The sequence below is a fragment of the Pseudomonas sp. PS01270 genome (assembly GCF_029959775.1).
Lineage (GTDB): Bacteria > Pseudomonadota > Gammaproteobacteria > Pseudomonadales > Pseudomonadaceae > Aquipseudomonas > Aquipseudomonas atacamensis.
In genome coordinates, this window is record NZ_JASCPT010000008.1 from 1 (window position 1) to 89,483 (window position 89,483).

Below are 89,483 nucleotides of genomic sequence, written 5' to 3' on the forward strand. Positions count from 1 at the left end.
GCTCGCGAAAGCGGTCTGTCTGACACATCGATACTGAATGTGCTGGCGCCTTCGCGAGCAGGCTCGCTCCCACAAGGACATGTGTTTATCTTTCAAACCTGTCGGACCTTTTTCTATGCGCATCAAAGTCCACTGCCAGAACCGCATCGGCATCCTGCGCGACATTCTCAATCTGCTGGTGGCGTACGGGATCAACGTTGCCCGCGGTGAAGTTGGCGGTGAGCATGGCAATGCGATCTATCTGCACTGCCCGAACCTGATCAACATCCAGTTCCAGGCGTTGCGCCCCAAGTTCGAGGCGATCGGCGGGGTGTTTGGGGTCAAGCGCGTCGGGCTGATGCCCAGTGAACGCCGGCACATGGAATTGAACGCGCTGCTAGGCGCACTGGAGTTTCCGGTGCTGTCGATCGACATGGGCGGCTCGATCGTTGCGGCCAACCGCGCGGCGGCGCAGTTGCTCGGGGTGCGCGTCGATGAAGTGCCGGGGATTCCGCTGTCGCGCTACGCCGAGGATTTCGATTTGCCGGAATTGGTGCGCGCCAACAAATCGCGGATCAACGGCATGCGGGTCAAGGTCAAGGGCGACATCTTTCTCGCTGACATCGCGCCGCTGCAATCGGAACACGACGACAGCGAGGCCATGGCCGGCGCGGTGCTGACGCTGCACCGCGCCGACCGGGTCGGCGAGCGAATCTACAATGTGCGCAAGCAAGAGCTGCGCGGGTTCGACAGCATCTTTCAAAGCTCGAAAGTCATGGCCGCTGTGGTCCGCGAAGCGCGACGCATGGCGCCGCTGGATGCACCGCTATTAATAGAAGGCGAAACCGGCACCGGCAAGGAACTGCTGGCGCGCGCCTGCCATCTCGCCAGCCCGCGTGGACAGTCACCGTTGATGGCGCTCAATTGCGCCGGGTTGCCGGAGTCGATGGCCGAGACCGAGCTGTTCGGCTACGGCCCCGGCGCTTTCGAAGGCGCTCGCGCTGAGGGCAAGCTTGGCCTGCTGGAGTTGACCGCTGGCGGCACGCTGTTTCTCGATGGCGTCGGCGAGATGAGCCCGCGCTTGCAGGTCAAATTGCTGCGCTTTCTTCAGGACGGTTGCTTCCGTCGCGTCGGCAGTGATGAAGAGGTCTATCTCGATGTGCGGGTGATCTGCGCGACCCAGGTGGACTTGTCCGAATTGTGCGCGCGCGGCGAGTTTCGCCAGGATCTCTATCACCGCTTGAACGTGCTGTCGCTGCACATTCCGCCGCTGCGCGAATGCCTCGACGGTCTGACGCCGCTGGTTGAACACTTTCTCGACCAGGCCAGCCGGCAGATCGGTTGTCCGCTGCCGAAACTGGCCCCGGCGGCGATGGATCGCCTCAGCCATTACCACTGGCCGGGCAACGTGCGGCAGCTGGAGAACGTGCTGTTCCAGGCGGTTTCCCTGTGCGACGGCGGCACGGTCAAGGCCGAACATATTCGCCTGCCGGATTACGGCGTGCGTCAGCCGCTTGGCGATTTCTCCCTCGACGGAAGTCTGGACGAGATCGTCGGGCGTTTCGAGAAAGCGGTGCTGGAGCGCTTGTATTCCGAGCACCCGAGCAGTCGGCAGTTGGGCAAACGGCTGGGGGTTTCGCACACGACGATTGCCAACAAGTTGCGTGAATATGAGGTTGGCAAAACCTCCGAAAGCTAAGTAGAGCCTTTGTGGCGAGGGGATTTATCCCCGATGGGCTGCGCAGCGGCCCCGCTTTTCCTTCACTGCGACCTCATTTGCAGGCTTGGCGACTGCTGCGCAGCCGAACGGGGATAAATCCCCTCGCCACAGGATCGCCATCCCCCGCCGAACTCAGGATTGCCACTAACCGGCATGACACCGCCGGTTTTTCGTCTTCGACCCATTTCAGATTCCCCCTCCGATCCCCTCAAGTCCCCTGTTTGCCGGGCCTTCGCCCGCCAATAAAAAGTTGGTCTGCAAATTGCTTATGGCTGAGCAGTACAGCGGTGGGCGGCAAACGTCCGGCATGCAGAGGAAACACAGTGGACAAGTACCTTTATGTGGCAATGACCGGCGCCAGCCAGAACGCACTGGCGCAGCGGGCGCATGCCAACAACCTGGCGAACATCTCCACCAACGGCTTCCAGCGCGACCTCGAGCAGGCGCGTTCGATGCCGGTGTTCGGTGACAGCTTTCCGGCGCGCGCGTTTGCCATGAGCGAACGTCCCGCCACCGACTTCACGCCGGGCTCGCTGGTGCAGACCGGGCGTGAACTCGACGTCGCGGTATCCGGCAACGGTTTCATCGCCGTGCAAAACCCCAGCGGTGGCGAAAGCTACGTGCGCACCGGCAGCCTCAACATCGACGCCCTCGGCGTATTGCGCGCCGGCAACGGCATGCCGGTGATCGGTAATGGCGGCCCGATCGCCGTGCCGCCCGAGCAGCAGGTCGAAGTCGGCGAAGACGGCACCATCAGCATTCGCGCAATGGGCGAAGGTCCGCGCGTCATGGCCGAAGTCGACCGGATCAAGCTGGTCAACCCGGACATCAAGAACATGAACAAAGGCCTCGACGGTTCGATTTACACCAAGGACGGCCAGCCGGCGCAAGCCGACGCCAACGTCAAACTGGTCTCGGGTTTCCTCGAGTCGAGCAACGTCAATGCCGTGGAAGAAATGACTTCGGTGCTGGCCCTGGCCAAGCAGTTCGAGTTGCACGTCAAGATGATGAACACCGCCAAAGACGACGACCAGGCCATGGCTCGGGTCTTGCAGATCAGCTAATTATCAGAACGTCGCGCCGTAAAACAGGCGCACGAGGAGAATCGAATGCTTCCGGCTCTATGGGTTGCCAAAACCGGTCTGTCCGCCCAGGACACCAACCTGACCACCATTTCCAACAACCTGGCGAACGTCTCGACCACGGGTTTCAAACGTGACCGTGCCGAGTTCCAGGACCTGCTCTATCAGATCAAGCGTCAGCCAGGCGCCCAGTCGACCCAGGACAGCGAACTGCCGTCGGGTCTGCAAGTGGGTACCGGTGTGCGCATTGTCGGCACCCAGAAAAACTTCACCGCCGGCAGCCTGCAAACCACCGAGCAGCCGCTGGACATGGCCATCGACGGTCGCGGTTTCTTCCAGATCCTGCAGCCGGACGGCACCACGTCCTACACCCGTGACGGTACTTTCCACCTCGACTCCAATGGCCAGATCGTCAACGCCAGCGGTTTCGCGCTGGAACCGGCGATCATCATTCCGAACGATGCGCAGACCTTCACTGTCGGCCGTGACGGCACCGTGTCGATCACCATCGCCGGCAACCCGGCCTCGCAAGTGATCGGCAACCTGCAGACCGCCGACTTCATCAACCCGGCCGGCCTGCAAGCCGTGGGCAACAACCTGTTCCTGGAAACCGCTGCTTCCGGCGCGCCGCAGATCGGCACTCCGGGCCTGAACGGTTTCGGTACCACGCTGCAGAACACTTTGGAAACCTCGAACGTCAGCACCGTTGAAGAAATGGTCAACATGATCACCACTCAACGCGCCTACGAGATGAACTCCAAGGTGATCTCCACCGCCGACCAGATGCTCTCGTTCGTAACGCAGAATCTGTAATCCAGTCTTTGGGGCGGCCTGAGGTCGCCAGCAACACCGTGAGGTAGGGTCATGAAGCGCTTTGTATCTGTTCTGGCATTGAGTGGGGTCGTCTCGCTCGCGGGCTGCGTCGCCCCGACGCCCAAGCCCAATGACCCTTACTACGCCCCGGTGTTGCCGCGCACACCGTTGCCGGCGGCTGCCAATAACGGCTCGATCTATCAGGCCGGCTTTGAGCAGAACCTGTACAGCGACCGCAAGGCGTTCCGGGTCGGTGACATCATCACCATCACCCTGAACGAGCGCACCCAGGCAAGCAAGAACGCCAACTCGCAGATGGACAAGAACAGCGATAACTCGATTGGTCTGACCTCGTTGTTCGGCTCCAGCCTGACCACCAACAACCCGATCGGTGGTGGCGACCTGAGTCTCAACGCCGGCTATAGCGCCGACCGTTCGACCAAGGGTGACGCCAAGTCGGGACAGAGCAACAGCCTGACCGGCTCCATCACCGTGACCGTGGCCGACGTGCTGCCCAACGGCATCATCGCCGTGCGTGGCGAGAAGTGGCTGACGCTCAACACCGGTGACGAACTGGTGCGCATCGCCGGCATGGTCCGCGCCGATGACATCGCGACCGACAACACCGTGTCGTCGACCCGCGTCGCCGATGCGCGCATCACCTACTCGGGTACCGGCGCGTTTGCCGATACGAGTCAGCCAGGCTGGTTCGACCGTTTCTTCCTCAGCCCGCTGTTCCCTTTCTAGGTGGCTACGTTGAATCTGAAAAGCCTTATGGTAGCCGCGTTGTTGATGTCTGCGGCGTTCACCGCACACGCCGAGCGGCTGAAAGACATCGCCAGCATTTCCGGCGTGCGCTCCAACCAGTTGATCGGTTACGGCCTGGTGGTCGGGCTTAACGGCACCGGTGACCAGACGACGCAGACCCCGTTCACCCTGCAGACCTTCAACAACATGCTCTCGCAGTTCGGCATCAAGGTGCCGCCGGGATCGGGCAACGTGCAGTTGAAGAACGTCGCGGCGGTGTCGGTGAGTGCCGATCTGCCAGCGTTTGCCAAACCGGGTCAGCAGGTCGACATCACCGTGTCCTCGATCGGTAACTCCAAGAGCCTGCGTGGCGGCACCTTGCTGCTGACGCCGCTCAAGGGTATCGACGGCAACGTCTATGCGATCGCTCAGGGTAACCTCGTGGTCGGCGGTTTCGACGCTGAAGGCCGTGATGGTTCGAAGATTACCGTCAACGTTCCGTCGGCCGGTCGCATCCCTGGCGGTGCGTCGGTGGAACGTGCGGTGCCGAGCGGTTTCAACCAGGGCAACAGCCTGACGCTGAACCTCAACCGTTCCGACTTCACCACCGCCAAGCGCATCGTCGACAAGGTCAACGACATGCTCGGCCCTGGCGTCGCCCAAGCCATCGACGGCGGTTCGGTGCGGGTCACTGCGCCACTGGATCCGAGCCAGCGCGTCGACTACCTGTCGATTCTGGAAAACCTCGAAATCGATCCGGGTCAGGCGGTGGCGAAAGTCATCATCAACTCGCGTACCGGCACCATCGTCATCGGCCAGAACGTGAAAGTGTCGCCAGCCGCCGTGACCCACGGCAGCCTGACCGTGACCATCACCGAAGACCCGATCGTCAGCCAGCCGGGCCCGCTGTCCAACGGCCAGACCGCCGTCGTGCCACGCTCGCGAGTGAATGCCGAACAGGAAGCCAAACCGATGTTCAAGTTCGGCCCGGGCACCACCCTCGACGAGATCGTCCGTGCGGTAAACCAGGTCGGCGCAGCACCGGGTGACCTGATGGCAATTCTCGAAGCTCTGAAGCAGGCCGGCGCATTGCAAGCCGACCTGATCGTGATCTGAGGCCGGCCACCATGGATATGCGCAAAAGCGGTCTGGTCAGCAGCAGCGATTCGGGTTCCTACTCCGACCTCAATCGTCTGAACCAGCTCAAGGTCGGCGACAAGAACAGCGACGAAAACATGCGCAAGGTTGCGCAGGAATTCGAGTCGCTGTTCCTCGGCGAAATGCTCAAGTCGATGCGTTCGGCCACCGAAGCGCTCGGCCAGGACAACCCGCTGAACACGCCGGCGGCCAAGCAGTATCAGGAAATGCACGACCAGCAACTGGCGGTTTCCATGTCGCGGGAGGGCGGTGGTATCGGTCTGGCCGACGTGCTGATCCGGCAGATGTCGAAGAACAAACCGATGGCGCCGGGCGAGGCTGCGGCCGCGTCCGCCGCCAAGCAGCAGGAAGCGCTGGCCAAGGCCGCTGCGGTGCCGACGCCGATTGCCGCTGGCACCGTCGCCACCGGTCCGCTGTCCCGCGTCAACGGCGAGCGTCCGTTGTGGGCATCGCGCTCGGTGCATGCGCCGAACAACACCGATATTTCCCATCGCAACGACATGGCGCTGATCAACCAGCGGCGTCTGGCATTGCCGCCGAAACTGGCCGATCGCTTGCTCGCCGGTCTGGTGCCGTCGGCGCCGAGCGTGGCCACTGCGACCACTGCAGCAGCGACCAACGCCTTGCCGCAACGTGCTGCGACTACCGCCGTCACAGGCTCCGGCGCTTTGTACAACGGCGACTGGCTGGCCCGTGCCGAAGAGCAGAAAGCCGCTGGCGGGCAGATGCAGGTTTACGGCCGCGCCATGGCGCAGATTCCGTTGGCACCGGCGAAGAAGGCCTTCAGTTCCGCCGACGAATTCGTCAACACCATGCTGCCGATGGCCAAGGAAGCCGCTGACCGCATCGGCGTCGATCCGCGTTATCTGGTGGCGCAAGCGGCGCTGGAAACCGGTTGGGGCAAATCGGTCATGCGCGCCCAGGATGGCAGCAGCAGCCACAACCTGTTCGGCATCAAGGCGAGCAGCAACTGGAAGGGCGATTCGGCCCGCGCGATCACCAGCGAGTTCCGCAATGGCGCGATGGTCAAGGAGACGGCCGAGTTCCGTTCCTACGCCTCGTACAAGGACAGCTTCCACGATCTGGTGACGTTGCTGCAGAGCAACAATCGCTATCAAGAAGTGCTGAAGTCGGCCGATAACCCAGAACAGTTTGTACGCGAGTTGCAGAAGGCCGGTTACGCCACCGACCCGAACTACGCGACGAAGATTTCGCAAATTGCCAAGCAGATGAACAGTTTTGAAAACTACGCTGCGGCGGGTGTCTCCACCACGCCTTTATAAGGCACCAGGTAATAAGGTCTGAACCATGAGTTTGCTCAATATCGGGATGTCGGGACTGTCGGCCAGCCAGTCCTCTCTGGCTACGACAGGCAACAACATTGCCAACGTCGACACCGCCGGTTATTCACGTCAGCAAACCGTGCAGGGCACTAAGTCCTCGCAGCAGTACGGCAGCGTTTTCATCGGCACGGGCACGACCCTGGCCGACGTGCGCCGGGTGTACAACTCGTATCTGGAATCGCAGCTGCACACCGCGACGTCGCTGGACAGCGAATCGGCCGCGTTTCTCAAGCAGGCGACGCCGCTGGACGCGATGCTGTCGGACACCAACACTGGCCTGACCGGTGTACTGCAGAAATTCTTCACCTCGATGCAGGGCGTATCGACGTCGGCCACCGATGACACTTCGCGTCAGTCGGTGCTGACCGGCGCGCAGGCGCTGACCAGCCGTTTCAATACCCTGGCCAAGCAGCTCAACGATCAGAACACCACGATCAACGGCAGCCTCGGCGACATGACTGCCCAGGTGAACAAACTCGCCACGGCGATCGCCAATCTCAACCAGAAGATCGGCGAAATCTCCACCAGTGGCGGGGCGCCGAACGACCTGCTCGACAGCCGCAACGAAGCCGTGCGTCAGCTCTCCGAGCTGACCGGTGCCCAGGTCGTCGAGCGCGGCACCAGCTTCGACATCTATGTCGGCAGCGGTCAGCCGCTGGTCATCGGCAACACCACCAACAGCCTGAGCATGGTCGCGAGCAAGACCGACCCGTCGCGCATGTCGATCCAGATGGATCGCGGTTCGAGCACCATCGACATCACTTCGGTGATCAGCGGTGGTGAAATCGGCGGTCTGCTGACCTATCGCAAGGAAGTCCTCGACCCGTCGCTCAACGAGCTCGGTCGCGTCGCTCTGGTGATTGCCGATCAGATCAACAGCCAGCAAGCCCAGGGCATCGACAAGAACGGTGACTTCGGCGCGGCGATTTTCAACAACATCAACAGTGCCGCGCTGATCAGTCAGCGCAGCATTGCGAAGGATGGCAACAGCGCCGGTTCGGGCAACCTCGATGTGACCATCAAGGACACCGGCAAGCTGACCACCAGCGATTATCAGGTGACCTTCACCAGCGCCACCGATTACACCGTCAAGCGTTCCGACGGCACCGATCTGGGCGCGTTCAGCACCACGACCAATCCGCCGCCAGTGATCGACGGTTTCACCCTGGCCTTGAATGGCGGCGCGCTGAGCGCAGGTGACTCGTTCAAGATCACGCCGACCCGCAACGCGGCGGCGAGCATTCAGACGGTCCTGACCGATCCGAAGAAAATCGCTGCGGCAGGTCCGCTGACCGGCGTCGCCAGCGCCAACGGTCTGGGCACTTACACCCAGCCGACGCTCAGCGACAAGATCGACATCTACAACCCGACCGCCCAGGCTGACATGCAGGCGGCGTTGAAGAATTCGACACCAGTGAAACTGGTATTTGGCGCAGCCAGCGGTGGCAGCCAGTCGTACACCCTGGTCGACGCCAAGGGCGGAACGCTGGGCACCGGCACCATCGTGCCCGGCCAGTCGAACACGCTGAATCTGAAGGTCGGCATCGTCGACGCCAGCGGCAACCCGGTGATGGACACTACGGTCACGCCGAACGTGCAGAAGACCTTCACCGTGCAGACCACCGTGGGCGGCACGCCGAAAACCGGCGAGACCTTCACCATGAACCTGACCGGCGCGGCGTCTTCGGACAACCGCAACGCCCAGGCACTGGTCGCGTTGCAAACCAAACAGACCGTGGACACCGGTTCGGCGAGCAAGGGCATCAGCCTGACCGACGCCTACAACACCCTGGTGACCAACGTCGGTACCAAGACCGCCCAAGGCAAGTCCGACAGCGCCGCAACCACGGCGATTCTGGAGAACGCCAAGGGTGCCCGCGATTCGCTTTCCGGGGTCAACCTGGACGAAGAAACCGGCAACCTGGTCAAGTACCAGCAGTACTACACAGCGTCTTCGCAGATCATCAAAGCTGCGCAGGAAACTTTCGCCACGCTGATCAACAGCCTTTAAGGAGTCGTAATTCATGCGCATTTCCACCGCCCAGTATTACGGAACGCAAGCTTCGGATTATCAGCGTAACTTCAACAAGGCCGTTGCCACCGCGAGCGAGGCGAGCAGCCTGCAGCGTATCAACACCGCCGCCGATGATCCGATCGGTGCCGGGCGCTTGCTGCAATTGGGCCAGCAGGCGGCGATGCTCGATCAGTACAAGACCAACGTCAACACCACCAAAAGTGCGTTGAACGTGCAGGAGTCCACGCTGGATTCGATCACCACGGCGTTGGCACGGGCCAAGGAACTTGCGCTGGCCGCGAACAACGGCACGATCACCGACAAGGACCGCCAGGCGTACGCCTCGGAGATGGGCGAGATCCAGCAACAAGTGCTGGGCCTGATGAACGCCAAGGATGCCAACGGCAACTATCTGTTCTCCGGTTCGAAAACCGATACCGCACCGTACTCGAAGAATTCTGACGGCACGTTCAGCTACAACGGCGACCAGACCACCATCGATCTGGGCATCGGCGACGGCATGACCGTGGGTACCAACACCACCGGTTGGGACGCGTTCCAGCAGACCATCAACACCGGCCGCACCAACACCAAGATGACTGCGCCAGCCGTCGATGACGGCCGTGTCGTGCTGTCCAACGGCACCGTCGGCACTGCCGCTACCTACGACGCCAAGTTCACTGCCGGGCAGCCGTACACCATCGATTTCGTCAGCAGCACCCAGCTGAAGATCACCGATGCGCTTGGCAACGATGTGACCGCCGAGGCCAGCCAGAATGGCTTGATCAGCAATAGCAGCGGCGCCAACCAGACTGTCAGCTTCCGTGGCGTCGACCTCAAGCTGAACGTCAACCTGAAGGCTGGCGATACCAATCCCGACGCCGTTATTGCAGGGCACAGCTTCCAGCTGTCGGCTTCGCCGGACTCGTTCACCACCACGCGTAATCCGGGTAACCCGTCGACCAGCGTGATCACCGGTTCGACCATCACCGATCAGGCAGCCTACACCGCAGCGTTTCCGCAGGGCGGCGCAGTGCTCAAGTTCACCAGCGCCACCGATTTCGATCTGTATGCCGCGCCAGTGACCGCCGACAGCAAGCCGGTTTCCTCGGGCACGGTGGCCGGCGGTAACGCCACCGCTGCCGGTGTGACCTTCGCGCTGGGCAGCACGCCGGCCGCTGGCGATCAGTTCTCGATCCAGCCGAACAATCACCAGACCCAGAACGTGCTCGACACCCTCGGCCAGATGATCACCGCGCTGAATACGCCGGTTGACGGCGACCCGGTTGCCAAGCAGAAATTGCAGGGCGCGATGGAGGCGGGCCTCGGCAACATCGACGCTGCCGCCAATCAGATCGGCACCGCAGTCACCACCATTGGTGCGCGCGGCCAGGCGCTGGACATGCAGGCCATCACCAACGACAGCCTGACCACGGCGAACAGCACGACCCAAGGTTCGATCCGTGATTCCGATCCGGCTGAAGTCATGACCCGTCTGACCCTGCAACAGACCATGCTGCAAGCCGCGCAACTGGCGTTCAGCAAGATCAGTCAGTTGGGTCTGTTCAACAAGATCTGATGATTGGCGGGCGCGAGCGCGCCCGCCAACGTTGTGCCTCTGTTAATGATTTTTTGCGGTATCAAGGGCTCGTTTTTGCGAGCGGGCTCGTACCGCCTGTGAGCCCGCCGTGAATTCACTTCCTCTCGTCAGCATTGCCATCCCTGCGTTCAATCCGCGCTTTTTCGAGCGCACGCTGAACAGTGCCGTCAGCCAGACTTACAGCAATCTCGACATCGTCGTGTGCGATGACAGTCGTGGTGACGAGATCAAGGACATCGTCAGCCTGGTCATGGAGCAAACCGGGGCCCAGGTGCGCTACGTTCGCAATCCACAGACGCTGGGGCTGGTGGGCAACCTGAAAGCCTGCCTCGAACAGGCGCGCGGCGAGTTCATCAAATTCCTGTGTGACGATGACCTGCTGTATTCGGCATGTATCGAACAGCAAGCCCATGAGTTACAGCGCGAAGAAGTCAGTCTGGTGATCGCTCAGCGGCTGCTGTGGGACGCCAACGACATCATTCTGCCGGCCCGTTTGGAAAACAGCTCGCTATCACCCGTAAGCGCCTTGCTCAAAGGTGACGATGTGCTGAGCATTTTCGAAAAATTCCCGGTCAACGTCCTCGGTGGCTTCAGCAGTGCGTTGTTCCGGCGTGCCGATGTCGCCGAACTGTTGCCCGCTCTGACTGAAGCAGGTGCATGCTTCGTCGCGACCCTGGATTTTGCCTTGTATGTGTGTCTGTTGCGGCGCGGCAACATGGTGACGTCGAACAATGTCCTGAGCGCCGAGCGACTTTACCCTGAGCGCCTGAGCGCGCAGCAACCGATGAAGGATGCTGCCGAGGTTGAGCGCGAGTGGCTTTCGCAAATGCTCAAAGTACGCAGCGGCGAGTCGGCGCCCGCAAAGGGCTGGGTTCGCTACGTGCGACTGACGAGCGCCGACGAGTCGCCTCGCGTTTGGGAAGAACTGCCGCTGAGCCGTACCCTTGGCACCAAGCAAAGCCGCCAGGAGCTGGGTGTGGGTGTCGACAGCTTCAGTTTCGGCGAACTCTATGCGCAGTGGCTGGCGTGTCGGGTGCTGACCGAGACGCAGCGCCAATGGTTGCCGGAAACGCTTGCTGGCTGGCCGCAGCAGCCGAGGATCGTGCCGATCATCATCGATGCACAGGGTAGCCGCGACGGTCTCGAGCGCACCCTGCAAGCGCTCGCTGCACAGGACTATCCACCGGAGCTGGTGCTGGTACTGTCCGTAGCCTGTACCGAAGCAGTGTTGCAGGATCGCGTGTTCCACATGCCGTTGCAGGGTGACGGTCTGGAGCAGATCAATACGCTGTTGCCACAACTCGAAGGCGCCGACTGGTTCTATCTGCTGCAACCGGGAGATCGCCCGGTGGCACCGGCATTGCTGGTGATGGCCGATCGCATCGCGCATTCGCGGTCGCTGACGTGTCTGTACAGTGATGAAGGCAGCGTGCGCGCCGGCGAATCGGCGGAACCGGCGTTCAAACCGGACTTCAACCTCGACCTCATGCGCAGTTATCCATACGTCGGCCGAGCGCTGGCATTCCAGCGCGAACGCTTCCTCGCCCTCGGTGGATTTGCGCCAACGTTCGCCGAACTGGCGCCACACGACATGCTCTGGCGGATGGTCGAAAGCGATGGCCTGCAGGTTGTCGGTCATATCGCCGAGGTATTGCTGGAGTCGAAATTCGACCTGTCGCAATGGCTCACCGAGCCTGGCGTGGTGGAGCAAAGTCGGCGAATTCTCGAGGCGCATCTGCAGCGCCTCGGCATTGCTCATGAAATCCGCCAGAACGGGCTGCTCAATCGTGTCGACTACCGTCACGCGCAGCGCCCTCTGGTGTCGGTGATCATCGTCACTCAGGACCAGACTGCCGCCTTGCAGCGCTGTGTCGAAACGCTGCTGGAGAAAACCGCCTACACCGAGTACGAATTGCTCCTGGTCGATAACGGCAGCGAAAGCGCTGAAGCGCGGGCGTGGCTGGACGGCATGGCGCAGCTGGGCAGCGACCGGATTCGCGTGCTGCGGTATGCGCAAAAGGGCGATGCCGCCGCTGTGCACAACTTCGCCGCGCGCCAGGCGCGCGGTGAGTACGTGCTGATGCTTAACGCCTTTGCGGTAATCACCCAGGCCGACTGGCTCGATGAGCTGCTCAATCATGCACAACGCCCTGAAGTCGGGGTGGTGGGCGCCAAGCTGTTCAACCCGGACGGTGGGGTGCTGCACGCCGGTCTCATCTTGGGGCTGAATGGGCCGGCGGGACTGCCGTTCTACGGCCAGCCGATGCAGGCGGACGGGTATATGCACCGACTGCAAGCTGTGCATGATCTGAGCGCGGTCGGTGGCGACTGCATGATGATTCGCAAATCGGTATTCGAAGCGGCCGGCGGTCTTGATGAGCAGGATTTCAAGCAAACGCTCAGTGTCGTGGATCTGTGCCTGCGCATTGGTCGCGACGGTTATCTGGTGGTGATGAACCCGCACGCCGTGCTGGCGGTGGGTACGCAGCCAGTTATCGCGGCGACGGAGCAAGAGCAAGCGCAGCACGCCGAGGAGAAGGACACCTTCTATCAACGCTGGCTGCCACTGGTTGCGCGCGACCCGGCCTATAACGTCAACCTGACGTTGCAGGGCGTTGGCGCCAGCAACTTCAGCCTTGAACCGGGCCTGCGTACTGGCTGGAGCGCGTTCTCCAAGGCGCAACTGCCGAACGTGCTCGCGGTTCCGATCAATGCTTCTGCCATCGGTCACTACCGCATGAGTCAGCCAATGATCGAGCTGGAAGCGGCCAACCGGGTGGAGGGACGGGTCTGCTACGGCTTACCGTCGATCATCGATATCGAGCGTCAGTCCCCCGATGTGATCGTCCTGCAAGGGCGCTATTCGGAGCATGCCATTGATGAAATTCCGCCGCTGAAGAAGTTCTTCAATGCCCGACGGATTTTCGAACTCGACGACTATGTCATCGACGTTCCCCATCGCAATGCACATATCCGCAACATGCCGGGCAAGTCGGACATGGAGCGTATGGTGCGCCGAGCGATCGGCCTGTGCGATCGCGTGGTCGTTTCAACCGCGCCACTGGCCAACGCGCTGTCGGACATGCACCACGACATACGCGTGGTGCCGAACATGTTGGCTCAGGACTTGTGGGGACACCTGCGCAGCCAGCGTCGCACCTCGAAAAAGCCCCGTGTCGGCTGGGGGGGCGGCACCAGTCACCATGGCGATCTGGCAGTGATCGCCGACGTGGTGCGCGAACTGGCCAACGAAGTCGACTGGGTTTTCTTCGGCATGTGCCCGGATGATTTGCTGCCGTACATGCATGAGTTTCACGGAGTGATCCCGCTGGATGTCTATCCGGCAAAACTGGCCAGCCTGAACCTCGATCTGGCGCTGGCACCGCTGGAGTTCCACATCTTCAACGACTGCAAGAGCAATCTGCGGCTGCTCGAGTATGGCGCCTGCGGTTTTCCGGTGGTCTGCACCGATACCGAGGCCTATCGCGGCTACTTGCCGTGCACGCGGGTCAAGACCAACACGACCGATGAGTGGCTGCAAGCGATCCGCATGCATCTGGCTGACCCGGATGCCAGTTATCGCATGGGCGATGAACTGCGTGAGGTGGTGCTGCGAGACTATGTTCTGCGCGGCGATAACTTGCGCCATTGGGAGTATGGCTGGCTGGCGGATTGATCTTTCAGATGGGCGACCTATCGGGTCGCCTTTTTTTGGAGCCTTGGCGGCCTTTGGGCCGACCAGGCTTGGGGTTGTTTGGTGTGAATGTTCGGATGTTTCTCTGCGGCGGCTGGCGGTTTCGCCCTTACGGCGAGTCACCTTTTTCAAACGCCGGAGTGCCGGCCCAGCAAAAAGGTAACCCAAAACGCTTGCTCCTGCGTTCGGCCCTCGCAGGCTCGGGTCCCTTCGCTGCGGGATCGATCCGGGCGCAGCGGCTACGGTTTGCTTCGCTACACCTACGTCCGCTGTGTCTGGCTGCGCCAGACGGTCGCTGCGCTCCCACGCCCGGATCAATCCCTCCACTCAGCCTTCCGATGTAGCCGGTGACGCAAGATCAAGAGCACTCGAGCTGGCGCTCATTGTTGAGTGGTTAGAAGCGTCGCATGGCTTGGGATTTCGGTGGATTTGCCCCTCACCCCAGCCCTCTCCCCCTGGAGAGGGAGCCGATCTTTGGGCTTTTCAGAATTTGTGTTCGACTCGGTATTTCAGGTCGGCATAGCGCTCGCATCCACTGCGGTCAGTCCCCTCTCCCTCCGGGAGAGGGCTAGGGTGAGGGGCTTTTTTTTTTTGCTCCGGCCTGTTGTTTCTCGTTGTCAATGATTTTGAAGCTGGCGCGTTTCCTGCAAGTCCCCCTCAAATCGCCATAAAACGAGCGCTTGCGGTCATTGCACTTGCGCCCGGAACGGCAAAAAGTGTCGCCGCAAGGCCCGCAACGCTCAACAAAGCCATGCGCAGCCCGGTGAAGAACAAGAGGGGAGACGATGAAGGCAGTAATTTTGGCGGGTGGCCTCGGCACGCGGATCAGTGAAGAGTCGCACCTCAAGCCCAAGCCGATGATCGAGATCGGCGGCAAGCCAATTCTCTGGCACATCATGAAGCAGTATTCCGCCCATGGAATCCACGACTTCGTCATCTGCCTGGGCTACAAGGGCTATGCGATCAAGGACTTCTTCGCCAACTACTTCCTGCACACCTCCGACGTCACCTTCAACATGCGCGAGAACCGCATGGAGGTGCACCAGAATTACAGCGAGCCGTGGAGCGTCACGCTGGTCGACACCGGCGAAGAAACCATGACCGGTGGCCGGCTCTTGCGCACTGCGCCTTATCTCAAGGACGAGAAAGCCTTTTGTTTTACCTACGGCGACGGCGTCTCGGATATCGATATCGGCGCTTTGATCCGTTTTCATGACGCGCACGGCAAGCGCGCGACCGTTACGGCCGTGCAGCCTCCAGGCCGTTACGGTGCGTTGCAACGCACAGGCCACCAAGTCATGGGCTTCACCGAGAAGCCGCGAGGTGACGGCGGCTGGATCAATGGCGGTTTTTTCGTCCTGTCACCGCAGGTGCTGCCTTACATCGCCGGCGATGCGACCAGCTGGGAAGCCGAGCCGTTGATGCAACTGGCTGAGTTGGAACAGCTGCATGCCTACGAGCATTCCGGCTTTTGGCAGCCGATGGACACCCTGCGTGACAAGAACCATCTCGAAGCGCTGTGGCAGAGCGGGGAGGCCCCATGGAAGCAATGGGCCTGAGTGCGGAGTTCTGGCGTGGCAAACGCGTCCTGGTCACCGGACACACTGGATTCAAAGGCAGTTGGCTGACCCTGTGGCTGCAAAGCCTTGGTGCGCAAGTCAGCGGTTTTTCTCTGGATCCGTCGACCGAGCCAAGCCTGTTCGAACTGGCGCGCGTACACGAAGGCATCAATGATCAACGCGGCGATCTGCGTGACCTCGGCGCCTTGCTGGAAATCATCGCCGAGACCGAGCCGGAAATAGTCCTGCATCTGGCGGCCCAGCCTCTGGTGCGCGAGGGCTATCGCGATCCACTCGGCACCTATTCAAGCAATGTCATGGGTACGCTGAACCTGCTCGAAGCGATTCGTCAGGTCGGCGGCGTGCGCGCCTGTGTGCTGGTCACCACCGACAAGGTCTACGCCAACAAGGAATGGCTGTGGCCGTACCGCGAAGACGAAGCCCTTGGTGGCCACGATCCTTACAGCAGCAGCAAAGCTTGCTGCGAATTGCTCGCGCAGTCCTATGCCGCGTCGTTCTTCCCGGTGGACAAACATGCCGAACACGGTCTGGCCCTGGCTACCGCACGCGCCGGCAATGTGCTGGGCGGTGGTGATTTTGCGCCAGAACGACTGATTCCCGACGTATTGAAAGCATGGACCGCCGACGAGCCAGTGATCCTGCGTTACCCGCAAGCGGTACGCCCGTGGCAGCACGCGCTGGAGCCGCTGGCCGGATATCTGCAACTGGCTGCTGCTCTCTACGAGTACGGCCCGGAATACGCCGGTGCGTGGAACTTCGGTCCCGGTGAGGCCGACATGTGCAGCGTCGGTGAAGTGGTCGAACTGCTCGCCAACCGTTGGCCGCAGGCCCGCGGTCTGCGCATCGAACCGAGTGAGCTGCACGAAGCCGGTCTGCTGCGTCTGGACAGCAGCCGCGCGCGGCAGGTGCTTGGATGGAAACCGCGCTGGACGCTGGAACAATGCCTGACGCAGACGCTTGGCTGGCATCTGGCGTGGCAACACGGCGATGACATGCGCGCCGTTACCTTGAACCAATTGAATCTGTACAGAGAGCGTTCATGAGCGATTACACCCTGCAGAAAACGCCATTGGAGGGCCTGTACCTCATCCAGCAGAAAGTCTTCTGCGATGAGCGCGGGCGGTTCGCCCGGCTGTTCTGCCAGAGTCGTCTGACCGTCCAGGGACGTCCTTTTGCGATCCGCCAGATCAATCATTCGCGCACGGTCGGCCAAGGTAGCGTACGCGGTCTGCATTTTCAGAAAGCCGGTTATGCCGAATCCAAGCTGATCACTTGTGTGCGCGGCGCGGTCTGGGATGTGGCGGTCGACCTGCGGCCGCAATCGCCAACGTATTTGCAGTGGCATGCGCAAGAACTGCGCGCCGATGATGGCCTCAGTTTTTTGATTCCCGCCGGTTTTGCCCACGGCTTCCAGTCACTGACCGATGAATCGGAAGTGCTGTACCTCACCGATGCCGATTACGCACCGGAGCATGAAGCGGGTTTGTCGGCCCTTGATCCGGCACTGGCGATCTCATGGCCGCTGCCCGTCAAGAATTTGTCAGCCAAGGATTCCAGTCATCCGCTGCTCGACAAACAGTTTCAGGGAGTCGAGCTTTGACGGCGACCACCACCACTGTGCTGGTCACTGGCGCCACCGGCTTCGTCGGTCGCCACTTGGTCAGCGCTTTGCTTTCCAAAGGCTTCAAAGTGCGTGCGGTTGCGCGCACCCTCGACTCGGCTCGCAGTTTGCCGTGGTTCGCGCAGGTGGAATTTGTCGCCGCCGATCTGCATGCGCCAGACTTTGATGTCGAGCGCTTGGTTGATGGCGTGGATGTCGTCGCGCATCTGGCCTGGAGCGGCTTGCCTAACTATCAGGCGCTGTTTCATTTCGAACGCAACCTGCCGGCCGATTACGCGTTTCTCAAGCGTGCGGTCGTGGCAGGGGTGAGCCAGGTGCTGGTCACCGGGACTTGCTTTGAATACGGCTTGCAAAGCGGCCCGTTGGCCGAGTCGGTCTTGCCCCAGCCTTGCACGCCTTACGGTCTGGCCAAGCACACCTTGCGCCTGTTCCTTGAAGCATTGCAGCGCGAGCAGGCGTTCACCCTGCAATGGGCGCGGTTGTTTTACCTTTATGGCGAAGGGCAGAACAGCAACAGCCTGCTGGCCAGCCTCGACCGCGCCATCGATGGCGGTGAGGCGCAGTTCAATATGTCGATGGGCGACCAGCTGCGTGATTATCTGCAGATTACCGAGGCGGCCGCGCAATTGGCTTCGCTGATCGGCCGGCCTGATGTCGACGGCGTCACCAATTGCTGCAGCGGCCAGCCGATTTCCGTACGCGCGCTGGTTGAACAGCGTGTCCGCGAACGCCAGTCGACGATCAAGTTGAATCTGGGCCATTACGGTTATTCCGCCCATGAGCCCATGGCGTTCTGGGGTGATGCTCAGCGAATCTCGCAACTGAAGGGGCAAGAACATGCTGCATGAGCTTTATCGCGCGACCGGACTGCCGGTATTGCAGAACCGCACGTTTGCCAGCGCCGAAGAGGCGCGGGCCTCAGGGGCGGCAGACATTGTTCTGGTACAGGACAGCCAAAGCGGGTTGATCTTCAACCAGGCCTTCGATGCCGACAAGCTGAGCTATGACGCCGACTATCAGAACGAACAGGCGCACTCGGTGCAGTTTCAGGCGCACCTCAATGCCGTCGAAGCGATCCTCGCACGGCACTTCAAGGACCAGACTCTGATTGAGGTCGGCTGCGGCAAAGGTTATTTCCTTGAGATGCTGCGGGGCAAAGGTTACGCCATTACCGGGATCGACCCTTCGTATGAAGGTGACAATCCTGACGTGATCAAGGCACCGTTCACCCGCGAGCTGGGGTTGGCAGCGGATGCGATTGTGTTGCGCCATGTGTTGGAGCACATCAGCGATCCGTTGGCATTTCTCGCGCAAATGGCTGCAGCCAATCAGGGCGGGCAGATTTATATCGAAGTGCCGTGCTTTGACTGGATCGTCGAGCACAATGCCTGGTTCGACGTGTTCTATGAGCACGTCAATTACTTCCGTCTCGCCGACTTGCGCGCAATGTTCGGCACCGTGCTCGAGGCCGGGCATCTGTTCGGTGGCCAATATCTGTACATCGTTGCCGATCTCTCGACGCTGCAACGGGCGCCGGTCGAGACGCCGTCGTTGCTGACGCTGTCGACCACCTTCACCGCCAGTCTTGATCGCGCCGTGCAGATCATTCAATCCGCGCCGGCACAGGGCTCGGCCATCTGGGGCGCTTCGTCCAAGGGCGTGATTTATTCATTGGCCTTGCAGCGCGCCGGTGTGGCGGTAGATCGCGTCGTTGACATCAACCCGGCCAAGCAGGGCCGTTACTTGCCCCTCAGTGGCGTGCGAGTGTCCTCGCCGCAAGAGGCCATGGATGCTCTGCCTGCAGGCGCCCATCTGTTTGTGATGAATTCCAACTACCTCGAAGAAATCAAGCGGATGACTGGCGCACGCTACGTCTATCACGCCGTCGACAGCGCTTCGTTTCAGTGACCCTTGAGATTATTAAGATGACCGAAAACAACATCCACAAAGCCTTCGAAGCCGAATGCCAACAAGAGATCGCGCGCCAGGGTGAGGACCAGAAAGTGGTAGCACTGGCCCGGGATTTCTTCAACGAATCGGCCCGCCATAAATACAGCTACCACTTCTCCTGGATGGGCCGTCCGATCATCCAGTTGCCGCAAGACATGATGGCGATGCAGGAGATCATCTGGCAGGTCAAACCGGACCTGGTCATCGAATGCGGCATCGCTCACGGCGGTTCGATCATCTATTACGCCTCGCTGTTGGAGCTGCAGGGCCACGGCGAAGTGCTGGGCATCGACCTCGACATTCGCCCGCACAACCGTGAGGCCATCGAAAGCCACCCGATGGCCAAGCGCATCCAGATGATCGAGGGTTCGAGTATCGATGAGGCGACCGCGCAGAAAGTCCGCGCGATTGCCGAGGGCAAGAAAGTGATTCTGGTCCTCGATTCCAACCATACCCACGACCACGTACTCGAGGAGCTGCGCTTGTACGCGCCGCTGGTTTCGGTGGGCAGCTACTGCGTGGTGATGGACACCGTGGTTGAAGACATGCCGGCGGACTTTTTTCCGGATCGCCCGTGGGGTCATGGCGATAACCCGAAAACCGCCGTGTGGAAATACCTGGAAGAGAACAAGGATTTCGAGATCGATCGGCAGATGCAGAACAAACTGCTGATCACCGTGGCGCCGGACGGATATCTGCGCCGCGTTCGTTAATTCGCAACATTACCCAGCGTTGTTTCGGCGAGTCGCCGGTTGTGGAGAGAAGTTATGCAAGGCAAGTACAGTTCTGAACTGACGCTACCGCTCAACGAGTTGTTGACGGTGGTGCTGATTACTCACAACCGGCCGGCGTTCCTGCGCCGTGCGGTGAAGTATTACAGCAGCTTGCCCTGCCGAATCATGGTGCTGGATTCCACGCCGGAACGTCCGGAAGGCGATTTCTCCTCCGTCGATTATCATCATGTACCGCAATTCGCCTACTGGGGGATGCAGGCCAAACTGGCCTATGGCGTCGAGCAACTGAGCACGCCATACATGGTGCTGGCGGCGGATGACGATTTCATTGTGTTCGATTCGCTCTGCGAGTCTGTCGGCTTTCTTCAGGCCAATCGTGACTATGGCATGTGCCACGGCTATTGCCTGATGTACCTGGCGAAGGCCGATGGCGTGAACTACTACCGCCGGGATAAGAAGGTTCAGGAAGACTATTCGTCCGAGCGGGCGCAGGATCGCGTCATTGACTACATGAGTCAGTACATCCCGCCGTTTTATGCGGTGACCCGTACTGACCTGATGAAAACCTGGCACTCGTCATTGCCGCCGGGGACCAATTTCCAATGGCAGGAAATCGGGCACGTGTATTTCCTGCTGGCGAGCGCCAAGGCACGGATCCTGCCGATTCCCTATGTGGTACGCGAGATCAACTACGGCGTATCCGAACACAATACCGACGTGTATCACTCGCTGACCTATGTTGATGGCAAGTCGGTCGCCGAACGAGAGGCATTTGCCGAATTCCTCGTCTCGCTGCCGACCGGTATCGAGAACCTCGATGCAGGGCAGGCCAAGGCATTTGTTCTGGAGAGTTTTGCGGCGATGGCCGAGAGCCTGACGGTCCGCCGGGCGCTGACTGCCGAGTTGATTTTCGAGTCGACCTGGAATCAGCAATTGCGGCGGCCTGATCGGCGTTTCGGCCCACTGCAGTACGTTGAGATGCCGTTCTACAACCAGACGTTTTTCGATCTTCTGGAACAGTTTGAATTCATGATGCACGCCCTGCCGGCGGGTCGCCTTCAGTTGGAAGGGCTGGAAGGTGTATGGACGCGTCAGGCGCATCTGCTCCAGGCGCGCAATAACGATACGCCGGAGAGCGTGGTCGACCGGTTATGGCAGGCGCATGATCTGAATGCGTTCAACCAAGTGGTTACCAAGCGTCTGGCCGCGCAGCTGCAAGTGCTCGGTGACGAGACGGCGGCGCAAGCCATGCATGAATGGGTCGCCCGCCTCGAGGCGCTGACGGTCGACGATCATCAGGTCACGTTCGACAAGATGCAATCGGGACGGTTGTTGCATTGGCTGGCTGCACGTGCGCCTGCCATCGAGCAGCTCGAGTCGATCAGCCAACACGTGGCTGCTGAAGGTGGTGGCCTGCAGTTCGGTATCTTCCTGCTTGATCTGGACAACGACATCGACAAGTTGCAAGTGTCGCTCGACAGCCTGGTCGAGGGGCACTGCAAAGCGTTCAGGATTGTCGTGTTCACCACCGGTGAAGCGCCGGCAGCGACTACTGCGCAGAACACCCTGCACTTTGTCCGTGTCACGCCCGGCAATCTCGTCGACAAACTCAACCAGAGCGCTCAGCAGTCGCCAAGCGACTGGTTGATGTTGGCTCAGGCCGGTGATGAGTTCACCGCTAGCGGCCTGTTGCGCGCCAGCCTTGAACTGATGGGTGCCGAGAGTGTGCGTGCGGTCGCCACCGATGAAATCCAGCGCAAGGAAAACGGCGCACTGGTCGCCGTATTCCGCCCCGGTTTCAACCTGGATCTGCTGCAAAGCGTGCCGTCACTGATGGCGCGGCATTGGTTGATCCGTCGCCAGGTGCTGCTTGACGCTGGCGGTTATCAGGCCGACTTCAGCAAGGCGCTGGAATTCGATCTGTTGCTGCGCATCATCGAACAGGGCGGACTCGACGGTCTCGCGCATCTCGACGAGCCGCTGCTGATCACCGAGCAGGCGCCTCTGGAAGAAAACGCCCACGAGCGTCAGGCGTTGCTGCGTCACTTGGGCAATCGCGGCTACAAGGCCAAAATCACTTCGGCGGCGCCGGGCACCTGGCAGATCGATTATCGCCACACAGAGCAGCCACTGGTTTCGATCATTGTGCCGGTCATCGATGATTTGCCGGCACTGCGCCGCTGCCTGGAAGGCGTGCTGCTCAAAACCCGTTACAGCCGCTACGAAGTGCTGCTGGCAGCCAACGGCAAGCAGTCGGCAGCGGTCAACGACTGGCTGGGAACGCTGCGCCACGCCAAGGTCAATGTACTGCGTGCCGACCAGCCGCTGAGCGAAGTCGCCTTGTTCAACGCCGCCAGTGAGCAGGCGCAAGGTGAATACCTGGTGCTGCTGGCCGCGGACAGCGAAGTGGTCAACCCGAACTGGATCGATTCGCTGCTCAACCATGCCCAGCGTCCTGAAGTCGGCATTGTCGGCGTCAAACTCGTCGATCGCGATGGCAAAGTCGCCAATGCCGGTCTGATTCTTGGTCTGAACGAAGGCGTGGGTTCGCCTTTCATCGGCGAGCAACACAAGGCCGTGGGCTACATGCAGCGGCTGGTTGTCGAGCAGAATTATTCGGCCGTCTCCAGGGTGTGCCTGATGGTTGGCAAAGAGCTGTTCAATGCCCTTGGCGGCCTCGACGAAGCGACCTTCGCTGACGGCTATGCCGATGTCGATCTGTGCCTGAAGGCCGGTCAGGCCGGTTACCTCACCGTGTGGACGCCACTGGTGCAGGTGCTGCACACCGGCGAGCTGCCACAGGCGGCAGTGGCATTGGCGGCATTGCGTGAAAAATGGCCCGACGCCTTTGCCCAGGATCCGGCGTACAACGCCAACCTGGCCCTGAGCGGCAAAGGTTTCACTCTGGGCGAAAACGCCTCGATCAATTGGGCGCAGTTGCTCGCCTGAGCAGGCCGACAGGAACTACAACATGTTCAACGGACAATCGATTTTCATCTCCGGCGGCACCGGCTCGTTCGGGCGCAACTTCATTCGCCGCTTGCTCGAGCAATACCAGCCCAAGCGCGTGGTGGTGTTCTCCCGCGACGAGCTCAAGCAATACGAAATGCAGCAGACCTTCAATGCACCGTGCATGCGTTATTTCATCGGCGACGTGCGTGACGCCGAGCGCTTGCGTCAGGCCATGCGCGGCATCGATTACGTAGTGCATGCCGCCGCGTTGAAGCAGGTGCCGGCGGCGGAGTACAACCCGACCGAATGCATTCGCACCAACGTCAACGGCGCGGAAAACATCATCGCCGCAGCGATCGATAACGGTGTGAAGAAAGTCGTCGCGCTGTCCACCGACAAGGCGGCCAGCCCGATCAATCTGTACGGCGCGACCAAGTTGCTTTCGGACAAACTGTTCGTCGCCGCCAACAATATTGCCGGCGAGCAGCAGACCCGTTTCGCCGTGGTGCGCTATGGCAATGTCGCCGGTTCGCGCGGCTCTGTAGTGCCGTTTTTCAGCAAGCTGATTGCTGACGGCGCGCAGGAATTGCCGATCACCGACGAGCGCATGACACGGTTCTGGATCACTCTCGATCACGGCGTGCAGTTCGTCCTCGACAGCTTCGCCCGCATGCACGGCGGCGAAGTGTTCGTACCGAAGATCCCGTCGATCCGCATCGTCGATCTGGCGCGCGGCATGGCCGAGCATTTGCCGCACAAGAACGTCGGCATTCGTCCCGGTGAGAAGCTGCACGAACTGATGGTGCCGCTGGACGATGCGCGCATGACCCTTGAGTTTGACGACCATTACACGATTCAGCCGTCGATTCGTTTTACCAGCGTCGACGTCGATTTCGCCGTCGATAAACTCGGTGAACGTGGCCGTGCCGTGGACGAGGATTTCGAGTATCGCTCGGACACCAACCCGCATTTCCTTTCAGTGGGGCAGATCGCCGATCTGCACGCGAAGCTGTCGGTATGATTCCTTACGGTCGGCAGAGCCTCGATCAGGCGGACATCGACGCGGTGGTCGGCGTTTTGCAGTCGGACTGGCTGACCCAGGGGCCGACCATCGAACGCTTCGAGCAGGCCATGGCCGAGCGCTGTCAGGCCGATTTCGCCGTGGCGGTGTGCAATGCCACGGCGGCGCTGCACATTGCTTGTCTGGCCGCTGATCTGGGGCCGGGCGATCGCTTGTGGACCTCGCCGAATACGTTTCTGGCTTCGGCCAACTGCGGGCGCTATTGCGGCGCCGAGGTCGATTTTGTCGACATCGATCCGCTGACCTGGAACCTCGACGCGGTGGCGCTGGCCGCGAAGCTGGAACAGGCCGACCGCGACGGCACGCTGCCGAAAGTCCTGGTCGCCGTCGCGTTCTCCGGGCAGAGCTGTGACATGCGGCGCATCGCCGAACTGGCCGAGCGCTACAACTTCACCGTGATCGAAGACGCCTCGCACGCAGTGGGCGCGAGCTACGCCGGGCGCCCGGTCGGTTGCGGCGAATTTGCGGCGATGACGGTGTTCAGTTTTCACCCGGTGAAAATCATCACCAGCGCCGAAGGCGGCATGGTCCTGACCAATCGCCCGGTGCTGGCCGAACGTCTGCGACGCCTGCGCAGCCACGGCATGACCCGCGATCCCGAGCACATGACCGAGCCGAGCCACGGGGCGTGGTATTACCAGCAGATCGAGCTGGGTTTCAATTACCGGATCACCGATCTGCAAGCGGCGCTGGGCCTGTCGCAACTGGGCAAACTGGATGAGTTTGTCGCGCGTCGCCGGGAATTGGCGGCGCGCTATGATCGCTTGCTGGCGTATTTGCCGGTGACGTTGCCGAGCCCGCAGGAAGAGGCGGAGTCGGCCTGGCACTTGTATGTGATTCGCTTGCAGACCGAGCGCATCAGCCTCAGTCATCGTCAGGTGTTTGAAGGTTTGCGCGCAGCCGGTATCGGCGTGAATCTGCACTACATTCCCGTGCATTTGCAGCCTTACTATCGGGATCTGGGGTTTGCCGAGGGTGATTTCCCCGAGGCCGAGCGCTATTACGCCGAGGCGATCAGCCTGCCGCTGTTCCCCTTGCTGACTGATGAGCAGCAGGATCATGTAGTCGAGCAACTGCGCCGACTGACCGAACGATGACCGCTGCGGCGGTAGACGAGACTGTGTATGCGCGATCTGAGCGAGCAGGAAAGATTCTGGCAGGGTGAGTTCGGCAACCATTACGTTGAGCGCAATGTCGGCCAGGCGCTGGTGGCGGGCAATCTAGGGTTTTTCGCCAAAGCGCTGAGCCGCGCGGGTCGCGTCGACAGTCTGCTGGAGCTGGGTACCAACGCCGGCAACAATTTGCAGGCATTGCGTCAGTTATTGCCGCGTTGCGAACTGTTCGGTGTCGAGATCAACGAAAGCGCGTGCGCGCAGGCGCAGGCGCTGGACATCGCGCAAATCTGGCACGGCTCGTTGTTCGATTTTCCTGTCGAGCGCCGCTACGATCTGACACTGAGCAAAGGCGTGCTGATCCATCTGGCTCCCGAGCTGTTGCCGCGTGCCTATGCGCAGATGTACGAGCTGAGCCAGCGCTACATCCTGATCGCCGAGTACTACAATCCGGCACCGATGGAAATCGCTTACCGCGGTAACAGCGGCAAGCTGTTCAAGCGCGATTTCGCCGGGGAAATGCTTGATCGCTATGCCGATTTGCAACTGCTCGACTATGGCTTCGTCTATCACCGTGATCGGCAATTTCCGGCCGATGACATCACCTGGTTCCTGTTGGAAAAACGCCCTTGAGCAACGTCGCAATCATCCCTGCCCGTGGCGGCAGCAAGCGTATCCCGCGCAAGAATCTCTTGCCGTTCGAGGGCGTGCCGATGATTGTCCGCTCGATCCGCACAGCGCTGGAATCAGGTTTGTTCGAGCAGGTAGTGGTCAGCACCGACGATGCCGAGATTGCCGAACTGGCACTGGCGCACGGTGCTCAAGTTCCGTTCATGCGCCCGGCCGATCTGGCCGATGATTTCACCGGCACTGCGGCGGTCATCGTGCACGCACTGCAGCAGTTGCCGTCCTTCGATTTCGCTTGCTGCATTTACGCCACTGCGCCGCTGTTGCAGGCACGTTATCTGCGTCAGGGTTTGGAGTTGCTGGAGCAGCATCCGCATCGATCATTTGCGTTCTCGGTTTGCGATTTCGCGTTTCCGGTACAGCGTGCACTGACGGTCGACGGGGACGGCGCCTTGACGGCGTTGTATCCCGAGTTTCGCAATACTCGTTCGCAGGACTTGCCCGAGGCGTTTCAGGATGCCGGGCAGTTTTACTGGGGCCGCAGCGCGGCGTGGTTGCGCGGTGATGTGCTGTATTCGCCAGCCAGCCTGCCGGTGATTCTGCCGCGTCATCTGGTCCAGGACATCGACACCCCCGAGGACTGGAAACGCGCCGAATACCTTTACGCGGCGCTCAAGGCCGGCGGAGAGCTGCGATGAGGGTGCTGATCCGCGCCGACGCCTCGCCAACCATTGGCAGCGGCCACATTGCCCGCTGCCTGACCTTGGCGCGGGTGCTGCGCGGGCAGGGCAGTCATGTCGCATTCGCCTGTCGGCGTTTGCCCGGGCATCGACTCGAAGCCTTGAATGCCGACGGCTTCGAGACCTTCGCGCTGCCCGAGCGCTATCGTGATGAAGACCCGCTGCAGGCTATCGAATCGATGTTGCCGTGGCAGTTCGATATTGATGCACTGGGCCTGCTGCTGGACGGGCAGGCACCGTTCGACTGGATCATCGCCGACCATTACGGCCTCGATCATCACTGGCAAACCGCTGCCCGGCGCTGGGCGCACCGAATCGCCGCCGTGGATGATCTGGCCACGCGGCGCTACAGCGTCGATCTGCTGCTCAATCAGAATCTGTCCGGTCTTAGCGAAAACTACGCGCCGCTGCTGCCCCCAGGCTGTCGCACCTTGCTCGGCCCGCGCTACGCCATGCTGCGCGAAGAATTCAACTGCGAGGCCATCGAGATCAAACCGAAGGCGAGCCGGGTGCTGGTGAATTTCGGCGGTTTCGACGCGGCGAGGCAGACCCATCACGCGATGCTCGCCTTGGCTGATTTCACTGAATTGCAGGTTGATTTCGTCGCTGGCGCCGACAACCCGGCGTGGACGCAGATGCAAGCGTTGGCCGAGACGCGACCGAACTGGCGCCTGCACAGTTTCGTCAGTGATTTCCATCAGCGCATGACTGCGGCCGACCTGTTTATCGGCGCTGGCGGTGGCACCAGTTGGGAGCGCGCGGCGTTGGGCTTGCCGACCATCTGCATCGCAGTGGCAAACAATCAACAGGCCAACGGCGAAGTCATGGCCGCTGCCGGTGCGCATGTGTTCATGGGCGCCCGCGAGCAGGTCAGCGTCGAGCAGTTGCGTGATGCGGTCGGCTTCGTCGTAAACAATCATTTTCTACGCCGCAGCCTTGCCGAGCGCTCGCGGCAACTGGTCGACGGGCGCGGTGCCGCACGCGTCGCGGCGGCGCTGGCCGGCGCGGTGCTGAAACTGCGCCCGGCGACGCTGGACGATGCGCAGTTGCTGTTCGATGGGCGCAATGCTGAAGCGGTACGGCGCTGGTCGCTGGAAACCGGTGTGATCGATTGGACTCAGCATCTGAACTGGCTGACAGCGACCCTGCGCAATCCGCAACGGTTGCTGTTGATTGCCGAGGCGGACGACGGCCCGGTCGGGGTGCTGCGCTACGACTTGCGCGGGTTCGAAGCCGAAGTGTCGATCTATCTGCTGGAGGGGCGTTTCGGCCTCGGTTGGGGCAGGGCAGTGCTCAGCCGTGGCGAGGCGTTTGTCGCTGCGCACTGGCCACAATTGACACGCATCACTGCGCGGGTCATGCCGGCCAATCAGTCTTCATTGAAAGTCTTCCGCGACGCCGGGTTCATCCAGGAAACCTGCGCGTTCAGCCGTGTTTTGAAGGATCACCCGCATGTCTAGTTTCAAGATTGGCCACCACACCATCGGTGCCGATGCGCCGCCGTTCATCATTGCCGAAATGAGCGGCAACCATAACCAGTCTCTCGACGTCGCTCTGCAAATCGTCGAGGCGGCGGCCAAGGCCGGGGCGCATGCCTTGAAGCTGCAAACCTACACCGCCGAAACCATGACCCTGGATTTGGCTGAAGGTGAATTCTTCATCAAGGATCCGGGCAGTCTGTGGGCCGGCACGTCGCTCTACGATCTCTACGAAAAAGCTCACACACCGTGGGAGTGGCACGCGCCGATTTTTGCTCGGGCCAAGGAGTTGGGGATGCTCGCGTTCTCGACGCCGTTCGATGACAGCGCGGTGGATTTTCTCGAAGGCCTCGAGGTGCCGGCGTACAAGATCGCCAGTTTCGAAAACACCGATCTGCCGTTGATCCGTCGAGTGGCAGCGACCGGCAAACCACTGATCATCTCCACCGGCATGGCCAGCATCGCCGAACTGGATGAGACCGTGCGTGCCGCACGCGAGGCCGGGTGCAAGAATCTGGTGTTGCTCAAGTGCACCAGCACCTATCCGGCCACGCCCCTCAACAGCAACGTGCGCACGATCCCGCATCTGCGTGAGTTGTTTGGATGCGAGGTGGGGCTGTCAGATCATTCGATGGGCGTTGGCGTGTCGGTGGCAGCGGTGGCGCTGGGCGCGACCGTGGTGGAGAAGCATTTCACCCTCGACCGTTCCGCCGGTGGCGTGGACGCGAGTTTCTCCCTGGAGCCTGCGGAGCTGGCCAGTCTGGTCGTCGAAACCGAACGTGCCTGGCAGGCCATGGGGCATGTTCAGTACGGTCCGACCGAGGCCGAGCGCAAGTCGCTGGTCTATCGCCGCTCGCTGTATGTCACCGCTGACATGGCTGCCGGTGAGGCCTTTACCGGGGACAATCTGCGCGCCATTCGCCCCGGTCTCGGTCTGCCGCCCAAGCACACCGAAGCCGTCCTCGGACGCCGCGCGCGCACCGCGATCAAGCGCGGTACGCCGCTGGACTGGTCGCTGGTCGAATAGGCCAATCTGCCATCGATTCGGCAAAATAGCGTGACCTGCGAGTCATAACGCGCATCTTCACTGTATTGTATTGACCGGGGAGATGGCGCCTGGCCCGTTTTGCGGTTCCAGTGATAGCCCTTTGCGCTTCCCGTGGCTGCCCGTTGTGGCGGCCGTTTTCTGTTTGTCGGCGCCCCTCGAATCCTTGCGAGCGGTGGTTTTGGGCTGTTTTTTATTGGGAAGCCGTAATGATTGGCATAAAAAGCATTGCGAGCTACGTTCCTGTAGCCGGCGTGGACAATTACGCACAAGGTGCAAAATTCGAAAAGGATGAAGAGTTCATCCTTGGCAAGATCGGTTCGGCGTTCCTGCCGCGCAAAGACGCTGAGCAGGAAACTTCCGATCTGTGCGTGGAAGCGGCCAATGCGCTGTTTGCCAGCAATCCTGAACTGAAGCGTGAATCGATCGACGCCTTGATTGTCGTCACTCAGAACGGTGACGAAGAAGGCTTGCCGCACACCGCAGCAATCGTCCAGGACAAGCTCGGCCTGCCGACCAATGTCGCAGCGTTCGATATCTCTTTGGGCTGCTCCGGTTACGTCTACGGCATCTACGCGATCAAGGGCTTCATGGAAGCCGCCGGCCTGAAGAACGGCCTGCTGATCACTGCTGACCCATATTCGAAAATCGTTGACCCTGAAGACCGCAACACCACCATGCTGTTCGGCGATGCCGCCACCGCTACGTGGATGGGCGAAAATCCGACCTGGGCGCTGGGCAAGGCCAAGTTCGGCACCGACGGTTCCGGCGCACCGCACTTGAAAGTCAGCAACGGCGTGTTCTTCATGAACGGTCGTCAGGTGTTCAACTTCGCTCTGCTGAAAGTGCCGGCGCACTTGCACGAGTTGCTCGACGATTCCAATCTCAAGGCCGATGACATCGACGCATTCTGCATTCACCAGGGCAGCGCGGCGATTGTCGACGCCGTGGCGCGACGCTTCGAAGGCGAACCGGAGAAGTTCATCAAGGACATGGTCGAGACCGGCAACACCGTGTCGTCGAGCATTCCGCTGCTGCTGGAAAAACACGTGCTTGATTCCGACTGGCAGCGAGTTGCACTGAGCGGTTTTGGCGTGGGCCTGTCATGGGGCTCGGCGATCATCTATCGCCCGTAAGCCCGAGCAAAAAGCACTGATACAAAAATAGCGTTCAAGGTTAACCTTGAACGCTATTTTTTTGCCCGAGAAGGAGCGCGAGGCGCCATGAGCGAGTTTTTCCAAGCCAATGCCGAGGTGTTGCAACGGCGCTGGCCGGCGCTGTTCGAGCGATTGATGGCTGAAGACAGCGCGTCCGTACAGGCCGAACTCGTGCAAGGGCTGGGCTCGACGCTGAGCGTTGACGGTATTCAGTTGACCAGTCGCCATGATCGTCTGCATGAGGCGCAGGTTCAGGCGGCAAGCCTGCCGGCAAAACCGCATCTGCATGTCTATGGCACCGGCCTGGGCGACTTGCCAGGCGTGCTGCTCGAACGCGCAGGCCTGGAAAAACTGTACGTACACATCCTCAACGGCGCACTGTTCGCGCTGGTACTGCAACTGCTCGATCAGCGCCAGTGGCTGGAGGATCCTCGGGTCGAACTGTTTTACGCCGGTGATCACCCTGACTTCTTCACGCCATTCTTTGCCTTGCCGGCCGAGATGCTGCTGGCCGATGACTTCAATGCAAAGGTCCGCGATCGGCTGATCAATGAAGTGCACCTGACGTTCAACAACCGCGATTTCGATCCGCGGTCACCGGAAATCCAGCAGCGCTTGCAGGAATGTCTGCCGGTGTTGCTTGGCGATGACGATGTCGCGCAGCTGTTCAGCAGTTGCGCTGGACGTGAAATCTACGTGATCGCCACCGGGCCGACACTGGAGCAGCATTTCGAACGTCTGGCGGCGATACGTCAGCGTGCCGAGCGGCCGTTGTTCATCTGTGTTGATACCGCTTATCGGCCGCTACGTGAGCACGGCATCGTGCCTGATCTGGTTGTGAGTATCGATCAGCGCATCGGCTTTCGGCATCTGCCCTTCGAGACGTCTGACTGCATTACCCTGGTGTACCTGCCGATGAGCGACCCGCAGGTATTGAAGGCATGGAAGGGCAAGCGCTATGGCGGCTATTCGGCCAGCCCGATCTATACCGAGCTGAAAGAACGGTATCCACGCGGCGAGCTGCACGTCGGCGGCAGCGTGATCCATCCGGCGGTGGATCTCGCGGTGAAGATGGGCTCCGAGCGAATCACCCTGTTTGGCGCTGACTTCGCTTTCCCGATGAACAAGACCCACGCCGGTTGGGACGACGGCGATCTGGGCCCGCCGCTGGCCCAAGCGCGGCACTGGGTGCGCGATGGCCACGGTCAGCGCGTCAGCACTCAGCTGAATTTTCGTGGCTATCTGTGTGTGCTGGAGCGTTATATCGCCGCGCATCCGCAGGTCGAGTTTCTCAACAGCAGCCGCGCCGGTGCATTGATTGCCGGGACCGCTTTCAATTCGGAGTTCGTGCAATGATTGCGCTGAGTCAGTGTCAGGATCAGTGTCGTCAGTGTGCGGCGTTGTTTCGCCTTGGGCGTGACGTTGAGGCGGCACTGACGATGGTCGATGTATTCGAACAGGCCCAGCAATGTCTGGCGTCTGCCTCAGTGGATATCCAGCAGGCGTGGGCACAGGTGCTCACGCAAATGCTCGACTGTCAGGAGCGCCAGGACTGGTTGGGCCTGGCTGACTATATGGAATACGAACTGGTCGAATTGCTGGAAACTGCCAGGCGCTGAGCCGCTGCGCAGCGCTGGCCCGCGGCTTTGCGTTACAGGCGGTTTTATGACGTCATTTTTTCGCGCTGGATGTGCTGCTAAGTCTTTGTTTTCTCGGGGGTGGCGTGGTGATGGCAAAATTTTTTCAAAAAGCCCTCAAGCAACCTGCAATCCCGACGATAACTATTACGAAGGTTCTCTAGGCCATACCCGGCGGTTGCCAGGGCCGGAAGCCGCAGTACCCAACCAACGAGGAATTCGTCATGGCTTTAACAGTAAACACCAACACCACATCGTTGAACGTTCAGAAAAACCTGAACCGCGCTTCCGACGCTCTGTCCACTTCGATGCAGCGCCTGTCTTCCGGCCTGAAAATCAACAGCGCCAAAGACGACGCCGCTGGCCTGCAGATCTCCAACCGTATGTCTTCGCAGATCCGCGGTAACACTCAGGCCATCCAGAACGCCAACGACGGTATCTCCGTTGCCCAGACCGCTGAAGGCGCTCTGCAAGCTACTACCGACATCCTGCAGCGTATGCGTGAACTGGCTGTTAAAGCCCGTAACGGTACCAACGGCACTGCTGACCAGACCGCTACCAACGCTGAATTCGCTCAGATGTCCGACGAGATCACCCGTATCTCGGCTTCGACCAACCTGAACGGCAAAAACCTGCTGGACGGTTCGGCTGGCACTGTGACCCTGCAAGTGGGCGCAAACACCGGTTCGGCTAACCACATCGACCTGGTACTGAGCTCCAAGTTCGACGCCGTCAGCCTGTCGGTTGGCAGCGGCACTGTTGTACTGACTGGCGCCAGCCCTTCTGACGCTGCCGTCGCCATCGACAGCGCGATCACTGCAATCGACGCAGCTATCGCTAACATCGGTGCAACCCGCGCGAGCCTGGGTGCTTCGCAAAACCGTCTGACCAGCACCATCCAGAACCTGCAGAACATCACTGAAAACACCACCGCTGCTCAGGGTCGTGTACAGGACACCGACTTCGCCGCTGAAACTGCTAACCTGACCAAGCAGCAGACTCTGCAGCAAGCTTCGACCTCCGTACTGGCTCAAGCCAACCAACTGCCTTCCGCTGTACTGAAGCTGCTTCAGTAATTTCGGAATGAGTTTAAGCGGGGGAGTGCGCTTGTCGTGCTCTCTCGCTTTTTTACGTTAAGAGGTGATGGGCATGGACATGAGCGTAAAGCTTAACGTGTCTTATCCGGCTCCCAAGCCAGTGACACCGGTTGCTGACAAACCGTCAGAGCTGCCTAAAGTCCAAAAGACTGAAGCACCGGTCGCTGCCAAGGATCAGGATGCGGACGGTGCCAAGTTGAAACTGGCGGTGCAAGAGATAGAAAAGTTCGTCCAGTCGATCAAGCGTAATCTGGAGTTCTCGATCGACGAGCATTCCGGCAAGGTCATCGTCAAGGTGATCGCGAGCGAGACGGGTGAAGTCGTTCGACAGATTCCTTCCGCCGAAGCCCTCAAACTGGCCGACAGCCTCGCCAATGCAAGTCATGTATTGTTCGACGCCAAAGTCTGATAAATGGCATGAATAGTGTTTGTTCGTTCTCAGGACGCCTGTAGCGGTCAAAAGAATGGCAACAATCTGAAGGGAGATGCACATGGCAAGTCCAATTCTACCGGGTTCCGGACTGGGTTCCGGCCTGGACATCGGCGCGATCGTGACCGCGCTGGTCAACGCCGACAAGTCTGCCAAGCAGACGCAGATCGATACTGCGACCAAAACCAACAGCCTGAAGATTTCCGGTGTCGGTTCGCTGAAAAGTGCACTGGCTGCGTATCAGAAAGCCATGGGTGATCTGAACAAGGCAACGAGCCCGGCGTTTGCCGGTTTTACTGCGACTTCGGACACGCCGACTGTTGTCGGTGCCACATCGGATAAAACCGCCGTACCGGGTACGTATAGCGTCGTTGTGAAAAATCTGGCCACCGGCTCGAAAGTCGCCAGTGCCGCCTTCGCCGGCGGGGCCGCCAGTGCCATTCCGAGTGGTACTCTGAAAATCAGTCAGAATGGCATTGATTACAATGTCGCGATTCCGGCCAATGCCACCTTGCAGTCCACGCGCGATGCGATCAACACCGCACAGGCCAGCAACGGTATTTCGGCCAACATCGTGACCGACAGCACCGGTTCGTCGCGACTGGTGCTCAGCTCGAACAAGACGGGTGCCGGCATGGACCTGAAGGTCAGCGGGATCGCTGGTCTGGAGATCGATGGCACCCAGGAAATGGGCAGCAGCCCGGCGGCCGGTGCGTCCGGAGCCGTCGGTAAGCTGGCGATGGATGCCAGTCTGACCATCGACGGCCTGGCCGTTACCAGCAAGACCAATACCGTGACCGGTGCGATCAGCGGCATGACGCTTAACCTGACTGCCGCCAGTCCCTTGGTCAATGGCGTCGCAACGCCAGCGACCGTTTCGGTTGCGACCAATACCGCCGGCATCCAGACATCGTTGCAATCGTTCATCGATTCCTATAACACCCTGAAGAAAACCATCGACACCTTGTCCAAGGCAACGCCGGATGCCGACGGCAATCTGACCGTTTCCGCAGCCTTCACTGGTGACGCTCTGCCGCGTTCGTTGATGGCGGATGTGCGCGCTCAGTTGACAGATCCAGGGGCGGGCGGAGCGGGGCAATTGTCCGTGCTCTCGCAGATGGGCGTATTGACCGATAGCAAAACCGGTTTGCTGACGCTCGATACGGCGGTGTTCAACAAACGGATGGAAACTCCGGGCATGGCTGGCCAGGTTCAGCAGCTCTTCAGCGGCACCGATTCCAAGAATGGTCTGTTGGCGCGTATGACTGCGGCGGTTGATCCGTACGTCAAGACTGGTGGGCTGCTCGATCAGCGCAGTTCCAACCTGACTAATCTGACATCGAGCCTGCAAAAGCAGCAGGCGGCGCTGGATCTGCGGGTGGCCAACCTGACGACGACGTTGACCGCCAAGTACAACGCCATGGACTTGCTGGTAGGCCAAATGAAGGCAACGGCGAGCAACATCACGTCGTTCTTCAGCTCGCTGAACGCTCAGCAGTCGGCGAAGTAACAGTCAGTAACGACAAAAACCCGGCTACGCTTTATCGGCGTGCGCCGGGTTTTTGTCTTTTGATCTAAAGTTTTCGGGCCGGTTGGCGATACACTGGTTATACGAGTCAACGTGGCAATGAGGTAGAACATGAATCCGATGTTAGCCCTTCGGCAGTACCAGAAAGTCGGCGCCCATGCGCAGACGTCCGAAGCGAGCCCGCACCGCCTGGTGCAAATGTTGATGGAAGGTGGCCTGGCCCGTATTGCTCAGGCCAAGGGCGCCATTGAGCGCAAGGACATCCCCGCCAAATGCACGGCGATCAGCAAGGCCATCGGCATTGTCAGTGGCCTGCGTGAAGGCCTCGATCTTGAAAACAACGCCGAGGCGCTGGCCGATCTGGATGGCCTGTACATCTACATGATGAAGCGCCTCGCCGAGGCCAACATCAGCAGTGATCCGCGTGTCCTCGATGAAGTGGCCGGTCTGCTGACAACGGTAAAAGAAGGTTGGGACGCCATCGCGCCCGTGCCGGCTCCGCAGTTCTGAAGGAGGTCACCATGAGTCTTGTATTGCAGCGAATAGCCGATACCCGTGAAGCGTTGGTCGGAGCATTGGCCGAACGAAACTGGGAAGCCATTGGTGAGTTGGATCTGGCTTGCCGTTCCTGCATGGAAGACGTCATGGCGGAAGCTTCGCTGGACGAAGTAGCACTGCGCGACAACCTTGAGGAGCTGCTATTCGTCTACAAAGAGCTTCTCGAGGTAGCAATGGGCGAGCGGCAGGCGATAGCCAACGAGATGTCGCAGATCACCCAAGCGCAAAAGGCTGCAAAGGTTTACCATCTGTTTGGTTGATTAACCGTCAGTTAAACCAGAGATGTGCGCCATAAATTTGACTGTGCACGGTTTTTTGACTTAACTAGTGGCTATTATCAGGTTTAGGGCGTCTACAGGCACATGGTGTCCTGCAAGCGTCTCGCTTGCCTTATTTTTCGGGCATTGAGTTGACTAGGGAAGTTGCTATTGCATGTGGCGTGAAACCAAAATTCTGCTGATCGATGACGATAGCGTCCGCCGCCGCGACCTGGCGGTGATTCTGAATTTTCTTGGCGAAGAAAATTTACCCTGCGGCAGCCATGACTGGCAGCAGGCAGTCGGCTCTTTGTCGTCTAGTCGTGAAGTCATTTGCGTACTGATCGGGACGGTTAATGCTCCTGGCGCGCTTTTGGGCTTGCTAAAGACACTCGCAACCTGGGATGAGTTCCTTCCGGTTTTGTTAATGGGCGATAATTCTTCCGTTGACCTGCCTGAAGACCAGCGTCGACGCGTCCTGTCGACCCTGGAAATGCCGCCCAGCTACAGCAAATTGCTCGATTCGCTGCACCGCGCCCAGGTCTATCGCGAAATGTACGACCAGGCCCGCGAACGCGGCCGTCATCGCGAACCCAATCTGTTCCGCAGCCTCGTCGGCACCAGCCGTGCGATTCAGCACGTCCGGCAGATGATGCAGCAAGTGGCCGATACCGACGCCAGCGTGCTGATCCTCGGCGAGTCCGGCACCGGCAAGGAAGTGGTCGCGCGCAACCTGCACTATCACTCCAAACGCCGCGACGCGCCGTTCGTACCAGTCAACTGCGGGGCTATTCCGGCGGAACTGCTGGAAAGCGAACTGTTCGGCCACGAGAAGGGCGCTTTCACTGGCGCGATCACCAGCCGTGCCGGGCGCTTTGAGCTGGCCAACGGCGGCACGCTGTTCCTCGACGAAATCGGCGATATGCCGCTGCCGATGCAGGTCAAGCTGCTGCGCGTATTGCAAGAGCGCACCTTCGAACGCGTGGGCAGCAACAAGACCCAGAGCGTCGACGTGCGCATCATTGCCGCAACGCACAAAAATCTCGAAAGCATGATCGAGATCGGCTCGTTCCGCGAAGACCTCTACTATCGCCTGAACGTGTTCCCGATCGAGATGGCGCCACTGCGTGAGCGCGTCGAAGACATTCCGCTGCTGATGAACGAACTGATCTCGCGCATGGAGCACGAGAAGCGCGGTTCGATCCGTTTCAACTCGGCGGCGATCATGTCGCTGTGCCGTCACGGCTGGCCGGGCAACGTCCGCGAGCTGGCCAACCTGGTCGAGCGCATGGCGATCATGCACCCGTACGGGGTGATCGGCGTGGTCGAGTTGCCGAAAAAATTCCGCTACGTCGACGACGAAGACGAGCAGATGGTCGACAGCCTGCGCAGCGATCTGGAAGAGCGCGTGGCGATCAACGGCCATACGCCGGATTTCAGCGCCAGTGCACTGCTGCCGCCGGAAGGCCTCGATCTCAAGGACTACCTCGGTGGTCTGGAGCAGGGCCTGATTCAGCAAGCGCTGGACGATGCCAATGGCATTGTTGCCCGCGCCGCTGAACGTCTGCGCATCCGTCGCACCACCCTGGTCGAGAAGATGCGCAAGTACGGCATGAGCCGGGCTGGAGGAGACGAACAGGCGGATGATTGACGCCTGTTTTTCAAGCGCTTCATTTATAAGCAGTTTTTTTTAGGCACGGGTATTGCTATAGCCCTCGCAACGTTCCGTTTCACTGACGGTCAGCCAAGCGAGAGAGCCCAATGCCCCAAGCCGCCCAGATCTCTTCTGCCTCCAATATCGTGGGGCAACCCTCGTCCGTAGAGCAGGCAAGTCGTCAGGGGCTTGAGCAGGCCTTCCAGCTGTTCAACCAGATGTCGAGCCAGCTGACCGATTCCTACAGCCTGCTCGAAGCGCGGGTCACCGAACTCAAGGGTGAGCTGGCCGTGGTCAGCGCTCAACGCATGCAGGAGCTGGCGGAAAAAGAACGCCTGGCCAATCGCCTGCAAAACCTTCTCGACCTGTTGCCCGGCGGCGTCATCGTCATCGACGGCCACGGTCTGGTGCGCGAAGCCAATCCTGCCGCCATCGATCTGCTCGGCTCGCCACTCGAGGGCGAACTCTGGCGCCATGTGATCGCACGCTGCTTCGCCCCGCGTGAAGACGACGGTCACGAAATCTCCTTGAAAAACGGTCGACGTCTGTCGATTTCCACCCGCTCGCTGGACGCCGAGCCGGGGCAGTTGGTGTTGCTCAACGACTTGACGGAAACCCGGCATCTTCAGGATCAACTGGCACGGCATGAGCGTTTGTCGTCGCTGGGGCGCATGGTTGCGTCTCTGGCCCACCAGATTCGCACGCCGCTGTCCGCCGCTTTGCTCTACGCCAGTCATTTGACTGAACAGCAATTGCCGGTGGAAACCCAGCAACGCTTTGCCGGCCGCCTGAAAGAGCGTCTGCACGAACTGGAACATCAAGTGCGCGACATGCTGGTGTTCGCTCGCGGTGAATTGCCGCTGACCGACCGCATTACGCCCAATGCCTTGATGCAATCGCTGCAGGCTGCGGCGCTGACCCATGTGCAGGACCTGCCGATCCGCTGGCAGTGCGACAGCCATGCCGGTGAGCTGCTGTGCAACCGCGACACGCTGGTCGGCGCGCTGCTGAATCTGATTGAAAACGCTATTCAGGCCAGCGCTGGCGAAGCGCGCCTGAAAGTGCATTGCTACACCAGAGGCAACACCCTGCGTCTGTGTGTCAGCGACAGCGGCAGCGGCATTGAGCCGACAGTTTTGGCGCGCCTCGGCGAGCCTTTTTTTACTACCAAAGTCACCGGCACCGGCCTCGGCCTGACCGTGGTCAAAGCGGTGGCCCGTGCGCATCAGGGAGAATTGACCCTGCGCTCGCGAGTCGGGCGCGGCACCTGCGCGCAGGTCAGCCTGCCACTGTTTTCCGCTGCACAGGGAGTTGAATAAACGTCATGGGCATCAAGGTGTTGCTGGTCGAGGATGACCGTTCGTTGCGCGAGGCGCTGGCCGATACGCTGCTGCTCGCCGGCCACGACTATCACGCCGTCGGCAGCGCCGAAGAAGCGTTGACGGCCGTCGCGCAGCAAGCCTTCAGCCTGGTGGTCAGCGACGTCAATATGCCAGGCATGGATGGCCACCAATTGCTCGCGTTGCTGCGCGCGCGCCAGCCGCAATTGCCGGTGCTGCTGATGACCGCCCACGGCGCCGTCGAGCGTGCGGTCGATGCGATGCGTCAAGGCGCGGCTGATTATCTGGTCAAGCCGTTCGAACCCAAAGCGCTGCTCGATCTGGTGGCGCGCCATGCGCTGGGCAGCATTGACGCTGGCGAGGCGGATGGCCCCGTCGCGGTAGAGCCGGCCAGTGCGCAACTGCTGGAACTGGCGGCACGGGTCGCGCGCAGTGACTCGACTGTGCTGATCTCCGGCGAGTCCGGTACCGGTAAAGAGGTGCTGGCACGCTACATTCACCAGCAATCGCGGCGGGCGAGCCAGCCATTCATTGCGATTAACTGCGCGGCGATCCCCGACAACATGCTCGAAGCGACATTGTTCGGTCATGAGAAGGGTTCGTTCACCGGCGCCATCGCTTCGCAGGCCGGCAAGTTCGAGCAGGCGGACGGCGGCACCATTCTGCTCGATGAAATTTCCGAAATGCCCCTCGGCCTGCAAGCCAAGCTATTGCGCGTTCTGCAAGAGCGTGAAGTGGAGCGAGTGGGCGCGCGCAAGCCGATTAGTCTGGATATTCGCGTGGTCGCCACGACCAACCGCGATCTGGCCGGCGAAGTGGCGGCGGGGCGTTTTCGCGAAGACCTGTTTTACCGCTTGTCGGTTTTCCCTCTGGCCTGGCGTCCACTTCGCGAACGCACTGCCGATATCCTGCCGCTGGCGGAAAAGTTGCTGGCCAAACACGTCAATAAAATGAAGCACGCAGCAGCGAAGCTGTCCCCCGAAGCTCAAGCATGTCTGACCGCGTACCCGTGGCCGGGCAATGTGCGTGAACTGGACAACGCCATTCAGCGCGCGCTGATCCTGCAGCAGGGCGGCTTGATTCAGCCGCAGGATTTTTGCCTGAGCGGTGCGGTGACATTTGCGCCGTTGCCGATCGCGGCATCGGTGATCCGCGAGGTGGAAATCGACTCGGACTCCTCCGGCGCCCTGGGCGATGACCTGCGCCGCCGGGAGTTTCAGATGATCATCGATACCCTGCGCGCCGAGCGTGGCCGCCGTAAGGAAGCTGCCGAAAAGCTCGGCATCAGCCCGCGGACTCTGCGCTACAAACTGGCGCAAATGCGCGATGCCGGGATGGATGTCGAAGGTTATCTGTTCGCCACCTGACCAATGCTGCAAAACATTCCAGATGCTTTTCTCAGAAGGGTGCCCACTAGCTGGCACCCTTGTTGCTAATACCTGTGTACCCGCCGAGTGAGTGTCAAAAAATTGCGGGCCGCCCAAGAGAGTAGACCATGAGCCAAGGTATTGAATTTAATCGGTTGATGATGGACATGCAGGCCATGAAAGTGGATGCCATGTCTGCGCGTAAATCGACTGCCGCTGTCCCTGAAATCGCGGGCAGCAGCTTTTCCGACATGCTCGGTCAGGCGATCAATAAAGTCAGCGATACCCAGCAGGCGTCGACTCAACTGGCCAACGCGTTCGAGATCGGCAAGAGCGGTGTCGACCTGACTGACGTCATGATTGCGTCGCAAAAAGCCAGCGTGTCGTTCCAGGCTCTGACCCAGGTGCGCAACAAGCTGGTCCAGGCTTACCAAGACATCATGCAGATGCCGGTTTAAGGGCGAAATAAGTCATGGCAGAAGCAGTCGCTGATAACGTTCCGGCCAAGGCCACCCCGATCGACGGCAAACCGCCGCTGTTCGGCCTGTCCTTTCTGGAAAACCTTTCCCAGATGACCGTGCTGCGTCAGGTCGGCCTGTTGGTCGGTCTGGCTGCGAGCGTGGCGATTGGCTTTGCCGTGGTGCTGTGGTCGCAGCAGCCGGATTACCGTCCACTGTACGGCAGCCTTGCCGGCATGGACGCCAAGCAGGTCATGGAAACCCTGGCCGCCGCTGACATCCCTTACAACGTAGAACCCAATTCCGGCGCCTTGCTGGTCAAGGCCGACGACCTGTCCCGTGCGCGGATGAAACTCGCTGCTGCTGGTGTCACTCCCAGCGACGGCAACATCGGTTTCGAAATCCTCGACAAGGAACAGGGTCTGGGCACCAGCCAGTTCATGGAAGCGACCCGTTATCGTCGCGGCCTCGAAGGCGAACTGGCGCGGACCATCTCCAGCCTGAACAACGTCAAGGGTGCCCGCGTGCACCTGGCCATTCCGAAGAGTTCGGTGTTCGTCCGTGACGAGCGCAAGCCAAGCGCTTCGGTACTGGTCGAGCTGTACAGCGGGCGTTCGCTGGAGCCGGGTCAGGTGGTGGCGATCATCAACCTGGTGGCGACTTCCGTGCCCGAGTTGAGCAAATCGCAGATCACCGTCGTCGATCAGAAGGGCAACCTGCTCTCTGATCAGGCGGAGAACTCGGAAATGACCATGGCCGGCAAGCAGTTCGATTACAGCCGCCGCATGGAAAGCATGCTTACCCAGCGCGTGCACAACATTCTGCAACCGGTACTGGGCAACGATCGCTACAAGGCTGAAGTTTCGGCCGACGTCGATTTCAGTGCCGTCGAATCGACTGCCGAGCAATTCAACCCGGACCAACCGGCGTTGCGCAGCGAGCAGTCGGTCAACGAACAACGCACCGCCAGCAATGGTCCGCAAGGTGTGCCGGGTGCCCTGAGCAACCAGCCACCGGCGCCTGCCTCGGCGCCGCAGACCACCGGTGGCACCGCCGCACCGGCCGGGATGATCCAGCCGGGTCAGCCACTGGTTGACGCCAACGGTCAGCAGATCATGGACCCGGCCACTGGCCAGCCAATGCTCGCGCCGTACCCGGCGGACAAGCGTCAACAATCCACCAAGAACTTCGAGCTCGACCGTTCGATCAGCCACACCAAGCAGCAGCAGGGCCGTCTCAATCGCCTGTCGGTGTCGGTGGTGGTCGACGATCAGGTCAAGATCAACCCGGCCAACGGCGAAACCAGCCGTGCGCCGTGGAGCGCCGACGAATTGGCGCGCTTCACTCGTCTGGTGCAGGACGCCGTCGGTTTCGACGCCAGCCGTGGCGACAGCGTCAGCGTGATCAACATGCCGTTCTCCGCCGAGCGTGGCGAAGTGATTGCCGATATTCCGTTCTACTCCCAGCCATGGTTCTGGGACATCGTCAAACAAGTGCTGGGTGTGCTGTTCATCCTCGTACTGGTGTTTGGTGTGCTGCGTCCGGTGCTCAACAACATCACCGGCGGTGGCAAAGGCAAGGAGCTGGCCGGTCTGGGCAGCGACGTGGAACTCGGTGGCATGGGCGGCCTGGACGGCGAACTGGCCAACGACCGCGTGAGCCTCGGTGGTCCGCAGAGCATTCTGTTGCCGAGCCCGAGCGAGGGTTATGACGCGCAGCTGAATGCAATCAAGAGTCTGGTAGCTGAAGACCCGGGTCGCGTGGCTCAGGTCGTGAAAGAGTGGATTAACGCAGATGAGTGATAACCGAGCCGCCACCGTCAAACTGACCAAGGTCGACAAAGCCGCGATTCTGCTGCTGTCCCTGGGTTCGACCGATGCTGCGCAAGTGCTGCGCCACATGGGCCCCAAAGAGGTTCAGCGCGTCGGCGTGGCCATGGCGCAGATGGGCAACGTCCATCGCGAACAGGTCGAGCAGGTGATGAGCGAGTTCGTCGACATCGTCGGCGATCAGACCAGCCTCGGCGTCGGTTCCGACGACTACGTGCGCAAGATGCTCACCCAGGCCCTGGGCGAAGACAAGGCCAACGGCCTGATCGACCGCATCCTGCTCGGTGGCAACACCAGCGGCCTCGACAGCCTGAAATGGATGGAGCCGCGCGCAGTCGCTGACGTCATCCGTTACGAACACCCGCAGATCCAGGCGATCGTGGTCGCGTACCTCGACCCGGATCAGGCCGGTGAAGTGCTCGGCAACTTCGACCATAAAGTGCGTCTGGACATCATCCTGCGCGTTTCGTCGTTGAACACCGTGCAACCGGCCGCCTTGAAAGAACTCAACCAGATTCTCGAGAAACAGTTCTCCGGCAACTCGAACGCCTCGCGCACCACCCTGGGTGGCATCAAGCGTGCGGCCGACATCATGAACTTCCTCGACAGCTCGATCGAAGGCCAGCTCATGGACTCGATCCGCGAAGTCGACGAAGACCTGTCCGGTCAGATCGAAGACCTCATGTTCGTCTTCAACAACCTTGCCGACGTCGACGACCGTGGCATCCAGGCGCTGTTGCGCGAAGTCTCTTCGGACGTGCTGGTACTGGCCCTCAAGGGTTCGGACGAGGGCGTCAAGGAAAAGATCTTCAAGAACATGTCCAAGCGTGCTGCCGAACTGTTGCGCGACGACCTCGAGGCGAAAGGCCCGGTGCGCGTCAGCGACGTCGAAACCGCGCAGAAGGAAATCCTCACCATTGCCCGTCGTATGGCCGAAGCCGGCGAGATCGTGCTCGGTGGCAAGGGCGGCGAGGAAATGATCTAAGCCCATGGATAAGCCTGACGAGTCTGTGACGGATCTGATCCGCGCCCGCGATGTTCGTGGTTTCGAATCCTGGGCGCTGCCCAGCTTCGACCCGCCGGAACCCGAGCCTGAGCCGGAGCCTGAACCGCCGGAAATGGAAGAAGTGCCGCTGGAAGAAGTCCAGCCACTGACCCTGGAAGAACTCGAAAGCATCCGTCAGGAGGCTTACAACGAGGGCTTCGCCATCGGCGAAAAAGAAGGTTTTCACAGCACCACGCTGAAGGTGCGTCAGGAAGCTGAAACGGCGCTGGCGGCGAAAATCGCCAGCCTCGAGCTGTTGATGGCCAACCTGTTCGAACCGATCGCCGAGCAAGACACCCAGATTGAAAAGTCGCTGGTTGACCTCGTGCAACACATCACCAAGCAGGTGATCAAGCGCGAACTGGCCATCGACTCGACGCAGATCGAACACGTCATGCGCGATGCCCTCAAGCTATTGCCGCTGGGCGTGGAAAACGTGCGCCTGTACGTCAATCCGCAGGATTTCGCCCAGGTCAAAGCCCTGCGCGAACGCCACGAAGAAACCTGGCGCATCGTTGAAGACGAGTCGCTGTTGCCGGGCGGCTGCCGGGTTGAAACCGAGCACAGCCGCATCGACGCCAGTGTCGAATCGCGGGTGACCCAGGTCATGGCCAAGCTGTTCGACCAGTTGCACGAGCAGGCCTTGCATCCGGCAGCGCCTGACTTGAGTCTGGACATTCCCGAAGACACCCCAGCGGCTGTCGACTCTGACGAGCCGCGCGCGGACGCCAGCGATGCGCCTTGAACGCACCAGCTTCGCCAAGCGCCTGAGCACCTACGCCGAGGCCACCGAGATTGCCGGCGCGCCGATCCTTGAAGGTCGGCTGCTGCGCATGGTCGGCCTGACCCTCGAAGCCGAAGGCTTGCGCGCCGCCATGGGCACCCGTTGCATGGTGATCAATGACGACACCTACCACCCGTCCCAGGTGGAAGCGGAAGTCATGGGTTTTTCCGGCAGCAAAGTCTTTCTGATGCCGGTCGGCAGCGTCGCCGGGATTGCCCCGGGCGCCCGCGTGGTGCCCCTGGCCGATACCGGTCGTTTGCCGATGGGCATGAGCATGCTCGGCCGTGTCCTCGACGGCGCCGGCCGCGCGCTGGACGGCAAGGGCGGCATGAAGGCCGAAGACTGGGTGCCGATGGACGGCCCGACAATCAACCCGCTCAACCGTGATCCGATCAGCGTACCGCTGGACGTCGGCATCCGTTGCATCAACGGTTTGCTGACGGTCGGCCGTGGTCAGCGTCTGGGTCTGTTCGCCGGTACCGGTGTCGGTAAATCGGTGCTGTTGGGCATGATGACCCGCTTCACCGAGGCCGACATCATCGTCGTCGGCCTGATCGGTGAGCGTGGTCGCGAAGTTAAAGAATTCATCGAACACATTCTCGGTGAAGAAGGCCTTAAACGTTCGGTAGTGGTCGCCTCGCCAGCAGACGACGCACCGCTGATGCGTATGCGCGCGGCGATGTATTGCACGCGCATCGCCGAGTATTTCCGCGACAAGGGCAAGAACGTTCTGCTGCTGATGGACTCGCTGACCCGTTTCGCCCAGGCCCAGCGGGAAATCGCTCTGGCCATCGGTGAGCCGCCAGCAACCAAGGGTTATCCGCCCTCGGTGTTCGCCAAACTGCCGAAACTGGTGGAGCGCGCCGGTAACGCGGAGAAGGGCGGTGGCTCGATAACGGCGTTCTACACCGTACTGTCCGAAGGCGATGACCAGCAGGACCCGATTGCCGACTCGGCGCGGGGTGTGCTCGACGGCCACATCGTCCTGTCACGGCGCCTGGCCGAGGAAGGCCACTATCCGGCGATTGACATCGAAGCGTCCATCAGCCGGGTGATGCCGGCGGTGGTTTCGCCGGATCACATGCAGCGCGCGCAGTATTTCAAACAGCTTTGGTCGCGCTATCAGCAGAGCCGTGATTTGATCAGCGTCGGTGCCTACGTAGCCGGTGGCGATCGCGAGACCGATCTGGCGATTTCCCTGCAACCACAACTGGTCAGGTATCAGCGCCAGGGCCTCAACGACAAAATCAATCTGGGTGAGAGCCAGGCCTATCTGGAAACCCTGTTCGCCCCTGCGGCGGGCGGGTAACCGGCCATGGCCGTCAGCCGCGCCGCGCGCCTGGCACCGGTGGTGGATATGGCCGAAAAGGCCGAGAAAGCCGCCGTGCAGCGCCTCGCCTACTTTCAGGGCCAGGTCAAAGTTGCCGAAAGCAAACTGGCCGACCTCAATGCCTTTCGTCTGGATTACTCGCAGCAGTGGATCGTGCGCGGCAGCACCGGCGTGACCGGGCAATGGCTGCTGGGCTTTCAGGGCTTTCTGGCGCAACTCGACACCGCCGTCGACCAGCAACGGCAGAGCCTGGTCTGGCACCAGAACAAGCTCGACAAGGCGCGTGAGGAATGGCAACAGGCGTTTGCCCGCGTCGAGGGTTTGCGCAAACTGGTGCAGCGCTATCGTGATGAGGCGCAACGCCTGGAAGACAAGCGCGAGCAGAAGCTGCTCGATGAATTGTCCCAGCGCTTGCCACGGCGTGATGCCTTCTAAACCACACCGCCAAACCCTGTGGGAGCGAGCCTGCTCGCGAAAGCGCCGTGTCAGTCAACCCTGTAGTCAACTGCCAGAATGCCTTCGCGAGCAGGCTCGCTTCCACACTTGTTCCACTGTTGCGCCTTGCCCCAAGCCTATCCAGGTGCTAAACCTTGTACAGGTTCGTCAATGACAAGGAAGCCAGTCAATGTCAGTCGTTACAGAAGTCTCTCCAGACCAGAAAAAGCTCACCATCGCCGTCAAAGGTCGGTTCGATTTCGGTCGCCATCAGGAATTTCGCGAGTCGTATGAACGGCTCCCACACAAACCCGAATCCATCGTGGTCGACCTCAAAGAGGCCACTTATCTCGACAGCTCAGCGCTGGGCATGCTGCTTTTGCTGCGTGATCACGCCGGTGGCGACGAGTCGGATATCCGTGTCGTCAACAGCAGCTCCGACGTGAAGAAAATCCTCGCGATTTCCAACTTCGACAAACTCTTCGACATCAGTTGACGCCCATGCAGGCGCAAGAGCCGCTGACCATTCTTATCGCCGAAGACAGCGCCGCCGACCGGCTGCTGCTGTCAACCATTGTCCGCCGTCAGGGCCATCAGGTGCTGACGGCGGCCAATGGTGCCGAAGCGGTCGAAACGTTCAAAGAGCAGCAGCCCGATCTGGTGTTGATGGACGCGCTGATGCCGGTGATGGACGGCTTCGAAGCGGCGCGGCGGATCAAGGCGCTGGCGGGTGAAGCGCTGGTGCCGATCATCTTCCTCACCTCGCTGACCGAGAGTGAAGCGCTGGCTCGGTGTCTGGAGGCTGGCGGTGACGATTTTCTGGCGAAGCCGTACAACCAAGTGATACTCGCCGCCAAAATCAAGGCGATGGATCGCTTGCGCCGCCTTCAGGCGACTGTCCTGCAGCAGCGCGACCTGATCGCCAGACATCACGACTATCTACTCAACGAACAACGCGTGGCCAAAGCGGTGTTCGACAAGGTCGCGCATTCCGGTTGCCTGAGCGCGCCGAACATCCGATATCTGCAATCGCCTTACGCGCTGTTCAATGGTGATCTGTTGCTGGCGGCGTACACGCCGGCCGGTGACATGCACGTCATGCTCGGCGATTTCACCGGGCATGGCTTGCCGGCAGCGGTGGGGGCGATGCCGCTGGCCGAAGTGTTTTACGGGATGACCGCCAAAGGCTACGGCCTGGCCGAAACCCTGCGCGAGATGAACGCCAAGCTCAAGCGCATCCTGCCGGTGGACATGTTCTGCTGCGCTACCTTGCTCAGTCTGAGTTTCCAGAGCCGTTCGGTGGAGGTGTGGAACGGCGGCATGCCCGACGGTTACTTGCACCGCATGGCCAGTGGCGAGCGCGTGCCGTTGCCGGCGCGGCATTTGCCCCTGGGGATTCTCAGCGCGCAAGCCTTCGATGACCGTACGGATGTGTATCCGATGGCCGTCGATGATCGAGTGTTTCTGTTATCGGACGGGGTGATCGATACCTGCGATGCCAATGACCAGCTGTTCGGCGTCGAACGCTTGCAGCAGGTGTTTGCGGCGAACCGCGAGCCGGATCGGTTGTTCGAGGATATCGAACAGGCACTGCGCGATTTTCGCGGGCAGGCCCGTGACGATGTGAGCATGGTCGAGGTCAGTCTGCTCGAGTCGGCGCAGACGCACGGCGCGGCGCCGGTGTATTCCGACAGCGGCCAGTCGTGCCCGCTGGACTGGTCGGCCAGTTTCGAATTTCGCGGCGCCACGCTCAGGCGCTTCAATCCGTTGCCGTTCCTCTTGCAGTTGCTGCTTGAGGTGCATGGCTTGCGCGCGCAAAGCGGAGCGCTGTACAGCGTGCTCGCCGAGTTGTATTCCAATGGCCTGGAGCATGGCGTGCTCGGGCTGGACTCCAGCCTCAAACGCGATGCGGCAGGTTTCGCCCGCTACTATGAAATGCGCGCGGCGCGGTTGGAGGCGCTGCAGGATGGTTATGTGCGCGTACATTTGCAGGTCCAGCCGCAGGGCGAGGGCGGGCGCCTGGTCATTCGCGTCGAGGACAGCGGCAAGGGCTTTGATGTGGCGCGGCTTATGGAACGGCCCGTGGATAACGTCCGCTTGTCGGGTCGCGGCATCAGCCTGGTCCGGCAACTGGGGCGCAACGCCAGTTGGTCGGACCAGGGTCGTAGTGCCAGCGTGGAGTTTTTCTGGGAGATTGAGGCATAATCCGCCCATTCTTGATCAAGGAGTGAGCAAGTGACAGACACACATATTGATCGCGAGGCGCTGAGCGCACTGCGCGAAATCATGGAGGAGGGTTATCCGGAGCTTCTGGATACCTTTCTGGCGGATTCCGAAAGTCGCTTGGGCGAGTTGCAAAAAACCTCTGATGCCAAAGTGTTATCGGCAGTTGCCCATAGTTTCAAGGGCAGCGCCAGCAACATGGGAGCTGTCCGCTTGGCGGCGCTCTGCCAAGAGCTGGAATCGGAAGCCAAAGATAAAAGCCCCTCGGAAATCGCCAGGATGGTGGCTGACATCACTGGCGAGTTCGCAGATGTCCGCCCTGTTTACGAAGACGAGCGGCAGCATGCTTTGACTCATTGATCTCATCGTACGGCGCTTTTCGCAAGTGTCAGGCCAAACTGGCCCGGCACTTGCAGTCATCTTGCTCAACTGTACCTACGATCCCAGTGCAGCGGAGACCGTGTCATGCCTGCGACCCCCAACATTCTTCTTCAGACCGCCGCTCAGGCCAAGGCGCAAGCCGCCTCTGCCAAATCGTCGGCAATGGCCGCAGACGCCGGGGACAAGGCCTCCAGCTTCGCCAGAGTGTTTGCCGATCAGGCGCCGGCCAAGCCTGCCGTGAGCGCCGACAACTCAGTCAAGCCGGCACGCGATAAGGTCGCAGACAGCAGCGGCAAAAAGGATATCGGCAAAGATCAGTCTGCCGCGCCCGAGCCAGCTGTTGCCGATAGCGGCAAAGCGTTGCCTGCCGACAAAGCGGCGACGAGCGACGACGCGACTGCCACTGCCGATGACACCGCTGAAACGGTACAAATCCCTGTGGCCGATGCCGCGCCAGTAGACCCGACGCTGGATCCGGCCCTGGCGCAAGTCGTTCAGCCATTGGCGGCGCCTGTCGTGCCGACTCCAACAGTCGCAACGCCAGCCCAGCCGGAAACCGAAGCGCCTGCATTGGCGGTCGTGTCGGGCATGGTCAAAGATCCGGCGGCCACCGACAGCGAATTTGATCCGTCAGCCGACCCTCTCGATTCGCTGCCGGCCGTGCGCATGGCGATGGAGCAGGGCGGGCATATTTCTGCCGCCAGCCAGGCGCAACCGAAAGCCACGCCTGCTCAAGCTCAGGCTGACGGCGAATTGACCGCCGCGCAGAACTTTGCCGCCGGCATGGCCAGCATGCTCGACGTGCAGGCCGACAAGGACAGCACCAGTCAGGGCGGCGAACAAGCTTTCAGCGGGCTGATCGACGATGGTCTGAAGGATCTGAAATCGGCTACCAGCGACACCCGCGTCGATGACTTCGCCAACCGTCTGGCGGCACTGACCCAGGCCGCTACGCCGAAAACCGCCAATGCGCTGCCGGTGAATCAGCCGATCGCCATGCACCAGAGCGGCTGGACCGAAGAGGTGGTCAACCGCGTCATGTACCTGTCCAGCGTCAACCTGAAGGCCGCCGACATTCAGTTGCAGCCGGCGGAGCTGGGGCGCTTGGATATCCGCGTGAACATGGTTCCCGATCAGCAGACCCAGGTCACCTTCATGAGCGCGCACCCGAGCGTGCGTGAAGCGCTCGACAGTCAGATGCATCGCCTGCGTGACATGTTCAACCAGCAGGGCATGGGCCAGGTCGACGTCAACGTTGCCGACCAGAACCGTGGTTGGCAGGGGCAGCAAGGCCAGGAGCAGGCGCAGCAGGGCCAGAGTGGTCGGACCAGTGCTGCGGGTGGCCGCCTGGATTCGGCGGATGAGGAATTGGCGCCGACCGCCATTGCTGAAACCGCCGCTCAAACCACCAGCGTGATCGGCAGCAGCGCGGTCGACTATTACGCTTGAGCAAAATCAAGAGCCCCTCACCCTAGCCCTCTCCCAGAGGGAGAGGGGACTGACTGGGGGATGCTCGCGAAGTACGCCGACCGGATACTTCTGCTGTGAATCCATAATCGACTCGGTCTTTCAGGTCGATGTTTGACGTCTGACACCTCGGTCGGCCCCCTCTCCCTCTGGGAGAGGGCTGGGGTGAGGGTGCTTTTGACTTTAGCGTCGTTCTCGACCTCCGACAGTTCTGGCATAACACTTGCTCTTGCCTTGCCGTGCGACTGTGAAACCCCCGATTAGTGACGGATTATTGGCATGGCGAAGAGCGAAGCTGCAGCAGTAAAAGACCCCGCAACCAAAGGCAAACTCAAGCTGATCATCGTGATCGTGCTGGCGTTGCTGGTGGCCATTGGTGCATCCGTCGGGGCGACCTGGTTCTTCATGCACGGCGCGCAGAGCAAGCCTGCCGAGGCCGCTGACGCAGCGCCGGTCGGCAAGCAGGCGGCGATTTTCGAGCCGATGGCGCCGGCCTTCGTTGCCAACTACAACCAGAACGGCCGTCAGCGCTACATGCAGGTGAGCATCACCATGCTGGCGCGTAATCAGGCCGATCTGGACGCGCTCAAAGTGCACATGCCGGTTATCCGCAACAACCTGGTGATGCTCTTCTCCGGTCAGGATTTCGCCACACTGGCGACCCCGGTCGGCCAGGAGATGTTGCGCCAGAAGGCCACCGCCAGCGTCCAGGAAGTGGCGCAGAAAGAACTGGGCAAAGTGGTCATCGAACAGTTGCTTTTCACTAATTTCGTACTGCAGTAGGAACACGACATGGCCGTGCAGGATCTGCTGTCCCAGGATGAAATCGATGCGCTCTTGCATGGCGTCGATGATGGTCTGGTACAGACCGATAATGCTGCCGAACCCGGCAGTGTCAAAAGCTACGACCTGACCAGCCAGGATCGCATCGTCCGTGGACGCATGCCGACGCTGGAAATGATCAACGAGCGTTTCGCACGCTACACCCGCATCAGCATGTTCAACATGCTGCGCCGCTCGGCGGACGTGGCCGTCGGTGGCGTGCAGGTGATGAAGTTCGGCGAATACGTGCACTCGCTGTACGTGCCGACCAGCCTCAACCTGGTCAAGATCAAACCGCTGCGCGGCACCGCGCTGTTCATCCTCGACGCCAAACTGGTGTTCAAGCTGGTGGACAACTTCTTCGGTGGCGACGGCCGTCACGCCAAGATCGAAGGGCGGGAATTCACCCCGACCGAACTGCGCGTAGTGCGCATGGTGCTGGAGCAGGCGTTCGTCGATCTGAAAGAAGCCTGGCAGGCGATCATGGAGGTCAATTTCGAGTACATCAACTCGGAAGTGAACCCGGCCATGGCCAACATCGTCGGCCCGAGCGAAGCGATTGTGGTCTCCACCTTCCACATCGAACTCGATGGCGGTGGCGGCGATCTGCACGTGACCATGCCGTACTCGATGATCGAGCCGGTGCGCGAGATGCTCGATGCCGGTTTCCAGTCCGACCTCGACGATCAGGACGAGCGCTGGGTCAACGCCCTGCGCCAGGACGTGCTCGATGTCGACGTGCCGATCGGTGCCACCGTGGCCCGCCGCCAGTTGAAGCTGCGCGACATCCTGCACATGCAGCCGGGCGATGTGATCCCGGTCGAGATGCCGGAAGACATGATCATGCGCGCCAACGGCGTGCCGGCCTTCAAGGTCAAGATGGGCTCGCACAAAGGCAACCTCGCGTTGCAGGTGATCGAGCCGATCGAGCGTCGCTGAGGCGGCGCTTTTCACCCCCGTATTTAACCGAATTGTTGCCCGCCGAGGACACATGATGAACGACGATATGAACGCGCAGGACGACCAGGCACTCGCCGATGAATGGGCTGCGGCCCTGGAAGAAACCGGTGATGCCGGCCAGGCTGACATCGATGCACTGCTGGCCGCCGACGCCGGCACTTCCAGCTCCAACCGTCTGCCGATGGAAGAGTTCGGCAGCGTGCCGAAGAACAACGATCCGGTGACCCTCGATGGCCCGAACCTGGACGTGATCCTCGACATTCCGGTGTCGATCTCGATGGAAGTCGGCAGTACCGACATCAACATCCGCAACCTGCTGCAACTCAACCAGGGTTCGGTGATCGAGCTCGATCGTCTGGCCGGTGAGCCGCTCGACGTGCTGGTCAACGGCACCTTGATCGCCCACGGCGAAGTAGTGGTGGTCAACGAGAAGTTCGGCATCCGCCTGACTGACGTGATCAGCCCAAGCGAACGCATCAAGAAGCTGCGCTGAGTGAAAAGGTTTCTCTGGGTGCTGCTGGCATGGCCGTTGAGCGTGCTGGCTGCCGAACCGGGCGCAACTACTGCCGCGCCTGCCGCCACCGCGCCGATGGTCAACAGCGGCGTGGCCGGTCAGTTGACGCAACTGGTGTTCGGTTTGCTGCTGGTGCTGGGCTTGATCTTCTTCCTCGCCTGGCTGCTGCGCCGCGTGCAACAGGCGGGGCCGGCGGGCAAGGGCCAGGTGATCGAGTTGATCGGTTCACGCGCGCTTGGCCCGCGTGACCGCTTGATGCTGGTGCAGGTCGGCAAAGACCAGATTCTGCTCGGCCTCAGCCCCGGCACCATCACCGCGCTGCACGTGCTCAAAGAGCCGGTCGAAGTCCCCACCGCCAGTGAAAAAGCGACGCCGGAATTTGCTCAGCATCTGCTGAAGATTCTTGGCAAGGACCAAAAGGATACGAAGTAATGGGTGCGCTCCGCATCGTCTTGACGCTGGTCCTGTTGCTGGCCGCGCCGCTGGCGTTCGCCGCCGATCCGTTGTCTATCCCGGCGATCACGCTGGGCACCAATGCCGACGGCGCGCAGGAATATTCGGTCAGTCTGCAGATCCTGCTGATCATGACCGCGCTGAGCTTTATTCCAGCGGCGGTCATCCTGATGACCAGCTTCACGCGGATCATCATCGTCTTCTCGATCCTGCGTCAGGCCCTCGGCCTGCAACAGACGCCGTCGAACCAGATCCTCACCGGCATGGCGCTGTTCCTGACGCTGTTCATCATGGCGCCGGTGTTCGACCGGGTGAACAACGACGCGCTGCAACCGTATCTGGCGGAAACCCTCACCGCCCAGCAAGCGGTGGAAAAGGCTCAGGTGCCGATCAAGGACTTCATGCTCGCGCAGACCCGCACCAGCGATCTGGAGTTGTTCATGCGCCTGTCCAAGCGCACCGACATCGCCAGCCCGGATCAGGCGCCGTTGACCATTCTGGTGCCGGCGTTTGTAACCTCCGAGCTTAAAACCGCCTTCCAGATCGGCTTCATGATCTTCATTCCGTTCCTGATCATCGACCTCGTGGTAGCGAGCGTGCTGATGGCCATGGGTATGATGATGCTCTCGCCGCTGATCATTTCGCTGCCGTTCAAGATCATGCTGTTCGTGCTCGTCGATGGCTGGGCGCTGATCATCGGTACTCTGGCCAGCAGTTTTGGAGGTGTTTCGCCATGACGCCGGAAGTCGCGGTCGATATCTTTCGTGAAGCCCTGTGGCTGACCACCATGATGGTCGCCATCCTGGTGGTGCCGAGCCTTCTGGTCGGCCTGCTGGTGTCGATGTTCCAGGCTGCCACGCAGATCAACGAACAGACCCTGAGCTTCCTGCCGCGTCTGCTGGTGATGCTGGTGACCCTGATCATCGGCGGTCCTTGGATCGTGCAGACGTTCATGGAATACATCATCCAGCTGTACAAAAACATTCCGATGGTCATCGGCTAAGCCATGCAGTCGCTGCTTCAGCTGACCGACACCCAGATCAGCACCTGGGTGGCGTCGTTCATGTTGCCGCTGTTTCGCGTCGCCTCGATGCTGATGGTCATGCCGGTGTTCGGCACCACCCTGATTCCGCGGCGCGTGCGCCTGTATTTCGCCGTGGCGATCACCGTGGTCATCACCCCGGCGCTGCCGCCGATGCCCGCCGTCAGCCCGCTGGATCTCAGCGGCCTGCTGCTGATTGGCGAGCAGATTCTGGTCGGCGCGGTGTTGGGCTTTTCCCTGCAATTGTTCTTTCAGGCCTTCGCCGTCGCCGGGCAGATCGTCGCGGTGCAGATGGGCATGGGCTTCGCCTCGATGATCGACCCTACCAACGGCGTTTCGGTGGCGGTGATCGGGCAGTTCTTCACCATGCTGGTGACGTTGCTGTTCCTGTCGATGAACGGCCATCTGGTGGTGTTCGAAGTCCTCACTGAAAGCTTCACCACGCTGCCGGTCGGCGGTGGTTTGATGGTTGCGCATTACTGGGAATTGGCCGGCAAACTCGGTTGGGTGCTCGGCGCCGCGCTGTTGCTGGTATTGCCGGCCGTCACCGCACTGTTGGTAGTCAACATCGCCTTCGGCGTGATGACCCGCGCCGCGCCGCAACTGAACATCTTCTCGATCGGTTTTCCGCTGACCCTGGTGCTCGGCCTGTTCATCGTCTGGGTGGGGCTCGCGGACATTCTCAACCAGTATCAACCGCTGGCCAGCGAGGCCTTGCAGTTGCTACGCGAACTGGCACGGGCGCGCTGAGTCATGGCAGAGAGCGAAAGCGGTCAGGACAAAACGGAAGACCCCACGGAGAAACGCAAAAAGGACTCCCGTGAGAAGGGTGAAATCGCCCGTTCCAAAGAACTCAACACCCTCGCCGTGATGATGGCTGGCGCCTCTGCGCTGCTGATTTTCGGCGGCATGCTTGCGCAAGAAATGATGGACGTGATGCGCCTGAACTTCACCCTGTCCCGCGAAGTGGTCATGGATCAGGGCGCCATGGGCCGTTTTCTGTTGGAGTCAGGGTTGATCGCCTTGCTGGCGATTCAGCCGGTGATGATCACCCTGTTGCTCGCCGCCATCATCGGGCCGATCTCCCTTGGTGGCTGGCTGTTCGCGGCAAGTTCGCTGGCACCCAAATTCAGCCGGATGAACCCGGCCGCCGGCCTCAAACGGATGTTCTCGTTCAAGGCTGTGGTCGAACTGCTCAAAGCCCTGGCGAAGTTTCTGATTACCTTGGGCGTGGCGCTGTTGGTGCTGTCCGCCGACGTCGACGACTTGCTGCGCATTGCCCACGAACCACTGGACATGGCGATCATCCACAGCGTGTTGCTGGTGGGCTGGAGCACGCTGTGGCTGGCCTGCGGCCTGATCATCATCGCAGCCGTCGACGTGCCGGTGCAGCTCTGGGAAGCGCACAAGAAGCTGCTGATGACCAAGCAGGAAGTGCGCGACGAACACAAGGACCAGGAAGGTCGCCCAGAGGTCAAGCAACGCATCCGCCAGACCCAGCGCGAAATGTCCCAGCGGCGCATGATGGCAGCGATTCCCGAAGCCGACGTGGTCATCACCAACCCGACCCACTACGCCGTCGCACTCAAATACGACTCGGAAAAGGGCGGCGCACCGGTGCTGCTGGCCAAGGGCAGCGACTTCATCGCCCTGAAAATCCGCGAAATCGCCGTGGCCAACAACGTCATGCTGCTTGAGTCGCCTGCGCTGGCGCGCTCGATCTATTACTCCACCGAACTGGAGCAGGAAATCCCCGGCGGGCTGTATCTGGCCGTAGCGCAGGTGTTGGCCTACGTCTACCAGATCCGCCAACACCAGGCGGGCAAGGGCAAGCGCCCGGATCCGCTGAAGGATGATTTGCCGATTCCGCCGGATTTGCGTCGGGATTCTTGATGGTGCTGCGCAGCCATTGGTCTGAGATCTCCCCTTACTGTCAACTCTGACAGGTGCGCTCGTCGTGATTTTGCAGTTTGATGCAAGGTGCTGCCGCGAACCTGGCGCGGTTATGCGGACGAGTGCAGGGAGCAAGGCAATGAAAGGTATTTTCAGCAGCTATGACGAAAAAACTGGAAGAGGCACCATCACGCCGAAGCAATCGGGACGATCGCTTTCCTTTGCCGAAGCCACGGGGTTTTTTCTGACCGCCAAAGAATACCGATTCAACATTCCATTGACCGATGCCCAGCAGGCGAACGTCAAAGTGGGCGGAGAGGTCGAGTTCGAATTATCCAAGAGCAAGAATGGAAAAGTGAAAATCCTTCGGTATTGAACAATTGATTGCAAAACCGCTGAAAACAGGGCGGCGGTTTTTATTATCGTTCCCACGCTCTGCGTGGGAATGCAGCCCGGGACGCTCCGCGTCCCTTCGAAAGCCGAACGCGGAGCGTCCGTTGAGGCATTCCCACGCAGGAGCGTGGGAACGATCATCGCGTGTCGCTACTGCGGCAACTCCAGATTATCCAGCACCCGATTCACCGCCAGCTCACCCAGCATGATCAGTTGCGCAATCCCCATCAGCGTTCGACGCTGGGATGGTTTGACCAGTCCGGCGAATTCCTGGGCGATGGTTTTGGCGGAGGCGAGGGTTTCGCAGGCGTTGGCCAGCAGGTCTTCGTTTTTCGTGTCGGCGGTGACGGCGTACATCGCGCGGGGGCTGAAGGGCGGTGGGGTGGAGCCGGGTGGACAGAGGTACTGGTCGAGGGCGCGGTCGGCGGCTTGGTGGAGTTTTTTTGAGTCGAGGGATTCGTAGGGGGAGGTGGGGTCGGTTTCGGGTGGGTTGGGTGTTGGTTTGATCATGGTGAAGCTCCTTTGAAATGGAGCCGCGACAACCTGTCGCTAAACAGGAGGGTGGCGGCTGTACGCGGCTTAGCGAACCGGTCAAAGGCACCCGGTAGATATAAGCATCCCCTTTATTTCAGGTTATCCAGCCTCCGGTTCATCGCTTGATACTCATAAATGCGAGCACTTTGTCGCCTAGACTTCCATCAGGCGCAGATTAGTCAGGAAATAGTCATTGCCAGCCCCTGTAGCGATGGCGTTCACAAACTCAAAGATCATTTGACTTGACTGCGCTTCGAAATTGCCAGAGTAGCGTGTCCAGCTAAGATTCGGTGGGGTGAATGTGCTGATAATTGTCCCGTAATTAGATCTGAATGTTAATTGTGCTGCCGGCTGCCAGGTTCCATTAGTCGCCAAAAGAGAGAATTCATAGGTTTGACCTATCACAAGATTGCTGTAGACCTTGCGCAATACTACCCCTGCTGAGCTATTTGTATAAGTGCTGTTCGTCAAAGAGGTATATCCGAGAAATGTACTATAGCTCCAGTCTCTCTGATCAATGATTGCCGGCCCATTTTCCCATCCGTTTCGCTGCAGATTGGCAAAGTTTGTGAAGTCATTGAGACGTTCCGGTGCCTGAACCAAATAACTCCTAGGTGGAAATCGCGTGGCATTCACAAGGGTGGGTTCACCAGCGAAATTGACAATGAAAGTTATGTGCAAAGTTGTTCTGTTTCCCAGTGATTTCAATAATATTAACGGTACGGCTCGAGCAAAGCCGGGAGGTGAGGTGTTAAGTTCTGCTTGGGGGGCATAAAGCTCAACTTTTTTGCCGCTCCTGTCAAACCCTTCGAAATGCAACCATAGCCGCTCCTTGGGGGTGTGTGGCCAAGCTGCCACTGTCGTTTGATCAGCAATTTGAATTTGAGTGATGTTCAGAGAGCTACTGTTATTTCCTGCAAGAATGGGCGTCGGCAAGCGTGTGTCACCATCCGTGATTTTCATAACTTCAAACGTGGCCGCTAGTGATTCGCCGGCCACAACTCCGCTACGAATCAAATCCAACCGAAACTCAATCGCCTTGCCATGCCAAGCCGCCAGAAACGCAGCGCTCAATAAAATCTCTGCAATCCCACCAACAAAATCCACCACCGGAAACGGTGGTGCACCGGCCGGCGCGTTCACCTGGACGAATTGAGCCTTATCGTCTTTCTCTGCTGCAAAGCCTGTTATCTGAAGCTTTACCCCATCCGGATTAGCCAAAACGTCAATCGGCACAGTGGGCGGGGTCAAGGTTGGGGGTGGCAGGACAAGTTGCAGGCCAATGACGGTATACACCTGATACGGAAACTGCGTGGCGCTGGCGAAGTCATTGCTCTTGTCCTCCGATACCCAGAATTCCAGTTTCAACAGCGATCCTTCTTTCAATTCTTTCAGAAAAGCTATGAGCAGCGCTTTATCCCAGAACCCCTGACTAACCCAGGTCGCATTCACCTTGTGGGTGTCACCATTCCAGAATTGCAGGACGTGCGCCGAGCCGTCGGGTTTCTGGCCAGTGACCTTCAGCCACACCTGCTGTCCGACCTGGATTCCCGTCCAGTTGCGTGCTCGTAGCGTGGCGTCTTGGCCCCTCAGTGCGGCCACGTCGAGCATGCCGTCCACGGCCTCAGCGATTATCGGCGAGTTGTACACCTTCTGATTGGCGGTGATAGTGATCGGGGTCTTCGCCGACTCATTGTTGTTGGTCAATTGATCGCGCACCGTGGCGAAGACCGAATGGGTGCCGTCGCCTATCAACTGCAATTCTGCAGCCGTCAGGGTGTGGTTGATCGGGCTTGTGGGGTTGGGAAATGTGATGCTCCAGGTGCCTATGGTGAGCGTCACCGTGTCGTGAGGCCGTGGGTAACCGACGGTGATCGTGATGACTGCCGTCTGCTCGGGTACGACGCTGGCTGGATGGCTGACGGTGACGGTAGGCGCCGGGTTGTTGTAGAGCAGCTTGAGTGTGGGTGAATCTGCGTTGTTGCCGCCGACTCGGGTCACTCTGTAGCGGACATCGTTGACACCGTTTGTGAACCAGCTCGCCGGCACGTGCAAAAGAATGCGTTCCTGCTCCTCACCGGGATAGATGGTTTTGCTGATGCCGGTGCTGACTCCGTTGACAAAAATAGTCACGACGTCATAAGCCGCCATGACCCAGTTCCGCAAGCCTGTTATGGGGTCGATGACAAGTTCTACGCCAGCAGGGATGAATGCCGAGAGAGGAAGGCCGCCATCAGCAGTACCTGCAGGCAGCACCGGTGTTATCCATTGCGGTGGGTACACGGGATACAAGGCCAGGGCTGCGTTGGCTTCGAGTGAATTGACTTGAACGCTCATTCTGTTCTCCAGGAACAATGGCAGGCAAGGTTCATCACAACGCAGAACGAGGCGTCCGTCACCTGTCAGATCTGACAGGTGGGGACGGTTTTCCGACCAATGGTATCGCTGAAGAGGTGGGCGCTCCTGTGCCGCAGAGAGGCCGAGCTCGCGCAAGCTGCACCCCAGGATCTTCAGCCGCTGCAAGGTTTGCACCCAAGAGGATCAAAATGTGGGAGCGAGCTTGCTCGCGAAAAGGCCGGCACTCTCACCCGAATCACTCAGCCGAACCGCATCATCCTGGCAACTCCAGATTGTCCAGCACCCGATTCACCGCCAATTCCCCGAGCATGATCAACTGCGCAATCCCCATCAGCGTTCGGCGCTGCGACGGTTTGACCAGCCCGGCGAATTCCTGGGCGATGGTTTTGGCGAAGGTAAGGGTTTCTTAAGCGTCTGCCAACAGGCCTTCGCTTTTAGTGGCGGCGGTAATGGCGTACAGGCCTGCGGTTTTTGGCTTGACTGTAGGCCGTGGCGCGAGGATTTGTAGGCTGGAGGGCGTGTCTGCAGGTATTTTTTAACGCGATCACTATTTAAAAACTCCAAACTGAGTCTATTTGCCGTAGCGCTGGGCATCGAGAACAATCCGATGCCCAGCGATCTATGACGGCGTCACAGCAATGGATCAATTAATTATCGAGAAGTTATCCACGGAGCAGCCAGATCCCCCGTTAGTTAAGTCTATGTACTTTATTTTTCTGTTCGGTGTTTCTGTGATCTCGGCCCAGACTTGATCTGGCACTTCATATGGGGGCGTGAGGTGTGACTTAATTAGCTGTAGATTTTCATCGTAGCATGTGTAGTTCGTTTGAACTCGAGAGATGGATGCGATGCCGAATCTAATACTTCTTGCTGTATTTTTCAGTGTGAATCTTAAAGTTGAATTGTGGTAAATATATATATATTTAGATGTCACATACGGGGCGAGAATGTTACTAGTGGCAATGCTAGAATTCCCCGCTACGACCGTAACGGTCATGCTTGGAAAGTCCATGACTGTGCCAACAGGCTTGTTTCCGTCGGTGCCCGTCTCGAAATCTTCCATTACAATCAAAGGCTCGTTCAATAAGTTCAAATTTAACGTGGGGAAGATAATTGGTGTCGAGTTTATGGTGGCGCTCGGTAACGCTTCGAAGAGAATCTCAAATTTAGTGTCGTGCTTGAGTGTTAAAAGCTTTTCCCTAGAAACGCTTTCCTTTAGTCCTGACGCTTTTTCCGTCTCCGTGATGTTGTGGTCAGTTAATATTGGTATGACGCAGTTATCATCATTGTTATCTTTTCCTGCAATCTTCAGGTTTACGAAGTTTTCAGTGCTAATTCCGATCCAAGGTATCACGGTGATCTCGGCGGCTCCTTCAAATGTACGCAAATCTAGCACTTTGTTATCCGGCGCCTGTGGCACGCTCGGAGAAGGTAAACGCTCATCGCCATCTATAATCTTTGACACGTTCAGCTTGACCGATTCTGATTGTCCAGCTCTACCCCCATTGCGATTCAAATTCCAGCGCAGCTCAATCACTTTTCCATGCCGGGCTGCCAGAAATGCCGGACTCAATAACGTGTTCACCCGTTTGTTGGCATTGAATTCCACCAATGGAAATTGCGGCGAGCCCGCCGGTGCATTGACTTCTACCAGTCGTGCACGGTCTCCTTTTAAAGCGCCAAGATACTCGATGCGCACCGTCACGCCGTTCGGATAGGCCAGTACATCAATCGGGTCAACGGCCGGTGACACCAGAAACGGGGGCAGCAACACAATGGTGCTGCCGCCGATTGCATCGGCCGTGGTGGTCTTGGAGGTCGCAATAGTGATGCCGCCGCGCACCAGTTCATATTTCGCCCGCACCACACTACCGGCGATCACTTTGGCATTGGGCACCATCAGTTTGTAGGTGAACGGAATGCGCCCGACATCGGCCTCAACGATGTGCGTCACCACCGGGGCTTCTGGTTTGGTGGCGGTGTAGGTCACGCGGATTTTGTCGTTGGGCTGCCATGTCGGCGCGAAGGCGTGCACCAGGACGGTGAGATCTTTACTGCCAAGTTTGGACAGATCGATGGTGCTTGGGTCATCGCTCTGATCGTTCGGATCTTCGGCCAGATCGGGGGCGACCAGTCGCGGTTCCTTTAGGTGCACATCTATTTCAACCGTGCCCGAGTATGGCGAGTCGGTATCCGGCCCGTTGCCGAGCTGATCGGTGACAGTGTAGGAAAAGACAAAGTTCGGGCTGTCGCCCGCTTGCTGAAACACCTCTTCCCCGACCATTACGCAAATCGTTGTCCGCTCGGCAGACGGGGTGGCAGGCGCTTCACCGGGGGCGACAATGCGCACGACATCCTTGCCGTTGCAGTTCAAGCGGATCACGTCATGCGCCCGGCAGTAGGGGTAGGCGAAACACACTTGCACGCCTTCCTTCGCGCGCTCGGCATCAATGCCGTCGTAGCGCGCGTCGTCCGGCAGGATCAAATGCAATTCGGAATGTGCGCGGTCGCCGGGCGTCTGATCCTCCATGCCGGGGCGGATGTCGTTATACAACAGGGTCAGCTCGGGTGTTGACGTGCCCTCGTTCTGGCTACCGCGGGTGATGGTGAAAACAAGCGTGTTGAGGCGATTCGTTAGTAATAAACCTTTGGGCAGATACAGGGTATGGATGTCATTTTCCTCGCCCGGCCCGATGGTTTTTGTGGCTTCAGTACGGGCGTTGTTCAGCCACAGGCGAATCACGTCACCTTCTTTCACTGTCCCGGCCAGCGGGGGGTCGACCTTGATGGTCAGGCCCATGGGTTTGAGGTCGTATACGTGTATGGGCACACCATAATCTGCGCCGATCACCGGCCTGGTAGCTTCAGGAGCTCGGGGTGGGTTTAACGTCAGGACGTTGTTGTGCGGTGTCTGGTTTATGCTCATGGGTGAAACTCCTGCGGGGGGGGAAAGGACAGGAATCATCAGAGCGTTTAATTAGGGATTGCGCACCTGTCAAACCTGACAGGTGTTAGCGGTATTCAGATGAGTGGTCATTGTGGTTCGGTGCCCATGCTCTGTGCGTAGAAGTGCCTAACGGCGCTCCGCGTTGGGCTCGGGATGGGCCGCAGAGCGTCCCGTGCTGCATTCCCACGCAGAGCGTGGGAACGATCATCATGACGCCGCGCTACTGCGGCAACTCCAGATTATCCAGCACCCGATTCACCGCCAATTCGCCGAGCATGATCAGTTGCGCAATCCCCATCAGCGTTCGGCGCTGCGACGGTTTCACCAGCCCGGCGAATTCCTGGGCGATGGTTTTGGCCGAGGCGAGGGTTTCGCAGGCGTTGGCCAGCAGGTCTTCGTTTTTGGTGTCGGCGGTGACGGCGTACATGGCGCGGGGGCTGAACGGCGGTGGGGTGGAGCCGGGTGGGCAGAGGTAATGGTCGAGGGCGCGGTCGGCGGCTTGGTGGAGTTTTTTTGAGTCGAGGGATTCGTAGGGGGAGGTGGGGCCGGATTCGGGCGGGTTGGGTGTTGGTTTGATCATGGTGAAGCTCCTGAGGTTATGGGGCCACTTTCCCCTGTCGCTAAACAAGTGAAGGTGGCAGCTGTACGCAGGTTAGCGAACCGGTCTCAGGCACCCCGGTAGACCCGAAGGTCTCCCGCATACAGCCGCCATAACGTTATTGCGGGCGAAAAATCCCGCAGCGAAGCCACGATCGCTGATGCACTGAGTTGGTCCGGGTCGCTAAACCCGATCGCTGATTCGTCAGCGACCGGACCACGATAGAACTCGACCCCAAAGCGCACAAGCCGGCGGATTCTGGCTTGGCTGTAGGCAATGGCGCAAGGATTTGTAGCCTTGAGACCGTGTCTGCAGGTGTCTTTTAAACAGCTTCGTTTAAATCGAAAAAAATGCGCCGCATTCGATGGCCTCTTCGCGAGCAGGCTCGCTCCCACAGGGGCCGTATTCCAAATGTCCGATTGGGAATGCATTTCAAACTGTGGGAGCGAGCCTGCTCGCGAAGGGGTCAGCCCAATCAGCCGATAATTCCAAGTAAAACCGCTCTATTTCATTCCCCGGCAAAAGTTGGAAAGCTTCTTGCAATAGCCGCCCTGCGTCCGCTCGGGGCGTCAAAAGTTTGCTTTAAAGGAACGGGGAAAACCGGTGGATCGCACTCAGTTATTCAATACAGCACGCACCAACGTTGCCGACCTCAGTCGAGGCAATCTGGGCGTGCCGTTGTTGCTGCTGGTCATGCTGGCGATGATGATGTTGCCGGTACCGCCGTTCCTGCTCGACGTCTTCTTTACCTTCAACATTGCCCTGTCCATCGTCGTCCTGCTGGTCTGCGTGTATGCGCTGCGGCCGCTGGATTTCGCCGTGTTCCCGACCATTCTGCTGGTGGCGACGCTGCTGCGCCTGGCGCTGAACGTGGCCTCGACGCGGGTGGTGATGCTCCACGGTCAGGACGGCCACGCCGCCGCCGGTAAGGTGATTCAGGCCTTCGGTGAGGTGGTGATCGGCGGTAACTACGTGGTCGGTATCGTGGTCTTCGCGATCCTCATGATCATCAACTTCGTCGTGGTGACCAAGGGTGCCGGGCGGATTTCCGAGGTGAGCGCGCGTTTCACCCTCGATGCGATGCCCGGCAAACAAATGGCGATTGACGCCGACCTCAACGCCGGCCTGATCGACCAGAATCAAGCCAAGTCGCGCCGTCAGGAAGTCGCCCAGGAGGCGGAGTTCTACGGTTCGATGGACGGTGCCAGCAAGTTCGTCCGTGGTGACGCGATCGCCGGCCTGCTGATTCTGTTCATCAACCTCATCGGCGGCATGGCGGTGGGTATCTTCCAGCACGGCATGAGCTTCGGCGATGCGGGCAAGGTTTACGCCTTGCTGACCATCGGTGACGGTTTAGTGGCGCAATTGCCATCACTGTTGTTATCTACAGCAGCGGCGATCATGGTGACCCGTGCTTCCGGCTCGGAAGACATGGGCAAGCAGATCAACCGCCAGATGTTCGCCTCGCCGAAAGCGCTGGCCGTGGCCGCAGGTTTGATGGCGGTGATGGGCCTGGTGCCGGGCATGCCGCACTTCTCCTTCCTGAGCATGGCGGCGCTGGCTGCGGGCGGCGCGTACCTGTTCTGGAAGAAGCAGAACGTCGCCAAGGTCGTGGCGCTGGAAGAGGTCAAGCGTCAGCAGGAACTGCTGCCGTCGCCGGCACGCGCCATGGAAACCAAAGAGCTGGGCTGGGACGACGTGACGCCGATCGACATGATCGGCCTGGAAGTCGGCTATCGCCTGATTCCGCTGGTGGACCGCAATCAGGGTGGGCAATTGCTCGCGCGGATCAAGGGTGTGCGCAAGAAGCTCTCGCAGGATCTGGGCTTTTTGATGCCGACCGTGCACATCCGCGACAACCTCGATCTGGCGCCGAGCGCGTATCGCTTGACGCTGATGGGCGTGATCCTCGCCGAAGCCGAGATCTATCCGGATCGCGAACTGGCGATCAACCCGGGCCAGGTGTACGGCTCGCTCAACGGGATCAACGCCAAAGATCCGGCTTTTGGCCTGGAGGCGGTGTGGATCGAAATCAGCCAGCGCGCCCAGGCGCAATCGCTCGGCTACACCGTGGTCGATGCGAGCACCGTGGTCGCCACCCACTTGAACCAGATTCTGTACAAGCACTCCAGTGAGCTGATCGGCCACGAGGAAGTGCAGCAACTCATGCAATTGCTGGCCAAGAGCTCGCCGAAACTGGCGGAAGAGCTGGTGCCGGGCGTGGTTTCGCTATCGCAGTTGCTCAAGGTCCTGCAAGCGCTGCTCGCCGAGCACGTGCCGGTGCGCGACATTCGCAGCATCGCCGAGGCGATCGCGAACAACGCTGCCAAGAGTCAAGATACCGCCGCGCTGGTCGCCGCTGTGCGGGTCGGCGTATCCCGTGCAATCGTCCAAAGCATTGTAGGCACTGAGTCCGAGCTGCCTGTAATCACATTGGAACCAAGGTTGGAACAGATATTGCTCAATAGTCTGCAGAAGGCAGGACAAGGCTCGGAAGAGGGCGTTCTGCTGGAGCCGAGCATGGCCGAGAAGCTGCAACGTTCGTTGATCGAAGCGGCCCAGCGTCAGGAAATGCAAGGCCAGCCGGTGATCCTGCTGGTTGCAGGCCCGATTCGCGCGATGCTCTCGCGCTTCGGCCGCCTCGCAGTGCCAGGCCTGCATGTGCTGGCCTACCAGGAAGTACCGGACAACAAGCAAGTGACCATCGTTGCGACAGTAGGGCCCAACGGCTGAGGTAGTGGTTTATGCAAGTTAAGCGTTTTTTCGCCGCCGATATGCGTCAGGCCATGAAGCTGGTTCGCGATGAGCTGGGCGCTGATGCCGCCATCATCGGCAACCGCCGCATTGCCGGCGGCGTCGAGTTGACGGCGGCTCTGGATTACAAACTGTCGGCGCTGGCGCCACGGGTTCCGAACATGGAACTCGAAGACGAGCTGCGCAAGACCCAGTCGCGCATCGTCACCGCCCAGGCCGAGCTGAGCCTGCGTGGCGAAGCCGACGGCAACACCAATCAGCAGTTGTTCGCCGGGCTGCCGTTGACCGCAGGCCTGCCGCTGACCGCTGCCGAGCCGCTGAGCGAGCCGACCTACGCCGCACCGACGCGCCCGGCCGCAGCGCCTGCGCAGGCCTCGGCGGGTGTCGATCCGCGTGCGCTGGATTCGATGCGTTTTGAATTGAACAGCCTGCGCGAGCTGATGGAAGTTCAGCTCGGCACCCTGGCCTGGAATCAGCTGCAAGGCAGCCGTCCGGCCCAGGCCAATCTGTATCGCCGTCTGCAGCGCATCGGCCTGTCCGGCCCGCTGTCGCGCGATCTGCTGGCGATGATCACCGATATCGAAGAACCCCGTCAGGCCTGGCGCATGCTGCTGGCGCACCTGGCGCGGATGATTGCCGTACCGGAAGTCGAGCCGCTGGAAGAGGGCGGTGTGATTGCCATGGTCGGCCCCGCCGGCATGGGCAAGACCACCACGCTGGCCAAGCTCGCCGCGCGTTACGTGCTCAAGTACGGCGCGCAGAACGTCGCACTGGTGAGCATGGACAGCTTCCGCATCGGCGCGCAGGAACAACTGAAAACCCTCGGACGCATCCTCAACGTGCCGGTAACGCACGTCGATCCAGGTCAGTCGCTGGTGCAGGCATTGGATCCACTGCTACGCAAACGCGTGGTTTTGATCGATACTGCCGGCCTGCAAGCCAGTGATCCGGCGTTGCGCATGCAGCTTGAGAGCCTGGCCGGGCGTGGCATTCGCTCAAAAAATTATCTGGTCCTGGCAACCACCAGCCAGAAACAGGTTCTAACCGCCGCTTACCACAGTTACAAGCGTTGCGGGCTGGCCGGCTGCATCCTGACTAAACTGGATGAAACGGCCAGTCTCGGCGAAGTGTTGAGCCTGGCGATCAGTCATGAATTGCCGGTCGCGTATCTGACCGATGGCCCACGGATTCCGGATGATCTGCATCTGCCGCGTCGTCATCAATTGGTCAGCCGCGCCGTCAGCGTGCAAATGCAGGAAGAACCCAGCGAAGAAGCCATGGCTGACATGTTCGCTGATATCTATCACAGCCCGACCAAGCAGGTTGGCTGAGGTAATCATGAACAGTTTTTGTACCTACATCGATGGTCTGCCACGCATTGTTCCGATCAGGAACGCGCAGCCAGTAATGTGGCCTCCGTCTATGCAAGACAAGGTAAAGAAATAACATGGGCAGCATGCATCCCGTACAGGTGATCGCGGTGACCGGCGGCAAAGGTGGCGTCGGCAAGACTAACGTGTCAGTGAACTTGTCGCTGGCGCTGGCAGAGCTTGGCCGTCGGGTCATGCTGCTGGACGCCGACCTGGGCCTGGCGAACGTCGACGTTCTGCTGGGGCTGACACCCAAGCGCACACTGGCCGACGTCATCGAAGGCCGTTGCGAACTGCGCGACGTGCTGTTGCAAGGCCCGGGCGGGATTCGCATCGTGCCGGCGGCCTCCGGCACGCAGAGCATGGTGCACCTGAGCCCGGCGCAGCACGCCGGCCTGATCCAGGCGTTCAGCGACATCGGCGACAATCTCGACGTGCTGGTGATCGACACCGCTGCGGGTATTGGTGACTCGGTAGTCAGTTTCGTTCGTGCCGCCCAGGAAGTGTTGCTGGTGGTCTGCGACGAGCCGACTTCGATCACCGATGCTTACGCGCTGATCAAGTTGCTCAACCGCGACTACGGCATGAACCGCTTCCGCGTACTGGCCAACATGGCGCAGAGCCCGCAGGAAGGGCGCAACCTGTTCGCCAAGTTGACCAAGGTCACGGATCGCTTCCTCGACGTCGCCCTACAATACGTCGGCGCCGTGCCGTACGACGAAAGCGTGCGCAAGGCGGTGCAGAAGCAGCGCGCCGTCTACGAAGCCTTTCCCCGTTCCAAGTGCGCGCTGGCCTTCAAGGCCATCGCCCAGAAGGTCGACACCTGGCCGCTGCCCGCCAACCCGCGCGGGCATCTGGAATTTTTCGTCGAGCGTCTCGTGCAGCAAACCGCAGGGCCTGTGATATGACCGCCAGTGGCATGAATCTTTACAAAAAGTCGGCGCGTGACGCGCAATACGAATTGATCGAGCGCTACGCGCCACTGGTCAAGCGCATTGCCTATCACTTGCTGGCGCGCCTGCCGGCCAGCGTGCAGGTCGAAGACCTGATCCAGGCCGGGATGATCGGTTTGCTCGAAGTCTCGACCAAATACGACGCCAGCAAAGGCGCCAGTTTCGAAACGTACGCGGGCATTCGAATCCGCGGCGCGATGCTCGATGAAGTGCGCAAAGGGGATTGGGCGCCACGCTCGGTTCACCGTAATACCAGGATGGTCAGCGACGCGATTCGCTCGATTGAAGCTAAAACCGGCCGTGACGCTAAAGATCACGAGGTTGCGGCCGAACTCCAATTGAGTCTCGACGATTACTACGGGATTCTGAATGACACCTTGGGCAGTCGCCTGTTCAGTTTCGACGACCTGTTGCAGGACGGCGAACACGAAGGGCTGCACGAGGATGGCGCGAGTGCTCATATGGAGCCGTCACGCGATCTGGAAGATGAACGCTTCCAGGCGGCGCTGGCGGACGCGATTGCCAATTTGCCGGAGCGTGAGCGACTGGTGTTGGCGCTGTACTACGACGAAGAGCTGAACCTCAAGGAAATCGGTGAAGTCCTTGGCGTCAGTGAATCGCGGGTCAGCCAGTTACACAGCCAGTGCGCGGCCCGTCTGCGGGGGCGTTTGGGGGAGTGGCGAGCGCGCTGAAGGCAGTGTGGGGACACTGCGAAACGAGGCTGGTGCGGTGATGAACGGCGCCGGTCTCGATCCGTTGTGCTCCAGACAAACTTTAAGTGCTGCGCCGATTGATTGAAGTGGCGCGTCCAGGTGCTGGGCGCGTTTAAGACTGCTTGGAGGTCGAATTGAACAAAGACATGAAAATCCTCATCGTTGATGACTTCTCAACGATGCGGCGGATCATCAAGAACCTGCTGCGCGATCTTGGGTTCACCAACACCGTCGAGGCCGACGATGGCACCACTGCCATTCCGGTGCTCAACAGCGGCAGCATCGACTTTCTGGTAACGGACTGGAACATGCCGGGCATGACCGGTATCGACCTGCTGCGTCACGTGCGCGCCGATGAAAAACTCAAGCACCTCCCGGTGTTGATGGTGACTGCTGAAGCCAAGCGCGAGCAGATCATCGAGGCCGCCCAGGCCGGTGTGAACGGTTACGTGGTCAAACCTTTCACGGCTCAAGCGTTGAAAGACAAAATCGAGAAGATTTTCGAACGCATCGGCTGATGAATGCGCGGGGGAGCTATGGAGCATAACGAATCATCACAGGGCGATTTCGAATCGACCCTGAAAAAACACGCGGTCGAACTGGTCGAGAGCCTTGAAAAAGGCAAGTTCGGCGACGCGGTGCAACTGATCCATGAGCTCAATCAGACCCGTGACCGCGGCCTGTATCAGGAAGTGGGCAAGCTCACACGTGAACTGCACAGTGCGATCGTCAATTTCCAGATCGATCCGCACATGCCGCAGGCCGAGGAAGTGTCGCAAATCACCGACGCCACCGAACGCCTGGGCTATGTGGTCAAGCTGACGGAAGCCGCGGCCAACCGCACCATGGATCTGGTGGAAAGCGCCACGCCGGTGGTCAACAGTCTCGCTGATGAAGCGCAGACGTTGAGCGCCGATTGGGGCCGCTTCATGCGTCGCGAGGTCGGGGCTGAAGAGTTCCGCGAACTGGCGCGCCGGGTCGACGGTTTTCTGTCACGCAGCAGCACGGACAACCGTGCGGTGTCGAGCAACCTCAACGACATCCTGCTGGCTCAGGATTACCAGGACCTCACAGGTCAAGTGATCAAGCGTGTGACCCAACTGGTCACCGAAGTCGAAAGCAATCTGCTCAAACTCGTGCTCATGGCCAGTCAGGTCGACCGCTTTGCGGGCATCGAACATGACCGCGCCGCAATGCTTGCTGAAAAAGATCCACAAAAACATCTCTCGCAGGGTGAAGGTCCGCAGATTCATGCCGATAAACGAGAAGACGTTGTGTCCGGTCAGGACGATGTGGACGATTTGTTATCCAGCCTTGGATTCTAGAGTTTCGGAATTCGGGTTTTTTGGGTTTTTAGACCTGTAGGAGCACCCCATTAATGAGCTTCGGCGCCGATGAAGAGATCCTTCAGGATTTCCTGGTTGAGGCCGGCGAGATTCTTGAGCAACTGTCCGAACAACTGGTCGAGCTGGAAAGCCGCCCGGATGATGCAGATCTGCTCAATGCAATTTTTCGCGGTTTCCACACTGTAAAAGGGGGCGCCGGCTTCCTTCAGCTCAATGAGCTGGTGGAGTGCTGTCACATCGCCGAAAACGTGTTCGACATCCTGCGCAAGGGTGAGCGTCGCGTTGATGCAGAACTGATGGACGTGGTGCTCGAAGCACTGGACGCGGTGAACAGCATGTTCAGCGAAGTCCGTGAACGTGCACCGATCACCGCTGCGACGCCGGAACTGCTGGCCGCGCTGGCGCGTCTGGCCGAACCGCAATCGGCGGATGAAGCCGTTGCCGCACCGGTAGAAGCGGTGGAAGAACCGGTCGCCGAAAGCGCATCGGACGACATCACCGATAACGAATTCGAACAACTGCTGGACTCGCTGAATGCCGTCAAGGCCCAGGCCCAGGCTCCGGCCGCTGTCGCTGCTCCCGCGCAGGTTGCCGATACGGCGGCCAGCGATGAAATCACCGACGCCGAATTTGAATCGCTGCTCGATCAACTGCATGGCAAAGGCCAGTTTGCTGTCGATGCGGTCGCTCCGGCGGCACCAGCAGCGCCGGCCGCACCTGCTGCGGGCGACAGCTCGGACATCACCGACGACGAATTCGAAGCCTTGCTCGATCAGTTGCACGGCAAGGGCAACTTCGCCGTTGACGCGCTCGAATCGGCCATCGCTTCGGCCCCGGCCGCACCTGCTGCACCGGCAGCCGCTGCGGCCGGCAGTGACCTGATCAGCGATCACGAATTCGAATCGCTGCTCGACGAATTGCACGGCAAAGGCAAGTTTGACGCCAGCGCTGCGACTGCCGGCTCTGCGTCGAGCGTCGCCACGCCAGCGGCGAAAGCTCCGGCTGCCGCTGCTGCGCCGAAACCTGCCGCCAAGCCTGAACCGAAAGCCGAGGCGCCGAAACCGGCCGCCGCTGCTGCACCGGCAGCGGCCCGTGCGCCAGCCGCTGCACCGGCGGAAAAACCGGCCAGCGAAGCGGAAACCACCGTGCGCGTCGATACCGCGCGGCTCGACGAGATCATGAACATGGTCGGCGAGCTGGTGCTGGTGCGTAACCGTCTGGTGCGCTTGGGCCTCAACAGCGGCGACGAAGCCATGTCCAAGGCTGTGTCGAACCTCGACGTGGTCACCGCTGACCTGCAGACCGCCGTGATGAAAACGCGGATGCAGCCGATCAAGAAGGTCTTCGGGCGCTTCCCGCGTCTGGTTCGCGACCTCGCACGTCAGCTCAAGAAAGAGATCAACCTGGAACTGGTGGGCGAAGAAACCGACCTCGACAAAAACCTTGTCGAGGCTCTGGCCGACCCGCTGGTCCACTTGGTGCGCAACGCCGTCGACCACGGCATCGAGTCGCCGGAAGAACGCGAAGCATCGGGCAAGGCCCGTGGCGGTCGCGTGGTGCTGGCGGCCGAGCAGGAAGGCGACCATATCCTGCTGTCGATCTCCGACGACGGCAAAGGCATGGACCCGAACGTCCTGCGTTCGATCGCGGTAAAACGCGGTGTGATGGACAAGGACGCGGCCGATCGCCTGAGCGATACCGAGTGCTACAACCTGATCTTCGCCCCGGGTTTCTCGACCAAGACCGAGATCTCCGACGTGTCCGGCCGTGGTGTCGGCATGGACGTGGTGAAGACCAAGATTTCCCAGCTCAACGGTTCGATCAACATCTACTCGACCAAGGGCCAGGGCTCGAAGATCGTCATCAAGGTGCCTTTGACCCTGGCGATCATGCCGACGCTGATGGTCATGCTTGGCAATCAGGCGTTCGCGTTCCCGCTGGTCAACGTCAACGAAATCTTCCACCTCGACCTGTCGACCACCAATGTCGTCGACGGTCAGGAAGTGGTGATCGTGCGCGACAAGGCGCTGCCATTGTTCTACCTCAAGCGCTGGCTGGTCAGCTCCGCCGCTCACGAAGAGCAGCGCGAAGGCCATGTGGTGATTCTTTCGGTGGGCACACAGCGGATCGGCTTCGTCGTCGATCAACTGGTCGGCCAGGAAGAAGTGGTCATCAAGCCATTGGGCAAAATGCTCCAGGGAACTCCGGGCATGTCCGGCGCCACCATCACCGGTGACGGCCGCATTGCGCTGATTCTCGATGTTCCAAGCATGCTCAAGCGTTACGCCACAAAGCGTATTTGAATCCGGGGCGGCGGCGCGATGACGCGCCGCTGCACCTAATGGAGTGTTTATGGCAGTCAAAGTCCTGGTGGTGGACGATTCGGGTTTTTTCCGCCGCCGCGTCTCGGAAATTCTTTCGGCGGATCCGAGCATCCAGGTGGTCGGCACGGCCACCAACGGTAAAGAGGCGATCGATCAGGCCATGGCCCTCAAGCCTGACGTGATCACCATGGACTACGAGATGCCGATGATGGACGGCATCACGGCAGTGCGGCACATCATGCAGCGCTGCCCGACCCCGGTGTTGATGTTCTCCTCGCTGACGCATGAAGGCGCGCGGGTAACCCTCGATGCGCTGGACGCCGGCGCGGTGGATTTCCTGCCGAAGAATTTCGAAGACATCTCGCGCAACCCCGAGAAGGTCAAGCAACTGCTTTGCGAGAAAGTCCACAGCATCTCGCGCAGCAATCGTCGTTTCAGTGCCTACAGCGCGCCGGCTCCCGCCGCTGCGCCAGCGCCGACGCCTGCTCCGGCAGCGTCGAGCTACGGCAGCCACACGAGCCACAGCAGCCCTGTCCCGGCACGTCCTGCACCTGCGCCTGCGCCTGCCCGTGCATCCGCTGCCAGTGCTTCGTCGCCGGCACCGAAACGCAAAGCCTACAAACTGGTTGCCATCGGCACCTCGACGGGTGGCCCGGTCGCGCTGCAACGCGTACTGACGCAGTTGCCGGCGAACTTCCCGGCGCCGATCGTGCTGATCCAGCACATGCCGGCGGCGTTCACCAAAGCGTTTGCCGAACGTCTCGACAAGCTCTGCCGTATCAGCGTCAAGGAAGCCGAGGATGGCGACATCCTGCGTCCGGGCCTGGCGCTGCTGGCGCCGGGTGGCAAGCAGATGATGATCGACGGCCGTGGCGCGGTGAAGATTTTGCCGGGTGACGAACGTCTGAATTACAAGCCGTGCGTGGACATCACTTTCGGTTCTGCAGCCAAGTCCTACGGCGACAAAGTTCTGGCAGTGGTGCTGACCGGCATGGGCGCCGACGGCCGCGAAGGCGCGCGTCTGCTCAAGCAGGGCGGCAGCTCGGTGTGGGCGCAGGACGAAGCAAGCTGCGTGATCTACGGCATGCCGATGGCCATCGTCAAAGCCGATCTGGCTGACGCGGTGTACGGTCTGGACGACATCGGCAAGCACATCGTCGAGGCGTGTATCTGATGGATGTTCTCAGCCTTATCGGCCTCATCATGGCGTTCGTCGCCATCATCGGCGGCAACTACCTTGAAGGCGGCCACCTCGGCGCGCTGGCCAACGGCCCGGCAGCGCTGATCGTGCTGGGCGGCACGGTCGGTGCCGCGCTGCTGCAATCACCGATGAGTGCGTTCAAGCGCGCCATGCAGATTCTCGGCTGGATCTTCTTCCCGCCGCGTGTCGACCTGGCCGGCGGCATCGACCGCGTGGTCAATTGGAGCCTGACGGCGCGCAAGGAAGGCTTGCTCGGCCTCGAAGGCGTGGCCGACGCCGAGCCCGACAGCTATTCGCGCAAGGGTCTGCAACTGCTGGTCGACGGCGCCGAGCCGGAGGCGATTCGCAGCATTCTCGAAGTGGATTTCTACACCCAGGAATCCCGCGATATCGAAGCGGCCAAAGTGTTCGAAAGCATGGGCGGCTACGCGCCGACCATCGGCATCATCGGTGCGGTGATGGGCCTGATTCACGTGATGGGCAACCTCGCTGATCCGTCGCAACTGGGTAACGGCATTGCCGTGGCGTTCGTCGCGACCATCTATGGCGTGGCCAGTGCCAACCTGATCCTCTTGCCGGTCGCGGCCAAGCTCAAGTCCATCGCGTTGCGGCAGTCGCGTTATCGCGAAATGTTGCTGGAAGGAATTCTGTCGATCGCCGAAGGTGAAAACCCTCGTTCCATTGAGTTGAAGCTGCAAGGCTTCATGGACTAAGGGAATAACCTCATGGCTCGTCGTCGCCACCAGGAAGAACACGTCAATCACGAGCGCTGGCTCGTGTCCTACGCGGATTTCATCACTTTGCTGTTCGCGTTTTTCGTGGTGATGTACTCGATCTCGTCGATCAACGAAGGCAAGTACAAAGTCATTTCCGAAGCGCTGATCGGCGTGTTTACCGACTCCGACCGCTCGCTCAAACCGATTCCGATCGGCGACGAGCGACCGAAAACCGTGACCCCGGCCAAGCCGCTGGTCAAGGATGCCGAGCAGGTCGACGCCGGTATATCCGGGGCCAGCGATCCGCTGAAAAGCATCGCCGATGACATCAGCGCCGCCTTCGGTGATTTGATCAGCTCCAACCAGATGACCGTGCGCGGCAACGAGTTGTGGGTCGAGATCGAGCTCAATTCCAGCCTGTTGTTTGGCAGCGGCGACGCCATGCCGAGCGACATCGCGTTCAACATCATCGACAAGGTCGCGGCGATCCTCAAACCGTTCGACAACCCGATCCACGTCGAAGGCTTCACCGACGATCAACCGATCCGCACCGCGCAGTACCCGACCAACTGGGAACTGTCCTCGGCGCGTTCGGCGAGCATCGTGCGCATGCTCGCCATGCAGGGTGTGAACCCTGGACGACTGGCGTCGGTGGGCTACGGCGAATTCCAGCCAGTGGCCAACAACGCCACGGTCGAAGGCCGGGCGAAGAACCGTCGCGTGGTGCTGGTGGTGTCGCGCAATCTCGATGTGCGCCGCAGCCTCACCGGCACCGGAACCGCCAATGCGCAACCGGACGCGGCGTTGAAGCGCGCTGGCACACAAACTGCACCGACCCCGGTCAAGACGCCGGGACGCGAGAGTGCCGTCAATTCTCCGTCGCCCGCATTAACACGCTGAAGCATGTCTCGGCCAATCAACCTGGCCGGGAGGAACGAACTGAATGAGAGTCTGGGCAGTCGCCAATCAAAAGGGTGGTGTCGGTAAAACCACATCCTCCATCGCTTTAGCCGGGTTGCTGGCCGAGGCGGGCAAGCGCGTGGTTGTGGTCGATCTCGATCCGCACGGCTCGATGACCAGCTATTTCGGCTACGACCCCGACAGCCTGGAACACAGCAACTACGACCTGTTTCTGCACAAGGGCAGCGTGCCGCAAGGCCTGCCGGGGCAGTTGCTGTTGTCGACCAGCGACGAACGGATTTCCCTGCTGCCATCGAGCACCGCACTGGCCACCCTTGAGCGGCAGTCGCCGGGGCAGAGTGGCTTGGGTCTGGTGATCGCCAAGAGTCTGGCGCAACTGTGGCAGGACTTCGATTACGCGATCATCGACAGCCCGCCGTTGCTCGGTGTGCTGATGGTCAACGCCCTCGCGGCGAGCCAGCAACTGGTGATTCCGGTGCAGACCGAGCACCTCGCCGTGAAAGGTCTGGAGCGCATGGTCAACACCCTGGCGATGATCAATCGTTCGCGCAAACAGCCGTTGCCGTTCAGCATCGTGCCGACTTTGTTCGACCGCCGCACGCAGGCCTCGATGGGCACCTTGCGCGTGCTGCGTGACAAATTTCCCGAAGACATCTGGCACGGCTACATCCCGGTCGATACTCGTCTGCGCGACGCCAGCCGGGCGGGCGTCACGCCTTCGCAATTCGACGGCAAGAGCCGTGGCGTGCTGGCCTACCGCGCGCTGCTCAAGCACCTGCTCGCGCAGCAACTTGTTCCGCAGGTGGCCTGAGATGATTTCGATCTGCTTGCCCGAACCCTGTGGGAGCGAGCCTGCTCGCGAAGCGGACAACGCGGTTTCCCTGTCAGGCGCTGATCACCGATGAACCGCCCAGTGAAACTCACCTCACGTCCGCAACAGGCCTTGCAGTCCTATCTGGAAGACCTGCTGCTCGACTTGCCCGAGGACTTGCCTGCGCCGGTCGAAGCACTGCCGCCAGTCGTCGAACAGGCGCAGCCTGAAGTGGTGGAAAGCACCGAGGCCATGGACGAGTTCCAGGCCGCGGTGCTGGAAGAGCAGGCCCGTGACGCGCAGAAATCCGTCGCTCCGATTGCCGCGCCTGCTGCTGCCCCCGTGGCCAAAGCACCGGTGGCGCTGATCGACGAACCGCGCACGCCACTGTCGACACTGGCGCCGCTGCTGCAAACACAATTATTGACCGTGCCGGAACCCGAACCGGAGCCAGAACCCGCGCCGCAGATTGCTGAGCCGCAGGTGCTGGTCCCGCCGCTGGTGGAAGTGCACCTGCCGCCGAACAACCCGCCGCCACCGGTCGAGCCCGATGGCCGTCCGGCCTGGGCTGCCGAAGCCTTCGAATGCTTGCTGTTCGATGTTGCCGGGCTGACCCTGGCGGTGCCGCTGGTGTGCCTTGGCTCGATCTATTCGCTGGCCGGCCACGAGCTGACGCCGCTGTTTGGTCAGCCGGAGTGGTTCCTTGGAATCCTGCCGAGCCAGGCCGGTAATCTGAAAGTCTTGGACACCGCGCGCTGGGTCATGCCGGATCGCTACCGCGATGACTTCCGTCAGGGCCTGCAATACGTGATTTCGGTACAAGGTTACGAGTGGGGGCTGGCGGTGCATCAGGTCAGCCGCTCGTTGCGCCTGGACCCGAATGAAATCAAATGGAGAAGTCACCGGGGTCAGCGGCCATGGCTCGCCGGCACCGTGATCGAGCACATGTGTGCATTGCTTGACGTATCCGCACTGGCCGAATTGATCGCCAGCGGCGGGGCAAAGCACTTGAGTGGCAACAAGCCGCTACATAAACCGACATAGCAGCCGACATAACAATCAGGCGATGGCATTTTCCAGTGCCACCACACAGAACACACACCGCCCGGGGCGGTTTTTTCGAGGGGTCAGGGTATGAGTAGTCAGGCGTCGAATGCAAAAGGTTCTGAAGATCCGATCCTGCAATGGGTGACCTTCAAACTGGATAACGAAACCTACGGCATCAACGTGATGCGTGTGCAGGAAGTGCTGCGCTACACCGAGATCGCGCCGGTGCCGGGTGCACCGAGCTACGTGCTGGGCATCATCAACCTGCGCGGCAACGTGGTCACCGTGATCGACACCCGTCAGCGCTTCGGCCTGCACAGCGGTGAGATCAGCGACAACACCCGTATCGTCATCATCGAAGCCGACAAGCAAGTCGTCGGCATCATGGTCGACAGCGTCGCCGAAGTGGTTTACCTGCGTCAGTCGGAAATCGAAACCGCACCGAACGTCGGTAACGAAGAGTCGGCCAAGTTCATTCAGGGCGTGTGCAACAAGAACAACGAACTGCTGATTCTGGTCGAGCTGGACAAGATGATGAGCGAAGAAGAATGGTCGGAACTGGAGAGCATCTGATTTGATTCTCGAGGTTGCGGTAATTGTTCTGTTCCTGTTCTGGGCCGGTACGCTGGCGATGTTCGTCTCGTACATCAAGGCGCAGCGAGTGATCGCTGCGCAGCAGGCCCAGGGCGATGCGCTGCGTGATCAGCGCATCAAGGAACTGGCCAAACGCGTCGACGACTACCAGAACGGCAACGTGCGCATGGGCGAAGCCCTGCACGAGTTGCGCGCGGTGGTAAGCCCGTTGCCGGACAAGATCGTTGCACTGGAACAACGCGACCCGTCGAGCCTGTCATTCGCCCAGGCGGCGAAACTGGTGGGAATGGGCGCCAGCGTCGATGAACTGACTCAGTCGTGCGGATTGACCCAGGCTGAAGCGGAGTTGATGCGCAAGTTGCACAAGGGCAGCTAGGAGCTTCAGGCTTCGAGCGGCAAGCAAGATCAAAAGCGCTATTCGCGAGCAGGCTCGCTCCCACATTTGATCACAGTCGAATGTGAGATCGTTCCCACGCTCTGCGTGGGAACGCATCCTGGGACGCTCCGCGTTTCGCCTGTGAAATGTGACGCGGAGCGTCACGGGCGGCATTCCCACGCGGAGCGTGGGAACGATCAAATCAAAAGCGCTATTCGCGAGCAGGCTCACTCCCACATTTGATCACGGTCGAATGTGGGAGCGAGCTTGCTCGCGAAGGCGTCTTCGAAGTCTCAGTAATCATCCCCGCGATCAGTGACGTCCTTCTCGACCATCGGCGCGTTCGGGTCCTGTCCCTCGGGGAATTTGCCTTTCAGGTTCCAGGCAAACGCGATGATCTCGGCAATGGTGCGATAGAGCTCTTCGGGAATGCTGTCGCCCAGTTCCATCCGCGCCAGCAGGCGCACCAGTTCGGCGTTCTCGTAGATCGGCACTTCGTAATCGCGAGCGATACGCAGGATTTCTTCGGCCAGTTCTTCGTCGCCCTTGGCGGTGAGGGTCGGGGCGTGGTTGCCGTCGTATTTGAGGGCGATGGCCTGGCGTGGGGCAGTGGAATCGTTCATGCGGTTTCGTCGACCCAGCGGTGTTCGAGGCGGGTTTGGTTGCCTTGCGGCGGAGTGCCGTGGTGGCAGTCGAGGTCGCCGACGTTGAGCCCGGAATCGAGCAAGCGCTGGCGCAGGGCGAACAGGTTGTTTTCGATCAGGTCAGCGGTGTACGGCCGCTCGGCCCACAGCTGACTGGACAGGCTGCCGGCGATCAGTTGCGCCTGAATCTGCATTGGCCCGAGCGGTTCCAGATCGAAGGCCAGATCGACGCGCCACAGTTGCTGTTTGGCTTCGCGCTCATCGCGGCGTTCGTGCGGCTGCGGTTCGCGCTCCGGCGCTTCTTCACGCTGGAATTTGACCTGCAACGGCACGATGTCCTGCAGGTTGCGCATGGGGATTTCCAGCTGCCAGGTGCTGAGCAGGCGGCCATCGTCAGTGACGCCGGTCTGTTCCAGGCTCGACAGCTGGTGGCTCTGCAGACGCGACACCGCTGCGGCGGCGAGGCGCAGCAGTTGTTCGAGATCACCTTCGCCTTCCAGTTTCGCCAGCAGTCGTTCAGGCAACGGGAAGCTGCTGGGCACCGGTTTGGCGCTGACTTGGCCGAGGGTGCCGAGGGCGCTCCGGACGAAACTCGGCAGTGCCTGCGCCAGGGTATTAGCGGCGATGATCGCATTGAAATTGGTGTTGCTTGGCAGGCCCGGGGTCAGTTGCGCGATCAGCTTGAGCAGGTCGGCTTTCATGTCCGGGGCGAGAGTCGGATTCTGTCCGCCGAGCAATTTCGCTTCGAGGAACGCGCCGCTGTTGGCCAGCGCCAGCGCCACGCCTCTGGCAGTGCTCATTTGCTGTACGTCCGGCAGGCTGGCGAGCAACTTGTCGACCACCGCGCGCAGATCGGCCGAAGTCTGATCGCTGGATGGCGGCAGGCTCTGCAACAACTTCAGCAAGCCATCGAGCGAGCCCTGACGACTTTGCTGACCGAGCAATTGCTGACTCACCGCCAGTTGTTCCTGACGGCTGCTCAGCGGCACGAATTTGAGGGTCTGCGCATCCTGCACCTGCGCCGACAACAGGGTGCCGATGCGCAGCGGTTGCGGGCTGTCGACGGTCAAAGTGCTGCCGCTCAATGCGGTGTTGAGCAGGGTGACCATCGAGCGAAATACCGCCGCTTGCCCCGGCGTCTGCGGCAGGGCTTGCGAGGTCACGACTTTGCCTTGCAGCAAGGTGCCGGCGGGCAATTGCGCGGTATCGATGCGGGTCAGGGTGGCGACGCTGCTGGCAATCGCTTGTTGTACGGTGATCGCCAGATTGCCGGCCGACGGCTGAGTGATCGCCAGGTTGGTGCCCTGTGGCAACGGCAGGTTGCTGCTGGCCTGCACGGTGGTCTGACGGCCGCTGTCGAGGGTCACTTTGAGCAGTAATTCAAAGGTCTGATCGGCCTGCTTGAGCGACAACACCTCAGCCTTGGCGCTTTGCCCCGCGCCGATCAAGCCCTCCACCGGCGTCAGCAGCTTGAGCAGTTCACCCATCTGCGGGCGAGCGCTCGCCGGCACGGTGGGCGGCAGCGGGAGGATGTTCATTTCGCCTGTCATACGCGGACACAACCTGAGGAAATTGCGCTCTTGAGAGTAAGGCACGGCATGTATAATGCCGCGCGTCGTGCGCTTCGTTCAAAAAACCTGGCAATTGTTTGATCCAGCTCGCCAGATCGAGCGATCAAAGCATCTATGCTGCATCTCTTTAACGGCCGCTCCAGAGCCGACTTGAACCGTATAAGGCCCGTGATCCCTTGACCAGTCCTGTCCTGCAAACCGTTGCCCTGGCGTGTGAACGCGATCTGCGGCTGCTTTTCGAAAACCTCGAATTGCGCTTGGCCAGTGGCGACATGGTGCAGATCAGCGGCCCCAACGGCAGCGGCAAGACCAGTCTTTTACGTCTGCTCGCCGGTTTGATGCAACCCACCGACGGCCAGGTGCTGCTCAACGGTCAGCCGCTGGCCGAGCAACGCAGCGAACTGGCGCGAAACCTGTTGTGGATCGGCCACGCCGCCGGGATCAAGGATCTGCTCACTCCCGAAGAAAACCTGTCGTGGCTGTGCGCCCTGCATCATCCCGCCGAACGCGAGGCGATCTGGCAGGCGCTGGCAGCGGTAGGATTGCGCGGTTTCGAAGACGTTCCCTGCCACAGTCTTTCCGCCGGCCAACAGCGCCGTGTGGCGCTGGCGCGGTTGTATCTGGACAGCCCGCCGTTGTGGATTCTCGACGAACCGTTCACCGCGCTGGACAAGCAGGGCGTCGCTCAGTTGGAAGAGCATCTGGCCGGCCACTGCGAACGCGGCGGCCTGGTGGTGCTGACCACCCACCACACCCTGAGCCGCATGCCGGCCGGTTATCGCGACATCGATCTGGGGAAATGGGCGGTATGAGTGTCTTCGGCCTGCTGCTTGCCCGCGAATCGCGACTGCTGTTCCGCCGCCCGGCGGAGCTGGCCAATCCGCTGATTTTCTTTGCCATCGTCATTGCCCTTTTCCCGCTCGCCGTCGGCCCGGAAACTCAAGTCTTGCAAAACCTGTCCCCGGGGTTAGTCTGGGTGGCGGCGTTGTTGTCGGTCCTGCTGTCGCTGGACGGATTGTTTCGCAGTGATTTTGAAGATGGCTCGCTGGAACAGTGGGTCCTTTCGTCGCACCCGCTGCCGCTTCTGGTCCTGGCCAAGGTGCTGGCACACTGGCTGTTCTCCGGTCTGGCACTGGTGCTGCTGTCGCCGTTGCTGGCGTTGATGCTCGGGTTGCCGGCCGCGTGTCTGCCGGTGCTGCTGCTGTCGTTGCTGCTGGGCACGCCAGTGTTGAGCCTGCTCGGTGCAGTCGGCGCGGCGCTGACGGTCGGTCTGAAGCGCGGCGGCCTGTTGCTGGCGCTGCTGATTCTGCCGTTGTACATCCCGGTGTTGATCCTTGGCAGCGGCGCGTTGCAAGCGGCGCTGCAAGGCATGCCGGCGACCGGATACCTGTTGTGGATGGCCAGCCTCACAGCGCTGGCGATCACCCTGACACCCTTTGCAATAGCCGCTGGCCTGAAGATCAGCGTCGGCGAATAATAATGAGGCCTGGTCAAAAATTGACCACTTCTATCAGAAGAAAGGCATGACCCTCTGCCAGCTCGCGATGATGAGCGGCAACCGTGATGGAAACAGTATGAACTGGACCTGGTTTCACAAGCTCGGCTCGCCCAAGTGGTTCTACGGCATCAGCGGCAAGTTCCTGCCGTGGTTGAGCATTGCAGCGTTGCTGCTGATCGGCGTTGGCGTGGTCTGGGGCCTGGCGTTCGCGCCGCCGGATTACCAGCAAGGCAACAGCTTCCGCATCATCTATATCCACGTGCCAGCGGCGATGCTCGCCCAGTCGATCTACGTGATGCTCGCGGTGTGCGGCGTGGTCGGGCTGGTGTGGAAAATGAAGCTGGCCGACGTTGCCCTGCAATGCGCCGCACCGATCGGTGCGTGGATGACTGCCGTGGCGCTGGTTACCGGGGCCATCTGGGGCAAGCCGACCTGGGGCTCGTGGTGGGTTTGGGATGCGCGCCTGACCTCGATGCTGATTCTGCTGTTTCTGTATTTCGGCGTGATCGCGCTGGGCAATGCCATCAGCAACCGCGACAGCGCCGCCAAGGCCTGCGCGGTGCTGGCAATTGTTGGTGTGATCAACATTCCGATCATCAAATACTCGGTGGAGTGGTGGAACACCCTGCATCAGGGCGCGACGTTCACCCTCACGGAAAAACCGGCGATGCCCGCGGAAATGTGGCTGCCGCTGCTGCTGACGGTGCTGGGTTTCTACTGCTTCTTCGGCGCCGTGCTGTTGCTGCGCATGCGTCTGGAAGTACTCAAGCGCGAAGCCCGCGCCAGTTGGGTGAAGACCGAAGTGCAGCAGAGTCTGGAGGCGGCGCGATGAGTTTTGCTTCATTCGGCGATTTTCTCGCCATGGGCCATCACGGCCTGTATGTCTGGTCGGCCTACGGCATCTGCCTGGCGGTGCTGGCCCTCAACGTGGTGGCGCCGATTGCGGCGCGCAAGCGTTATCTGCAACAAGAGGCGCGTCGTCTGCGCCGGGAGAACGGCAAGTGAATGCGCTGCGCAAAAAACGTCTGATCATCATTCTGGCGATTCTGGTCGGAGTGGGCGCTGCTGTCGGCCTGGCCCTGAGCGCGTTGCAGCAAAACATCAATCTGTTTTACACGCCGACGCAAATCGCCAACGGCGAAGCGCCGCAGGACACGCGCATCCGCGCCGGTGGCATGGTCGAGGCCGGTTCGCTGCAACGCTCCAAGGATTCGCTGGACGTCAAATTCGTCGTCACCGATTTCAACAAATCCGTGACCATCGCCTATCGCGGCATCCTCCCGGATCTGTTCCGCGAAGGGCAGGGCATCGTCGCCCTCGGCAAGCTCAACGCCGATGGCGTGGTAGTGGCTGATGAAGTGCTGGCCAAGCACGACGAGAAGTACATGCCGCCGGAAGTGACCAAAGCGCTGAAGGACAGCGGTCAATCCGCACCGACACCTGTGAAGGAGGGTTGATCGATGGCCGCCGCACTGTTTATTCCTGAGCTGGGCCATCTGGCGATGATCCTCGCCCTGTGTTTTGCACTGGTCCAGGCGCTGGTGCCGATGCTCGGCGCGTGGCGCGGCGACCGCTTATGGATGAGCCTGGCGCAACCGGCGGCGTGGGGCCAGTTTGCCTTTCTGCTGTTTGCCTTCGGCTGCCTGACCTACGCGTTCATGACCGACGATTTCTCGGTCGGCTACGTGGCGATGAACTCCAACAGCGCGCTGCCGTGGTACTACAAATTCAGCGCAGTGTGGGGTGCCCACGAAGGTTCGCTGCTGCTGTGGGCGTTGATCCTCGGCGGCTGGACCTTCGCCGTTTCGGTGTTCTCCCGGCAGTTGCCGCAAGTCATGCTCGCCCGCGTCCTGGCGGTGATGGGCATGATCAGCACCGGGTTCCTGCTGTTTCTGATTCTTACCTCGAACCCGTTCGCGCGGATTCTGCCGCAGATTCCCGCGGACGGTCGCGACCTCAACCCGTTGCTGCAAGACATTGGCCTGATCGTGCATCCGCCGATGCTGTACATGGGTTACGTCGGTTTCTCGGTAGCGTTCGCGTTCGCTATCGCCGCGCTGCTCGGCGGGCGTCTCGATGCGGCGTGGGCGCGCTGGTCGCGTCCATGGACCATCGTCGCCTGGGCCTTCCTCGGCATCGGCATCACCCTTGGGTCGTGGTGGGCGTATTACGAACTCGGCTGGGGCGGCTGGTGGTTCTGGGACCCGGTGGAAAACGCCTCGTTCATGCCGTGGCTGGTCGGCACCGCGTTGATTCACTCGCTGGCCGTTACCGAAAAGCGTGGCGTGTTCAAGAGCTGGACGGTGTTGCTGGCGATCGCCGCGTTCTCGTTGAGCCTGCTCGGCACCTTCCTCGTACGCTCGGGCGTGCTGACTTCGGTGCATGCCTTCGCTTCGGATCCCGAGCGCGGCGTGTTCATCCTGATTTTCCTGCTGTTCGTGGTGGGCGGTTCACTGACGCTGTTTGCGCTGCGTGCGCCGGTGGTGAAAAGCCAAGTCGGGTTCAATCTTTGGTCACGGGAAACCTTGCTGCTGGGCAACAACCTGGTACTGGTCGTGGCCGCGTCGATGATCCTCCTTGGCACCTTGTATCCGCTGATTCTTGATGCCATCAGCGGCGCCAAGCTGTCGGTCGGCCCGCCATACTTCAACGCGTTGTTCATTCCGTTGATGGCGTTGCTGATGCTGGTCATGGCGATCGGTGTAATCGTGCGCTGGAAGGACACGCCAGTGAAATGGCTGGTGAGCATGCTCACTCCGGTGCTGCTCGGCAGCGTCGCATTGGCCGTGGTGGCCGGCGTGGCTTACGGCGATTTCAACTGGGCAGTGATCGCGACGTTCCTGCTGGCGGCGTGGGTGTTGCTCGCCGGCGTGCGCGATCTGTTCGACAAGACCCGGCACAAAGGCCTGATCAAAGGTTTGCCGACGCTGACCCGCAGTTATTGGGGCATGCAGATCGCCCACCTCGGCATCGCCGTGTGCGCGCTGGGCGTGGTGTTGTCGAACCAGAACAGTGCCGAGCGCGACCTGCGTCTGGCGCCGGGCGAGTCGATGGACCTGGCCGGCTATCAATTCGTCTTCGAAGGCGCGAAGCATTTCGAAGGGCCGAATTTCACCTCGGACAAAGGTACTATTCGCGTCATTCGTGACGGCGAGGAAATCAGCGTGCTGCACCCGGAAAAACGTCTGTACACCGTGCAGAACTCGGTGATGACCGAAGCCGGCATCGATGCCGGTTTCACCCGCGATCTCTACGTCGCCCTCGGCGAGCCGCTGGATAACGGCGCCTGGGCCGTGCGCGTACACGTCAAACCGTTCGTGCGCTGGATCTGGTTCGGCGGCTTGCTCACCGGATTGGGTGGTTTGCTGGCGGCGCTGGATCGGCGTTATCGGGTCAAGGTGAAAAGCAAAGTGCGCGAAGCACTGGGCATGACGGGAGCGGCGGCATGAGGCGTTGGTTGATGTTGTTGCCGCTGGCGATTTTTCTGCTGGTGGCAGTGTTTCTTTATCGCGGGCTGTATCTGGACCCGGCGGAGCTGCCGTCGGCGATGATCGACAAGCCGTTCCCGGAGTTTTCCCTGCCGAGTGTGCAGGGTGACAAGACGCTGACCAAGGCCGACATTCTCGGCAAACCGGCGCTGGTCAATGTCTGGGGCACCTGGTGCATCTCCTGCCGCGTCGAGCATCCGGTGCTGAACAAACTCGCCGAGCGCGGCGTGAAGATCTACGGCATCAACTACAAGGACACCAATGCCGACGCCTTGAAGTGGCTGGCCGAGTTCCACAATCCGTATGCGCTGGATATTCGTGACGACGAGGGTTCGCTGGGCTTGAATCTTGGTGTCTACGGCGCGCCGGAAACCTTCTTCATCGACGCCAAAGGCATCATCCGCGACAAGTTCGTCGGGGTGATCGACGAGCAGGTCTGGCGCGAAAAACTCGCGGCCAAGTATCAGGCGCTGGTCGATGAGGCCAAGCCATGAAGGGTTTTCTCGCTGCGGTGGTGCTGGGTTTGAGCCTGGCTGGTGTCGCCCATGCGGCCATCGACACCTACGAATTTGCCAAAGAGGGCGACCGCGAGCGTTTCCGCGAGCTGACCAAGGAACTGCGCTGCCCCAAATGCCAGAACCAGGACATTGCCGACTCCAACGCGCCGATCGCCGCCGACCTGCGCAAGGAGATTTTCCGCATGCTCGGCGAGGGCAAGGACAATCAGCAGATCATCGACTTCATGGTCGATCGCTACGGTGATTTCGTCCGCTACAAACCGGCGCTCAATGCCAAGACCGCGCTGCTGTGGTTCGGCCCGGCCGGGCTGCTGCTCGGTGGATTCGTGGTGATCGCGCTGATCGTGCGCAGGCGTCGCGGGCAACGCGCCGAAACGCCGTCATCGCTGTCTGCCGAAGAACGTCAGCGCCTCGACCAACTGTTGGATAAAAACCAAGAATGATTGATTTCTGGCTCGCCGCAGGGCTGTTGCTTCTGGTCGCCCTGAGTTTTCTGCTGATCCCGGTACTGCGCGAACGCCGCGCCCAGCGGGAAGAAGATCGCACCGCGTTGAACGTCGCGCTGTACCAGGAACGGGTGGCCGAGCTGCAAGCGCAGCAGGCCGAGGGCGTGCTCGACGCCGCGCAACTGGACAGCGGCCGCGCGGAAGCTGCGCGTGAACTGCTCGCCGACACCGAAGGCGCCGTCGCGCCGCGTGTCTCGCGCCTGGGCAAGCCGTTGCCGCTGCTGGCCGCCGTGTTGGTACCGGTGCTGGGTCTCGGTCTGTACCTGCATTTCGGCGCCGCCGACAAGGTCGAACTGACCCGCGAATTCGCTCAGGCACCGCAGTCGATGGAAGAGATGACCCAGCGTCTGGAACGTGCGGTTGCCGCACAACCGGATTCCGCCGAAGGTCTGTATTTCCTCGGTCGTACCTACATGGCTCAAGACCGCCCGGCAGACGCGGCGAAGATGTTCGAACGCGCCGCCAACCTCGCCGGTCGCCAGCCGGAGTTGCTCGGCCAGTGGGCGCAGGCGCAGTATTTTGCCGACGGTAAAAAGTGGTCAAAGCAGATTCAGAAACTGACCGACGAAGCGCTGAGGGCCGATCCGAAGGAAGTCACCAGCCTCGGCCTGCTCGGCATCGCCGCGTTCGAAGGCGAGCGTTATCAGGAGGCCATCGACTACTGGAATCGCCTGCTCGCGCAACTGCCGCCGGATGACAACTCTCGCGCTGCGCTGCAAGGCGGCATCGAGCGTGCCGCCGAACGCCTGACAGCCAGCGGTGGCAAGGTTGCCGAGGCAGCGGCGCCGAAAAGCGCGTTGCTGACAGTCAGCGTTGATCTGGCCAGCGACCTCAAGAGCAAGGTGCAACCGGGCGACAGCGTGTTCATCTTCGCCCGCGCCACTTCTGGCCCACCGGCGCCGCTGGCGGCCAAACGCCTGACCGTGGCTGACCTGCCGGTGACCGTCGAACTGGGCGATGCCGATGCAATGATGCCGCAGTTGAAACTGTCCAACTTCCCTGAAGTCCAACTGGTTGCGCGCATCTCACGAGCCGGTCAACCGACTGCCGGTGAGTGGATCGGTCGCAGCGGCCCAGTGGCCAGCAGCACCACCGCGCCACAAAAACTGACTATCGACAGCCCGGACAAGTAACCGGACCCAACAGGAAAGCACCGCCATGCACACCATCGCCCGCATCACAGTCCTCACACTGGCCCTGGGCTTGAGTGCATGTGCGGTACAACGCCCGGAACCGACCACCAGCCTGCCGCCGATCCCGCCGTCCCAGCCAAGTCCAACTCCGTCGACCTCGCCGACCCCCGGCAAGAGCATCCCGGCCAAACCCGCCAAGCCCGTGCCACGTACCTCGGCCAGCTTCGCCCCGCCACCGGGCGGCAACAGCCACTGGGACCAGAAACTCGGCGTCTACGTGCTCGACGACCAGACCAACACCTTCTACCGCCAGCGCACCTACTATCGCTGGAACAACGGCTGGAGCCGCTCGGTCAGCCCCAACGGCCCGTGGGAAGACACCAACATCCACGGCGTCCCGCCGGGATTGGGCAAGAAGTTCGGTCAGTAAGAGAAACGGCGATCCTGGGATCGCCGTTTTTTTTTGCGTCTGATTTTCAGAGAATCGCACGATAGTTAGCTAACGCCTTTACCGACTCGACCAGTCCTTGCCGTTGGAGAAAGCCAAGATATTTGTCCACTTCCACATTGGGCGTTTTCAATTGCCGTCGCTGGCTTTGAGCCGCAGCGACGACGGCAGCCGAATCAAGATGGAAAAGGTTTTCCACAAACTCATCCGGGTGCTGAGCTTCAATGCCGTATGGCGCGAGGTGACGGGTGGGGAAATCTTTCAGGTTAAACGTCACTATTACATCGGCACCGCATCGGATTGCGGCCGCTAGAACATGGCGGTCGTTCTCATCAGGCAGTGTCAGGCCTGACACCAAGTCTTCATAGCCATCGATACACGCGTCTGGAATGGCCAGGTCCATCAATCGCGATGTGCGATCTAGTTGTTCGAGGGTCAGGTCGGACCTGTTTTTCAATAAATTACGCTTCCATTCGTGGTGTATTTCCTGAGTCCAGCGAGCCCGATACAGCCCTGACAACGCGAGCCACATCAGGAAATCTCTTAAAGGGGCCGGATACAAAACGCATGCATCGTATACAGCAGTGAAAGAGGAATGCCTCACTCGTATCCTGTCCTTAGCGCCTGTGCCTGCTCCGCGAGAAGCATCATTGCCTGCTCGCTGGCGGTGTCTCGCCGGGTTTTATATTCCATCAGATCGGCAAAACGCACACGTCGGTGCTTGCCTGTTTTGTGGTAGGAAATCTCACCGCGCTCCAGCAGTTTGATCATGTGCGGACGTGAGACGTTGAGCAGATCGGCAGCTTCCTGCGTGGTCAGCTCCGCGTGGATCGGTACCACCTTCACAGCGTTGCCCTGCGCCAGCGCCGCGAGGATATCGCTCAGCAAGCGCAACGCCGATGTTGGCAGCTCGACGCTGTGGGCTTCGTTCTGTTCATCAAAAATCTGGATTCGCTGAGTTTCAAAACCGCTTGCGAGAAATGCGGTCAGGGCGCGCTGGCCTTCAATCGCGGCTTTGACCTCACGTTCGACGGGCAGATTGATGGCGGATGAAGTAGCGGTGGTCATAAGACAGTTCCAGCATTGTAAGGAAGATCCGCGGACGTTATTCGAATCAAACGAAATTCGCAATAAACGAAACTCGTGCAGGAATACTTTGTAAAACAACCAACCATCAACCCGTCCCATTCTGTGCTTGAGTAAAGATAACTCTAGAGTTATTTTTAATGGGCCAGGCCAAGGAGGCGGTTGGTGCAGAGCAGGCTATTGATGAAGGAGCTGGAGGAGGCGGGCTGGACGCTGGATCGGGTTGCGGGCAGTCATCACATCTTCACTCACTGTTACAACCCGAACACGATTGCCGTCCCGCATCCGAAAAAGGATTTACCGCTGGGGACAATCAAAAGCATTCGGCGGCGCGCGGGGTTATTCAGCCCGCCAAACCGTCATGAAGGAGATCCGTAATGCAATATCCCATCTGCATCGAGTGGGGTGACGAGAACACTGCCATCGGCATTCAGATCCCCGATATTCCCGGCGCAGTCACGGCCGGGGACAGCTTTGAGGAGGCCTACAACGCGGCCGTGGAAGTGGCTCACCTCATGCTGCAGCAGATCGCGGCGGCCGGTCAGGCGATTCCGATGCCGACCTCGGCAGCGGCGCATCGCAATCATCCGGATTTTGCCGAGATGGGCTGGGGCATGCTGGAGCTGGATATCTCGCCGTACCTGGGCAAGACCGAAAAGGTCAACGTTACGCTGCCCGGCTATGTCATTCAGCGTATTGATCGCTATGTACGCGAGCACAACGTCAAAAGCCGCTCCTCGTTTCTGGCGGATGCGGCGATGGAGAAACTGGTTCGGTATTGAAGGTACGTCCAATTGTGGGAGCGAGCCTGCTCGCGAAAGCGTCAGGTCAGGCACTGATCTGTGGCTGACACACCGCCTTCGCCAGCAGGCTCGCACCCCCACAGCGTTTGTGGATTTCAGTG

At 60.3% G+C, this 89,483-nt stretch carries 86 protein-coding genes and 1 pseudogene; 78 read left to right on the forward strand and 9 right to left on the reverse strand.

What is annotated here, in order from left to right:
• The first annotated feature begins 115 nt into the window (after window positions 1–115).
• The 52 genes from QMX86_RS04750 to QMX86_RS05005 all read left to right on the forward strand — a co-directional run bounded on the left by QMX86_RS04750 (window position 116) and on the right by QMX86_RS05005 (window position 56,107).
• Window positions 116–1,678 (forward strand): sigma-54-dependent phenylalanine hydroxylase transcriptional regulator PhhR, encoded by a 1,563-nt coding sequence (locus tag QMX86_RS04750; protein WP_016771113.1) that lies wholly within the window; start codon window positions 116–118, stop codon window positions 1,676–1,678.
• A gap of 344 nt (window positions 1,679–2,022) precedes the next feature.
• Window positions 2,023–2,763, forward strand: a complete 741-nt coding sequence (locus tag QMX86_RS04755) for a flagellar basal body rod protein FlgF (protein ID WP_016771112.1) — start codon at window positions 2,023–2,025, stop codon at window positions 2,761–2,763.
• Window positions 2,764–2,808: 45 nt separating this feature from the next.
• Window positions 2,809–3,594 (forward strand): flagellar basal-body rod protein FlgG, encoded by a 786-nt coding sequence (gene flgG, locus QMX86_RS04760; RefSeq protein WP_016771111.1) that lies wholly within the window; start codon window positions 2,809–2,811, stop codon window positions 3,592–3,594.
• A gap of 51 nt (window positions 3,595–3,645) precedes the next feature.
• Window positions 3,646–4,341: a flagellar basal body L-ring protein FlgH gene (gene flgH / locus QMX86_RS04765; protein ID WP_016771110.1), complete on the forward strand. Its 696-nt coding sequence runs from the start codon at window positions 3,646–3,648 to the stop codon at window positions 4,339–4,341.
• Between the two features lie 27 nt (window positions 4,342–4,368).
• Complete coding sequence (locus QMX86_RS04770; protein WP_024012083.1) at window positions 4,369–5,457, forward strand: flagellar basal body P-ring protein FlgI; 1,089 nt, start codon at window positions 4,369–4,371, stop codon at window positions 5,455–5,457.
• Between the two features lie 11 nt (window positions 5,458–5,468).
• Window positions 5,469–6,782: a flagellar assembly peptidoglycan hydrolase FlgJ gene (flgJ, locus tag QMX86_RS04775; protein ID WP_282383683.1), complete on the forward strand. Its 1,314-nt coding sequence runs from the start codon at window positions 5,469–5,471 to the stop codon at window positions 6,780–6,782.
• A 25-nt stretch (window positions 6,783–6,807) separates the two neighbouring features.
• Window positions 6,808–8,853 (forward strand): flagellar hook-associated protein FlgK, encoded by a 2,046-nt coding sequence (flgK, locus tag QMX86_RS04780; RefSeq protein WP_122704740.1) that lies wholly within the window; start codon window positions 6,808–6,810, stop codon window positions 8,851–8,853.
• Between the two features lie 13 nt (window positions 8,854–8,866).
• Window positions 8,867–10,435 carry a flagellar hook-associated protein 3 gene (locus tag QMX86_RS04785; RefSeq protein ID WP_110645053.1) on the forward strand — a complete coding sequence of 523 codons (1,569 nt, stop codon included), beginning with the start codon at window positions 8,867–8,869 and terminating at the stop codon, window positions 10,433–10,435.
• A gap of 109 nt (window positions 10,436–10,544) precedes the next feature.
• Entirely contained in the window at window positions 10,545–14,132 is a 3,588-nt protein-coding gene (locus QMX86_RS04790) for a glycosyltransferase (protein WP_282383681.1), read from the forward strand.
• An 803-nt stretch (window positions 14,133–14,935) separates the two neighbouring features.
• Window positions 14,936–15,709, forward strand: a complete 774-nt coding sequence (gene rfbF, locus QMX86_RS04795) for a glucose-1-phosphate cytidylyltransferase (protein WP_282390383.1) — start codon at window positions 14,936–14,938, stop codon at window positions 15,707–15,709.
• On the forward strand, window positions 15,691–16,773 hold the full coding sequence (rfbG, locus tag QMX86_RS04800; RefSeq protein WP_073472807.1) for a CDP-glucose 4,6-dehydratase: 1,083 nt from the start codon (window positions 15,691–15,693) through the stop codon (window positions 16,771–16,773). The genes rfbF and rfbG overlap by 19 nt, the downstream gene beginning before the upstream one ends.
• Window positions 16,770–17,330: a dTDP-4-dehydrorhamnose 3,5-epimerase gene (gene rfbC / locus QMX86_RS04805; RefSeq protein WP_282383677.1), complete on the forward strand. Its 561-nt coding sequence runs from the start codon at window positions 16,770–16,772 to the stop codon at window positions 17,328–17,330. The genes rfbG and rfbC overlap by 4 nt, the downstream gene beginning before the upstream one ends.
• Window positions 17,327–18,199, forward strand: coding sequence for an NAD(P)-dependent oxidoreductase (locus tag QMX86_RS04810; protein WP_241089665.1), 873 nt, complete (start codon window positions 17,327–17,329; stop codon window positions 18,197–18,199). The genes rfbC and QMX86_RS04810 overlap by 4 nt, the downstream gene beginning before the upstream one ends.
• Window positions 18,189–19,259 (forward strand): class I SAM-dependent methyltransferase, encoded by a 1,071-nt coding sequence (locus QMX86_RS04815; protein ID WP_282383671.1) that lies wholly within the window; start codon window positions 18,189–18,191, stop codon window positions 19,257–19,259. The genes QMX86_RS04810 and QMX86_RS04815 overlap by 11 nt, the downstream gene beginning before the upstream one ends.
• Window positions 19,260–19,276: 17 nt before the next feature.
• Entirely contained in the window at window positions 19,277–20,014 is a 738-nt protein-coding gene (locus tag QMX86_RS04820) for a cephalosporin hydroxylase family protein (protein WP_125925352.1), read from the forward strand.
• A 54-nt stretch (window positions 20,015–20,068) separates the two neighbouring features.
• Complete coding sequence (locus tag QMX86_RS04825; RefSeq protein WP_282383669.1) at window positions 20,069–22,984, forward strand: TIGR00180 family glycosyltransferase; 2,916 nt, start codon at window positions 20,069–20,071, stop codon at window positions 22,982–22,984.
• A gap of 22 nt (window positions 22,985–23,006) precedes the next feature.
• Entirely contained in the window at window positions 23,007–24,008 is a 1,002-nt protein-coding gene (pseB, locus tag QMX86_RS04830) for a UDP-N-acetylglucosamine 4,6-dehydratase (inverting) (protein WP_110645058.1), read from the forward strand.
• The gene (gene pseC / locus QMX86_RS04835; RefSeq protein WP_122704726.1) at window positions 24,005–25,165 is read left to right on the forward strand and encodes a UDP-4-amino-4,6-dideoxy-N-acetyl-beta-L-altrosamine transaminase; all 1,161 of its coding nucleotides are present in this window, start codon (window positions 24,005–24,007) and stop codon (window positions 25,163–25,165) included. Before pseB ends, pseC begins: the two co-directional genes overlap by 4 nt.
• Window positions 25,166–25,192: 27 nt before the next feature.
• Entirely contained in the window at window positions 25,193–25,813 is a 621-nt protein-coding gene (locus QMX86_RS04840; protein WP_122611588.1) for a pseudaminic acid biosynthesis-associated methylase, read from the forward strand.
• On the forward strand, window positions 25,810–26,505 hold the full coding sequence (gene pseF / locus QMX86_RS04845; protein WP_282383664.1) for a pseudaminic acid cytidylyltransferase: 696 nt from the start codon (window positions 25,810–25,812) through the stop codon (window positions 26,503–26,505). The genes QMX86_RS04840 and pseF overlap by 4 nt, the downstream gene beginning before the upstream one ends.
• Window positions 26,502–28,007: a UDP-2,4-diacetamido-2,4,6-trideoxy-beta-L-altropyranose hydrolase gene (gene pseG, locus QMX86_RS04850; protein WP_282383662.1), complete on the forward strand. Its 1,506-nt coding sequence runs from the start codon at window positions 26,502–26,504 to the stop codon at window positions 28,005–28,007. Before pseF ends, pseG begins: the two co-directional genes overlap by 4 nt.
• Window positions 28,000–29,052, forward strand: a complete 1,053-nt coding sequence (pseI, locus tag QMX86_RS04855) for a pseudaminic acid synthase (protein WP_110645062.1) — start codon at window positions 28,000–28,002, stop codon at window positions 29,050–29,052. Before pseG ends, pseI begins: the two co-directional genes overlap by 8 nt.
• A gap of 227 nt (window positions 29,053–29,279) precedes the next feature.
• Window positions 29,280–30,206 carry a ketoacyl-ACP synthase III gene (locus QMX86_RS04860; protein WP_016771093.1) on the forward strand — a complete coding sequence of 309 codons (927 nt, stop codon included), beginning with the start codon at window positions 29,280–29,282 and terminating at the stop codon, window positions 30,204–30,206.
• Between the two features lie 87 nt (window positions 30,207–30,293).
• On the forward strand, window positions 30,294–31,583 hold the full coding sequence (locus QMX86_RS04865; protein ID WP_282383658.1) for a 6-hydroxymethylpterin diphosphokinase MptE-like protein: 1,290 nt from the start codon (window positions 30,294–30,296) through the stop codon (window positions 31,581–31,583).
• A complete protein-coding gene (locus QMX86_RS04870) occupies window positions 31,580–31,846 on the forward strand; it encodes a hypothetical protein (RefSeq protein ID WP_273527187.1) in 267 nt (88 codons plus the stop codon). The genes QMX86_RS04865 and QMX86_RS04870 overlap by 4 nt, the downstream gene beginning before the upstream one ends.
• 242 nt (window positions 31,847–32,088) lie before the next feature.
• Complete coding sequence (locus tag QMX86_RS04875) at window positions 32,089–32,940, forward strand: flagellin domain-containing protein (RefSeq protein WP_073472782.1); 852 nt, start codon at window positions 32,089–32,091, stop codon at window positions 32,938–32,940.
• Window positions 32,941–33,013: 73 nt separating this feature from the next.
• On the forward strand, window positions 33,014–33,370 hold the full coding sequence (locus tag QMX86_RS04880; protein WP_039761159.1) for a flagellar protein FlaG: 357 nt from the start codon (window positions 33,014–33,016) through the stop codon (window positions 33,368–33,370).
• Between the two features lie 82 nt (window positions 33,371–33,452).
• Complete coding sequence (fliD, locus tag QMX86_RS04885; protein WP_122611581.1) at window positions 33,453–34,901, forward strand: flagellar filament capping protein FliD; 1,449 nt, start codon at window positions 33,453–33,455, stop codon at window positions 34,899–34,901.
• A gap of 129 nt (window positions 34,902–35,030) precedes the next feature.
• Window positions 35,031–35,429 (forward strand): flagellar export chaperone FliS, encoded by a 399-nt coding sequence (fliS, locus tag QMX86_RS04890; protein ID WP_024012101.1) that lies wholly within the window; start codon window positions 35,031–35,033, stop codon window positions 35,427–35,429.
• An 11-nt stretch (window positions 35,430–35,440) separates the two neighbouring features.
• Entirely contained in the window at window positions 35,441–35,737 is a 297-nt protein-coding gene (locus QMX86_RS04895) for a hypothetical protein (RefSeq protein ID WP_016771085.1), read from the forward strand.
• Window positions 35,738–35,909: 172 nt separating this feature from the next.
• Window positions 35,910–37,385: a sigma-54 dependent transcriptional regulator gene (locus QMX86_RS04900; RefSeq protein ID WP_016771084.1), complete on the forward strand. Its 1,476-nt coding sequence runs from the start codon at window positions 35,910–35,912 to the stop codon at window positions 37,383–37,385.
• A 110-nt stretch (window positions 37,386–37,495) separates the two neighbouring features.
• Window positions 37,496–38,707, forward strand: a complete 1,212-nt coding sequence (locus QMX86_RS04905) for an ATP-binding protein (RefSeq protein WP_024012102.1) — start codon at window positions 37,496–37,498, stop codon at window positions 38,705–38,707.
• 5 nt (window positions 38,708–38,712) lie between these two features.
• A complete protein-coding gene (locus QMX86_RS04910) occupies window positions 38,713–40,095 on the forward strand; it encodes a sigma-54 dependent transcriptional regulator (RefSeq protein WP_282383650.1) in 1,383 nt (460 codons plus the stop codon).
• Between the two features lie 128 nt (window positions 40,096–40,223).
• Window positions 40,224–40,553: a flagellar hook-basal body complex protein FliE gene (fliE, locus tag QMX86_RS04915; protein ID WP_016771081.1), complete on the forward strand. Its 330-nt coding sequence runs from the start codon at window positions 40,224–40,226 to the stop codon at window positions 40,551–40,553.
• Window positions 40,554–40,567: 14 nt separating this feature from the next.
• The gene (gene fliF, locus QMX86_RS04920; RefSeq protein ID WP_071171439.1) at window positions 40,568–42,355 is read left to right on the forward strand and encodes a flagellar basal-body MS-ring/collar protein FliF; all 1,788 of its coding nucleotides are present in this window, start codon (window positions 40,568–40,570) and stop codon (window positions 42,353–42,355) included.
• Window positions 42,348–43,367 (forward strand): flagellar motor switch protein FliG, encoded by a 1,020-nt coding sequence (gene fliG / locus QMX86_RS04925; RefSeq protein ID WP_016771079.1) that lies wholly within the window; start codon window positions 42,348–42,350, stop codon window positions 43,365–43,367. The genes fliF and fliG overlap by 8 nt, the downstream gene beginning before the upstream one ends.
• A gap of 4 nt (window positions 43,368–43,371) precedes the next feature.
• Window positions 43,372–44,172, forward strand: a complete 801-nt coding sequence (gene fliH, locus QMX86_RS04930) for a flagellar assembly protein FliH (RefSeq protein ID WP_282383648.1) — start codon at window positions 43,372–43,374, stop codon at window positions 44,170–44,172.
• Window positions 44,162–45,520 (forward strand): flagellar protein export ATPase FliI, encoded by a 1,359-nt coding sequence (fliI, locus tag QMX86_RS04935; RefSeq protein ID WP_073472774.1) that lies wholly within the window; start codon window positions 44,162–44,164, stop codon window positions 45,518–45,520. Before fliH ends, fliI begins: the two co-directional genes overlap by 11 nt.
• Before the next feature lie 6 nt (window positions 45,521–45,526).
• Window positions 45,527–45,976, forward strand: a complete 450-nt coding sequence (fliJ, locus tag QMX86_RS04940; RefSeq protein ID WP_016771076.1) for a flagellar export protein FliJ — start codon at window positions 45,527–45,529, stop codon at window positions 45,974–45,976.
• A gap of 190 nt (window positions 45,977–46,166) precedes the next feature.
• On the forward strand, window positions 46,167–46,472 hold the full coding sequence (locus QMX86_RS04945) for an STAS domain-containing protein (RefSeq protein WP_016771075.1): 306 nt from the start codon (window positions 46,167–46,169) through the stop codon (window positions 46,470–46,472).
• 5 nt (window positions 46,473–46,477) lie between these two features.
• The gene (locus QMX86_RS04950) at window positions 46,478–48,181 is read left to right on the forward strand and encodes a fused response regulator/phosphatase (protein ID WP_282385845.1); all 1,704 of its coding nucleotides are present in this window, start codon (window positions 46,478–46,480) and stop codon (window positions 48,179–48,181) included.
• A 30-nt stretch (window positions 48,182–48,211) separates the two neighbouring features.
• Window positions 48,212–48,559, forward strand: coding sequence for an Hpt domain-containing protein (locus tag QMX86_RS04955; RefSeq protein WP_071171443.1), 348 nt, complete (start codon window positions 48,212–48,214; stop codon window positions 48,557–48,559).
• Between the two features lie 105 nt (window positions 48,560–48,664).
• The gene (locus QMX86_RS04960; protein WP_282385843.1) at window positions 48,665–50,029 is read left to right on the forward strand and encodes a flagellar hook-length control protein FliK; all 1,365 of its coding nucleotides are present in this window, start codon (window positions 48,665–48,667) and stop codon (window positions 50,027–50,029) included.
• A gap of 297 nt (window positions 50,030–50,326) precedes the next feature.
• On the forward strand, window positions 50,327–50,830 hold the full coding sequence (fliL, locus tag QMX86_RS04965) for a flagellar basal body-associated protein FliL (RefSeq protein WP_110645071.1): 504 nt from the start codon (window positions 50,327–50,329) through the stop codon (window positions 50,828–50,830).
• Window positions 50,831–50,839: 9 nt separating this feature from the next.
• On the forward strand, window positions 50,840–51,808 hold the full coding sequence (fliM, locus tag QMX86_RS04970; RefSeq protein ID WP_003222890.1) for a flagellar motor switch protein FliM: 969 nt from the start codon (window positions 50,840–50,842) through the stop codon (window positions 51,806–51,808).
• 52 nt (window positions 51,809–51,860) lie between these two features.
• Window positions 51,861–52,322 carry a flagellar motor switch protein FliN gene (fliN, locus tag QMX86_RS04975; RefSeq protein ID WP_162999812.1) on the forward strand — a complete coding sequence of 154 codons (462 nt, stop codon included), beginning with the start codon at window positions 51,861–51,863 and terminating at the stop codon, window positions 52,320–52,322.
• Window positions 52,323–52,775 carry a flagellar biosynthetic protein FliO gene (fliO, locus tag QMX86_RS04980; RefSeq protein WP_073472766.1) on the forward strand — a complete coding sequence of 151 codons (453 nt, stop codon included), beginning with the start codon at window positions 52,323–52,325 and terminating at the stop codon, window positions 52,773–52,775. It abuts the gene before it with no gap.
• Window positions 52,775–53,533, forward strand: a complete 759-nt coding sequence (gene fliP, locus QMX86_RS04985) for a flagellar type III secretion system pore protein FliP (protein ID WP_016771068.1) — start codon at window positions 52,775–52,777, stop codon at window positions 53,531–53,533. The genes fliO and fliP overlap by 1 nt, the downstream gene beginning before the upstream one ends.
• Window positions 53,530–53,799, forward strand: coding sequence for a flagellar biosynthesis protein FliQ (fliQ, locus tag QMX86_RS04990; RefSeq protein ID WP_016771067.1), 270 nt, complete (start codon window positions 53,530–53,532; stop codon window positions 53,797–53,799). Before fliP ends, fliQ begins: the two co-directional genes overlap by 4 nt.
• Window positions 53,800–53,802: 3 nt before the next feature.
• Window positions 53,803–54,588 carry a flagellar biosynthetic protein FliR gene (fliR, locus tag QMX86_RS04995; RefSeq protein ID WP_073472764.1) on the forward strand — a complete coding sequence of 262 codons (786 nt, stop codon included), beginning with the start codon at window positions 53,803–53,805 and terminating at the stop codon, window positions 54,586–54,588.
• A gap of 3 nt (window positions 54,589–54,591) precedes the next feature.
• Window positions 54,592–55,731, forward strand: coding sequence for a flagellar biosynthesis protein FlhB (gene flhB, locus QMX86_RS05000; protein WP_110645072.1), 1,140 nt, complete (start codon window positions 54,592–54,594; stop codon window positions 55,729–55,731).
• Window positions 55,732–55,870: 139 nt separating this feature from the next.
• Complete coding sequence (locus QMX86_RS05005) at window positions 55,871–56,107, forward strand: hypothetical protein (RefSeq protein ID WP_110645073.1); 237 nt, start codon at window positions 55,871–55,873, stop codon at window positions 56,105–56,107.
• A 167-nt stretch (window positions 56,108–56,274) separates the two neighbouring features.
• On the opposite strand, the gene QMX86_RS05010 is transcribed toward QMX86_RS05005, so the two are convergent.
• From QMX86_RS05010 to QMX86_RS05030, 5 genes and pseudogenes are all read right to left on the reverse strand, one after another.
• The gene (locus QMX86_RS05010; RefSeq protein WP_122704710.1) at window positions 56,275–56,634 is read right to left on the reverse strand and encodes a DUF6124 family protein; all 360 of its coding nucleotides are present in this window, start codon (window positions 56,632–56,634) and stop codon (window positions 56,275–56,277) included.
• Window positions 56,635–56,811: 177 nt separating this feature from the next.
• A complete protein-coding gene (locus QMX86_RS05015; RefSeq protein WP_282385837.1) occupies window positions 56,812–58,995 on the reverse strand; it encodes a hypothetical protein in 2,184 nt (727 codons plus the stop codon).
• 274 nt (window positions 58,996–59,269) lie between these two features.
• Window positions 59,270–59,491, reverse strand: a pseudogene (locus QMX86_RS05020) (hypothetical protein); the annotation flags it as partial.
• Window positions 59,492–59,659: 168 nt separating this feature from the next.
• On the reverse strand, window positions 59,660–61,942 hold the full coding sequence (locus QMX86_RS05025) for a hypothetical protein (protein ID WP_282385836.1): 2,283 nt from the start codon (window positions 61,940–61,942) through the stop codon (window positions 59,660–59,662).
• Window positions 61,943–62,183: 241 nt separating this feature from the next.
• A complete protein-coding gene (locus QMX86_RS05030; protein ID WP_282385834.1) occupies window positions 62,184–62,543 on the reverse strand; it encodes a DUF6124 family protein in 360 nt (119 codons plus the stop codon).
• Between the two features lie 621 nt (window positions 62,544–63,164).
• On the opposite strand from QMX86_RS05030, the gene flhA reads away from it, so the two are divergent.
• The 14 genes from flhA (at window position 63,165) to QMX86_RS05100 (ending at window position 77,687) form a co-directional block, all read left to right on the forward strand.
• A complete protein-coding gene (flhA, locus tag QMX86_RS05035) occupies window positions 63,165–65,294 on the forward strand; it encodes a flagellar biosynthesis protein FlhA (RefSeq protein ID WP_016771062.1) in 2,130 nt (709 codons plus the stop codon).
• Window positions 65,295–65,305: 11 nt separating this feature from the next.
• Window positions 65,306–66,646, forward strand: a complete 1,341-nt coding sequence (gene flhF, locus QMX86_RS05040; RefSeq protein WP_024012117.1) for a flagellar biosynthesis protein FlhF — start codon at window positions 65,306–65,308, stop codon at window positions 66,644–66,646.
• A 116-nt stretch (window positions 66,647–66,762) separates the two neighbouring features.
• Window positions 66,763–67,593 (forward strand): flagellar synthesis regulator FleN, encoded by an 831-nt coding sequence (fleN, locus tag QMX86_RS05045; RefSeq protein WP_016771060.1) that lies wholly within the window; start codon window positions 66,763–66,765, stop codon window positions 67,591–67,593.
• Window positions 67,590–68,330 carry an RNA polymerase sigma factor FliA gene (gene fliA, locus QMX86_RS05050; protein WP_016771059.1) on the forward strand — a complete coding sequence of 247 codons (741 nt, stop codon included), beginning with the start codon at window positions 67,590–67,592 and terminating at the stop codon, window positions 68,328–68,330. Before fleN ends, fliA begins: the two co-directional genes overlap by 4 nt.
• A 167-nt stretch (window positions 68,331–68,497) precedes the next feature.
• Entirely contained in the window at window positions 68,498–68,869 is a 372-nt protein-coding gene (locus QMX86_RS05055) for a chemotaxis response regulator CheY (RefSeq protein ID WP_024012118.1), read from the forward strand.
• Window positions 68,870–68,887: 18 nt separating this feature from the next.
• On the forward strand, window positions 68,888–69,676 hold the full coding sequence (locus tag QMX86_RS05060) for a protein phosphatase CheZ (protein WP_016771058.1): 789 nt from the start codon (window positions 68,888–68,890) through the stop codon (window positions 69,674–69,676).
• 53 nt (window positions 69,677–69,729) lie between these two features.
• Window positions 69,730–72,000 (forward strand): chemotaxis protein CheA, encoded by a 2,271-nt coding sequence (locus QMX86_RS05065; protein ID WP_282384777.1) that lies wholly within the window; start codon window positions 69,730–69,732, stop codon window positions 71,998–72,000.
• Window positions 72,001–72,049: 49 nt separating this feature from the next.
• Window positions 72,050–73,195: a chemotaxis response regulator protein-glutamate methylesterase gene (locus QMX86_RS05070; RefSeq protein ID WP_056783833.1), complete on the forward strand. Its 1,146-nt coding sequence runs from the start codon at window positions 72,050–72,052 to the stop codon at window positions 73,193–73,195.
• The gene (locus QMX86_RS05075; RefSeq protein WP_016771055.1) at window positions 73,195–73,935 is read left to right on the forward strand and encodes a flagellar motor protein; all 741 of its coding nucleotides are present in this window, start codon (window positions 73,195–73,197) and stop codon (window positions 73,933–73,935) included. Before QMX86_RS05070 ends, QMX86_RS05075 begins: the two co-directional genes overlap by 1 nt.
• A gap of 12 nt (window positions 73,936–73,947) precedes the next feature.
• Entirely contained in the window at window positions 73,948–74,838 is an 891-nt protein-coding gene (gene motD / locus QMX86_RS05080) for a flagellar motor protein MotD (protein WP_016771054.1), read from the forward strand.
• 43 nt (window positions 74,839–74,881) lie between these two features.
• Window positions 74,882–75,670: a ParA family protein gene (locus tag QMX86_RS05085; protein WP_039763606.1), complete on the forward strand. Its 789-nt coding sequence runs from the start codon at window positions 74,882–74,884 to the stop codon at window positions 75,668–75,670.
• A gap of 90 nt (window positions 75,671–75,760) precedes the next feature.
• Window positions 75,761–76,714 (forward strand): CheW domain-containing protein, encoded by a 954-nt coding sequence (locus QMX86_RS05090; protein WP_282384774.1) that lies wholly within the window; start codon window positions 75,761–75,763, stop codon window positions 76,712–76,714.
• A gap of 90 nt (window positions 76,715–76,804) precedes the next feature.
• The gene (locus QMX86_RS05095; RefSeq protein ID WP_016771050.1) at window positions 76,805–77,290 is read left to right on the forward strand and encodes a chemotaxis protein CheW; all 486 of its coding nucleotides are present in this window, start codon (window positions 76,805–76,807) and stop codon (window positions 77,288–77,290) included.
• Window position 77,291: 1 nt separating this feature from the next.
• Window positions 77,292–77,687 (forward strand): DUF2802 domain-containing protein, encoded by a 396-nt coding sequence (locus tag QMX86_RS05100; RefSeq protein WP_016771049.1) that lies wholly within the window; start codon window positions 77,292–77,294, stop codon window positions 77,685–77,687.
• Between the two features lie 293 nt (window positions 77,688–77,980).
• Here the strand turns inward: QMX86_RS05100 and QMX86_RS05105 are convergent, their stop codons facing one another.
• The gene (locus QMX86_RS05105; protein WP_071171454.1) at window positions 77,981–78,310 is read right to left on the reverse strand and encodes an EscU/YscU/HrcU family type III secretion system export apparatus switch protein; all 330 of its coding nucleotides are present in this window, start codon (window positions 78,308–78,310) and stop codon (window positions 77,981–77,983) included.
• On the reverse strand, window positions 78,307–79,881 hold the full coding sequence (locus QMX86_RS05110) for a flagellar hook-length control protein FliK (protein ID WP_282384770.1): 1,575 nt from the start codon (window positions 79,879–79,881) through the stop codon (window positions 78,307–78,309). The genes QMX86_RS05105 and QMX86_RS05110 overlap by 4 nt, the downstream gene beginning before the upstream one ends.
• A 197-nt stretch (window positions 79,882–80,078) precedes the next feature.
• On the opposite strand from QMX86_RS05110, the gene ccmA reads away from it, so the two are divergent.
• From ccmA to QMX86_RS05160, 10 genes are all read left to right on the forward strand, one after another.
• Window positions 80,079–80,714 carry a cytochrome c biogenesis heme-transporting ATPase CcmA gene (gene ccmA / locus QMX86_RS05115; protein WP_041479623.1) on the forward strand — a complete coding sequence of 212 codons (636 nt, stop codon included), beginning with the start codon at window positions 80,079–80,081 and terminating at the stop codon, window positions 80,712–80,714.
• On the forward strand, window positions 80,711–81,379 hold the full coding sequence (gene ccmB, locus QMX86_RS05120; RefSeq protein WP_039763615.1) for a heme exporter protein CcmB: 669 nt from the start codon (window positions 80,711–80,713) through the stop codon (window positions 81,377–81,379). The genes ccmA and ccmB overlap by 4 nt, the downstream gene beginning before the upstream one ends.
• A 97-nt stretch (window positions 81,380–81,476) precedes the next feature.
• Window positions 81,477–82,232: a heme ABC transporter permease gene (locus QMX86_RS05125; protein ID WP_038860475.1), complete on the forward strand. Its 756-nt coding sequence runs from the start codon at window positions 81,477–81,479 to the stop codon at window positions 82,230–82,232.
• Window positions 82,229–82,405 carry a heme exporter protein CcmD gene (gene ccmD, locus QMX86_RS05130; RefSeq protein ID WP_016771045.1) on the forward strand — a complete coding sequence of 59 codons (177 nt, stop codon included), beginning with the start codon at window positions 82,229–82,231 and terminating at the stop codon, window positions 82,403–82,405. Before QMX86_RS05125 ends, ccmD begins: the two co-directional genes overlap by 4 nt.
• Window positions 82,402–82,857, forward strand: coding sequence for a cytochrome c maturation protein CcmE (ccmE, locus tag QMX86_RS05135; RefSeq protein WP_282384767.1), 456 nt, complete (start codon window positions 82,402–82,404; stop codon window positions 82,855–82,857). The genes ccmD and ccmE overlap by 4 nt, the downstream gene beginning before the upstream one ends.
• Before the next feature lie 3 nt (window positions 82,858–82,860).
• A complete protein-coding gene (locus QMX86_RS05140; RefSeq protein WP_282384765.1) occupies window positions 82,861–84,849 on the forward strand; it encodes a heme lyase CcmF/NrfE family subunit in 1,989 nt (662 codons plus the stop codon).
• Window positions 84,846–85,382 (forward strand): DsbE family thiol:disulfide interchange protein, encoded by a 537-nt coding sequence (locus tag QMX86_RS05145; protein WP_282384763.1) that lies wholly within the window; start codon window positions 84,846–84,848, stop codon window positions 85,380–85,382. The genes QMX86_RS05140 and QMX86_RS05145 overlap by 4 nt, the downstream gene beginning before the upstream one ends.
• Window positions 85,379–85,849 (forward strand): cytochrome c-type biogenesis protein, encoded by a 471-nt coding sequence (locus QMX86_RS05150; RefSeq protein WP_073472741.1) that lies wholly within the window; start codon window positions 85,379–85,381, stop codon window positions 85,847–85,849. Before QMX86_RS05145 ends, QMX86_RS05150 begins: the two co-directional genes overlap by 4 nt.
• Window positions 85,846–87,045: a c-type cytochrome biogenesis protein CcmI gene (gene ccmI / locus QMX86_RS05155; protein WP_282384761.1), complete on the forward strand. Its 1,200-nt coding sequence runs from the start codon at window positions 85,846–85,848 to the stop codon at window positions 87,043–87,045. The genes QMX86_RS05150 and ccmI overlap by 4 nt, the downstream gene beginning before the upstream one ends.
• A gap of 25 nt (window positions 87,046–87,070) precedes the next feature.
• Window positions 87,071–87,475 carry a hypothetical protein gene (locus tag QMX86_RS05160; protein WP_073472737.1) on the forward strand — a complete coding sequence of 135 codons (405 nt, stop codon included), beginning with the start codon at window positions 87,071–87,073 and terminating at the stop codon, window positions 87,473–87,475.
• Between the two features lie 46 nt (window positions 87,476–87,521).
• Here QMX86_RS05160 and QMX86_RS05165 read toward each other — a convergent pair whose 3' ends face one another.
• Both QMX86_RS05165 and QMX86_RS05170 read right to left on the reverse strand, forming a co-directional pair.
• Complete coding sequence (locus QMX86_RS05165) at window positions 87,522–88,097, reverse strand: PIN domain-containing protein (RefSeq protein WP_122505943.1); 576 nt, start codon at window positions 88,095–88,097, stop codon at window positions 87,522–87,524.
• Window positions 88,094–88,561, reverse strand: a complete 468-nt coding sequence (locus tag QMX86_RS05170; protein ID WP_024012132.1) for a helix-turn-helix domain-containing protein — start codon at window positions 88,559–88,561, stop codon at window positions 88,094–88,096. Before QMX86_RS05170 ends, QMX86_RS05165 begins: the two co-directional genes overlap by 4 nt.
• Before the next feature lie 183 nt (window positions 88,562–88,744).
• Here QMX86_RS05170 and QMX86_RS05175 point away from each other — a divergent pair, with 183 nt between their 5' ends.
• Entirely contained in the window at window positions 88,745–88,957 is a 213-nt protein-coding gene (locus QMX86_RS05175; protein WP_282384758.1) for a type II toxin-antitoxin system HicA family toxin, read from the forward strand.
• Entirely contained in the window at window positions 88,957–89,361 is a 405-nt protein-coding gene (locus QMX86_RS05180) for a type II toxin-antitoxin system HicB family antitoxin (protein ID WP_110645083.1), read from the forward strand. Before QMX86_RS05175 ends, QMX86_RS05180 begins: the two co-directional genes overlap by 1 nt.
• Window positions 89,362–89,483 lie beyond the last annotated feature (122 nt).

Coding starts and splice junctions, on each gene's coding strand:
- QMX86_RS05060 (WP_016771058.1), top strand. CDS start 68,888: ATGGAGCATAACGAATCATCACAGGGCGATTTCGAATCGACCCTGAAA.
- ccmD (WP_016771045.1), top strand. CDS start 82,229: ATGAGTTTTGCTTCATTCGGCGATTTTCTCGCCATGGGCCATCACGGC.
- QMX86_RS05170 (WP_024012132.1), bottom strand. CDS start 88,561: ATGACCACCGCTACTTCATCCGCCATCAATCTGCCCGTCGAACGTGAG.
- motD (WP_016771054.1), top strand. CDS start 73,948: ATGGCTCGTCGTCGCCACCAGGAAGAACACGTCAATCACGAGCGCTGG.
- QMX86_RS05110 (WP_282384770.1), bottom strand. CDS start 79,881: ATGACAGGCGAAATGAACATCCTCCCGCTGCCGCCCACCGTGCCGGCG.
- fliI (WP_073472774.1), top strand. CDS start 44,162: ATGCGCCTTGAACGCACCAGCTTCGCCAAGCGCCTGAGCACCTACGCC.
- QMX86_RS05140 (WP_282384765.1), top strand. CDS start 82,861: ATGGCCGCCGCACTGTTTATTCCTGAGCTGGGCCATCTGGCGATGATC.
- fliM (WP_003222890.1), top strand. CDS start 50,840: ATGGCCGTGCAGGATCTGCTGTCCCAGGATGAAATCGATGCGCTCTTG.
- rfbC (WP_282383677.1), top strand. CDS start 16,770: ATGAGCGATTACACCCTGCAGAAAACGCCATTGGAGGGCCTGTACCTC.
- fliD (WP_122611581.1), top strand. CDS start 33,453: ATGGCAAGTCCAATTCTACCGGGTTCCGGACTGGGTTCCGGCCTGGAC.
- fliJ (WP_016771076.1), top strand. CDS start 45,527: ATGGCCGTCAGCCGCGCCGCGCGCCTGGCACCGGTGGTGGATATGGCC.
- fliS (WP_024012101.1), top strand. CDS start 35,031: ATGAATCCGATGTTAGCCCTTCGGCAGTACCAGAAAGTCGGCGCCCAT.
- ccmB (WP_039763615.1), top strand. CDS start 80,711: ATGAGTGTCTTCGGCCTGCTGCTTGCCCGCGAATCGCGACTGCTGTTC.
- QMX86_RS04785 (WP_110645053.1), top strand. CDS start 8,867: ATGCGCATTTCCACCGCCCAGTATTACGGAACGCAAGCTTCGGATTAT.
- fliL (WP_110645071.1), top strand. CDS start 50,327: ATGGCGAAGAGCGAAGCTGCAGCAGTAAAAGACCCCGCAACCAAAGGC.
- flhB (WP_110645072.1), top strand. CDS start 54,592: ATGGCAGAGAGCGAAAGCGGTCAGGACAAAACGGAAGACCCCACGGAG.
- pseG (WP_282383662.1), top strand. CDS start 26,502: ATGAGGGTGCTGATCCGCGCCGACGCCTCGCCAACCATTGGCAGCGGC.
- QMX86_RS04820 (WP_125925352.1), top strand. CDS start 19,277: ATGACCGAAAACAACATCCACAAAGCCTTCGAAGCCGAATGCCAACAA.
- QMX86_RS04900 (WP_016771084.1), top strand. CDS start 35,910: ATGTGGCGTGAAACCAAAATTCTGCTGATCGATGACGATAGCGTCCGC.
- ccmI (WP_282384761.1), top strand. CDS start 85,846: ATGATTGATTTCTGGCTCGCCGCAGGGCTGTTGCTTCTGGTCGCCCTG.
- fliE (WP_016771081.1), top strand. CDS start 40,224: ATGAGCCAAGGTATTGAATTTAATCGGTTGATGATGGACATGCAGGCC.
- flgK (WP_122704740.1), top strand. CDS start 6,808: ATGAGTTTGCTCAATATCGGGATGTCGGGACTGTCGGCCAGCCAGTCC.
- QMX86_RS04770 (WP_024012083.1), top strand. CDS start 4,369: ATGGTAGCCGCGTTGTTGATGTCTGCGGCGTTCACCGCACACGCCGAG.
- fliA (WP_016771059.1), top strand. CDS start 67,590: ATGACCGCCAGTGGCATGAATCTTTACAAAAAGTCGGCGCGTGACGCG.
- fliF (WP_071171439.1), top strand. CDS start 40,568: ATGGCAGAAGCAGTCGCTGATAACGTTCCGGCCAAGGCCACCCCGATC.
- QMX86_RS05070 (WP_056783833.1), top strand. CDS start 72,050: ATGGCAGTCAAAGTCCTGGTGGTGGACGATTCGGGTTTTTTCCGCCGC.
- fleN (WP_016771060.1), top strand. CDS start 66,763: ATGGGCAGCATGCATCCCGTACAGGTGATCGCGGTGACCGGCGGCAAA.
- rfbF (WP_282390383.1), top strand. CDS start 14,936: ATGAAGGCAGTAATTTTGGCGGGTGGCCTCGGCACGCGGATCAGTGAA.
- flgG (WP_016771111.1), top strand. CDS start 2,809: ATGCTTCCGGCTCTATGGGTTGCCAAAACCGGTCTGTCCGCCCAGGAC.
- QMX86_RS05065 (WP_282384777.1), top strand. CDS start 69,730: ATGAGCTTCGGCGCCGATGAAGAGATCCTTCAGGATTTCCTGGTTGAG.
- QMX86_RS05085 (WP_039763606.1), top strand. CDS start 74,882: ATGAGAGTCTGGGCAGTCGCCAATCAAAAGGGTGGTGTCGGTAAAACC.
- QMX86_RS04750 (WP_016771113.1), top strand. CDS start 116: ATGCGCATCAAAGTCCACTGCCAGAACCGCATCGGCATCCTGCGCGAC.
- QMX86_RS04860 (WP_016771093.1), top strand. CDS start 29,280: ATGATTGGCATAAAAAGCATTGCGAGCTACGTTCCTGTAGCCGGCGTG.
- pseC (WP_122704726.1), top strand. CDS start 24,005: ATGATTCCTTACGGTCGGCAGAGCCTCGATCAGGCGGACATCGACGCG.
- fliR (WP_073472764.1), top strand. CDS start 53,803: ATGCAGTCGCTGCTTCAGCTGACCGACACCCAGATCAGCACCTGGGTG.
- QMX86_RS04840 (WP_122611588.1), top strand. CDS start 25,193: ATGCGCGATCTGAGCGAGCAGGAAAGATTCTGGCAGGGTGAGTTCGGC.
- QMX86_RS04815 (WP_282383671.1), top strand. CDS start 18,189: ATGCTGCATGAGCTTTATCGCGCGACCGGACTGCCGGTATTGCAGAAC.
- flhF (WP_024012117.1), top strand. CDS start 65,306: ATGCAAGTTAAGCGTTTTTTCGCCGCCGATATGCGTCAGGCCATGAAG.
- QMX86_RS05150 (WP_073472741.1), top strand. CDS start 85,379: ATGAAGGGTTTTCTCGCTGCGGTGGTGCTGGGTTTGAGCCTGGCTGGT.
- QMX86_RS05025 (WP_282385836.1), bottom strand. CDS start 61,942: ATGAGCATAAACCAGACACCGCACAACAACGTCCTGACGTTAAACCCA.
- QMX86_RS04945 (WP_016771075.1), top strand. CDS start 46,167: ATGTCAGTCGTTACAGAAGTCTCTCCAGACCAGAAAAAGCTCACCATC.
- QMX86_RS05005 (WP_110645073.1), top strand. CDS start 55,871: ATGAAAGGTATTTTCAGCAGCTATGACGAAAAAACTGGAAGAGGCACC.
- QMX86_RS05010 (WP_122704710.1), bottom strand. CDS start 56,634: ATGATCAAACCAACACCCAACCCACCCGAAACCGACCCCACCTCCCCC.
- QMX86_RS05105 (WP_071171454.1), bottom strand. CDS start 78,310: ATGAACGATTCCACTGCCCCACGCCAGGCCATCGCCCTCAAATACGAC.
- QMX86_RS05180 (WP_110645083.1), top strand. CDS start 88,957: ATGCAATATCCCATCTGCATCGAGTGGGGTGACGAGAACACTGCCATC.
- QMX86_RS04825 (WP_282383669.1), top strand. CDS start 20,069: ATGCAAGGCAAGTACAGTTCTGAACTGACGCTACCGCTCAACGAGTTG.
- fliP (WP_016771068.1), top strand. CDS start 52,775: ATGGGTGCGCTCCGCATCGTCTTGACGCTGGTCCTGTTGCTGGCCGCG.
- QMX86_RS04870 (WP_273527187.1), top strand. CDS start 31,580: ATGATTGCGCTGAGTCAGTGTCAGGATCAGTGTCGTCAGTGTGCGGCG.
- pseI (WP_110645062.1), top strand. CDS start 28,000: ATGTCTAGTTTCAAGATTGGCCACCACACCATCGGTGCCGATGCGCCG.
- QMX86_RS04950 (WP_282385845.1), top strand. CDS start 46,478: ATGCAGGCGCAAGAGCCGCTGACCATTCTTATCGCCGAAGACAGCGCC.
- QMX86_RS04905 (WP_024012102.1), top strand. CDS start 37,496: ATGCCCCAAGCCGCCCAGATCTCTTCTGCCTCCAATATCGTGGGGCAA.
- fliQ (WP_016771067.1), top strand. CDS start 53,530: ATGACGCCGGAAGTCGCGGTCGATATCTTTCGTGAAGCCCTGTGGCTG.
- QMX86_RS04865 (WP_282383658.1), top strand. CDS start 30,294: ATGAGCGAGTTTTTCCAAGCCAATGCCGAGGTGTTGCAACGGCGCTGG.
- QMX86_RS05125 (WP_038860475.1), top strand. CDS start 81,477: ATGAACTGGACCTGGTTTCACAAGCTCGGCTCGCCCAAGTGGTTCTAC.
- QMX86_RS05145 (WP_282384763.1), top strand. CDS start 84,846: ATGAGGCGTTGGTTGATGTTGTTGCCGCTGGCGATTTTTCTGCTGGTG.
- QMX86_RS04880 (WP_039761159.1), top strand. CDS start 33,014: ATGGACATGAGCGTAAAGCTTAACGTGTCTTATCCGGCTCCCAAGCCA.
- QMX86_RS05075 (WP_016771055.1), top strand. CDS start 73,195: ATGGATGTTCTCAGCCTTATCGGCCTCATCATGGCGTTCGTCGCCATC.
- QMX86_RS04875 (WP_073472782.1), top strand. CDS start 32,089: ATGGCTTTAACAGTAAACACCAACACCACATCGTTGAACGTTCAGAAA.
- flgH (WP_016771110.1), top strand. CDS start 3,646: ATGAAGCGCTTTGTATCTGTTCTGGCATTGAGTGGGGTCGTCTCGCTC.
- fliG (WP_016771079.1), top strand. CDS start 42,348: ATGAGTGATAACCGAGCCGCCACCGTCAAACTGACCAAGGTCGACAAA.
- QMX86_RS05030 (WP_282385834.1), bottom strand. CDS start 62,543: ATGATCAAACCAACACCCAACCCGCCCGAATCCGGCCCCACCTCCCCC.
- QMX86_RS04960 (WP_282385843.1), top strand. CDS start 48,665: ATGCCTGCGACCCCCAACATTCTTCTTCAGACCGCCGCTCAGGCCAAG.
- flgJ (WP_282383683.1), top strand. CDS start 5,469: ATGGATATGCGCAAAAGCGGTCTGGTCAGCAGCAGCGATTCGGGTTCC.
- QMX86_RS05090 (WP_282384774.1), top strand. CDS start 75,761: ATGAACCGCCCAGTGAAACTCACCTCACGTCCGCAACAGGCCTTGCAG.
- QMX86_RS04895 (WP_016771085.1), top strand. CDS start 35,441: ATGAGTCTTGTATTGCAGCGAATAGCCGATACCCGTGAAGCGTTGGTC.
- QMX86_RS04910 (WP_282383650.1), top strand. CDS start 38,713: ATGGGCATCAAGGTGTTGCTGGTCGAGGATGACCGTTCGTTGCGCGAG.
- QMX86_RS05015 (WP_282385837.1), bottom strand. CDS start 58,995: ATGAGCGTTCAAGTCAATTCACTCGAAGCCAACGCAGCCCTGGCCTTG.
- rfbG (WP_073472807.1), top strand. CDS start 15,691: ATGGAAGCAATGGGCCTGAGTGCGGAGTTCTGGCGTGGCAAACGCGTC.
- fliN (WP_162999812.1), top strand. CDS start 51,861: ATGATGAACGACGATATGAACGCGCAGGACGACCAGGCACTCGCCGAT.
- pseB (WP_110645058.1), top strand. CDS start 23,007: ATGTTCAACGGACAATCGATTTTCATCTCCGGCGGCACCGGCTCGTTC.
- QMX86_RS05160 (WP_073472737.1), top strand. CDS start 87,071: ATGCACACCATCGCCCGCATCACAGTCCTCACACTGGCCCTGGGCTTG.
- fliH (WP_282383648.1), top strand. CDS start 43,372: ATGGATAAGCCTGACGAGTCTGTGACGGATCTGATCCGCGCCCGCGAT.
- QMX86_RS05095 (WP_016771050.1), top strand. CDS start 76,805: ATGAGTAGTCAGGCGTCGAATGCAAAAGGTTCTGAAGATCCGATCCTG.
- QMX86_RS05055 (WP_024012118.1), top strand. CDS start 68,498: ATGAAAATCCTCATCGTTGATGACTTCTCAACGATGCGGCGGATCATC.